This is a genomic window from Burkholderia territorii (assembly GCF_001718335.1).
In the GTDB taxonomy this organism is placed as follows: Bacteria; Pseudomonadota; Gammaproteobacteria; order Burkholderiales; family Burkholderiaceae; genus Burkholderia; species Burkholderia territorii.
The window spans coordinates 2,505,839-2,618,532 of sequence record NZ_CP013366.1 but is presented as its reverse complement, the minus strand read 5'-3'; the positions used below and the strand labels follow the sequence as shown (position 1 = coordinate 2,618,532).

The window sequence follows — 112,694 nt, the reverse complement described above, 5'->3', positions numbered from 1 at the left end:
GCGTAACCGGCGTTCTGCGCCGCCCATGCGGGCGGCGCGCGCCGGTCGCCGTCCACGAGCAGGACAAGCGAAGCGACAAACATGGGCAAGGTGTATCTGATCGGAGCGGGGCCGGGCGCCGCGGACCTCATCACGGTGCGTGGCGCGCGGCTGCTCGAGCAAGCCGACGTCGTGCTGCACGACGCGCTCGTCGAGCCGGCGATGCTCGACTATGCACCGAACGCGCGGAAGATCGCGGTCGGCAAGCGCTGCGGGCAGCGTTCGACCGCGCAGCACTTCATCAACAAGCAGATCGTCGATGCGGCGCGCGAGCACGCGTGCGTGGTGCGCCTGAAGGGCGGCGATCCGATGCTGTTCGGTCGTGCCGAAGAGGAAATGCGCGCGCTCGAGGCGGCCGGCATCGAATACGAAGTGGTGCCGGGCATCACCGCGGCGCTGGCCGGCGCGGCGACGCTGAAGCGCTCGCTGACGTTGCGCGGCGTGTCGCGCAGCGTCGCTTTCGCGACGCACAGCCGCGCGCCGGGCAGCGACGAGATTCGCGAGGCCGCGCGCGCCGATTCGATCGTGTACTACATGGGTCGCGACAGCGCGCCGGGCATCGCCCGCGAACTGATCGACGCGGGCCGCGCGCCGGCGACGCCCGTCGCGATCGTCGAAGCGTGCAGCACCGCGCGCGAACGCACGCTGACGCTCACGCTCGCGCAGATGGCGGCGGGCGACGCGCAGGCGTGGCTCGACCCGGCGGAGCCGAGCCTGCTGATGATCGGCGATGCATTCGCCGAACGCGTGCGTCACGTGAAAGAGGGCGATGCGTTGCAGGACGCCGCTTGAGTCGATCGCGCGGTTCGCAGACGAAAAAAAGCGCTGGCTTCCGAAGCCAGCGCTTTTTTGTTTGGGCTCGCCGCTTCAGCCGGCGATTCGCTTACGCGTCGCGGCCGATCTGGTCGATGCAGTAGCGCGCGATCGCATCGAGCACGCCGTCGTCTTCCCCGACGGCCGTCGCGCAACGGATCTCGATGCCCGGATGCGCGGCGCGGCACGCGTCGACGAGCTGCGGCAGGTCGCGGCGCACATGCCCGCCCTGACCGAAGAACACGGGCACCACGGTGATGCGCGTGCAGCCGGCTGCGACCTGCGCGGCAACGGCCGTATCGAGCGACGGCGTCATCAGTTCGAGAAACGCGAGCGACACGTGCGGGGAAGCGGAGCCGGCCCCGCGCAGCCGCGCGGCGAGCCGCTCGAACGGCTCGGCCCAGCGCGGATCGCGTGCGCCGTGGCCGAACAGGACGATGCCGTGCGAACTCATGTCGAAGCCTCCGTCGTGACGGCGCTCAGTGCCGGTCGACCCACTTGAGCGCGAACAGGCCGAGCGCGAGATAGATGAGGCCCGGTGTCGCAGCGGTCAGCGGCGCGGGCCACGTGTTCAGCGTGCCGATGTGCGAGAACAGCGTGTTGAGCAGCTGGAAGCTCATGCCGAGCATGATGCCGCCGAACACCTTCACGCCGACCACGCCGGCACGCGTATGCAGGTACGCGAACGGCAGCGACAGCACGAGCATCACGAACACCGCAAACGGGTAGAGCAGCTTGCGCCACAGTGCGATGTCGTAGCGCTGCGTGTCCTGCTGGTTTTCGCGCAAGTGCTGGATGTAGCGGAACAGGTTGATGATCGACATCCGTTCCGGCGACACGAGCAGCACCGACAGGATCTGCGGCGTCAGGTCCGAGCGCAGCCGGTATTCGGGCAGCGTCACCTGCTGCGACCGGTACACGGGGTTCAGCGCGTCCGCCGGTTCACCGCTGACCGGCTTGATCGGCGTCAGTTCGGTTTCCGTCACGCCCTTGAGCAGCCAGTGGCCGGGCGGCTCGTAGCGGCCCGTTTGCGCGATCCGCACGTTCTGCAACTGGAATTTCGAGTCGAATTCGTAGATGCGCACGTTGCTGATCGTCGAATCGGGCGACAGGCTGCCGACGTTGACGAAGCGCGTGACCTGCTCGCCGTTCTCGCGGGCCGCGAGCGTGTCCTTCACCCACACGCCGGACTGGAAGTTCGACGACACCGACGCGCCGAGCGCCTGCAGCCGCACGCGTTCGGACAGCTGATCGGCGTACGGGCCGACGAATTCGCCGATCAGGTAGGTGACGATCACGAGCGGCACGCCGATCTTCAGCAGCGAGCGCAGCGCCTGGTTGGTCGCGAGGCCCGACACGCGGAAGATCGTGAATTCCGAGTTCGCGGCCATCTGCGCGAACACGTAGATCGCGCTGATCAGCGCCGCGACCGGGATGATCTCGTAGAAGCGCGACGGCGTCTGCAGCGCGACGCGCAGCACCGCGTAGCCGAACTTGTAGTTGCCGTGCCCGACCGAATTCAGTTCGCTGATCAGGTCGAAGAAGAAGAACAGGCCCGAGAACGCGAACAGGATGAAGACGAACGTGACGTAGATCTGCCGCGCGAAGTATTTTTCATAGAGCCGCATCGATCATGCTCCCGAGCGGCCGAACAGCGCGCGTGTAAACAGCGGACGATTGCGCACGCGCAACCAGAAGATGAACGCGACGATCGCCGCGACGATCAGGTGCAGGCCGACGAGGCCGACGCCGAACGACATCTTGCCCTGCTCGATCTGCGCCTGCACGACGTTCAGCAGGTTCGAATACGTGAGGTAGATCAGCACGGCCATCACGAGGTTGATCGTGCGGCTGCGGCGCGGGTTCTGGTACGACAGCGGAATGCCGAGCACCATCAGGTTGATCGCGATCAGCGGCAGCCCCGCGCGCCACGCGAATTCCGCGAGATTGTCGCGCGTCGGGTTGCGCAGCAGGTCGGGCGTCGGCGTGCTGTTGGTGGTCGGCACGTTGGTGACCGGCGTGCTCGTGATCTTCACGCCGTAGCGCTGGAACTCCATGATCTTGAAGTTCGGCTGGCCGGGCGTGCCGTCGTAGCGGCGGCCGTCCTCCAGCACGACGAAGCGATCGCCGTCCTTCGTTTCCGTGTGGCCCGTGTGCGACACCACGACGTTGACCTTGCCGTTCTCGGTGGACGTGACGAACACGTTCTGCACCTTGCTCTGGTCCGGCGACATCTTCTCGATGAAGAACACGCGATGGTTCGCGGCCGATTCGCGGAACTGGCCGGGCGCGAGCAGCGAGATCTCGTCGCGCTGCTGGAAGCGCGCCTTGATCATCTTGCTCTGCTGGTTCGACCACGGCCAGCCGACGAAAGCGAAGAATGCGATCAGCAGGACGATCGGCGTGGCGAACACGCCGATCGGCTTGATCAGGCGCGTTAGGCTCACGCCCGAGGCGAGCCACACGACCATTTCGGAGTCCCGGTACCACCGGGTCAGCACGAACAGGATCGACACGAACAGCGTGACGACGAGCATCACGGCGAGATAGCCGATCACGGTCAGGCCGATCAGCACGAGCACGTCGCGCGGATCGATTTCGCCGGACGCGGCATAGCCGACGATGCGGATCATCATCGTCGTGAGCATGATCGTGAGCAGCACCATGAACACGGCGCCAGCCGTATACGCAAGCTCGCGCTGGAGGGAGCGTTCGAAGATCATTCTTGATGAGAAGAGGGCGGGAGGCTGCGCACGCGTGGTGGAGCGCTCGCGCCGCCACGGGAAAAATAGCGGATAATTGCGGCTTTCATCCTTAGCCCAGATTTTATCCGAGGACAAGCGCGATGGACTTTAGCATAAAAGGCTGTGATTGGAGCAAAGGCGAGGCCAAGGGGTTCCTGACCGGGAAGTCCGACTGCATCGTGCTCGGCATCTTCGAGGCGCAGACTCTCTCGGGCGCGGCGCTCGACATCGACACGGCCACCAAGGGGCTGATCTCGCGCGTGGTGAAGGCCGGCGACATGGACGGCAAGCGCGGCAAGACGCTGTTCCTGCACGAAGTATCGGGCATCGGCGCATCGCGCGTGCTGCTCGTCGGTCTCGGCAAGCAGGATGCTTTCAATCAGAAAGCCTACAACGACGCGGCGACGGCCGCTTGGCGCGCGCTGCTGGCGACCAAGGTCGTCCAGGTCACGTTCACGCTCGCGCAGCTGCCGGTCGACGAGCGCGGCTCCGACTGGGGCGTGCGCGCGGCGATTCTCGCGCTGCGCAATGAAACCTACCGCTTCACGCAGATGAAGAGCAAGCCGGAACCGGCGTCGCACACGCTCAAGCGTGTCGTGTTCAGCGTCGATCCGGCCGATGAAAAGGCGGCGAAGCTGGCGGTCAAGCAGGCCGTCGCGCTGGCGAACGGGATGGACCTTACGCGCGACCTCGGCAACCTGCCGGGCAACGTGTGCACGCCGACCTATCTCGGCAACACCGCGAAGAAGATCGCGAAGGATTGGGGTCTGAAGGTCGAGGTGCTCGGCCTGAAGCAGATTCAGGCGCTCAAGATGGGCTCGTTCCTGTCGGTCGCGCGCGCGTCGGTCGAGCCGCCGCAATTCATCGTGCTGCATTACCAGGGCGCCGCCGCGAAGGCCGCGCCGGTCGTGCTGGTCGGCAAGGGCATCACGTTCGACACGGGCGGCATCTCGCTGAAGCCGGGCGAGGCCATGGACGAGATGAAGTACGACATGTGCGGCGCGGGCTCGGTGCTCGGCACGATGCGTGCGGTTGCCGAAATGGGCCTGAAGATCAACGTCGTCGCGATCGTGCCGACCTGCGAGAACATGCCGGGCGGCAACGCGACGAAGCCGGGCGATATCGTCACCAGCATGAAGGGGTTGACGATCGAGGTGCTCAACACCGACGCCGAAGGCCGCCTGATCCTGTGCGACGCGCTCACTTATGCCGAACGCTTCAAGCCGGCCGCGGTGATCGACGTGGCGACGCTGACGGGTGCCTGCGTGATCGCGCTCGGCGCGCACAACAGCGGGCTGTTCTCGAAGGACGACGCGCTCGCGGGCGAACTGCTCGACGCGTCGCGCGAAGCGAACGATCCGGCGTGGCGCATGCCGCTCGACGACGAATACCAGGATCAGTTGAAGTCGAACTTCGCGGACATCGCGAACATCGGCGGGCGTCCGGCCGGCGCCGTGACGGCGGCGTGCTTCCTGTCGCGCTTCACGGAAAGCTATCCGTGGGCGCACCTGGACATCGCCGGCACCGCGTGGAAGGGCGGCGCGGCGAAGGGCGCGACCGGCCGTCCGGTGCCGCTGCTCGCGCAGTTCCTGATCGATCGCGCCGGCCAGTGATGGCGGGTCTCACGACGATGCGGGTGCGCGGGCAATGACGCGGATCGATTTTCATTCGAACGTCGGCGATTCGCTCGCGTACGCGTGCCGGCTGCTGCGCAAGGCCTACCAGGCGGGGCAGCCGGTCGTCGTGCTCGCGGAGCCCGCGCGCCTGCGCGCGCTCGACGAGCGGCTCTGGACGTTCTCGCCGCTCGATTTCATTCCGCACTGCGGCGTCGACAGCGCGCACGCGGCCGACACGCCGATCGTGCTGACCGCGGATCTCGACCAGGTGCCGCATCATCACGTGCTGCTGAACCTCGGCGCGGCCGTGCCCGCGCAGTTCGCCCGCTTCGAGCGCCTGCTCGAGGTGGTCGGCAATGCGCCGGACGAGCTGGCCGCGGGCCGCGAGCGCTACCGCTTCTACCGCGATCGCGGATACGCGCTGAACAACTACAAGCAAGGCAGCTAGCCGAAACCGTCGACGGAGCGTCCCCGTGACACAAGCCGAATCCTCTTCGATTCCGACGCTGACCGACGTGCTGGTGCCCGGCAAGCCGGTGCCGGCGCGTTCGTCCGCGACCGATGCGCCGCCGCGCGACGATGCCGCCGTGCCGGTGCTGACCGACGTGGTTGCGCCAGGCCATTCAGCCGGGGCATCCGCCGCGCCGGAATTCCAAGGAACCGACCCCGAATACGTGACGATCGAGCCGGTGCCGACGCCTGACGTCCCGGCGGTCGAACTGCCGGGCGACAGCGATGCGCCGGCACAACCCGGTGCGGCCGGGCACGTCGTTGCCGAGGAGTCGGCCGCGGCGCAGGCGCCGTTGCGCTCCGCGCTGATGGGTGACGAAGGTCGCCAGGCCGTTGCCCCGACGCCGCGCGATGCGGGTGAAGCGATGCCTTCTCACACGGTCGCAGTGAGTGACGACGCGCTGGCCACCGATCATCTTGCACACGCAGCGCACGCGGAGTCGCAGTCGATCGCCGCGCTGACGCCGCAGGACGCGCAACATGTCGCCGAGCGTCTGCGCAACCGGCTGACGAATTATCTGACCGGGGAAGGGCGCGAGGCCATCGAGGCCCGCTGCCGCGAGGCGCTGCACGACCATACGGCGTGGCTCGTCGGCCAGATCACGCGCGAGGTGGCGCTGGCGCTTGAAACCGAAGTGATGGAGTGGGTTCGCGACGCGATCGACGAAGAGATCGCTCGCCGCCGGACCACGCATTCAGGCTGAGTGCACGGCGGATTTCGCATGCTGGCGCCGCGGGCGCGGCTCCGTCTTCGTTGCGAACGATCCACGATCCGGTTGCAACGACCGGCATGGAATCGTGTCGGCGCGCGCATCGCACGGTGCGCGTGCGCGCCTCTTTATCGAGTTCAGCGCAACGACAGCACCCACTGCGCAAGCGTGTGCGCTTCGACGCTCGTCAACTGCGTGTTGGCGGGCATCGGCACGCCGCCCCACAACCCGACGCTGCCCTTCACGATCGATTGCGCGAGGTAATCGGCGGCATCGGCGCGTGCGCCATACTTGCCGGCGATGTCGTGGAACGACGGGCCCATCAGCGGCTTGCCGACCGCATGGCAGGCCATGCAGTTCTTGCGCTGCGCGAGCATGAGCCCGTCGGCGGCCGGGTCGGCGTGCGCCGTCGCCGCGCTGCCCGTCAGCAGCGCCACGAGCAGCGCGCGCGATATCGTCTGTTTCATGCGGTTCTCCGCCGGCAGGAACGGCCGGCTTCACGGTCCGCGCATTATAAAAGCAAAGGGAAAGCGCGTTTTGCGCGTTCCCCCGGCGGCCGTGCGCAATGGGGTCGCATGACACGCGCGCCGCATCAGCCGGTGACGGCCCCCTTGTTTGCCGGGCGGGCCAGCGCCGCATACTTCGCGAGCACGCCGCGCGTGTAGCGCGGGGCAGGTTGCTTCCACGCGGCGCGCCGGCGGGCGAGTTCGGCATCGTCGACATTCAATTGCAGCAGCAGCCGGTGCGCATCGATCGTGATCGAGTCGCCTTCCTGCACCAGCGCGATCGTGCCGCCGACGAAGGCCTCGGGCGCGACGTGCCCGACGACCATCCCCCACGTGCCGCCCGAGAAGCGTCCGTCGGTGATGAAGCCGACCGATTCACCGAGGCCCTTGCCGATGATCGCCGACGTCGGCGCGAGCATTTCCGGCATGCCGGGACCGCCCTGCGGGCCGAGATAGCGCAACACCAGCACGTCGCCCGCGCGGATCCGGTCGCCGAGGATCGCGTCCATCGCGCTTTGCTCGTCGTCGAACACGCGCGCCGGGCCCGTGATCACCGGATTCTTCAGGCCGGTGATCTTCGCGACCGCACCGTCTTCAGCAAGATTGCCCTTCAGGATCGCGAGATGCCCTTCCTTGTACAGCGCGCGATCGATCGGGAAGATCACCTTCTGGTCCGCGCGCGGCACGCCCGGCACGTCCTTCAGCTCCTCGGCGATCGTGCGGCCGGTGATCGTCATGCACTCGCCGTGCAGCAGCCCCGCATCGAGCAGGATCCGCAGCACCTGCGGGATGCCGCCGGCCTGGTGCAGGTCGGTCGCGACGTACTGGCCCGACGGTTTCAGGTCGCAGATCACCGGCACGCGCTTGCGGATGCGCTCGAAGTCGTCGATCGTCCAGTCGACCTCGGCGGCGTGCGCGATCGCGAGATAGTGCAGGACCGCGTTGGTCGAGCCGCCGGTCGCCATGATCAGCGACACCGCGTTCTCGATCGATTCGCGCGTAATGATGTCGCGCGGCTTCAGGTCGCGCTTCACGGCCTCGACCAGCACGCGCGCCGATTCGGCGGCCGAGTCGACCTTCTCCTGATCGGGGTTCGCCATCGTCGACGAATACATCAGCGACATGCCCAGCGCCTCGAACGACGAGCTCATCGTGTTCGCGGTGTACATCCCGCCGCACGATCCGGACGTCGGGCACGCATTCTTCTCGACCCCTTCGAAATCTTCCTGCGACATCCGGCCCGCGGTGAACTCGCCGACCGCCTCGAACGACGACACGATCGTCAGGTCCCGGCCCTTCCAGTGGCCCGGCCGGATCGTGCCGCCGTACACGTAGATGCCCGGCACGTTCAGGCGCGCGAGTGCGATCATCCCGCCCGGCATGTTCTTGTCGCAGCCGCCGACCACCATCACGCCGTCCATCCACTGGCCCTGCACGCAGGTCTCGATGCAGTCGGCGATCACCTCGCGCGACACGAGCGAGTACTTCATGCCTTCGGTGCCCATCGACATGCCGTCCGAGATCGTCGGCGTGCCGAAGATCTGCGGGTTCGCATCGGCGGCCTTCACCGCCGCGACCGCCGCGTCCGAGAGCCGCTGCAGGCCCGAGTTGCACGGCGTGATCGTCGAGTGGCCGTTCGCGATGCCGATCATCGGCTTGTCGAAATCCTCCTTCTGGTAGCCGAGGGCGTAATACATCGAGCGATTCGGCGAACGGGCCACACCTTGCGTGATGTGCTTCGAGCGACGGTTGTACGGCATGGGGGACTCCATCGTTGTATGGCGACGCCCGCGAACGGCGCGCCGGTTCGGATCAATCAAGAATGGCGTTTCCGGTTTGTGATGTCCAATATATTATTTGTGGCCTATTGAGTCGTTTTTCGAATGAGTGAAACATGGCCGACCCGACACCCGATCTGCGCCAGTGGCGCTATTTCGTGACCGTCGCCGACGAGCGCCATTTCGGCCGCGCGGCCGAGCGCCTGTCGATGACGCAGCCGCCGCTGTCGCAAGCGATTCGGGCGCTGGAGGACGCGCTCGGCGTCGCGCTGTTCGCGCGTACCAAGCGCTCGGTCGCGCTGACGGCGGTCGGTGCGGCGCTGTTGCCCGACGTGCGCCGGCTGCTCGCGGCGGCCGATGCGCTGCCGCCGCTCGCGCGGCGTCTCGCGCGCGGCGAAGCCGGCTCGCTGTCGCTCGCGTTCGTGTCGACCGCCGACTACGGGCTGCTGCCGTCGCTGCTGCGCGCGTTCGGCGCACGCTATCCGCAGGTGCGGCTGCAGCTCGCGGAGGCGACGAGCGACGTGCAGATCGACGAACTCGTCGCGGGCCGCATCGACGCGGGGCTCGTGATTCCGCCGGTGCCGCCGCGCCACGCGGCCGCGCTGTCGTACCTGCCGGTCGTGCGCGAGCCGCTGGTGGTCGCGATGCCGGCGGCCGCGGCGCCCGGCGTAGCCGAAGACGAACCGGTGCATCTGGCCGAGCTGGCCGCGCTGCCGCTCGTCATCTTCCCGCGCCGTTTGGCGCCCGGCTTTTATGACATCATTACGGGCTGCTACGGCGCGGCGGGGGAAACCCCGCGCATCGGCCAGGAGGCGATCCAGATGCAGACGATCGTCAGCCTCGTGTCGGCCGGCATGGGCGTCGCACTGGTGCCGCAGTCGTTGCGTAACCTGCGGCGCACCGGCGTGGTCTACCGGCCGCTCGCCGGCGACGCGCCGGTGGTCGAGACGGGCCTCGTGTGGCGCACGGGCGATGTCAGCCCGGTGCTCGCCGGTTTCATCGACGTCGTGCGCGCGCACGGTCTCGCCGCATGATGCGAACGATGGCGCGCGGGCGCCGTCCAACGCGCGGTGCGGCGCCGGTGCGAGCGCCGTACCGCATTCGAAAACTTCATCGCTAATCCATGATCATTCACCCGAATTTCGACCCCGTAGCGATCCATCTCGGGCCGCTGGCCGTGCGCTGGTATGGCCTCATGTATCTCGTCGGCTTCATCGCGGCGATCGTAGTCGGCCGGATCCGCCTGAAGTGGCCGCACGTCGCGGCGCAGGGCTGGACCGCGAAGGACATCGACGACATGATGTTCTACGGCGTGCTCGGCACCGTGCTCGGCGGCCGGCTCGGCTACGTGCTGTTCTACAAGGCCGACTTCTACTTCTCGCATCCGCTCGACGTGTTCAAGGTGTGGGAAGGCGGGATGTCGTTCCACGGCGGCTTCCTCGGCGTGACGCTCGCGATGGTGCTGTTCGCGTGGCAGCGCAAGCGCCACTGGCTGCAGGTCACTGATTTCGTCGCGCCGATGGTGCCGACCGGGCTCGCGGCCGGCCGGCTCGGCAACTTCATCAACGGCGAGCTGTGGGGCCGTGTGACCGATCCGAATGCGCCGTGGGCGATGTTGTTCCCGGGCGCGATGCGCGACGACGCGGCGTGGCTGCCGCAGCATCCGGCGCTCGTCGAGAAGTGGCACCTGGCCGACGTGTTCATGCAGTACCAGATGCTGCCGCGCCATCCTTCGCAGCTCTACGAAATCGCGCTCGAAGGCATTGCGCTGTTCTTCGTGCTGTTCTTCTTCTCGCGCAAGCCGCGCCCGATGGGCGCGATATCCGCGTTGTTCCTGATCGGCTACGGGCTCGCGCGCTTCACGGTCGAATTCGCGCGCGAACCGGACGACTTCCTCGGCCTGCTCGCCCTCGGCCTTTCGATGGGGCAGTGGCTGTCGCTGCCGATGATTCTCGCGGGCATCGCGCTGCTGGTGTGGGCGTATCGCCGCCGCGAGGCGAGCGCGGTTGCGTAATGTCGAGGCGTCATGCGGTTGCGTCGTGCGAGAGCCGTGCGATGCATGACGCGTGACGCATGACGCGATATCGATGCGCACGTTCGGCGTGCGCATCGCCCGCAGGATCCCGAACGAAAAACGCCGGCCCGAAGGCCGGCGTTCTTGCATCTGCCGCGTGTTGCGCGTCGTGCGTTACTTCATCTGCACCGAGCCGTTGACGGTGACCGACACCGTCGCCTTGCCGCCTTCGACCGAGATCGGCGCGCTCATCTTCGCGCTGTCCATCGGTGCCGCGGCCATCGCCATCATGCGCGGGTACGGCTGCACGTTGCGGCTGCCGCCGACGTTCACGTCGCGGATCGAGTAGCTGTTGTAGCCGAAGGCCTTCGCGGCTTCGTCGGCGCGCGCGCGGAACGACTTGATCGCTTCGGTCGTGAGCTTCTGCTCCGCTGCGCGCTGTGCTTCGGGCGACAGCGAGAACTCGACGTTCGCGACCTGCATCTGGTTCGACAGCTGGCCCGCGAGCTTCGACGCCGCCGAGAAGTCGCGCGATTCGAGCACGACCTCGGTACGGCCGCGCCACGCGGAGATCTTGCCGTCGCGATCGGTGCTCGGATACACGGAGAACGCGCCGGTGCGCGCGGTGACGCCCGATACACCCTTCGCCTGCGCGAGCGCTGCGTCTGCCCGCTGGTTCAGCGCGGACGTCAGGCTGCCCGGGTCCTTCGCCTGCTGTTCGTAGAACAGCGTGATGTGAATGATGTCCTGCGGCACGTCGGCGCTCGCCTGCGACGACAGCGACAGCACGCCCGCCGGTTCCGGAAAGTGCGGGTTGGCGGTCTGCGCGTGCGCGGCCGGCGACGCGAGCGTCAGCGCGACGGGCACGGCGGCGGCGAGTGCGAGCGATAGCGCGAGTGCGGATTTCTTGGTCATTGTTGGACTCCTTGTGCGAGGGCGCGCATGCGGATCTCGCGTGCGCGACGCGGGCGTACCGCGCGACGAAAAAACGGCCGTCGTCCCGATCGGGCGACAGCGGTTGCTTAGGCTGCGCGAATGCAGCGCGAGTTCCGTGGCTGCGGCGTGTATTGACCGGATTTGACCTTTTGCGCGTGTCCGGCACGCGTGCGCGTACTGCGCGCGCACATTGCGTACGCCTACTTCATCAGCTTTTCGGTGATGAAGCGCCATTCGGCGCGCGTGACGGGCGTGATCGACAGCCGGTTGCCGCGCGCAAGCACGCGCATGTCGGCGAGTTCGTCATGCTCGCGCAGCGCGGCGAGCGGCACGAGCGGCGATTTCTTCACGAAGCGCACGTCGACGAGCAGCCAGCGCGGTGTTTCCTGCGTCGACTTCGGATCGTAATACGGGCTTTTCGGATCGAACTGCGTCGGGTCGGGGTAGGGCGTCGACGAGACTTCGGCGAGGCCGGCAATGCCCGGCTCGGGGCAGCTCGAGTGATAGAACAGCACGCCGTCGCCGATCTTCATCGTGTCGCGCATGAAATTGCGCGCCTGATAGTTGCGCACGCCGGTCCAGGGCAGCGATTGCTGCGGCGCGTTCGCGAGATCGTCGATGCTTGCTTCGTCCGGTTCGGACTTCATCAGCCAGTATTGCATGGATCGTAATCGACGCAGACAGGGCATGAAGGCCTGCCTGCATGTTTCGCATGCAGACAGGCGCTGAAAAAGGAAACGGCATCGGGGTTCCCCGATGCCGTTGGATAGGCCCCCACCTTGGCCGCTAGGCCGGCATCCTGAACCTGAGGTTCAGAATTGGTCGCAGTTAGCAGCACTTCGGGTACATCAGACAGAGTGACGCGCGCGCCCGTGCTACAAATTTCCGCAACCGTGCACATGGCATTGGTTCAAGGAATATATGACCTTGGCGAACCAGGCAGGGAAGCTGACTGAACTGTGTTTCGTTGCGCCAATTTGACCACCGTTGATCGCCGAGATCAAGGGGAATCGACGCATCGATCAAACGTTATTGCGTCTCGTGCTGTGCGAGCACCGCGCCGAGCTGTTCGTTCATCTGGTGCATTGTACGACGGATTTCTTCCGCCGGAAATGCTTCACCGTGACGCACGCTCGTTTGCAGTCGCAGCAATTCGGACGCGAGCGACAGTGCGGCCATCACCGCGATACGGTCGGTGCCGCGCACCGAACTGTTCGCGCGGATCTTCGACATTTCGGCGTCGACGCGGGCGACGGCCTCGAGCAGCGCCGCTTCGGTCTCGGCCGAGCAGGCGAGCCGATAGGGCTGACCGAGAATCGAGACTTCGATCTGCTTGGTGCTCATGCATGTTCTCCGTGGCTGGCCGCGTCGTCGCCATCCGTGCGCGCCTGCGCATCCAGCAGGTCGAGCTGGTTATCGGCTTGCTCCGCGCTCTTCGTGCGCGGCAGCTTTTCGAGAATCGCGTTCAGTTTGACCTGGGCGTCGTCGATCTTCGCCGACAGCGTGTCGCGCTCGGCCGCGAGCGCATTGCGTTCGTCACGCAGTTGCGCGAGTTCCGCGCGGACCGTGTCCGCATCCGCGCGCAGTTGCGCGACTTGCTCCTCGAGCGCGAGCCGTTCCGAGTGATAGCGCTTGTTCAGCGAGATCAAACGGCCAATATTTTGAGATAAGGTTTCGAGTTCGTTGAGCATTTGCTGCGTCCTCTAAAGACCCAGCATTTTAGCGCGGAATAACGCGCATTCCGACATCTGTAACGTTTCCAGTCGTAACACCCCCGCTTCTTGCCGCGAATATGCGGCCCCCGGCATGTTCGCGGCGCGCTCCCGGCATGCGTTCGGCCGTTTTCTTGACGCTCGCGCGACCGGCTCCTAAACTGGCGCCGCCTCGGTGCTCGCGCGCGTGTCGCGCGGTTAAACGGGAAGCAGGGCGCGCGCTCCGCATGGAGATCGCCAACCTGCGCTGCCCCCGCAACGGTAAGCGGCCGCGTCGGACGACGCAGGCCGGCTCGGGCGCGTTTCGCGTGCAGGTCGCACGCGGGGCGCGGGCCACTGCGCGTGATACGCGCGGGAAGGCGAGCCGGTACGCCGCCAGCCCGGATACCGGCCGAGGTGAGGAGCCTGCACGGCTTCATGACGCGCGGCCTGCGGGGAAGCGGGGCGCGCCGTGCTCCACGGGATTCGTCTTCGATGCTGACCCCAATCGTCCGTACGGCCTTCGGCGCGCACCGCGGTGTGCCGCGCCGCGCCGTCGCGCATACTGCGACGGCGGCCGGTTCGCCCGGGCCGGCGGCGACGCGCGCGGTCGCGGCGCCCGAACCTGTCGCGCCGTGCGCCGCGTCGCCGTTGCCGTTGCCGCCGGAAGTCGCGGCCGCCGCGCGGACCGAGCCCCGCCGCGACGCGCTCGCGGTGCCGATCGACCCGATGCGGCGCCTTCCACTATATTGCGCAGAAGGTCGGCCGCATGCGGGGGCGGCTCGACGGAGCGTGGTCGTGTCACGCCGGCGCCGACGCTCGGCCGTGCGCCCGCTCGCGCGACGCGATCGGCGACACGCAGCAATCCGGCCGACGATCGTGGCGCGCGCTGTTGCGCGCCGCCGGCCGTGCATTGCGCGCGGTGCCGCACTCGGCCCTGGCATCCGCGCCGCGCGCGAGGTGGCATCAACCAGCCGCGGTTCGTCCGTGCACACATCCACAATCTGTTCGACGAGGAAGACAAGCTTGCGTATGCCTGAAACACGCCGGCGCGCGACGCCGGTGCCGCGCCCGGTCGGCAACGACGGTCAACGCAAGCATCGTGCGTGGTGCGCGATGCCGTGCGGCGCATGAACGCCGCGCGTGCCGCCGCGATCTGGGCCGCGCTCGCTGCCGCGGTCGCGTTGCTGTTGGTCGCATCGCTGTCGATCGGCAGCGTGCCGATGTCGCCGTGGCAGGCGCTCTCGTCGCTCGTGCCGCACGGCGGCGACGCGCTGCTCGCCGACATCGTGCGCACGCTGCGGCTGCCGCGTGCGCTCGCCGGGTTCGCGTGCGGCGCGCTGCTTGCGCTGGCCGGCGCGTTGCTGCAGGTGCTGCTGCGCAATCCGCTCGCGGAGCCATATGTGCTCGGCGTGTCCGGCGGCGCGGCGGGCTTCGCGCTCGTCACGATGATCGCGGGCGGCGCGTGGTGGCTCGTCGATGCGTCCGCGTTCGCCGGTTCGCTCGTGTCGGTCGCGCTCGTGCTCGGGCTGGCTCGCCGCGAGCTGTGGCGCGGCGACTCGCGCGACGCGTCGCCGCGCCTGCTGCTCACGGGCGTGGTGATCGCGGCCGGGTGGGGCGCGCTCGTCACGCTGCTGCTGTCGCTCGCGCCCGATGCGCGACTGCGCGGCATCATCTTCTGGCTGACGGGCGACCTGAACGGCGTGACGACGCCGTGGTTCGCATTGGGCGCGCTGCTGGTGGCCGCATGCGTGGCGCTGCCGGCCGCGCAGCAGCTCAACGTGCTGCTGCGCGGCGACGCGACCGCACTCGCACTCGGCGTGCCGGTCGCGCGAGTGCGCATGCGGATCTACCTCGTCGCGTCGCTGGCCGCTGCAGCCGCGGTGACGACGGCCGGCACGATCGGTTTCGTCGGCCTCGTCGTGCCGCACGCGTTGCGGCTCGCATTCGGCAACGATCAGCGCATGCTGCTGCCCGCCGCGATGCTCGCGGGCGGCGGCGGCGTGATGGCGGCCGACCTGCTCGCGCGCACCGTGATCGCGCCCGCGCAATTGCCGGTCGGCGTGATGACCGCGATGATCGGCGTGCCGGTGTTCCTGTGGATGTTGCTGAGGAGACCGATGCGATGACGCACGCCGTACCGGACTGCGCAGGCGACATGACCTATGCGGCGCTCGATCTCACGCTGAAGGCCGGTGACCGGACGCTGCTCGGCGGCTTCACGCAGGTGTTCCGTCCTGGCGAGATATGGTGCATCGCGGGGCCGAACGGCGCGGGCAAGACGACGCTGCTCGCGACGCTCGCGGGCCTGCGGCGGCCAGCCGGCGGCCACGTCGAGATCGACGGCAGGCCGCTTGCCGCATGGCCGCCCGAACAGCTCGCACGGCGCCGTGCGCTGATGCCGCAGCAGCTGCACGACGCGTTCAGCGCGACAGTATTCGACACGGTGCTGCTCAACCGCTTCCCGTATCTCGACGGCTGGGGCTGGGAGCGCGATGGCGACCGCGCGGCTGCGCGCGACGCGCTCGCGACGTTCGGCCTGACCGCACTTGCGTCGCGCGACGTGCTGTCGTTGTCGGGCGGCGAACGACAGCGCGTCGCGCTGGCCGCGACGCTGTGCCAGGACGCGCCGCTGATGCTGCTCGACGAACCGCTCGCCCATCTCGACCTGCATCACCAGATCGAAGGGCTGACCGCGCTGAGCGCATGGCTCGACGCGGGCCCGCGCACGGTGCTGTTCTCATGCCACGACCTGAATCTCGCGCGGCGTTTCGCGACGCACGCGCTGTTGCTCGACGGCCGCGGCCATGCGTGGGCGGGCCTTGTGCACGATGTCCTCACACCGGCGCGCGCGAGCGACGCGTTCGGCTATCCGCTCGTGCTGATCCGCGAGAACGGCCGCGACGCGCTGTTGCCCGCGTGGCCCGAGCGACGATGAACTTCCTTCTTTCGATGCGCGGCCTCGGCTGCGCCAACGAGGCTACTTTTCGATGACGAACCCGACCACCGACTTCCCGCCCGCGATCGCGCCGCTCGACGACACGCTGCGCAAGCGCCTGCAGCACGTGATCGATCACAAGACCAAGCCGCCCGGCAGTCTCGGCCAGCTCGAGGCGCTCGCGCTGCAGATCGGACTGATCCAGCGCACCGAGAAGCCGCACGTGCAGCGGCCGGTGACGATCGTGTTCGCGGGCGACCACGGGATCGCGGCCGAGGGCGTGAGTCCGTATCCGCAGGCCGTCACCGCGCAGATGGTCGCGAACTTCCTGGCCGGCGGCGCGGCGATCAACGCGTTCTCGGGCGTCGCGCAGAGCGTGCTCGAAATCGTCGACGCGGGCGTCGCGTCGACGCTGCCGGTGTCCGACCGGCTCGTGTCGCTGCCGGTCGCGCGCGGCACGCGCAACTTCGCGGCCGAGCCCGCGATGACGCTCGACGAGGCGAAGACGGCGCTCGCTGCCGGCGCGGCGCGCGCGCGCCTGCACGCGTCGCTCGGCACGAACGTGATCGGCTTCGGTGAAATGGGGATCGCGAACACGTCGTCGGCCGCATGCCTGATGAGCCGGCTGCTCGACGTGCCGATCGACGCATGCGTCGGGCGCGGCACGGGCCTCGACGACCAGGGGCTCGCGCACAAGCGCGCGGTGCTCGGCCGCGCGCTCGTCCGGCATTCGCATGCGATCGCGCCGCTCGATGTGCTCGCGACGTTCGGCGGCTTCGAGATCGCGATGATGACGGGTGCGTATCTCGCGGCCGCGAGCGAGCGGATGACGATCCTCGTCGACGGCTTCATCGCGACGGCGGCGCTGCTCGTCGCCGAGCGCATCGCCCCCGGCGTGCGCGACTATTGCGTGTTCTCGCACGCATCGCACGAGGCCGGGCATCGGCGCATGCTCGAGCATTTCGGCGCGAAGCCGCTGCTCGCGCTCGACCTGCGCCTCGGCGAAGGCACGGGCGCCGCGCTCGCGCTGCCGCTGGTGCGCGCGGCGGTCGCGTTCCTCAACGAGATGGCGAGCTTCGAATCCGCGGGCGTCGACAATCGTGACGCCTGAACGCGCGAGCGGCATGCGCGCCGAACTGCGCTATTTCTTCGTCGCGCTCGGTTATTTCACGCGCGTGCCGGTGCCGCGCGCGATTGGCTACGCGGCCGGCGATCTCGACCAGGCCGCGCGTTACTTTCCACTGGTCGGCGCGTGCGTCGGCGCGTGGGGCGCGCTCGTCTATCTCGCGGCGCTGCGCGTGTTGCCGGCGTCGATCGCGGTCGGCCTGTCGATGGCCGCGACGCTGCTCGCGACCGGCGCGTTCCACGAGGATGGCCTCGCCGACAGCTGCGATGCGTTCGGCGGCGGCTACGCGCGCGACGACGTGCTGCGCATCATGCACGATTCGCGAATCGGCACGTTCGGCGCGGCGGCACTCGTGATCGTGCTCGGCCTGAAGTGGCAGGCGCTCTCGGCCATGCCGCCGCTGCGCGCCGCGTGGACGATGATTGCCGCGCATGCGGCGAGCCGCGCGGGGGCCGTGAGCCTCCTGATGTCGCTCGACTACGTGCGACCGGAGGGCAAGGCGAAGCCGGTCGCGCAGCGCATGGGCGCACGCGCGGCGTCGGTCGCGGCCGCATTCGGGCTGCCGTGGCTGTTCTGGCCTGACTGGCGCGCGGGTCTCGCCGCGTTCGTCGCGCTCTTGCTCGTACGCGCATGGGCGGCCCGCTATTTCGTGAAGCGGATCGGCGGCTATACGGGCGACTGTCTCGGCTTCGCGCAGCAGTTGTGCGAGCTGGCGATCTATCTCGTGGTGCTTGGATGGATCTCGTCCTGATTCGCCATCCGGCCGTCGCTGTCGAACCGGGCATCTGCTACGGACGCAGCGACGTGCCGCTCGCCGCATCGGCGGAGGCCGCAGCGCGGGCCGTGCGTGCGCGTCTGGCGGCCCTCGGGGCGCCGTTGCCCGAGCAGGTCTGGACGAGTCCGCTCACGCGTTGCGCGTCGGTCGCCGAGCGGCTCGCGCAGGCGTTCGGCGTGCCGTTGCGGCGCGATGCCGGCTGGCAGGAGATGGACTTCGGCACGTGGGAGCTGCGGCGCTGGGACGATATCGACCGCGCGGCGCTCGATGCGTGGGCGGCCGACCTGATGCATGCGTGCGCGCATGGCGGCGAAAGCGTCGCACGGTTCGCCGCGCGCGTCGCACGCGTCGCGGATGCGCTCACGCGGACCGACGCGCCACAATGGGCGCTCACGCACGCAGGCGTGATTCGCGCATTCGCATCGCATGCGTTGCGCGTGCCGCTCGATACGCTGTTGTCGCGACCGGTGCCCACGGGCGGCGTCGTCTGGTTGCGAACGCAGGATGCCGCGCGCACGTGGGAAGTCGTCCAGTGGGACGACTAGGCGAGCGCTTGCTCGCCAGACATTCGCAGCGGCATCGAAGCGCGAAAATCAGCGCGCCGGACGCCGCGACCGCGCGGCGTCGAGATCCTCGCACAGCGCGGCCGCGCCTTGCGCGATCCGCGGCGACGGCCGGGTCAGCAGATCGCCGTCGATCGCGAACAGGTTGCTGCGCGCCACGGCCGTCAGCGCGGGCCATGCACGCCAGCGTGCGAGGCTCGGCAGCGGCGCGTCGGAACGCGTCGCGCCGGCGCTCGTCGTCACGATCGCTTCCGGATTTGCGGCCAGCACGGCTTCGTCGGTGACGGTCGGCGCAAGCGGTTTCAGCGCCGCGAACACGTTGCGGCCGCCGCACAGCGCGATCACTTCGTTGAACAGGTGTGTGCCGTTGAGCGTCGTCAGCGGGCGGTCCCATACCTGGAAGAACATCGTGACGGGCGGGCGTGCCGCGTAACGCGCGCGCAGCGCCGCGATATCGCGCGAGAACGATGCCGCGGCCGCGTCGGCGACCGGTTCGGTGCCGAGCAGCGTGCCGAGCCGACGCAGCGACGTGGCCACGTCGTCGAGATGTTTCGGTTCACTGAAGAACAGCGGAATGTGCAGCGCACGCAGCGCGTCGGTCTGCCGCTCGGCGTTGCCGTGTCGCCAGACGACGATGAGATCGGGCTTCAGCGCGGCGATGCGCTCGAGATCGAGCGCCTTGTTGTCGCCGATACGCGGCACGGCCTGCGCGGCGGGCGGGTAGTCGCTGTACGTGACCGTGCCGACCAGTTTCGCGCCGCCGCCGGCCGCGTAGACGAGCTCGGTCGCATGCGGCGCGAGGCTGATCACGCGTTGCGCCGGCACGGGCAGCGTGATCGTATTGCCGGCATCGTCACGGGCCGTCACGGCGGCGTGAGCGAACGGTACGTGCGCGAGCGCGACGAGCGACGCGAGCGATGCGAAGGCCGGCAGCCGGCCGAACGGGCGGGCGCTCATGCGCACGCCTGCGGCAGCGCCGGGACGCACTGCGCAAGTGCGTCGGCGATGCGCCGCCATTCGGCTTCGTTGCCCGGCAGGCCGATGCGCACGCTCGACGGTTGCGCGAAATGCCGCGTCCAGATTCCGCGAGCGGCGAGCGCCGCGTGCAGCGCGGCCGCGCGCGGATCGTCGGTCCAGCTGAACAGCGGCGTCGCGTGCACCGCGAAGCCGTGCGTGCGCAGCAGCGCGGCGAGGCGTTCGCCGTCGGCCGCGAGCCGCGCGCGCGCGGCGCTCTGCCACGCGTGGTCGGCGAACGCGGCGACGACCGCGTGACGCGCGGGGCCGCTGACGGTCCACGCGCCGAGCATGTCGCGCAACGCGGCGACCCGTTCGGGGCGGGCGAGCGCGAAACCGGCGCGAATGCCGGCCAGACCGAAGAACTTGCCGACCGAACGCAGCACGACGAGGCCCGGACGATCGGTGAGATGCGCGAGCGATGGCGCGACGCCCGTGTCCGCGAATGCCTCGTCGACGATCAGCGTGCCGCCGCGCGCCGACAGCTGCGCATGCCAGCCGAGCAGCCGCTCGGCCGGAACGATCTCGGCGGTCGGATTATTCGGATTCCCGATGATGACGTGGCGCAACGACGCCGGCAGCACGTCCGCGGCGATGTCGAGCGGGACGACGCGATGGCCGTGGCGCGCGAATGCAGGCGCATATTCGCCATATGCGAGCGCCGCGACCCCGGCGTCGCCCTTCGGCAGCAGCGCGGGCAATGCGCGGATCGCGGCCTGGCTGCCGGCAACGGGCAGCACGTGCGCGGCGTCGGGCGCGTGATAGTAGCCGGCCGCGCATGCGGCGAGCGCATCGCCGTCGTCGGGGAGCCGGCGCCAGGCGTCGGCCGGGACCGGCGGCACCGGATAGCCGACCGGATTGATGCCGGTCGACAGGTCGAGCCACGTGTCGTACGGAATGCCGTGGCGGCGCGCGGCTTCGTGCAGGTTGCCGCCGTGCGTGATGCGTGCGTCAGACATGATGGGTAGCGAGGATGAGTGCGCCGCTCGCGACGAGCAGCGCGAGCCACAGCGCGAGCGTGCGCGTGACGAGCGACAGCGCGGCGACGACATGCACGGCCGTCGCCTGCGCGCCGGTGCCGAGCGCGGGACGTTCTTCGATTTCGCCGTGATAGACGGCCGGGCCGCCGAGCTGCACGTTGAGGCTGCCGGCGCCGGCGGCCATCACCGGGCCCGCGTTCGGGCTGTCCCAGTGGCGCGCCTGCGTGCGCCAGCAGCGCCATGCGGCGGCCGTGTCGCCGAGCAGCGCGTAGCTCGCGGCGGTGAGGCGCGCGGGAATCCAGTTGAGCACGTCGTCGATACGCGCGGACGCCCAGCCGAACGTCAGGAAGCGCGGCGTGCGGTAGCCCCACATCGCGTCGAGCGTGTTCGCGAGCCGGAACAGCAGCGCGCCGGGGCCGCCGGCGACGACGAACCAGAAGAGCGCGCCGAAGATCGCGTCGTTGCCGTTTTCCAGCGCCGATTCGACGGCCGCGCGCGACAGCGCGCCTTCGTCGGCTTCGCTCGTGTCGCGCGACACGATCCGCGCGGTCAGCGCGCGCGCGGCATCGAGGTCGTGTCGTAGCAGCGCGGCGGCAATCGGCGCGACATGCTCGGCGAGGCTCTTCGCGCCGAGCGCGAACCACAGCAGCGCGACGTGCAGCGCGGCCGCGAGCGGCCACGGCAGCACGGCCGCGAGCCACGCCGCGACGGCCACCGGCGGCGCCACTGCCGCGAGCCACGCGGCGACGCCGATCACGCGGCCGCGCCGGCCCGTGTTCAGCGCACCTTCGATGCGGGCGGCGAGCCGGCCGAACGCGACGAGCGGATGCCAGCCGGCCGGCTCGCCGACGATGCGATCGACGATCGCGGCCGCGACCGCGAGCATCGCGACGACCGGCAGCGACAGCATCAGCATGACGGCGCTCCGCCCTTCAGTTCGAGCGGCAGGCCGGCGACCAGCAGCGTCACGCGCGTCGCGAGCGCGGCGACGCGCTGGTTCAGGCGCCCGAGCTCGTCGACGTAGCGGCGCGTGACCGACCCGAGCGGCACGACGCCGAGCCCGATTTCGTTGCTGACGACGATCACCTTCGCGCGCGCACCGCGCAACGCGTGCTCGAGCCGCTCGACCTGCGCCGCATACTGCGCATCGTCGAGCGGTTCGCCGTCGAGCGGGCACAGCAGGTTCGTGAGCCACAGCGTCAGGCAGTCGACGAGCAGGCATGCGCGCGGATCGTCGAGGCGCGCGAGCGTGCCGGCGAGGTCGACGGGTGCGTCGGCGAAGCCCCAGTCTGCCGGGCGGCGCGCGCGGTGATGCGCGATACGCCGTTCGAATTCGGCGTCGGCGGCGGACGCGGCCGCGGTCGCGATGTAGGTGACGGGGCGGCCGCTGTCGGCGGCGAGCCGCTCGGCGTACGCGCTCTTGCCCGAGCGTGCGCCGCCGAGGACGAAGGTGATGTCGTGCGGAATCATCGCGTGATTGTAACGGCGCACGCGTGGCGGCGCGGGCGATAATGCCGCCTTTGCTTCGCCATGACTTGCATACGATGAACGCACCCGAACCGCAGCCGCGCGGCACGTTGATGATCCAGGGCACGACGTCCGACGCGGGCAAGAGCACGCTCGTCGCGGGCCTGTGCCGCCTCGCGCGCCGCGCGGGCGCGCGCGTCGCGCCGTTCAAGCCGCAGAACATGGCGCTGAACAGCGCGGTGACGGCCGATGGCGGCGAGATCGGCCGCGCGCAGGCGTTGCAGGCGCTCGCCGCGGGTGTCGCGCCGCATACCGATTTCAATCCGGTGCTGCTGAAGCCGACGAGCGATCGCGGCGCGCAGGTGATCATCCACGGCAAGGCGCGCATGAACCTCGATGCGCGTGCGTACCACGACTACAAGCCGGTCGCGTTCGACGCGGTGCTCGAGTCGTACGCGCGGCTGCGTGCGCGCTACGACACGGTGCTGGTCGAAGGCGCGGGCAGCCCGGCCGAGATCAACCTGCGCGAAGGCGACATCGCGAACATGGGCTTCGCGGAACGCGTGGATTGCCCGGTCGTGCTGGTGGCGGACATCGATCGCGGCGGCGTGTTCGCGCATCTGGTCGGCACGCTCGCGTGCCTTTCGGACAGCGAGCGCGCGCGCGTGCGCGGCTTCGTCATCAACCGCTTTCGCGGCGACATCAAGCTGCTCGAACCGGGCCTCGACTGGCTGCGCGCGCAGACGGGCAAGCCGGTGTTCGGCGTACTGCCGTACCTGCACGGATTGACGCTCGATGCGGAGGACATGCTGCCGTCGCAGGCGCGCAGCGCCGCCGCGCGGGCCGATGCCGGTGTGCTGCGGGTAGTGGTGCCGGCGCTGCCGCGGATCAGCAACCATACCGATTTCGATCCGCTGCGCGCGCATCCGCAGGTCGAGTTCACGTACTGGAAGAGCGGCCCGGTGCCCGATGCCGACCTGCTGATCCTGCCGGGCTCGAAAAGCGTGCAGCGCGATCTCGCGTGGTTGCGCGACACGGGCTGGGACGCGCTGATTCGCCGGCACCTGCGCTATGGCGGGAAGGTGATCGGCATCTGCGGCGGCATGCAGATGCTCGGCCGCACGCTGGATGATCCGCTCGGCCTCGAGGGCCCGCCCGGCAGCGTGCCGGGCCTCGGGCTGCTCGATTTCGACACGACGCTGCAGCCCGACAAGACGCTGAAGAACGTGACCGGACATCTCGCGCTGCCGGGCGCGGCCGCCGTGCACGGCTACGAGATCCACATGGGCGACACGCGCGGCCCCGCGCTCGCGGCGCCCGCGCTCGAGCTGGCGGCGGCCGACGCCCCGGGCGGCGTGCGTTCGGACGGCGCACGGTCGGCCGACGGGCAGATCCTCGCGACCTACGTGCACGGGCTGTTCGACGCGCCCGACGCGTGTGCGGCACTCCTCGCGTGGGCGGGGCTCGACCGCGCGGAGCGCATCGACTATCCGGCGCTGCGCGAGGCGTCGCTGGAGCGGCTGGCCGATTCCTTTGCCGAGCATCTCGATCTGCGCGCACTGTACGCCGAGTTCCGCTGACGCAGGGCCTGCCCGGCCTGGCATTTTGCGACGAATCGCGTACAACTCAGATGGGCGGCGGTCCGCCCGAAGGAGCGCGACGATGAAGGCTCGATGGTGGTTCAGCGTGCTGCTCGCGGCGCTGCTGGGTGCGTCGGCGGTTGCGCACGCGTGTGACTCGTACACACCGGGCGGCGGCCCGGCCGGTTCGGGTGACGCTGCGTCAGGCAAAAGCGGCGGCTGAGGTTCGCGGCCAATGCGGGCAGCGGGGGCATGATCGGTCATGCCCCTTTTTTTCGACCTGATTCGTTCCTGTGGAGAATCAGTTAAAGCCGGCGTGCGTGTTTATTGGCCGAATCGATTCGAATAGAGTGCGATCCATTCTCATCCACTCATGAAGGAATTCGCCATGAATCCCAATCGCCTCAACGATCTCGGCGCGGCGCTGTTGCGCGTCGCACTCGGCGTGCTGTACCTCGCACACGTCGCGCAGAAGGTGTTCGTCTTCACGCTGCCCGGCACCGCGCAGTTCTTCGCGTCGATCGGCCTGCCGGGCTGGCTCGCGTATGTGACGACGTTCGTCGAGCTGATCGGCGGCCTTGCGCTGCTCGCGGGCTTTCGCGTGCGAGTCGCCGCGCTGGTGCTGCTGCCGTTCATGCTCGGTGCGGTGTCCGCGCATCTGCCCAACGGCTGGAGCTTCGCGTCGCCGAACGGTGGCTGGGAATACCCGGCTTTCTGGGCCGTCACGCTGGCCGTGCAGGCGCTGCTGGGCGGCGGCGCATTCGCGCTCGGCGCACCGCGCGCCGCGACGCGCCCCGCATAAAAGGGACGGCCATCGGCGTAACCCGTTCCGGTGACCCCCCGTTTGCCGATATCATCGCTCCCTGTATCCGCAATCGAGCGGCGCCAGCCAGACGGCCGGCGCCGCGTGGCTTTCTCGGGGGAATTCATGACGGTCATCGTGGTGGCGAATCCGAAGGGCGGCGTGGGGAAGAGCACGTTGTCCACCAATCTTGCCGGCTATTTCGCGGCGCAGGGCGCATGGGTGGCGCTCGCCGATCTGGACCGGCAGCAGTCCGCGCACGCGTGGCTCGACCTGCGGCCGGCCGGGCTGCCGGCGATCGAGGCGTGGGAGCTCGATCCGGACGCGCCGTCGAAGCCGCCGCGCGGCCTCGAATATGCGGTGATCGATACGCCGGCCGGGCTGCACGGCAACCGGCTCAACGTCGCGCTCCAGCTTGCCGACAAGGTGATCGTGCCGTTGCAGCCGTCGATGTTCGATATTCTCGCGACCCAGCAGTTTCTCGAGCGCCTGGCCAGCGAGAAGGCCGTGCGCAAGGGCAGCGTCGAGGTCGGGATCGTCGGGATGCGAGTCGACGCGCGCACGCGCTCGTCCGACCAGCTGCACCGTTTCGTCGAAGGGCTCGGCCTGCCGGTGCTCGGCTACGTGCGCGACACGCAGAATTACGTGCAGATCGCCGCGCACGGCCTGACGCTGTGGGACGTCGCGAAAAGCCGCGTCGAGAAGGATCTCGAACAGTGGCGGCCGATCGTCGAATGGGCCGAGCGTCGCGCGCCGAAGGCGGAGAAGGTCGCGAAGGCGTCTTGATCGCTGATGGCCGGACACCCGGCGATGCGGTTACGCCAGGGTGAATGAAGAAGGGCCTGATCCGGCATCGTGCCGGAGCAGGCCCTTCTTGCATATGCGGGCGCGGCGCCGGCCGTCACGGCGCACGAGCACGCCGACGCACCGGCCCGGCGCATCGCGACACGCCGGATGCCGCGTGGATCAGGTCCAGCTCTGCGTCGGCACGTGATCGCGGTGGCCCTTGATCTTGTTGCCTTCGTCGATGAACACGAGCTTCGGCTTCCAGCCGGCCTGCAGTTCGGCTTCGTCGACCATCGCGAACGCCGCGATGATCACCAGATCGCCCAGTTGAGCGCGGCGCGCGGCCGAGCCGTTCAGCGAAATCATCCCGCTGCCGCGCTCGCCCTTGATCGCATACGTCGAGAAGCGCTCGCCGTTGTTGATGTTCCAGATGTCGATCCGTTCGTTCTCGATGAGGCCCGCCGCTTCGAGCAGGTCTTCGTCGATCGCGCACGAGCCTTCGTAATGCAGCTCGCAGTGCGTGACGGCCGCGCGGTGGATCTTCGATTTGAGCATGTGGCGCTGCATGGTATCTCCGTGATGCGTGAGAGGCGAGGGCGGGCGGCCCGTCAGATTTCCAGGTTGTCGATCAGGCGCGTCGCGCCGAGCTTGGCGGCCGCGAGCACGACGAGCGGCTCGCCGGCTTCGAGCTCGGCGGCGCTCGGCGCGATCAGGTTCGCGCGGCGGCGGATCGCGATGTAGTCGGGCACCCAGCCGCGCTCGGCCAGGTGCGCGTGCGCGTGCTGCTCGAGCTTGCCGAGATCGCGTTCGCCGCCGAGCACGCTGTCGCGCACGCGCTGCAGCGTCCTCGCGAGTTCGGGGGCTTCCTTGCGCTCGTCCGCCGTCAGATAACGGTTGCGCGACGACAGCGCGAGGCCGTCCTCGTCGCGCACGGTTTCGGCCGCGATGATCTCCACCGGCAGCGCGAGCTGCTGGCACATCCGGCGCACGATCATCAGCTGCTGGTAATCCTTCTTGCCGAACACGGCGACGCGCGGCTGCACGCAGGACATCAGCTTCGTGACGACCGTGCACACGCCGGCGAAGAAGCCGGGGCGGAACTCGCCTTCGAGAATCCCGCCGAGGTCGTCCGGCGGCAGCACGCGGTACTCCTGCGGCTCGGGGTACATGTCGCGCTCGGTCGGCGCGAACAGCACGTAGACGTTTTCCTTCTGCAGCTTCTCGATGTCGTCCTGCAGCGTGCGCGGATATTTGTCGAAATCCTCGTTCGGGCCGAACTGCAGCCGGTTGACGAAGATGCTCGCCACGACCGGGTCGCCGTGCTGGCGCGCGAGGCGCATCAACGACAGGTGACCTTCGTGCAGGTTGCCCATCGTCGGCACGAACGCCGTGCGGTTCTGTCCGCGCAACTGGTCGCGCAGTTCCTGGATCGAGCTGATGACTTTCATGATCGGGTAGCGGGTTCCTCGCGCGAGGCGCGCGTTGGCGCCGCAACAGCGGCGTCGGGGTCGAAGCGGAGAACGCCGGCGCGCGGGCGGCGCATCGGGCGTCGGCGGATTGTAGAGGATTTGGCCGCCGGGCGCATTGAAAAAAGTACGATCGTTCACTTTTTATGCGGGCGCGCCGCGAGCGGGCCGCGCTGGCGCGGCCGGCGGCGGGATGCGATGTCTTTCGGTGTGCGGGGTGGCGGGCGCGGTGGCGCGGGTTACGCCGGCAGGTAGGCGAGGCGCACGTAGATCGGCGCGAACGGTTCGGCCTGCGTGATCTCGACGAGCGATTCGCGCGCGAGTTCGAGCATCGCGATGAAGTTCACGACGACGACCGGCACGCCGCGCGACGTGTCGAACAGGTCGGCGAACTCCATGAAGCGTGCGTTCTGCAGCCGGCGCAGGATCAGGCTCATGTGCTCGCGCACCGACAGCTCCTCGCGGGAGATCTTGTGATGCTGGACGAGCTTCGCGCGCTTGAGCACGTCGGCCCATGCGGCGCGCAGGTCGTCCGAATTGACGTCCGGGAAGCGCGGCGTGATGCTCTGCTCGATGTAGACCTCGGCGCGCAGGAAGTCGCGGCCGAGCTGCGGCAGCTGGTCGAGGCGTTGCGCGGCGAGCTTCATCTGCTCGTATTCGAGCAGGCGGCGCACGAGTTCCGCGCGCGGATCCTCGGCTTCCTCGCCGGTATCGGCCTTCTTGACCGGCAGCAGCATGCGCGACTTGATCTCGATCAGCATCGCGGCCATCAGCAGGTATTCGGCCGCCAGCTCGAGGTTCGACGTGCGGATCTGGTCGACATAGCCGAGATATTGCGCGGTGACCTGCGCCATCGGGATGTCGAGCACGTTGAAGTTCTGCTTGCGGATCAGGTACAGCAGCAGGTCGAGCGGGCCTTCGAACGTCTCGAGAAACACCTCGAGCGCATCGGGCGGGATGTAGAGATCCTGCGGCAGCTTGAAGAGCGGCTCGCCGTACAGGCGTGCGAACGCCGCGACACCGTCGACGGTGTCGGGCGTCGAATCGGCGCCCGCGGGCGCGGCGATCGCGTCGTCCTGCCGGGCGGCGCTGGCCTCGTCGGCGGCGCTCACGTCGTCAGAAGTTCTGGTAGTAGACGTACGGCGTTTGCTTCACGCGCGATTCCTGCTGCTCGGCGCGCTCGTCGAGGTCGATCGGCTGCTTGTCCCACAGCAGCGAACGGCCCTTGCGCTGCTCTTCTTCGAGCGTCGGCTTCTGTTGCTTGAGCTGGTTCAGGAATTGCGTGACGTCGGACTGGTACGGCATGGCTTTGCTTTCCGTTTCGGGCGGCGCACGATGCGCCGGGTTCGCGATGGCGGGATTTTACCGCATCGCGGGGAACAGCCGGCGGCAATCGCGCGTCGAATCCGCTGGCCGGCACCCGCGGCGCGACCGGCCGGGCCGCGCGCGCCTCGTTGCGTCCAGGCATCAAAGCGGCACCCGTGCGGGCAGGGCCGCCGCCCTGTGGTCAAATACGGGGTTTTCCACACAATCACGACAACCGAGGGCGAGGTCATAGTTGGCGGGTCAGGTGAACCAGCAGGCACATACGGCGCACGAAGCGAGCCCGCGCGGGCCGCGCCCCCCCGCTCGGCGCGCGCGGCGCGGCGCCGCCGCGGCGGCCCGGGCAGCCCTCGCGGGTTGCCTCGCCGCGTTCGTCGCGCTGCCGGCCTACGCGAAGTACGACGTCGAGATCGACGCGCCGCGCGCGATCCGCAAGCTTCTCAACGCCCATCTCGACATCGCGCGTTTCGCGAAGCGCGACGACATCAGCGACGACCAGTTCGACTTCCTCGTGACCGCCACCCTGCAGCAGGTGCGCGACTTGACCGCGACGGCCGGCTATTTCTCGCCGGTCGTGCGCACCGACGTGCGCACGCGCGACGGCAAACGCGACGTGCGCGTCGCCGTCGATCCGGGGCCGCAGACCGTCGTGTCGACGGTCGACCTGGCGTTCAAGGGCCCGGTCGGCACCGAGGATCCGAAGCAGGAGGCCGCGACCCGCTTCGCGTTCTCGCTGAAGCCGGGCGATCCTTTTACGCAGTCCGACTGGGACGGCGCGAAGAGCGCGGCGCTCAGGCAGCTGCAGTCGCGCCGCTACCTGGGCGCGAAGATCGCGTCGTCGGAGGCGCGCATCGATCCGCGCACGCAACGCGCGACGCTGGCCGTCACGTTCGACAGCGGCCCGACATTCACGATCGGCAAGGTCGACGTCGACGGCGTGCGCCGCTACCCGGAACGGATCGTCACGAACGTCAATCCGCTGTCCGAAGGCGAGATCTACGACGTGCAGCGGATCACCGAGCTGCAGCGGCAGCTGCAGAACACGCCGTACTACGCGAGCGTCGCGATCGACGTCGGCGACGATACGGCCAAGCCCGAGCGCACGCCCGTGCACGTGAAGGTCAGCGAGTTTCCGTACAACAGCATTCGCGGCGGCGTCGGCTATGCGACCGACACGGGCCCGCACGTGCAGGGCTCCTACACGTATCTCGACACGTTCGGCGCCGCGTGGCCGCTCACTGTCTCGGGCCGGCTCGACCAGATCCAGCAGTACGGCCAGGTCCAGCTGTCGATGCCGCCCGGCGAGAAAGGGTGGACCAACAGCGTGCTCGCGTCGTACACGAACACCAACGTGTCGGACACGCGCATCTACAGTGCGCGGGTCGGCGCGCAGCGCACGCGCACCGGTCAGTTCATCGACTACGCATACTCGCTGATGTTCTACCAGGACCGGCTCGACCAGAACGGCGCGGGCCCGACCACGAGCCGCGCGCTGGTGCCGCAGTGGGCATGGACGCGCCGCAACGTCGACGATCCGCTGTTCCCGCGCTCTGGCAACCTGATCCATGCCGAGGCCGGCTTCGCGATCAAGGGCGTGCTGACCGATCAGACCTTCATCCGCGGTTACGCGCGCGGCCAGCAGTACCTGCCGGTCGGCAAGCGCGACCTGTTCGTGTTCCGCGCGGAGCTCGGCGGCGTGTTCACGAGCGGAAGCTCGAACGGCGTGCCGGCGTCGCTGCTGTTCCGCGCGGGCGGCTCGAACTCGGTGCGCGGCTACGGCTACCAGAGCATCGGCAACAGCGTCGACGGCTCCGTGCTGCCGACCAAGTACCTGGTGACGGGCACCGCCGAATACCAGCACTGGTTCAACCGCGACTGGGGCGCCGCGACCTTCTTCGACATCGGCACCGCGACCGATGCGTGGGGCGAGCGCGTGTTTTATCCGGGTGTCGGCATCGGCGCGCGCTGGCGCAGCCCCGTCGGCCCGATCAACGTCGACGTCGCGTACGGACTGCGCAACCATAGCGTGCGCCCGTACCTGACGCTCGGCATCGCTTTCTGAACGTGTTGCACCCGCCACGACGAACCGCATGACGAAGGATCCGAACGACACGCCGCCGCCTCACGACCCGGACGCGCCCGAGCGCGCGCCCGACGCGCCGCCGCCCGCGCCGCGCCGCCCGCGTGCGGGCCGGATCGTCGCGTGGACGCTCGTGACGATCGTGCTGCTCGCCGTGCTTGCAGCCGGGCTCGTACTGGCCGCGGCGACGACCGAGCGCGGCACGCGGCTGGCGTGGCAGACCGCCGTGCGTGTGCTGGGCGGCCGGCTGGCCGGCACGCTGGACGGCGGCGCGCTGGCGACGGGCGTGCGGCTGCGCGGCTTCGCGTGGACGAGCCCCGGCGGCGCCGCCACCGAAGTGCGGATCGACCGGCTCGACGGCCGCTGGGCGCTGACCCGCGCGCCGTGGCGGCTGACCGTCGACTACCTTCGCGCGGGCACGGTCGACGTGCGGATCGCGCCGGGTCCGTCGACGCCGTCCACGACGCCGCAGGACCTGAGCCTGCCGCTGCAGTTGCGGATCGACGACCTGCGCGTCGATCACCTGGCGATTCACGAAGGCGGCTCGACGACGCAGCTCGACCATCTCGCGCTGAGCGGTCGCAGCGACGGCCGTCACCATGAGCTTGCCCTCGACGGCGTCGACACGCCGTACGGCGCGCTGACCGCGCGCGCGAAGCTCGATGGCGTGAAGCCGTTCGCGCTGACGGGCACCGCGACCTACGCGGGCAAGCTCGCCGACGAACCGGTGAATGCGAGCGCGAACGTATCGGGCTCGCTCGAAGCGCTCGTCGCCGACGTCACCGCGAGCGGGATGAAGCTGAACGGGCGCGCGCACGTCGAGGCCGCGCCGTTCGGTGCGGTGCCGCTCACCCGCGCGTCGCTTGCGTTCGATCACGTGAACCCGCAGGCGATCTCGCCCGGCGCGCCGGCCGCCGAGCTCGCGGTGCGCGCGGAGCTGGCGCCCGTGACCGCGCCGGCCAAAGGATTCGCGGTGACCGGCCCGGTGTCGATCGTCAATGCGAAGCCCGGCACGCTCGGCGAGCATCTGCTGCCCGTCGTCGACGCACATGCGACCGTCAATCTCGACGCACACGCGCAGCGGATCGACGGCCTCGCGCTGAAGCTGATCCGCGACGGCAACGTGACCGGCGGCGGCACGCTGACCGGCGGCAAGGGCCGCTTCGACCTGAAGGTCGCGAACCTCGATCTCAACGCGTTCGTCGCCGAGTTGCGGCCGATGCGCCTCGGCGGCCCGCTCGGCGTGACGCTCGCCGGCGATGCGACGACCGTCGACTTCGATCTGAACGATCCGAAGCTGGCGCTCGGCGCGCGCGCGAAGGTCGCGCTGACGCAGCAGCAGACGGTGCTGACCGATGCGCGCGTGACGGCTGGCAAGGGCCGGATCGACCTGACCGGCGTGTTCCGCCACGACGCGCATTCGAGCTACGACGCGAAGGCGACGCTGACCGCGTTCGATCCGCTGCTGCTGGCCGCGACGAGCGCGCCGGGCGCGGGCGGCGGCAAGCCGGCCGCCAAAACGGCGAAGGCAACGGCGAAGGCGCCGGCCCGGCGCGGCGAAACGCGCGTATCGGGTACGTTGACGGCCTCCGGTGCGTTCGCGCCGCAAATGTCGACGAAGGCGACCTTCAAGCTCGGCGACAGCCTCTACGACGGCGTGCCGCTGACCGGCGCCGGCGTCGTGCAGCTCGTCGGCGCGCGGATCCTGCCGAGCAACGCGAACCTGTCGATCGCGGGCAACCATGTCGACCTGCGCGGCAGTTTCGGCGCGCCGGGCGACCGGCTGCGCTTCGTCGTCGACGCGCCCGAGCTCGATCGACTCGGCTTCGGCGTGCAGGGGCTCGTGCAGGCGCAGGGCGAGCTGACCGGCAGCTTCGCGCATCCGAACGTGACGGGCACCTACAAGGCCCAGCACGTCGTGGTCGGCTCGAACCGGATCGGTGCCGCGCAGGGGCGCGCCGACATCCGCGACGGCGCGCACGGCGCGCTCGTATTCACGACCGACGCGACCGACATCGCGCTCGGCTCGCTGCAATTGAAATCGCTGCGCGCGAACCTCGACGGCACGCGCGCGAAGCACACGCTCGACGCGTCGGCGCTCGGAGCGGCCGACGGCCGCGTGATCGACCTGACGCTCGCGGCGAACGGTGGCGTGATCGAGAACCGCGACGGGATGCGCTGGGACGGTACCGTCACGCGCCTCGCGAACCGCGGCACGCCGGCGGTGGCGCTCCAGTCGCCGCTCGCCGTGTCGGCCGGCGCCGGCCGCGTGACGCTCGGCGCAACGCGGCTCACGCTCGAGGGCGCGGAGATCGACCTGAGGTCGTTCGTGTTCGATCACGGCCAGATGCGCTCGGCAGGCGCCGTGCGCGGCGCGTCGGTTGCGCGCTTCCTCGAGATCCGCCAGGAGCTGACGGGCCAGCGGCCGCCGGTGCGCACCGACGTCGTGCTCGATGCCGACTGGGATTTCTCGCTCGGCGCGAACGCGACGGGTTACGTGCAGGTGAAGCGGCGCGGCGGCGACGTGACGATCGAGACCGGCCGCGGCATCGCGTCGCTTGGCCTGACCGACCTGTCGGCACGCGCGAGCTTTGTGCCCGGCAACCGGCTCAACGTGGTGGCGCTCGCGAAGGCGAACCGGGTCGGCACGCTCGATGCGAACGTCACCGTGCCGTTCGCGCTGCGCGACGGCGTGTTCGGCGTCGTCGACGAAGGCCCGCTCGCCGGCCGCATCGACGCCGACATCCCGTCGCTGAAGGCGACCGGCAACCTGTTCGGGCCAAGCTACCTGCTCGGCGGGCGCGCGGCGCTGAAGCTCACGATCGCGGGCACGCCGGTGAAGCCGAACGTGTCGGGGATGCTGACGGGAGATGACCTGTCCGCGACGCTCGTCGACCAGGGCGTGCAGCTGAAGGACGGCATCGTGCGCGTGAAGCTCGCGGAGAACCTCGTCGAATTCCAGCAGGTCGAGTTCCACGGCGGCGACGGCACGTTGCGCGCGATCGGCCGCGTGCGTCTCGACGGCGAGGCGCCGGACCTGACCGCGAGCATCGTCGCGGACAAGCTCGAACTGTTCGCGGCGCCCGATCGCAAGCTGTCGCTGTCGGGCAAGGCGACCGTCGCGAACGACGGGCCGCGCGGCGCGCTGTCGATCGACGGCAAGTTCGTCGTGGATCGTGCGTTGTTCGACCTGCCGGAGGACGCGGCGCCGCACTTGTCCGACGACGTCGTCGTGGTGCGCCCGGACGGGACGGTGCGCGGCGAGACGCCCACCGGCACGGCGGTCGCGAAGCCGCAGAAGGTCGACAACAAGCCGGCACCGTCGCTCGCGCCGCGCGCGAACATCGACATCGGCCTCGGCAACAACTTCCGCTTCAAGGGGCACGGCGCGGATCTCGGGCTGCGCGGCACGATCACCGTGATGAGCGCGCCGGGCGTGCCGCTGCGCGCGGTCGGCAACGTGCGCGTGACCGAAGGGTCCACGTATACGTCGTTCGGCCGCAAGCTCGCGGTCGAGAACGGCTTCTTCACGTTCAACGGCCCCGTGTCGAATCCGGGCGTGAACATTCTCGCGATGCGGCGCAACCAGGAGGTCGAGGCCGGCGTGCAGGTCACCGGCACGATCCAGGCGCTGACGGTCAAGCTGGTGTCGGAGCCGAACGTCACCGACAACGAAAAACTGTCGTGGCTGCTGTTCGGGCACGGCACCGACCAGGGCAACAACGTCGGCCAGCAGGGCACGATGACGGCGGCGCTCGCGCTGCTGGGCAGCGTGACCGGCAAGCGTGTCGCGCAGACCTTCGGGCTCGACGAATTCTCGATCGGCCGCAGCGATGTCGGGCTGACCGATCCGCAGGTCATCCAGGTGTCGAAGGCGATCAACGAACGCTTTGTGCTCGGCTTCGAGCAGGGCCTGCAGTCGGCGAGCAACGCGTTCAAGGCGACGATCAACCTGACGCGCTTCTGGTCGGTGTCCGCATACGGCGGCACGTTCCAGGGCGTCGACCTGAACTACACGCGGCGCTTCGATCGCTGGTTCAGCCAGCGGTGACGATGCCGCACGCCGGCACGCGCCGGGTTCGTTGTCGTCGCTCCGATCGCTTTCCGTCGGCCCGGTTGCGGGCATAAAAAAAGCCCCGCACGCGATCGGTGCGGGGCTTTCTCGTGCAAGCGGCCGTGCGTGCGGCTTACTTCACGCGCATGCCTGGCTTCGCGCCGCTGTGCGGCTCGAGGATGTAGAGGCCCGGCTCGGCCTTCTCGTCGGCAGCCGACGCGGCGAGCACCATCCCTTCGGACAGCCCGAACTTCATCTTGCGCGGCGCGAGGTTCGCGACCATCACCGTCAGCTTGCCGACGAGCTGCTCGGGCTGGTACGCCGACTTGATGCCGGAGAACACGTTGCGGGTCTTTTCCTCGCCGATGTCGAGCGTGAGCTGCAGCAGCTTGTCCGAGCCTTCGACGGCCTGGCACGCGACGATCTTCGCGATGCGCAGGTCGACCTTCGCGAAATCGTCGATCGAGATCGGACCGTCGTCGGCTGCGTTCGCAGCGGCCGGCTTTGCGTTCGCCTTGGCGTTCTTGCCTGCCTTCGCGGCGTTGGCGGTGGCCGTGCCCGCGGCAGCAGCGCCGGCAGCGTCGGCCTGCAGCGAATCGCGGTTCGCGGCGAGCAGCGCGTCGATCTGCTTCGGATCGACCCGCGTCATCAGGTGCTGGTACGCCTTGATCGGCTGCGCGGACGACAGCGGCTTCGCGGCATCGGCCCACGTGAGCGGCGCGATCCCGAAGAAGGCCTCGACGGCTTCGGCCACGCGCGGCATCACCGGCTTCAGCGCGAGCGACAGCAGGCGGAACGCCTCGAGGCTCACGCTGCAGGTTTCGTGCAGCGCGACCGCGTTGGCCGGATCCTTCGCGAGTTCCCACGGCTTCGCGCCGTCGACGTACGCGTTCACTTCGTCGGCGAGTTCCATCGTCTGGCGCAGCGCGCGGCTGTATTCACGCGCCTCGTAGTGCGACGCGATCGCGGGAATCGCACCGCGCAGCTTCGCGACGAGCGGATGATTCATCGCGCTGTCCTGCACGCGGCCGTCGAAGCGCTTGAGCAGGAAGCCGGCTGCGCGGCTCGCGATGTTCACGTACTTGCCGACGAGATCGCTGTTCACGCGCGCCTGGAAGTCGTCGAGGTTCAGGTCGATGTCTTCCATCGTCGCGTTCAGCTTCGCGGCGAAGTAGTAGCGCAGCCACTCCGGGTTCAGGCCGGTGTCGATGTAGCTCTGCGCGGTGATGAACGTGCCGCGCGACTTCGACATCTTCGCGCCGTCGACCGTCAGGAAGCCGTGCGCGAACACGTTGGTCGGCGTGCGATGGCCCGAGAATTCGAGCATCGCCGGCCAGAACAGCGTATGGAAATACAGGATGTCCTTGCCGATGAAGTGGTACTGCTCGGCGCTCGAGCCCGACCGGATCCACGCGTCGAAGTCGATGCCCTTGCGGTCGCACAGGTTCTTGAAGCTCGCGTAATAGCCGACCGGCGCGTCCAGCCACACGTAGAAGTACTTGCCGGGGGCGCCCGGGATCTCGAAGCCGAAGTACGGCGCGTCGCGCGAGATGTCCCAGTCGGCGAGCTTCGCCTCGCCGGCGTCGCCGAGCCATTCGCGCATCTTGTTGGTGGCTTCGGGCTGGGCGAGGCCGCTGACCCATTCGCGCAGGAACGATTCGCAGCGCGGGTCCGACAGACGGAAGAAGTAGTGCGTCGACGTCTTGCGCACCGGCGTCGCACCAGACACGACCGAGTACGGGTTCAGCAGTTCGGTCGGCAGGTAGGTCGAACCGCACACTTCGCAGTTGTCGCCGTATTGGTCCTTCGCGTGGCACTTCGGGCATTCGCCCTTAATGAAGCGGTCCGGCAGGAACATTTCCTTGACCGGGTCGTACGCCTGCTCGATCTCGCGCTCGGCGATCAGATCGTTGTCCTTCAGCGCGAGGTAGATCTTCTCGCTCAGCACGCGGTTTTCGTCCGAGTCGGTCGAGTAGAAGTTGTCGAACGACACGCCGAAGCTGTCGAAATCGCGCTTGTGCTCGGTCCACACGCGCTCGATCAGCTGCTTCGGCGTGAGGCCTTCCTTTTCCGCGCGCAGCATGACCGGCGTGCCGTGCGTGTCGTCGGCGCCGATGTAGTAGACCTCATGGCCGTGCATTCGCAGCGTCCGCACCCAGATGTCTGTCTGGATGTACTCGACCAGATGGCCGATATGGATCTGGCCGTTGGCGTAGGGCAGTGCGGACGTAACGAGGATCTGGCGGCGGCCTTGCGGCGCCGCGGCCTGCACGGAAGTGAGGTCGGTTGCGGACATAGGGTCTGTAGAAGAACGGCTGAAACGACGGAAACTGCGATTCTAGCAGGGGCGCGGGCAGGTCAGCCGGCGCGGGCGCCGTGGAGCGGGCGCCGGAAGGAGCGGGCCGCCGTGGCGGCGTGCCCGGCGGCGCGATGCTGCAACGCAGCATACAAATTCCGGGCAAAAAAAACCGGGGCGGATACGGCCCCGGAGCAACAACGACAAGAGGAGAATGGTGACGCGCCGGCTGCGCCAGCCGCGTACCGTAAAGACAGACCGCGGGCCGCGACAGAAGTTCGAAATTTTTTTCGATTTGTTACGGGCCCCGCTGGAAGCCTTGTGCGACGGGGGCGTGCGCCCCCGTTTGCTCCTCTCGCGGCGGTGCTTACTGCTGCGCTGCGCGCAGGTAGATCTCGACGCGGCGGTTTTGCGCGCGGCCGGCTTCGGTCGCGTTGTCCGCGATCGGGTTCGACGGGCCCATGCCTTGTGCCGACAGGCGGCCGCCGGCGACGCCGCGCTGCACCAGCGCGTTCACGACGCTCTGCGCACGGTTCTGCGACAGCGTCTGGTTCAGCTGTGCCGAGCCCGTGCTGTCCGTGTAGCCGATGATCGATGCGGTCACTTGCGGGTTCTGGTTCAGCGTCGTCGCCAGGTCGTTCAGCAGCGGCGTGAACGCCGGCGTGATCGCGTACTGGTTCGTCGCGAACGTCACCGAGCTCGGCACGTTCAGTTTCAGCGAGCCGTCCGGCTGCTCGGTCACTTGCGTGCCCGTCTTGGCTGCCGACGGCGCGAGCTTGTTCTTGATCGCTTGCCAGTTGTAACCCGTCACGCCGCCGACCAGTGCGCCGACGCCCGCGCCGATCGCCGCGCCCTTGCCGCCACCGGCCAGCGCGCCGATGCCCGCGCCCAGCGCCGCACCCGTGCCGGTGCCCACGGCCGTATTGTTGCCTTGCTGCGTGGCGCAGCCTGCCAGCAGCGCGCCGGCGAGTGCGAAGACGGACAGGCGAGTCGCGATTTTCATGTTCATCTTGGATTCCTCTCTTGGTTGAACGAGTCGACAACGACGACAAACAACAGTTACGGCTCCCTGCACGGACACCCGAAAAAGGAAGGGCAAGCCCGTGCCCGCGGCAGCCGCCGAGGCGGCCGCATGCCCTGTTCGTCAGCGGGGCTGTTCCGGACAGGGCAACGCATCAGCCTCTACAATATAGGCGGTTGGCGGCCGATTTGGCCCCATAGCATGCCGCACGCGAAGATTGCTCCGACGCGCGCGTTCGCGCAATGGCGTGCAACAGATTCTTTCACTTTTCCCGATTTTCGCAGCGTTATTTGATATTTCTTGACGTTTGCGCGAGAGAAAAACGATTTCACGGAGTTTCGATGAGCATTGATCGGGCACACGTCGACGCCGCGCTGGCGGCAGTCGTCGATCCCAATACCGGCCGTCCGTACGCGGCGAACAAGGGCGTGCGCAACGTCGCGATCGACGGCGACGCCGTGGCGGTCGACGTGGTGCTCGGCTATCCCGCGCGCAGCCAGCACGACGACGTGCGCGCGCGCATCGCCGATGCGCTGAAGGCCGTGCCGGGCGTGCGCGACGCGCGCGTCGCCGTGTCGCAGGAGATCGTCGCGCACACGGTCCAGCGCGGCGTGAAGCTGCTGCCGAACGTGAAGAACATCGTCGCGGTCGCATCGGGCAAGGGCGGCGTCGGCAAGAGCACGACGGCCGTGAACCTCGCGCTCGCGCTCGCCGCCGAAGGCGCGTCGGTCGGCATTCTCGATGCCGACATCTACGGGCCGTCGCTGCCGACCATGCTCGGCATCCACGGCCAGCGCCCCGAGTCGCCGGACAACCAGTCGATGAATCCGCTGGTCGGTCATGGACTGCAGGCGAACTCGATCGGTTTCCTGATCGAGGAAGACAACCCGATGGTATGGCGCGGCCCGATGGCGACGTCGGCGCTCGAGCAGCTGCTGCGGCAGACCAACTGGCGCGAGCTCGACTATCTGATCGTCGACATGCCGCCGGGCACCGGCGACATCCAGCTCACGCTCGCGCAGCGCGTGCCGGTGACGGGCGCCGTGATCGTGACGACGCCGCAGGACATCGCGCTGCTCGATGCGAAGAAGGGCCTGAAGATGTTCGAGAAGGTCGGGATTCCGATCCTCGGGATCGTCGAGAACATGAGCATCCACATCTGCTCGAACTGCGGCCACGAAGAGCACATCTTCGGCGCGGGCGGCGCCGAGCGGATGGCGCAGGATTACGGCGTGACCGTGCTCGGCAGCCTGCCGCTCGACATCGCGATCCGCGAGCGCGCCGACAGCGGCACGCCGACGGTCGTGGCCGAACCGGATGGCGCGCTGGCGCGGCGCTACCGCGACATCGCGCGCGGGGTCGCGCTGGCGATCGCCGAGCGCGCGCGCGACATGACGTCGAAGTTCCCGTCGATCGTTGTTCAAAATACGTAAAACCCTTGCGGGGCGGGGCCTCACGCTGTTTACGGCGTCGCGAGGCGCGGTATCATGGCGACTTTTCCCGGGTCCCTTTACCCGCCCGGCACGGCAGCCGTCTCGAACGGCCGCCAGCCGGCATGAGGATCGAATGAACCAACGACATCACGGCGTGCATGCCGGCCGCGCGCGGCGCGCGCTGCTGGCCGCCGCCGCGCTGGGCCTGCTGGCCGGCTGTGCCTCTTTTTCCTCGTCGCACGAGAAGCGCGCCGACGCGCAATTGCAGCCGACCGTCGGCTCGCAGGCGCGCGGCGCGGTCACGTTCGTCGAGCGTCCCGACGGCGTGCAGGTCACCTACAACCTCGTCGGGCTGCCGCCGAACAGCGATCACGCACTGCAGGTGCACGAGCGCGGCGACTGCAACGCGGGCGACGGCTCGAGCGCCGGCCAGGTGTTCGCGCCGGCAGCCGACCGGTTGCGCGCGGGCGCGCGCGTCGCCGGCGATCTCGGCAACATCCATGCTGACGCGAATGGCGTCGCGGCCGGTTTCATCGTCGCGCCCGATCTGGCCCTCGACGGCGTGCGCTCCGCGCTGAATCGCGCGGCACTGGTGCACCGCGACCCGAGCGACCCGGCGTTTCCGCAGCATGGAGCGGGCCCCGCGCTGGCCTGCGGCGTGATCCGGTGACGGCCGCCGCGTGCGCGAGCCGATGATCGCGTAAAATGTGCGCCTTTCCCGGCCGCCGCCTCGCGGGCGCGGCCCTCACCGACTGTCACGCAGCGTTTCCAGGCGCCCTGATATGAGCATCAAGTCCGACAAATGGATTCGGCGCATGGCCGAAGAACACAAGATGATCGAGCCGTTCGTGCCCGATCAGGTTCGCGCGTCCGAGGACGGTCGCAGGATCGTCAGCTACGGCACGTCGAGCTACGGCTACGACATCCGCTGCGCGGACGAATTCAAGATCTTCACGAACATCAACTCGACGATCGTCGATCCGAAGAACTTCGACGAAGGTTCGTTTGTCGATTTCAAGGGTGACGTGTGCATCATCCCGCCGAACTCGTTCGCGCTGGCCCGCACCGTCGAATATTTCCGCATTCCGCGCACCGTGCTCACCGTCTGCCTCGGCAAGTCGACGTACGCGCGCTGCGGGATCATCGTCAACGTGACGCCGTTCGAACCCGAGTGGGAAGGCTACGTCACGCTGGAATTCTCGAATACCACGCCGCTGCCCGCGAAGATCTACGCGAACGAAGGTGTCGCGCAGGTGCTGTTCTTCGAAAGCGACGAAGTGTGCGACGTGTCGTACGCCGATCGCGGCGGCAAGTATCAGGGTCAGCGCGGTGTCACGCTGCCGAAAACCTGATCTGGTTGCATAACGTCTCACCAGTTTCCGGGTGACCGCTGCGCGTGACGCGCCGCGGTCGTTCTTTTTGGAGAATCGCCCATGAAGTTTCGTTTCCCCGTCGTCATCATCGACGAAGATTTCCGCTCCGAGAACATCTCGGGCTCCGGCATCCGGGCGTTGGCCGAAGCGATCGAGAAGGAGGGCGTCGAAGTCCTCGGCCTCACGAGCTACGGCGATCTGACGTCGTTCGCGCAGCAGTCGAGCCGCGCGTCGTGCTTCATCCTGTCGATCGACGACGACGAACTCATGCTCGGCGAAACGGGCCCGGACGGCGAGCTGCCCGAACTCGCGACCGCGATCATCGAGTTGCGCGCGTTCGTCGCCGAAGTGCGCCGCCGCAACGCGGACATCCCGATCTTCCTGTACGGCGAGACGCGCACTTCGCGCCACCTGCCGAACGACATCCTGCGCGAGCTGCACGGCTTCATCCACATGTTCGAGGACACGCCGGAGTTCGTCGCGCGCCACATCATCCGCGAGGCGAAGGTCTATCTCGACTCGCTCGCCCCGCCGTTCTTCAAGGAGCTGGTGAAGTACGCGGACGAAGGCTCGTACTCGTGGCACTGCCCGGGCCACTCGGGCGGCGTCGCGTTCCTGAAGAACCCGCTCGGCCAGATGTTCCACCAGTTCTTCGGCGAGAACATGCTGCGCGCGGACGTCTGCAACGCCGTCGACGAACTCGGCCAGCTGCTCGATCACACGGGCCCGGTCGCGGCGTCCGAGCGCAATGCGGCGCGCATCTTCAGCGCGGATCACCTGTTCTTCGTGACCAACGGCACGTCGACGTCGAACAAGATCGTCTGGCATGCGACGGTCGCACCCGGCGACATCGTGCTGGTCGACCGCAACTGCCACAAGTCGATCCTGCACGCGATCACGATGACGGGCGCGATTCCGGTGTTCCTCACGCCGACGCGCAACCACTTCGGCATCATCGGGCCGATCCCGCGCGACGAATTCAAGCCGGAGAACATCCGCAAGAAGATCGAGGCGAACCCGTTCGCACGCGAGGCGATGCGCGAGAACCCGGACCTGAAGCCGCGCATCCTGACGATCACGCAGAGCACGTACGACGGCGTGGTCTACAACGTCGAGATGATCAAGGACCTGCTCGGCGACCTGCTCGACACGCTGCACTTCGACGAAGCGTGGCTGCCGCACGCGACGTTCCACCCGTTCTACCGCGACATGCACGCGATCGGCGACGGCCGTCCGCGCACGGGCGCGCTCGTGTTCGCGACGCATTCGACGCACAAGCTGCTCGCGGGCATCTCGCAGGCGTCGCAGATCGTCGTGCAGGATTCGGAGAACCGCACGTTCGACAAGCATCGCTTCAACGAGGCGTACCTGATGCACACGTCGACGAGCCCGCAGTACGCGATCATCGCGTCGTGCGACGTCGCGGCCGCGATGATGGAGCCGCCGGGCGGCACCGCGCTCGTCGAGGAATCGATCGCCGAGGCGATCGACTTCCGTCGCGCGATGCGCAAGGTCGACGCCGAATACGGCGACGACTGGTTCTTCAGCGTGTGGGGGCCGGACGACCTGTCGGAAGAAGGCATCGGCTCGCGCGAGGACTGGATGCTCAAGCCGAATGACCACTGGCACGGCTTCGGCCCGCTGGCGGAAGGCTTCAACATGCTCGACCCGATCAAGGCGACGATCATCACGCCGGGGCTCGACGTCGACGGCGAGTTCGGCGAGACGGGCATTCCGGCCGCGATCGTCACGAAGTACCTGGCCGAGCACGGGATCATCGTCGAGAAGACCGGCCTGTATTCGTTCTTCATCATGTTCACGATCGGCATCACGAAGGGCCGCTGGAACTCGATGGTGACCGAGCTGCAGCAGTTCAAGGACGACTACGACAACAACCAGCCGCTGTGGCGCGTGCTGCCGGAATTCGTCGCGCAGCATCCGCGTTACGAGCGTGTCGGCCTGCGCGACCTCTGCACGCAGATCCACGACGTGTACCGTGCGAACGACATCGCGCGCCTGACGACGGAGATGTACCTGTCGGACATGGAGCCCGCGATGAAGCCGTCGGACGCGTTCGCGAAGCTCGCGCACCGCAAGATCGACCGCGTGCCGCTCGACGAACTCGAAGGCCGCGTGACGAGCATCCTGCTCACGCCGTACCCGCCGGGCATTCCGCTCTTGATCCCGGGCGAGCGCTTCAACAAGACGATCGTGAACTACCTGCGGTTCGCGCGCGACTTCAACGAGCGCTTCCCGGGCTTCCACACGGACATCCACGGTCTCGTCGCGGAAGAAGTGAACGGCCGCGTCGAGTACTTCGTCGACTGCGTGCGCGACTGATGGCGGCGCAGGGACGAATCCGGACGATGCGCGCGGCGCTGGCCGCGCTCGTCGTCTGGGCGAGCGGGTTCGCAGGGCTTGCGGGGCTGAACGTCGCGCATGCGGAGGTGGCGGCGGCCGACCCGATCGACGTTGCGATGCGGCAGTGTCTTGCGCGGCGCGACCGGTCGTCGACGGCCGGCCAGATCCAGTGCATGGGCGAAGCGCAGCAGCAGTGGCAGGCGGTGATGGACAGCGCGTACCAGCGCCTGTCGAACGACGCGCCGGCCGACGTGAAGCGCGGCTGGCAGGACAGCCAGCGCCACTGGGTCACGTGGCGCAAGGACGAGGTTCATCTGCTGAAGGCCGTATACGACACGACGCGCGGCACCGCGTATGCGATGTCGAGCGCCGACCTGCAGCTGCAGCCCGTGCGCGATCGCGCATTGGCGCTGCGCGCGGCGGCCGACCGCTATGCGCCGCCGCCCGCCGCCGTGCCGGTCGCGGCCACGAGCCGTGCGCAAGGCGACACCGCGGGCGGTGCGGGCAAGGCGCCGGGCACGGCCGCGGCAGCCACCGGCAAGCCGGCGAACGTGCCGCGCGATCCGGCGATACGCCGCGTGCGGCCGTGCGTGCAGGATGCCGCGTGCGAACACGCGCTGTTCGATTTGAATCGCTATTACCAGAAGCTGCGTCGCAAGATGCCCGCGCATTCGGCCGCGACGCTCGTGCGTGCGCAACGCGCGTGGGTGGCGTTCCGCGATGCGACGGCGCCGCTCGTCGGCGAGGACGGACGCGTCGACCTGATCGGCGCGCGCATCGCGACGATGAAGCGGCTGTCGGAGACGGCCGGCAACAACTGACGAGCGTCGCGACGCCGGTTACGCGGCGCGGTAACGGAAAACGGGCACCTGAGGGTGCCCGTTTCGCATGTGGCGTGCCGCGAGGTGCCTACGCCGGCTGCTGCGTGTCCATGCGTCCGAACCACGACGGCACGAGCGCGACCGCATCGTCGAGCGATGCGAGCACGTGCAGGCTCAGCGCGACGATCTCGGGCGTCGGCGCCTTCAGGTCGGGCACGGTGACGACCGATGCGCCCGCGCCGGCGGCCGATTGCGCGCCGAAGTCGCTGTCCTCGAACGCAACGCACGCGTGCGCCGGTACGCCGAGGCGTTCGGCCGCGAGCCGGTACACGGCCGGGTCGGGCTTGCCGCGCGCGACTTCGTCGCCGCCCGCGATCGCGCGGAAGAACGGCAGCACGCCGACCGCGTCGAGCCGCGCACGGATCACGTCGCGCGCGGACGACGATGCGACCGCGCACGGAATGCCGGCCTGCGCGAGCGTCTCGAGCAGCGCCAGCGCGCCGGATTTCAGCGGAAACTTCGGATGAGGTTCGGGCGCGGCCAGCTGCTCGCGCACGCGGGTGCGCACGGCGTCGAACGTGTCGGCGTCGCCGATGAGCCGCGCGAGAATCACCTGGCCCTCGGCGAACGAGCGGCCGACGATCTGCAGGTAGTCGATTTCGGTCAGCACGACGCCGTGCGCACTCGACACGTCGATCCACGTGTTCATGATGGTCCGCTCGGAATCGACGAGCAGGCCGTCCATGTCGAAGAGCGCGGCGGAGAAGGTCATCGGCGGTATCCGGGAAGCGGGAAAGGCGTCGGGCGGCACGACGGCCGCCCGAGGGAAGGACGGACGCGCCAGGCGCCCGTGCATGCCGGCAGGCTTACTTGCCGAGCGCGGCGCGAGCGGCCTTGACCGCCGCACGCACTTGGTCGGGCGCGGTGCCGCCCGGGTGGTTGCGGCTCGCGACCGAACCTTCGAGCGTCAGGTAGCCGAACACGTCGTCGCCGATCAGGTGCGCGACGTTCGGCAGTTCCTGCTTCATTTCGTCGAGCGTCAGGTCGGCGAGGTCGATGCCGCGGTCGTCGCAGATCTTCACCGCGTGCGCGACGGCTTCATGCGCATCGCGGAACGGCAGCCCGCGCTTCACGAGATAGTCGGCGAGGTCGGTCGCGGTCGAGAAGCCCTGCAGCGCGGCCGCGCGCATCGCGTCCGGCTTCACGGTGATGCCGGCGACCATCTCGGCGAAGATGCGCAGCGTGTCGGCGACGGTGTCGACCGTGTCGAACAGCGGCTCCTTGTCTTCCTGGTTGTCCTTGTTGTACGCGAGCGGCTGGCCCTTCATCAGCGTAAGAAGCGCCATCAGGTGGCCGTTGACGCGGCCCGTCTTGCCGCGCGCGAGCTCGGGCACGTCCGGGTTCTTCTTCTGCGGCATGATCGAGCTGCCGGTGCAGAAGCGGTCGGCGATGTCGATGAAGCCGACGCGCGGGCTCATCCACAGCACGAGTTCTTCGGAGAAACGCGATACGTGCGTCATCACGAGCGCCGATGCCGCCGTGAATTCGATCGCGAAGTCGCGATCCGACACTGCGTCGAGCGAGTTCGCGCAGATGCCGTCGAAGCCGAGCGTCTTCGCGACGGCGTGACGGTCGATCGGGTAGCTCGTGCCGGCGAGCGCGGCCGCGCCGAGCGGCAGGCGGTTCACGCGGGTGCGGCAGTCGCGCATGCGCTCGGCGTCGCGCGTGAACATCTCGACGTACGCGAGCAGGTGGTGGCCGAACGTGACCGGCTGCGCGACCTGCAGGTGCGTGAAGCCCGGCATGATCGTGTCCGCGTTCTTTTCCGCGAGGTCGATCAGCGCGCCGCGCAGGTCGTTCAGCAGGCCGCCGATGCGATCGATCTCGCCGCGCAGCCACAGACGGATGTCGGTCGCGACCTGGTCGTTGCGCGAGCGGCCCGTGTGCAGGCGCTTGCCGGCATCGCCGATCAGTGCGGTCAGGCGCGCCTCGATGTTCAGGTGGACGTCCTCGAGATCCAGCTGCCATTCGAATTCGCCGCGCTCGATCTCGCCCTTGATCTGCGTCATCCCGCGTTCGATCGCGGCGAGGTCGTCGGCGCTGATGATCTTCTGCGCCGCGAGCATGCTCGCGTGCGCGAGCGAGCCGGCGATGTCGACGAGCGCGAGGCGCTTGTCGAAAAACACCGACGAGGTGTAGCGCTTGACCAGCTCCGACATCGGTTCCGAGAAGCGGGCCGACCAGGCCTCGCCCTTTTTGTGCAGTTGGGACGTCATGGCGATTCTTCGAAGGGGAGTTGGGCGGCGTGCGCCGCCGAGGGAATCCCGGGATTCTAACATTCGCGGCGCCCGCGGCCGGCGAGCGCGCAGGCCGCCCGCAGGCGCGGATCAACGGGGGCCGCAGGTCAGCGGGCCGATGCGCGGCAGCGTGCCGTCGTCCGGGCGCCGGTACGCGAATTCGACCGCGCAGTCGCGGCCGCCGCCGGAGATTTCGAGGTGATTGTTCGCGACGAGGCCGTCGACGAAGGTCAGGCCGTCGTAGCCGACGATCGTGCGCTGGCCGCTTTCGACGTGGCGGACCTCGAGCCCGGGCGGCAGCGGCGTGCCGTCCGGCGCGCGCAGCGCGATCGACGCGGCGCTGTAGCGCGTCACCGCGAAGTGCGCGAGCACGCCGGAGCGCGCCTGCGGTACCACGTCGAGCGTCGTGTCGGCGATCCGCGCGTCGGCGGGCAGCGCCGTGCCGTCGATCGCGACGCGATTGCTCTGGTACGCATTCAGGTCGGGCACGAGCAGGTAGCCGGCCCGGTCCGTCTCGCCGATCAGCCGGTTCTGGTGCAGCACGGGCACGCGCCCGGTGTCGGTCGAGACGAGCGCGAAGCCGTCGTCGACGCGGCGCGCGGTCATCAGCCGGCCGTCCATCAGCACGAACGCGCCCGTGACGTCGACCGACGCGTTGCCGCGCCCGTCGAACGATTGCGCGAGCAGCGTGACCTGGCCGGCGCGGCCGAGATACTGCAGTTGCCCCTGCGCGTAGCGCAGGCCCGCGTTGGCGCCCGCCTGCACGTTCCAGCCGACGCCGCCGCCGTAATCGGGCGGACGCGTCGCGTTGAGCGTGTAGGTCGAGTCGCCGTTCTGCCGGCCGGCGTTCGCCGAGACGGAAGTGTTGCCGCCGAGCCCGACGCTCAGGCTCACGAAGAACCCGCGTGCGTCGTGCTGCCGGAAGTCCTGGAAGCCGCTGAACGTGATCGAAGTGAGCCCGCCGAGATTGACGAGGTACGCGATCGAGCCGATCCGCGACGGGACGATGCCCGGATACTTGAGGCCGAGATAGCTGAACGACAGCGTCTGCGCGCGCAGGAACGGGAACGAGACCGTGACGCGGTCGGTGGCGCGCGAGACCGGCACGCCTTCGCGGCTGCCGAGATCGCCGTAGTCGCCGAACGCGCGCAGCGTCTGCGCATCGATCGAGAAGCGCGGCGTCACGTACTGGTAGCCGACGCCGGCCTGCACGCCCGTGCGGCCCGGCGCGCTCACCGCCAGCGACGCGTTCGCGACGCCGCGTTCGCCGAGGCGGGCGAGCGCGCCGGCACCGGCGTTGTAGACGCCGGCCGTCGCTTCCGCGTGCGCTTCGACGGTCAGCCGCTCGCTGATGCCGTAGCGCAGCGAGCCGCTTGCGGCCGGCGTGCGCGCATAGTCGAACGAATCGTTGCCATATGCGCGGCGCAGGAACCCGGCTTCCGCCGAATAGCTGGCGAGGCCGGGCGCGAGCAGGCGCGTGTCGACGTACAGCGGAATGGTCGTCGCGATCGAGCGGCCGAGCGCGTCGCGCGTGACGACCGTCGCGTTGCCCGCGCCGGTGATGCCGGGCACGCTGTTGATCACGAACGGGCCGCTCGGCACGTCGCCGCTGAACTGGCGCACGTTGTTCACATACAAGTCGACCGAGGTCGGCACGACCGCGCTGCCGGACAGCGCAGGCACCGGAAACGTGACGAGGTCGGGGCGCAGGCCGAAGTTGCTGCGCCACTGCACGCCGCCGAGGCGCAGCGAGCGGGTCCACGACAATGACGACGAAATCGTGTCGCCGATCTGGGTCGTCGTGAGCGTGCCGGGGTTCGAGTGGCTCCACGACGTGTCGTAGCGCACGTAGCGCCGGCGGTCGTCGTACAGGTAGGCGATGCCCGTGCTGCTGAATACGCCGGCCGGATCGAAATAGCGCGCCTCGCTCCAGACCGCGAGCGGTGCGTGGGCGAGGGTCTGCGCGTACGCGTCGTAGTTCAGCACGAAGCCGCGGCCGGAGCTGGCCGGCGGCGCGGCCGCGAGTGCGCGCGTATCGAACGTGTGCGGGATGCGCAGCGCATCGGGCACGCGCAGGTCGAGCGTTTGCCGCGCCGCATCGTAGTCGTAGCGCAGCCCCGCGAGCGTATCGAGCGCGACGAGCGTGTTCGACGACTCGTGCGCACGGTCGCCCGTGGCGACGCCCAGGTCGTTCAGGTCGGCTGACGCCGCGTACAGCCGGCCGTCGATTCTCTGAAAACGGGCGATGCGGTGCGTCGGCTCACCGTTGAGCGACACGTCGAGAAACAGTGTGTCGGCTGCGGGCGTTGGCGTTGGCGAGGGCACCGGGGCACGCACGGGGGTGGGCACAGGGACGGGCGCGCCTGCCGCGGCCGCCTGCACCGGCACCGCCTGCGCACGGGCGGCGCAAGCATGTAGCGCCAGCGCCGCCGCGAGTGCAAGCACGGCAGCGGCGGGCGCGGCGTGTCGTGCGGCGCAGGCAGCCCGGAGGGCCGTGCTCGTCGTCGGAACGGGCAACGTCGTGCGATCCTCCGGCACGGATCAGGGCGGTGCCAGCCGCGCTTCGACCGGCTGCGCGTTCACGGTCGCCTGGATCCTGACGAACCCGGCCGCGCCCGCATCCAGCTTGAGCGGCCAGCGCCGCGTGCTGCCCGCGAGCGCGTAGCCGAGCAGGCCGCGCGTGATGTCGTGCGCGGTGCCGCGCGCGTCGACCAGACTCACCGCGGAAATCTGCGCGCGCCGCCCGCCGCGGTTCTCGACCGCGAGTCGCGTGCCGGATCCGTCGCGCTCGACACGCCATTCAAGGCGCGGCGTCTGCGGTGTGCCGGCGGGCTCGACGAAAACGGGCACGGAATAGCGCAGCCGGATCGTGATGCCGTTCTCGACCGGCGTCCCGGGCGCGGGCAGTTCGTCGATCAGCACGCGATAGCTTTCCTCGGCGACGGGCGCGCCTCGCGTCGTGCGCACGAGCCGGATCAACTGCTCGGCACTCGCGCCGATCTGCAGCAACGGCGGCGAGGCGGCGAGCGCATCGGTCGGCGTCATCACGTCGTCGCCGTTTTCCTGCGTCCAGCGATAGGCGCGAACCTGGCCATAGATCGGCTGCCCGCCCGGATTGCTGAGCGTCATGGTCGCGGCCGCCGCCGACGGCGGCAGCTCGATCGTCACGGGTGTGATCTGCAGCGTGGCCGCGCATGCGGCCGCGGACGCCGACGCGACGCACAGCGCGGCCAGCGCGCGCGGAATCGAGGCCACGGCGCGTCAGAAGTACACGGTTGCGGTGACGGTGGCCTGGTAGGTGTCGGGCTTCGGCGTGGCTTGCGCAGGTACCTGGCCGTACACGTTCAGCACTTGCGCGGAACCGGTGCCGGTGCCGCCGACCGTGTCGGTGCCTTGCGTGTTGCCCCAGATCGTCGTGTGGCCCGAGTCCTGGTAGAGCTGGTAGCCGACCGTCGTGGCGGTATTGCCGGTCGTCGTGCCGCCCATCAACCGGCTGGCGACCGTCGAGCCGCTCACCGAGCCGGCGTCGAGCCCGACGTTGTACGGCGTGGAGTTCGAGCAGGTGACGGAGACCGTGGTCTGCTGGTTGAGCGAGGACGCAAGCACGCCGGACGTGCCGAAGGCCAGCGGGTTCGCGGCGATCGCGCAGTTCGCCTGGATCGTGAGCGTGACGTTGAACTGGGCAGTGGCGTTGCCGTTCGAATAAACTGCGGCAACGGTGACGGGCTGCAGCGCGGGCGCGAATGCCAGCGTGGCTGCGAGGGTTGCTGAAAGTAGACGACGCCGGGAAGTGTTCATTATGGTTATCTCCTGCCGTTTATTGGAGACGCCCGGCCGCGGAGTGCCTGCCGCGTGGTCTGTCGCCGGTCGCCGTAACCGCTCTGTCGTTGTTGGAAGACTACTCCACGGATTTGGTCGCGCGCAATGGAGAAAACGCGCACCCGGCGAGCATTGTCCGGGGTTCCGTCTGGATTGCCATCCGTCGATTTGACATGGATCAAATAACGGTGCGAACGATTGGTGCGCGGATGGATACGATGAGGGCGCTGCCCGCGCTGGAAACCGGGCCGGGCGGACAAGCCTTTTCGGGGGAATGCATGACGGATGACGGATTCGACGTGGCACGCTGGTGGATGCGGGTGCTGTCATGCCTGTTGCTGGCGGCGCTGCTCGGCATGCCGTGGATGCCGGCCCGCGCCGACACGTGTTCGGTGACGCCGCCGGTGCCGAGCTTCGGTCAGGTCAGTCCGATTACGCAGCAGGCCTATACGACGAACAGCACGATGGTCGTGAGTTGCACGTGGGACACGCTGAGCCTGAACACGGGTGTGCTCGTTTGCGTGAATCTCGGCGGCACGAGCCCGCGCTACCTGACGAGCGGGGCGAACCAGATGCAGTACGACCTGTACCAGGACTCGGGCTACTCGCAACCGTGGGGCGCCGTCAGCACCGGCACGACGCCGATATCGGTCTCGTTGACGAAGCCGCTGCTCGGTACCTCCGCGAGTACGAACGTGACCATCTACGGCCGCATCGCGGCGAACCAGCCCACCGTGCCGACCGTGAACAATGCCAGCACGGTCTATACGCAAAGCTTCAGTGGCACCCAGGCCGCCTATAGCTACAGCTTTTCGCTGCTGGGCGTGCTGCCGACGCCGTGCGTGTCGCAGTCGACGGCAGGCACGATGAGTTTTACCGCTACGGCCACGGTCATCAACAACTGCATCATCAGCGCGACCGGCGTGGCGTTTCCGCCGTCGGGCGTGCTGGCGTCGGCGCTGACCGCGAGCGGCTCGATCAGTGCGCGATGCACGAACGGCGATGCATTCCAGATTGCGTTGAACGGCGGCGTCAGCGGCAGTGTCACTGCGCGCACGATGCAGCGCGCCGGTGGCGGCTCGGTCAGCTATCAGCTCTATCGCGACAGCGCGTTCACGCAGCCGTGGGGCGATGGCACCGGCGGCACGACGATGGCGACCGGAACCGGCAGCGGATTCGCGCAGGCGATCACGATATACGGCCGCGTCCCCGCGCAGGCGACACCGGCGCCCGGCAACTACAGCGACACCATCACCGCGACGATCAGTTTCTGAGCCGCGTCAATCGCGCACGAGCACGACGAGCTTCAGGTCCTCGCGGTGCGCGGGCTTCAGCGTGATCTGCTGGTACACGAGGCGGCCGTCGGCCGGATGGTCGAATTCGCGCAGGCCGCCTTCGCGCTCGAACACGTCCTGCGACGCCCAATACTGCGCGAATGCATCGCTGCCCGCCATCAACGCGTCGATCAGCGCGCGGGTCGGCGCATCGGCGAGGTGGCGAATCGAGTCGGCGCGGAATTCGGCCGCGAGCCGGCGCGCGCGGGTTTCCCAGTCGACGATCAACGTGCGCGCGGCCGGCGCCATGAACGTAAAGCGCAGCAGGTTGCGGTCGTGCTCGCCGTCGAGCCAGCCCGTAAACAGCGCGGCGGCCGGCGCGTTCCAGGCGAGCGCGTTCCATTGCCGGTCGAGCACGTACGCGGGCGTGGCGATCGCGGCGACGGTCGCCGCGAGCGTCGGCGGCAGGTCGCCGGCCGCGACGTCGGGCTCGGCCGGATCGCGCTGCGCGGCCAGTTCGAACAGGTACGCGCGTTCGGCCTTCGACAACTGCAGCGCGACGGCGATCCGCGCGAGTGCATCGGCCGACGCCGACACCGGGCGGCCCTGCTCGATCCATGTGTACCAGGTCGGACTGACGCCGCACAGCTGCGCGACTTCCTCGCGCCGCAGCCCCGGCGTGCGGCGGCGCGGGCCGGGCGGCAGGCCGACGGCCTGCGGCGACAGCCGTTCGCGGTGCGCGCGGATGAATTCGCCGAGTGCGCGGGCGGGCGTCGCGTCGAGGGGCGGGGTGGGGGCGGGGGACGGCAGGCTCATGCGGAAACGGCTGAAAAGGGCGCCCGAGGCGCGACAAGGGATCAGGCAGGTGTAACAAATACCAGAATAACTGCTTAACTTGTACTGGTACAAGCGCGGCTCTATTGTAGCGATTCGCGCGCTGACAGGCAGCAAGCGCCCACCCAAGGAAGGAGTGAACGATGAAACACCACGACCAGGTCGCCGACGCATTCGGCACGACGGCCGCCGCCTACCTGACGAGCACGGTGCACGCGACGGGCGCCGATCTGCAGGCGCTGGCCGACGCCGTGCGCGCGACGCCCGGCGCCGCGGTGCTCGATCTCGGCTGCGGCGCGGGCCATGCGAGTTTCGCGATCGCGCCGCACGTGCGCGACGTGGTCGCATACGATCTCGCGGCGCCGATGCTCGCGACCGTCGAAGCCGCCGCGCGCGAGCGCGGGCTCGCGAACATCCGCACGCAGCAGGGGCCGGCCGAACGGCTGCCGTTTGACGCCGGCACGTTCGACTGGGTGGTCAGCCGAATGAGCGCGCACCACTGGCACGACGTGCGCGCGGCGCTCGCCGAGATGCGCCGCGTGCTGAAGCCGGGCGGCCGCGTGCTGATGATCGATATCGCCGGCAACGACCATCCGCTGCTCGACACCTACCTGCAGGCCGCCGAAGTGCTGCGCGACGCGTCGCACGTGCGTGACTACCGTGCCGACGAGTGGCTCGCGATGTTCCGTGGCGCCGGGTTCGACGCGCACGTGCAGAGCCGCTGGCGCCTGCCGATCGATTTCGATACATGGGTCGCGCGGATCCGCACGCCGGCCGACAGCGTCGCGGGCATCCGTGCGCTGTGGGCGCATGCGCCCGACGAGGTGCGCGGCTATTACGCGGTGCAGCCGGACGGATCGTTCGAGCACGATGCGTTGCTGATCGATGCGCGATGAGCGTCTGACGCGACACGGCGGCCGGTGCCGTCGTGCCGTTGCATGAAAAAAGCCGCGATACGCGTGATTGCGTATCGCGGCTTTCGTTTTGCAGCGCTCGTTTCGCGATGCCGGCGCGGCGGCGGGCAGGCCCGCGCCGCGCACCGATCAGCCCGTATTGCGCAGGCCGGCCGCGATCCCGTTGATGGTCAGGTGGATCCCGCGGCGCAGCCGCGCGTTCGTGTCGCCCGCGCGGTGACGCTTGATCAGCTCGACCTGCAGGTGGTTCAGCGGATCGAGATACGGGAAGCGGTTCTTGATCGAGCGCGCGAGCAGCGGATTGGTCGCGAGGCGGCCGGTATGGCCGGTAATCTCCGCAAGCGCCTGCGACGTGCGCTCCCATTCCGCGACGATCCGCTCGAACACGTGCTTGCGCAGCTTGCGATCGGCGACCAGCTGTGCGTAACGCGACGCAACCGCGAGGTCGGTCTTTGCGAGCACCATGTCCATGTTCGACAGCAGGTTCGCGAAGAACGGCCAGGTCTTGTTCATCTTCTTGAGCAGCGCGACGCGCCTGGTGCGCTCGGCCGCGTCCTTCGCGCCGTCGAGATATGCGCTCACCGCGCTGCCGAAGCCGTACCAGCCCGTCAGCAGCAGCCGGCACTGGCCCCACGAGAAACCCCACGGGATCGCGCGCAGGTCTTCGATCCTGCGGTTCTTCGGATCCTGCAGCTTGCGCGAGGCCGGGCGGCTGCCGATGTTCAGCTCGGCGATTTCGGTGATCGGCGTCGACGAGAAGAAGTAGTCGGTGAAGCCGGGCGTTTCATAGACGAGCGCGCGATACGACGCCATCGCGGCGTCGGACAGCGTCTGCATCGCGGCTTCGAACGCGGGCAGCTGCGCGGGCGCGTTCGATTGCGGCAGCAGCGACGCCTCGAGCGTCGCGGCGACGACCGTCTCGAGATTGCGCCGGCCGATCTCGGGGTTCGCGAACTTGCTCGCGATCACCTCGCCCTGTTCGGTCAACCGGATCTGGCCGTTCACGGTGCCCGGCGGTTGCGACAGGATCGCCTGGTAGGTCGGGCCGCCCCCGCGGCCGACCGTGCCGCCGCGGCCGTGGAACAGCCGCAGCGTGATCTTGCGCTCGCGGAACAGCTCGACGAGCGCGAGCTCCGCGCGATACAGCTCCCAGTTCGACGTCAGGAAGCCGCCGTCCTTGTTGCTGTCCGAGTAGCCGAGCATCACTTCCTGCTCGGCACCCTGGTGCGCGATCAGCGCGTCGATGCCCGGCAGTGCGAAGTATTCGCGCATGATGCGCGCGGCATCGCGCAGGTCGGGGATCGTCTCGAACAGCGGAATCACCATCAGGCCGTTGCGTGCGCTGTCGTGCGCGGCGCCGAATGTGCCTTCGAGCAGCCCGGTTTCCTTCTGCAGCAGCAGGACTTCGACGAGGTCGCTGACCGTCTCGGTGTGCGAAATGATGTAGTTGCGTACCGCGCGCGGGCCGAACTGCGCGCGCACCTCGCGTGCCTTCTCGAACACGCCCAGCTCGCTTTGCGCGAGCGCCGAGTATTCGATGTACGGCGAGCGCAGCGGGCGCGGATCGGCCAGCGCGGCAAGCAGCGCGATCAGCTTGTCGTCCTCGGACAGCGACGCGTAGTCCGCATGTACGCCGGCGCGCGCGAACAGTTCCGCGACCACGGCTTCGTGGATGTCGGAGCTCTGGCGCAGGTCGATGCTCGCCAGATGGAAGCCGAATACCTCGGCCGCGCGCACGAGCGGTGCGAGGCGCGGCGCGGCGAGCGACGTGCCGTGATGCTCGTCGAGCGACGCGGTCAGCACCTTCAGGTCGGCGACGAAGGCTTCGGAATCGGCGTACGGCACCGCGCGCACCGGCGGCGCGCCGCGGCCGGCGCTGCGCACCGGCACCGTGCCTTCGCCGAGACGCACGCGCGCGCTCGCGGCGAGCCGTGTGTAGATGCCGATCAACGCACGGCGATACGGTTCGTCGACGCGATGCGGCGACTGGTCGGGCGACGCGGCCGCCAGCGCTTTCACCGCGTCGTTCGCGCCGACCAGCAGGTTCGACACCGACAGCTCGGCGCCGAGCTTGTGCACCTGTTCCAGGTAGTGTTCGAGGATCACCGCGGACTGGCGGTTGATCGCTTCCTCGAGCGTCGCGGCGGTGACGTTCGGGTTGCCGTCGCGGTCGCCGCCGATCCAGCTGCCCATCTGGAAGAACGCGGGCACGCGCGCGGACAGGCCGTGCTCGGCCAGCGCGGCCTCGATGTCGCCGTACAGCGCGGGCAGCTCGTCGAGGAACGTCGCGCGGTAGTAAGACAGCGCGTTCTCGATCTCGTCGCCGACCGTCAGGCGCGCGTCGCGCAGCATGCGGGTCTGCCACAGCGCGGTCACGCGCGCGCGCAGCATCGATTCGTTGTACGCGCGTTCGCGCGCCGTCAGCGGCTGGTCGCGCTCGGCGAGCAGGCGAGCGATGTCGTGCTGCGCGTCGAGGATGCTCTTGCGCTGCACTTCGGTCGGGTGCGCGGTCAGCACCGGCACGATCAGCGCATCGTCGAAGAAGCGCTGCAGCAGGCGCTTCGACGCGTTGCCGGTCGTCTTCAGCTGCTCGAGCGCGTAGGCGACGGTGCCCGGCTGCGGCGCGGAGCCCGCCAGCGCGTGGATGCGGCGGCGGCGGTTGTGATGGCGGTCTTCCGCGATGTTCGCCAGATGCGAAAAATAGCTGAACGCGCGCACGACGCTCACCGTCTGCTCCGGCGTCAGCTTGCGCAGCTTCTTCTCCAGCGTTTGCGCGGCCTCGCTGTCGTCCTCGCGGCGAAACTTCACCGCCGTCTGGCGAATGGTCTCGACGACGTCGAACACGGTGTCGCCTTCCTGCTCGCGCACCACGTCGCCGAGCAGGCGGCCGAGGTAGCGGATGTCCTCGAACAGCGGGCCGTCCTTGTCCTCGCGCGTGCGGGCGCCGGGCTTCGCCGCACCGGCCGTGCGGGCGGCCGGGCCGGCGTCGTTGATCGCGCGTTTCGTCTGACGTATCGAGTCTTTCGGTTTCGTTGCCGTTTTCGCACGGCCGTTCGCGGCGGTGGCGATGGAGCCCGTCTGGGCGTCGGAGGAGGGCAAGGCAGCATTGCGGCGCATCGTGCGCGCCGATCCGGAAGACTTCACGATGGGTTTCCTTGGGAAAGCTCGAGTCAAAAGGGACTGCGGGAACTGCGGAAACTACGGGAACTGCGGTTAAGCAACCAGCTACGCGCGGCACATCCGCACATTGGTGTCGCCGCCCCCGCCGAAGCGGGGCGGACGCAGGCTCCGGGCCCGGGCGGGCTGGGGCGTGCGTGCTACCATTGTTCGATCTTCAATCCCGTCCTTCGATTGTCCTGCAATGAATTCCGAGACCCCTTCGGCACAAGCGCCCGTGACGCTGACGATTGCTTCGCGCGAGAGCCGCCTGGCGATGTGGCAAGCCGAACATGTGCGTGATGCGCTGCGCAAATTATATCCAGCTTGTGACGTGAAAATCCTCGGGATGACGACCCGTGGCGATCAGATTCTCGATCGTACGCTGTCGAAGGTCGGCGGCAAGGGCCTGTTCGTCAAGGAGCTGGAGAACGCGCTCGCCGACGGCCGCGCCGACCTGGCCGTGCATTCGCTGAAGGACGTGCCGATGGCGCTTCCCGACGGTTTCGCGCTCGCCGCGATCATGGAGCGCGAGGATCCGCGCGACGCGTTCGTGTCGAACGACTACGCGTCGCTCGACGCGCTGCCGGCCGGCGCGGTCGTCGGCACGTCGAGCCTGCGCCGCGAGGCGATGCTGCGGGCGCGTTATCCGCACCTGAACGTGCTGCCGCTGCGCGGCAATCTCGACACGCGCCTCGCGAAGCTCGATCGCGGCGATTACGCGGCGATCATTCTCGCGGCCGCGGGCCTGAAGCGTCTTGGCCTCGAAGCGCGGATCCGCGCGTTGATCGACGTGGAGGACAGCCCGCCGGCCGCCGGCCAGGGCGCGCTCGGCATCGAAATCGCCGCGCATCGCACGGACGTCGCCGGATGGCTCGCGCCGCTGCACGACCTGCAGACCGCGCTCGCGGTCGAGGCCGAGCGCACCGTGTCGCGCGCGCTCGGCGGCAGTTGCGAGGTGCCGCTCGCCGCGCACGCGGTGTGGCGCTCGGGCGAGCTGTACCTGACGGGCCGCGTGTCGACGACCGACGGGCAGCGCGTACTGACCGCGCAGGAGTGCGGCGCCGTCGTCACGGTGGCCGATGCGCTCGCGCTCGGCCGCGCGGTGTCCGACGAACTCGACGCGCAGGGCGCGCGCGACATCGTCAACGCACTGCTCGCCGGCTCGCAGGCCGGCAAGGGCGACGCCTGATGGCGGGCGGCGCGCGCGCGTTCACCGCCGTCCTGACGCGCCCGGACGGCCAGTCGGCCGCGCTTGCGGCCCAGCTGGCCGACGCCGGTTGCGACGTGCTCGAATTCCCGCTGATCGACATCGCGCCGGTCGACGATCCGGCGCCGCTCGATGCCGCGTTCGCGGCGCTCGAGCGTTACGCGCTCGTGATCTTCGTGTCGCCGAACGCGATCGACCGCGCGCTGTCGCACTACGGCGCGATCTGGCCGAATGCGCTGCCGGTCGGTGTCGTCGGCCCCGGCAGCATCGCGGCGCTCGAACGCCACGGCATCGCGGCGCCCGCGCATCGCGTGATCGCGCCGCAGGCGCCGGCCGATGGCGGCGTCCCGCATTACGATTCCGAAGGCCTGTTCGCGAGCATCGAGACCGCGTTCGGCGGCGCGCATGCGCTCGCCGGCCAGCACGTGCTGATCGTGCGCGGCGACGGCGGCCGCGAATGGCTCGCCGAGCGCCTGCGCGAAGCCGGCGCGGAGGTCACGCTCGTCGCCGCATACCGGCGCGTCGTGCCCGAGCCGCGCATCGGCGCGTGGGAGCGCGTGCATGCGCTGCTCGCCGGCGCACCGCACGCTTGGCTCGTCACGAGCTCGGAGGGCGTGCGCAATCTGCACGAACTCGCGCGCACGCATCTGAACGACGCCGAGATCGACGCGCTGAAGCACGCGCGGCTCGTGACGCCGCATCCGCGCATCGAGCAGACCGCGCGCGCACTGGGTTTTGATAGGATTACGCTGACCGGCGCGGGCGATGAGCGCATCGTCCGCGCGTTTCGAACGATGGCCGAAGAGGCCGTCCAACCGGCGACAGCCGCACCGGTGACTAAACGCATGACAGATACCAACGATTCCAAAGGCGTCGCTTCCCAGCCGGCCGCTGCATCCGCACCGCCGTCCAGTCCTTCTTATCTCGCGCCGGAACCGCAAGCGCGCCGCGGCGGCAGCGCGGCGCTGTGGTTCGTCGTCGTCGTGCTCGGCTGCGCGGCGGGCGTCGGCGGGTATGCGCTGAACCGCAAGATCGACCGGCTCGACGATTCGTTCGTCGCACGCCAGAAGGCGCTCGATGCGCAGACGGCCGAGACCCGCACGAAGACCGAGCAGGCGCTCGCGAGCGCGCATCAGGTCGACACGCAGCTCGCGCAGCTCGACGGCAAGCTCGCCGACGCGCAGAGCGCGCAGCAGGCGCTGCAGCAGCAATACCAGGACCTGTCGCGCAATCGCGACGCGTGGATGCTCGAGGAAGTCGACCAGATGTTGTCGAGCGCGAGCCAGCAACTGCAGCTGACCGGCAACACGCAACTCGCGCTGATTGCACTGCAGAACGCCGACGCGCGTCTCGCGACGTCGCAGAGCGCGCAGGCCGTGACGGTGCGCAAGGCGCTCGCGCAGGACATCGAGAAGCTGAAGGCCGCACCGTCGGCCGACCTCACGGGCCTCGCGATCAAGCTCGACGACGCGATCGCGAAGATCGACGCGCTGCCGCTGTCGGGCGAGGCGATGGTCCCGCACGCGGCGCCGAAGGCCGCGCCGGCCGACGCGGCGTCGTCGGCCGCGGCCACGGCCGGCGAGCCGCGCTGGAAGGTCTGGTGGCATGACTTCTCGGCCGGGCTCGGCCAGCAACTGAAGGGCCTCGTGCAGGTGCGCCGGATCGACAACGCCGACGCCATGCTCGCATCGCCCGATCAAGGCTACTTCGTGCGCGAGAACGTGAAGCTGCGCCTGCTCACCGCGCGGCTGTCGCTGCTCGCGCGCAACGACGGCGCGATGAAGGCCGACCTGCATGCGGCGCAGGCGTCGCTCGGCAAGTATTTCGATCAGGCATCGAAGGACACGCAAACCGTCGAGGATCTGCTCAGGCAGGTCGACGGCGCATCGTTGACGGTTGCCGTGCCGAACCTGAATACGAGCCTGAACGCCGTTCAGCAGTTCAAGAGCCGGGGGTAACGATGACGCTTCGAGGAATCGTCTGGCTCGCGATCCTGTTCGCGATCGCCGCGGCACTCGCCACCGTCGGCCGTTTCGACGCGGGGCAGGTGCTGCTCGTCTATCCGCCGTACCGGGTCGACGTGTCGCTGAACCTGTTCGTGATCTCCATCGTCGTGCTGTTCATCGTCGTGTACGCGCTGCTGCGCATCGTGCGCAACATCTGGCGCATGCCGCAGCGGGTCGCCGCGTATCGCGCGCGTTCGCGCAACGAGAAGGCGCAGGCGTCGCTGCGCGATGCGATCGCGAACCTGTACGCGGGCCGCTTCTCGCGCGCCGAGAAGGCCGCGCGCGACGCACTCGCGGTCGATGCGAACCAGGGCGCCGCGAGTCTCGTCGCGGCGACCGCCGCGCATCGGATGCACGAGTACGCACGCCGCGACGACTGGCTGTCGAAGGTCGACGCACCGGAGTGGCAGGACGCACGGCTGCTCGCCGCGGCCGACATGCGCGCGGATGCGCGCGATGCCGAAGGTGCGCTCGCCGCGCTGGCCGACCTGCAGGCGGGCGGCAAGCGCATCCACGCGCAGCAGGTCGCGCTGCGCGCGCAGCAGCAGTTGAAGAACTGGGCCGAGGTGCTGAAGCTCGCGAAGGCGCTCGAGAAGCGCGAGGCGCTGCATCCGGCCGCGGCCGTGCGCTTGCGCCAGCAGGCGGCGGAAAATCTGCTGCGTGAACGCCGGCACGATCCGGACGCGCTGCTCGAGGTGTGGCAGTCGCTGTCGCCGCTCGAGCGCCAGTCGCCGCGTCTGGCCGATCTGGCGGCCGACCTGCTGGTGACGCTCGAGCGTCGCACCGAAGCGCGCCGCATCGTCGAGGAAGCGCTCGCGCACAACTGGGATGCGCGCCTGCTGCGCCGCTATCCGGACACGGCCGGCGGCGATGCGTTGCCGCTGATCCAGAAGGCCGAAGGGTGGAAGAAGGATCACCCCGAGGATGCCGACCTGCTGTTCGCGCTCGGGCGTCTCTGTCAGCAGCAGCAGCTGTGGGGCAAGGCGCAGTCGTTCCTCGAGGCAGCGCTGAAGCAGGCCGACAACGAAGCGCTGAAGGTGCGTGCGCACCGTGCGCTCGCACGCCTGTTCGAGCATCTCGGCGAAACCGACAAGGCGGCCAGGCACTACCGCGAAAGCGCGCTCGCGATCACCGTGGTCTGACGCGGCGGCGCGTGCCCGCCGCGCGCAAAAAAGCCCCGAACGCCAACCGGCGGTTCGGGGCTTTTTCATGCATTGCGTTGCGGCGTCACCTGTCGACGAGCCGCTTCGGCACCGACAGCGCAAGCAGCCCGCCGAGCACGAGGAACGCGGCGAGCATGTACATGCCCGCGTCGTTGGCGCCCGTCGCCTGCTTGAGCCAGCCCATCATGTACGGGCTCAGGAAGCCCGCGAGGTTGCCGATCGAGTTGATCATCGCGATGCCCGCGGCAGCGGCCGCGCCGCCGAGGAACGCCGTCGGCAGGCTCCAGAACAGCGGCAGCGTCGTCAGGATGCCCATGGTCGCGAGCGTCAGGCCGAGCATCGCGAGCGCCGTCTCGTGTGCCCAGATCACCGACAGCACGAGCCCGAGCGCGCCGAACGCGGCCGGAATCGCGAGGTGCCAGCGTCGTTCGCGCCGCTTGTCCGCGCTGCGCGCGATCAGGATCATCGCGACCACCGCCGCCGCATACGGAACCGCCGACAGCAGGCCGATCATGAACGAGTCCGTCACGCCGGTCGCCTTGATGATCGTCGGCAGCCAGAAGCCGACGCCGTACAGTCCCATCACGAACGAGAAGTAGATGAGCGCCATCAGCCACACGCGCGGGCTGGCCATCACGGTGCCGAGCGGCAGGTCTTCCTTGGTCGCTTCCTCCGCATCGACGTTGCGCGCGAGCAGCGCCTTTTCGTCGTCGGTGAGCCATTTGGCTTTCGCGATCCGGTCGTCGAGCGCGAAGAATACGAGTACGCCGGCCAGCACCGACGGGATCCCTTCGAGCAGGAACAGCCATTGCCAGCCGTGCCAGCCGCTCACGCCGTTGAACGCCTTCAGGATGAAGCCGGAGATCGGCCCGCCGATCACGCCGGACAACGCGACCGCCGTCATGAAGAACGTCGTCATCCGGCCGCGCCGGTGCGCGGGATACCAGTACGTGAGGTACAGGATCACGCCGGGGAAGAAGCCGGCCTCGGCGACGCCGAGCAGGAAGCGCATCACGTAGAACATCGCGGGCGTCGTGACGAACATCGTCAGGATCGAGATCACGCCCCACGTCGCCATGATGCGCGCGATCCAGACGCGCGCGCCGACCTTGTGCAGGATGATGTTGCTCGGCACTTCGAACAGGAAGTAGCCGAAGAAGAATATCCCGGCGCCGAGCCCGTAGACCGTGTCGCTGAGATTCAGGTCGCTCGCCATCTGCAGCTTCGCGAAGCCGACGTTCACGCGGTCGAGATACGCGACCACGTAGCACAGCAGCAGGAGCGGCGTGAGCCGCCACGACACCTTGCGGTAGGTTGCTTCCTCGAATGCGCCGGACGAGCCCGGCAGCGAGTGCGTCGATGTTGCCATGTTGTCTCCTGTTCATTCTTGTCGTGGCCGACCAGGCGCGGGGGCGCCCGATTTCCGGCCATGCGGGGCAGTGCTGATGCGCGGATGCGGCGCCGGCCGGCGATACCGGCGCGGCGCAATCGAAGCGGTGCGACTAGATGCACCGCCCGCCGTCGACTTCGAGGCAGACGCCGGTGATGAACTCGGCTTCGTCGGACGCGAGGTACAGGGCCGCGTTCGCGATGTCCTGCGGCGTCGAGAAGCGGCCGAGCGGAATCGTCGCGAGGAACCGGCGGCGATTCTCCGGCGTGTCCTCGCAGCCCATGAACTCGGTCATCAGCCCCGTTTCGCCGAGCACCGGGTTGATGCAGTTCACGCGGATCCGGTCGGCGCCGAGCTCGGCCGCGAGCGACTTGCTCGCGGTGATCATCGCGCCCTTCGTGCTGTTGTACCAGACGAGGCCCGGGCGCGGCCGCACGCCGGCCGTCGACGCGACGTTCACGAACACGCCGCCGCCCTGCGCGCGGAAATACGGCACGAAGGTCTGCACGCTCCAGAACAGGCTCTTCATGTTCACGGCGTACACGCGGTCGAACTCGGCTTCCGTCACGTCGAGCACCGGCTTGTTGCGGTGCGTGGTGCCGGCGTTGTTCACGACGATCTGCACCGAATGGAAATCGTCGAGCGCGGCTTGCAGCAGCGCGCGCCAGTCGGCGTCCTTCGACACGTCGCCCGCGACCGCGATCGCCTTGCCGCCCGCCAGCGCGATCTCGCTCGCGACGCGCTCGGCCGCCGCGCCGTTCAGATCGTTGACGACGACGTTCGCGCCTTCTCGTGCATAGGTCTTCGCGATGCCCTCGCCGAAGCCCGAACCGCCGCCCGTGACGATGGCCGTCTTGCCGCTCAGCCGCATGGTGTGTCTCCTGTGTTGGAAGAATGCGTGGTGTGTCGGTGCGCGGCCGGTCGTGGCCGGCCGGGTCGTCCGGTTCAACCGTGCCGGATCGCGATCGTCTTCAGTGCGGTGAAGCCGTACAGCGCCTCGAAGCCCTTCTCGCGACCATGCCCCGAGTGGCCGACGCCGCCGAACGGCAGCTCGACGCCGCCGCCGGCTCCATAGTTGTTGATGAATACCTGGCCCGCGCGCAGCCGGCGCGCGACACGCAGCTGGCGTGCGCCGTCGCGGGTCCAGATGCCCGCGACGAGGCCGTACGGCGTGCCGTTCGCGAGCGCGACCGCTTCGTCTTCGTCGACGAAACGCATCGCGGCAAGGACCGGGCCGAACACTTCCTCCTGCGCGAGCCGGTGCGACGGCGGCACGTCGCGCAGCAGCGCGGGCGCCTGGTAGAAGCCGCTTTCCGGCGCATCGGCGACGACCTGGCCGTGCGCGGCCATCGGAATGCCGTCGTGCTGCGCGTCGGAGAGGAAATCCCACACCCGCTGCTGCTGCTTCGCATTGATCAGCGGGCCGCAGTCGAGATCCGCGCGGCTCGGGCCGACCCGCAGCCCGTTGAACGCGGTGGCGAGGCGTTCGACGAGCGGCTCGTAGACCGCGCGCTCGATCAGCACGCGGCTGCCGGCCGAGCAGGTTTGCCCGCCGTTCTGCACGATCGCCGATACGAGCACGGGCAGCGCCGCGTCGAGGTCGGCATCGGCGAACACGATCTGCGGCGACTTGCCGCCGAGCTCGAGCGTGACGGGTACGTGGTTCTCGGCGGCCATCTGCGTGACCAGCTTGCCGGTCGCCGGCGAGCCGGTAAACGAGATGTGGTCGATGCCGGGATGGCGCGCGAGCGCGGCGCCCGCTTCATGGCCGTAGCCGGTGACGATGTTCAGTGCGCCGGCCGGCAGCCCGGCTTCGGCGGCCAGCTCGGCCACGCGCAGCAACGACAGGCAAGCATCCTCGGCCGGCTTCACGACGCACGCGTTGCCGGCCGCGAGCGCCGCGCCGACGCTGCGCCCGAAGATCTGCATCGGGTAGTTCCACGGCACGATGTGGCCGGTGACGCCGTGCGGCTCGCGCACCGTCAGCACCGTGTAGCCGGCCTGATAGGGCAGGGTTTCGCCATGCAGCTTGTCGGCGGCGCCCGCGTAGAACTCGAAGTAGCGCGCGAGCGCGGCCGCGTCGGCACGCGCCTGCTTCAGCGGCTTGCCGGTGTCGCGCGCCTCGATCGCGGCGAGTTCCTCGAGGTGGTCGGCGACGCGCGCGGACAGCCGCATCAGCACGCGGCCGCGCTCGGCCGCGCTCGCTGCGCCCCACGGGCCCGCGAACGCGTCGCGGGCCGCGGCGACCGCGCGCTCGATGTCGGGCGCGGTGCCGCGCGCGATCGTCGCGAACGGCTGGCCGTCGGACGGGTCGATGACCGGAATCGTCTCCAGTTGCGCGGGTAACGTCCATTCGCCCGCGATGAAGTGCTTCGCTTCTTCCATGCCTGCTCCCATGCTTCGCGCATCGGCCGGATGCCGGCCGCGCTGACGCCGCGCGCGGTTCGGTGCGTCGAGATCCGGAACGATTATCGCGCCGATCGTCATCCGGACGCCACCGGTCGATTGGCTATAATGGCGCATTCCCTGCGGGGACGCCCGCGGCGGTGCAACGGTCGCGGCGCCCTGTCCCGAATTCCATCGACCAACAGAGAGCGCTATGAGCTTCAATCATGTTCCGGCCGGCAAGGACCTGCCGCACGATTTCAACGTGATCATCGAGATCCCCGCGCAAAGCGATCCGGTGAAGTACGAGGCGGACAAGGAGCTGGGTCTCCTCGTCGTCGACCGCTTCATCGGCACGGGCATGCGCTACCCGGTCAACTACGGCTACATTCCGCAGACGCTGTCGGGCGACGGCGATCCGGTCGACGTGCTGGTGATCACGCCGTTCCCGCTGCTGGCCGGCTCGATCGTGCGTTCGCGCGTGCTCGGCATGCTGCAGATGACCGACGAGTCGGGCGTCGACGCGAAGCTCGTCGCCGTGCCGCACGACAAGGTCTGCCCGATGACGGCGAACCTGAAGTCGATCGACGACGTGCCCGAATACCTGAAGGACCAGATCAAGCACTTCTTCGAGCAATACAAGGCGCTCGAGAAGGGCAAGTGGGTGAAGGTCGAAGGCTGGGCCGGCATCGACGCCGCGCACAAGGAAATCGCCGACGGCGCCGCGAACTACAAGAAGTAAGCCGGCAGGCCGGCCCCGCGGCCGGTTCGTTCGGAACGCAAACCGCGCGTGTCTCCTCAGGAGGCCGCGCGGTTTTGTTTTGTGCGCGGGGCGGCGCGTGCGACGGTCTTCTTGCGGGCCGGAGCGGGCTGGCTGCCCGTGGTTGCGGCGGTCTTCGCACGTTTTGTCGCCGTCGCGCGGCGCGCGGAGCTGACGGGCGCCGCGACGGCTTCGATCACTTCGGCGACGACCTTCCTCGCCGACGAACGGTCTCGCGCCGGCGCGGAAGTAGTGCCGGCGAGCGCGTTAGCGGCGGGCTTTCCGCCGGTTGCTCGCGCGTTGCGTTTCGGCGATGTGTTCGTGGCCGCCTTGTCCCGTTTTGCCGGCGTGCCGCGCGAGGCGGTCTTTTTTCCTTCGGTATCCTCGGCCGTCCTCGCACGCTTCCGGGCGACGGGCGCGGCCTTTGCCGACGCCGGCGCGCCTCGTCGGGGCTTCGCGGTCCCGGGCTTTTTTCCGGCGGATTCGCTCTTCGCGGCTTTATCGCGAGCCGCTTCGGTTTCGGTCGGCCGCGTGGCAAGGTCGGCGCGTTGCGCCTGCGCCTTTTTCCTTCGGCGGGTGCCGTCCTGCGGCCCGGCGGCGTCGACGTTTCCGTCGGTCGACATCCCGGCCGGCAGCACTGATTCGAGCGTCCGGATCCCGGCCGCGAGTTCGCGCTTCTGCGCCGCCGTGAGCCGCTTCACCCAGTATTCGGCGCGCGACGCGATCGACCGGTCGGGCAGCGGAAACGATGCGAGCACGGCGCGCGGCTTGCGCGAGCGCGTATAGCGCGCGCCCTTGCCGGACGCGTGCTCGTCGAAGCGCGCTGCGACGTCGGTCGTGATGCCCGTGTAGACGCTGTCGTCGGCGCACTCGATCAGATACAGAAACCAGGACATGGGAAGGCGGCGGGATGCGAAGCCGTCAGTGTCTCAGAAATGGCACGCGCCGACGCCGCCGATCGCCGTGGCCGGTGCCGAAGCGGCTCGCCGGCCGGCCGATGCTACCCGGTGCTGCGCCGGAACGGATCGTGCTCGCGCAACTCGTCGACGTACGCGTGGATATGCTCGGTCTCGCGTTCGAGAAAGCGTGCGACCGCATCGGAGAACGCCGGGTGCGCGAGCCAGTGCGCGGAATGCGTGACGGTCGGCAGGAAGCCGCGCGCGAGCTTGTGCTCGCCCTGCGCGCCGCCCTCGAACGTGTCGAGTCCGGCCTCGATGCAGAACTCGAGCAACTGATAGTAGGCCGTTTCGAAATGCAGGCAGGGCACGTGTTCGAGCGCGCCCCAGTAGCGGCCGTACAGCGTGCCGCCGTTGCCGTTCGCGCCGCACCGGTAGACGGCGAGCGAGCTGGCGATCGGCTTGCCGTCGGCTTGCGCGATCACGAGCAGCAGGTTCTCCGGCATCGTCGCGCCGATCGTGCGGAAGAAGTCGAGGTTCAGGTACGGGCTCGAATAGTGCTCGCGGTACGTCTGCCGATAGCAGCGCGTGAAGAAGCGCCAGTCGGCGTCGGTGATCTGCTCGCCGGTGAGCCGCCGGAACGTGACCCCGGCATCGCGCACCTTGCGCCGTTCGGCGCGGATGTTCTTGCGCTTCTTTTGCTCGAGCGTGCCGAGGAAGTCGTCGAAGTCGCGATAGCCGTCGTTGAGCCAGTGAAACTGCACGCCTTCGCGCAGCATCATGCCCATCGACTCGAGCAGCCGCGCTTCGTCGCCGGTGGGAAACAGCACGTGCAGCGACGACACGTCGCTCTGCTCGGCGAACGCCAGCAGCGTGGCCGCGAGCCGGCGGCGCGCGTCGTCGTCGGCGGCGAGCAGGCGCGTGCCCTGCACGGGCGTGAACGGCACCGCGCACAGCAGCTTCGGGTAATAGGGCAGGTCGTTGCGCTGATACGCATCGGCCCACGCCCAGTCGAACACGTATTCGCCGTATGAATGCTGTTTCGCGTAGACGGGGGCGGCGGCCGCGAGCCGGCCCGTGCCGGCGTCGGTCAGCGTGACGAAGTGCGGCGACCAGCCGGTCTCGTCGACCGCGCAGCGCGCGACGTGCAGCGCGTCGAGAAATTCGTGGCGCAGGAACGGCGTCGGCTGCGCGTCGCGCTCGAGCAGCGCGTTCCATTCGTCGGCCGGCACCTCGGCGGGGGACGACAGGATGCCCGTGCGATAATCGATGCGTTCGTGTTTCAAGCGTGAATCCGTACTGTTGGATGCCGCCGGACGCGTGCCACCGTGGCCCGCGTCCGGGACGATTTCGTCAGCCGTTCAGGGCGCGCCGCCAGGCCGCGCCGATCCCGTCATGAAGACCCGACTCGCTCTCGCCCAGATCAACGTCACCGTCGGCGATTTCGCCGGCAACGTCGCGCGGATCGTCGCCGCCGCGCGCGCCGCGCACAACGACGGTGCGCGCCTGATGATCGCGCCCGAACTCGCGCTGTCCGGCTACCCGCCGGAAGACCTGCTCCTGCGCCCCGCGTTCTACACGGCGGCGGCCGCCGCACTCGACACGCTCGCCGATGCGCTGCGCGCGTTCGACGGGCTCGCGGTGCTGGTCGGCCATCCGTTGCGGAGCGCGAGCGGCGCTCCGCCGGGCGGCGCTCCGCATGCGCCAGCCGTCGATGGTAATGCAAACCGTCCGATCGAGCGCGGCGTGCCGCCGACCGATACCTACAACGCGGTGTCGCTGATCGTCGGCGGCGAGATCGTCGGCACATACCGCAAGCAGGACCTGCCGAACGCCGACGTGTTCGACGAGAAGCGCTACTTCGCGACGGACACCGAGCCGCTCGTGTTCGAGCTCGACGGCGTCAGGTACGGCGTGATCATCTGCGAGGACGCATGGCATGCGTCGGCCGCGCAGATCGCGAAGGCCGCCGGCGCGCAGGTGCTGCTGATCCCGAACGGTTCGCCTTATCACATGAACAAGGAAGCGCTGCGCATCGACATCCTGCGCGCGCGGATCCGCGAAACCGGGCTGCCGATGGTGTACGTGAACCTCGTCGGCGGCCAGGACGAGCTCGTGTTCGATGGCGGCTCGTTCGTGCTCGACGCGCAGGGCGCGCTCGTCGCGAGGATGCCGCAGTTCGAGGAAGGGCACGCGATCGTCGAATTCGACGGGCCGCGCCCGCTGCCCGGCGCGATCGCGCCGGAGCTGCCGGTCGACGCGCAGGTCTATCGCGCGCTCGTGGCCGGCGTGCGCGACTACATCGGCAAGAACGGTTTTCCCGGCGTGCTGATCGGGCTGTCGGGCGGCGTCGATTCGGCGCTGGTGCTCGCGGTCGCCTGCGACGCGCTCGGGCCCGAGCGCGTGCGCGCGGTGATGATGCCGTCGCGCTACACGGCCGACATCTCGACGACCGACGCGGCGGAGATGGCGCGGCGCGTGGGCGTGCGCTACGACGAGATCGCGATCGCGCCGATGTTCGACGCGTTCCGCGCGGCGCTCGCGGGCGAGTTCGCGGGCCGCGCGGAGGACGCGACGGAGGAGAACATCCAGGCGCGCATTCGCGGCACGCTCCTGATGGCGCTGTCGAACAAGTTCGGCTCGATCGTGCTGACCACCGGCAACAAGAGCGAGATGGCGGTCGGCTACTGCACGCTGTACGGCGACATGGCCGGCGGCTTCGCGGTGATCAAGGACATCGCGAAAACGCAGGTCTACCGGCTGTGCCGCTATCGCAACGCCACGACGGACTACGGCCCGCGCGACGTGATTCCGGAGCGGATCCTGACGCGCGCGCCGTCGGCCGAGCTGCGCGAGAACCAGACGGACCAGGACAGCCTGCCGCCGTACGACGTGCTCGACGCGATCATGCGGATGTACATGGAGGAGGACCGGCCGCTCGCGGAGATCGTCGCGGCCGGCTATGCGGAGGCCGACGTCGCGCGCGTGACGCGGCTCATCAAGATCAACGAATACAAGCGCCGCCAGGCGCCGATCGGCATTCGCGTCACGCATCGCGCATTCGGGCGCGACTGGCGCTATCCGATCACGTCGCGCTTTACCGAACGTCTCGACTGAGCCGGGCTGGGCCGTACGCGGCCGGCCGGCTTACAATCGGGATCGCGATTTTTCATCCAAACGAGCATTGAGGGACAACCATCATGAAACGCATCACCGCCATCATCAAGCCGTTCAAGCTGGACGAAGTCCGCGAAGCGCTCGCCGAAGTGGGCCTCACGGGCCTGACCGTGACGGAAGTGAAGGGCTTCGGTCGCCAGAAAGGGCACACCGAGCTGTATCGCGGCGCCGAATACGTGGTCGACTTCCTGCCGAAGATGAAGATCGAGGTGGTCGTCGCGGAAGCGCAGGTCGACCAGGTGATCGACGCGGTGATCGGCGCGGCACGCACGGGCAAGATCGGTGACGGCAAGATCTTCGTGTCGGACGTCGAGCGCGTGATCCGTATCCGCACCGGCGAAGAGAACGAAGCGGCAGTCTGAGCGCCAGCTCCGCGCCGATTGGCCGCACGGCCTGCCCGGGCGATCGGCGGCGAATCGCCCGATTCCGGGCCGCCAATAAAAAACGGTGCGGATACCCGGGTGGGTACCGCACCGATACGCGCCTCTCGCAGCAGCGTGGAAAGTGTTGTCGAATCGTTCTCTGGACGGCGCCTGATCAGAACAGGTGCTGGATGCCGGCGTAGACGCCGGTCTGGCTGCCGCCCGGATGCGGGTTGCCCGTCGAGACGGCCGTGCCGGCGCCGTTTGCGTTCAGGCCGAAGTTGGCCGTCGAGCTGTTGCGCACCGTCGCGACTTGCAGGTCGAACAGCGTGCGCTTCGAAATGTTGTACGAGCCGCCGACCGTGTAGATGTTGGCATTGCCGCCACCGTGGTTGGCGTTCACGTGGTACACGGCCGCGATCAGCGCTGCCGCCGGCGTGGCCTGCCACGTCACGCCGCCCCAGACCTGCTGGGTGCCCGTCACGCCGGCGTTGACTGCCGGGCCGCCGCTGCCGTCCGCGTGCGATGCCTGGTAAGCCGCCTGAACCTTGAACTGGCCGAGGAACACGTTCACGCCGGCGAAATATTCACGCGAGTAGTTGAACACGTCCGAGAAGCGGCCGTTGCTGTCGCGCGTTTCGTCGTAGATGCCGCGCAACTGGAACAGCGAGTTCGTATAGGTGATCTGACCGCCCATTGCACGACCCGGCTGGCCGGCCGTCGTGTTGCCGTTGAAGCTGGTCGAGTTCGAGAACGAGAACTGGCCGTAGAAGTCGAGGCCGTAGAGCGACGGCGACTGGTACGACACGTTGTTGCTGGTCTTGTTCCAGTTGCGGCCGCGCACGAGCGATGCCGTCGACCAGGCGGACTGGCCGAACGGGTCGAAGTCCCACACGCCGTTGGCGATCGCGAGTTCGCGACCCAGCAGCAGCGTACCGTAGCGGTCGTTCGAAATGCCGACGGTCGCGAAACGATCCCAGATCGAGCCGCTGAAGCCGCCCGTCATCGTGTTGAACGCGCCTTCGAGGTGGAACAGGATCTTGTTGCCGCCGCCGATGTCCTCGCTGCCCTTCAAGCCCCACAGGCTCGTGCCCCAGTCGCCGCTTTCGGCGCGCACTTGGTGGCCGTTCTGCAGGCCGTTCAGGTACTCGAGGCCGGCATCCAGGCGACCATACAGCGTGACGCTGCTCTGCGCGTGCGCCGTAACCACCCCAGCAGCCATCAGCGCGGCCGCGACCAAAGCTTTCTTCATCATCTCCTCCATACCCTGTCAAAAAGTCAACCCAGACTGCACGAGATGCCCGGAGCAGCGAGCGCCGGGCAAAAGCGAAAAGCGGGATAACCAGGGAGACCTCGTGCAAGGCCGGTAAGCGCGGCACGCGGGCAAGCGGACGGAAAACCGTTGAGCGGTCCCGCGCGGCCGGGTGGGCTTGCGGGGTCTCCTTGTTGTGTCGTGAAGCTAAACTACATTTCACGAACTTCGTTTTGCTACTTTGGTTACTAATTTAGCAAAAATACAATTTTGTGGCGACGGAAATCGTTGTTTGACTAACAGCTGTCGCCAATTTGCCATGCAACACAGTGCGCGACGGGTGCCCAACAGGGTGTCGATTGCCGTAAAACCCTTGTCGGAGAAGGGAGACACGGATTCGGTGCATGTGGGTCAAGGATTGCCACTATTGACGTCATCGGGCCGCGAGCGTAAGCACACGCAAGGCGAAATTGGTAAGTATTTCGTAATGAATTCGGCGGCGTTGCGCCGTTGCCGGCCGCGGCCGGAAACGCTCGTCCGGCAAGGCTGGCGCCGCTTGCGGTGCAAGCGCGCGGCTCAGGCGGATGCCGCTCGCGCATCGAGCAACTGCGCGCGAAGCCATCGATGCGCGTCGGTGCGCGCATGCTTCGCATGCGAGTAGACCTTCACCGTGTAGCGCGGGATGTCGAACGGTGCGGGGAAGATGCGGATCGGCGCCGCGTGACGCAACGCCTGCGCGGCACGGTTCGGCACCGTCATCAGGAGTGCAGACTCCGCGATCACGAACGGTGCGGCCAGCACGCTCGGCAATTGCGCGGCGACTTGCCGCGCGAGGCCCAGCCGGTCGAGCACGTAGTCGATGACGCCGCGCGACTCGTTCCACGGCGTGACGACCACGTGGCGTGCCGCGAGGTACTGGTCGAGCGTCAACCGCCGGCGGATCGACGGATGCCTGGCGCTCGCGATCACCACGTAGTCGTCCGAAAACCAGTCGAAATCCTCGATGCCCGGCGCGTCGGCGGCCGATTCCTCGTGATAGCCGAGCGCGAAGTCGATATGGCCGGCCGCGAGTTCGTCGATCGAAATCTTGCGGTCGGAGTGGACGACGCGGATCCGCAACCGCGGCGCGACCTGCTCGATGCGCGCGAGCAATGCCGGCAGCACGGCGAACGCCGTGTAGTCGCTCGCGGCGAACACGAACGTGCGGTCGCTTTGCGCCGGATCGAAGCGGCGTGCGCGGGCCAATCCCTTCGACATCGTGTCGAGCGCGTCGCCGGCCCAGGTGGCGATGTCGTCGGCGCGCACGGTCGGCTGCATCTCGTTGCCGAGCCGCACGAACAGCGCGTCGCCGATCGCGTCGCGCAGCCTCGCGAGCGCGTGGCTCAGCGCGGACGGGCTCATCGCCAGCTCGTGCGCGGCCGCGGCGACCGACCGGTGGCGGTACAGCGCGTCGAATGCGAGCAGCAGGTTCAGGTCGAGACGGCGCAGATCGGGATGCATCATGTTCATGTCCGGATGAAGAAACTGCACTTCCTGCAGTTGATCCGCGAACGTACCATGTCGATCTGTCCGACGCCAGGCGCGCTCGCGCGGGCGCCGCAATCCGTTGTCAGTCCGGGCCGAAGGAGGGCTCCCCACCGTGCAAATCGACATTCGTTCCGCCACCGTCGCCGACGTGCCGCAAATCCTGCGTTTCATCACCGAACTGGCCATCTACGAGAAGGCGGAGCACGAAGTGGTCGCGACGCCCGCGTCGCTCGAGCGCAGCCTGTTCGGCGAAGGCACGCCGGCGCGCGCGTTGATCTGCGAGGTCGACGGCGAGCCGGCCGGCTTCGCCGTGTATTTCTTCTCGTATTCGACGTGGCTCGGCCGCCAGGGGCTGTATCTCGAGGATCTGTACGTGTCGCCGCGCTTTCGCGGCGCGGGTGCCGGGCTGCGGCTGCTGAAGGCGCTCGCACGCATCGCCGTGGACAGCGGCTGCGGCCGTTTCGAATGGAGCGTGCTCGACTGGAACGAGCCGGCGATCCGCTTCTATGAAAGCGTCGGCGCGGCGCCGCAGAGCGAATGGGTGCGCTACCGGCTCGCGGGCGATGCGTTGCGCGCGTTCGCCGACGGCGCGCCGGTCGACGCCGCGTAAACGCAAGACGGGCGCCGCATGGCGCCCGTTCGCGTGTCGTCGCGCGTCGCGCGCGTTACTTGAGGCTGCCCGACAGGAACCCGCGCAGGCGTTCGCTCTTCGGGTTGGCGAACACCTCGGACGGCACGCCTTCTTCCTCGACGCGCCCCTGGTGTAGGAACATCACGTGATTCGACACGTTGCGCGCAAAGCCCATCTCGTGCGTGACGACGATCATCGTGCGGCCTTCCTCGGCCAGCTTCTGCATCACCTTCAGCACTTCACCGACGAGCTCCGGATCCAGCGCGGAAGTCGGCTCGTCGAACAGCATCACGTCCGGATGCATCGCCAGCGCGCGCGCGATCGCGACGCGCTGCTGCTGCCCGCCCGACAGGTGCGACGGATACTGCTTCTCGACGCGCGGCGCGAGGCCGACCTTCTCGAGATATTCGCGCGCGCGGTCTTCCGCTTCCTTCTTCGGGATGCCGAGCACGTTGACGGGCGCTTCCATCACGTTCTCGATCACGTTCATGTGCGACCAGAGATTGAAATGCTGGAACACCATCGACAGCTTGGTGCGCACGCGCTGCAGCTGCTTCGAATCGGCCGCGCGCAGCGCGCCCGTCTTGTCGGGCGTGGTGCGCACTTCCTCGCCGTCGACGACGATGCGGCCCGAGTTCGGCTGCTCGAGGAAGTTGATACAGCGCAGCATCGTGCTCTTGCCGGAACCGGACGAGCCGATCACGCTGATCACGTCGCCCGAGTTTGCCTTCAGCGACACGCCCTTGAGCACCTCGTTGTCGCCGTACCGCTTGTGCAGATCGTCGACGAAAAGCTTCTGAGTCTGGGAATTCATCAATAGTCCTGCGAAAACTTACTTGCCTTGCGGGCGCAGATACGCGAGCCAGCGACGCTCGGCCTGGCGGAACAGCCACACGAGCGTGAACGAGATCACGAGATAGAGCAGGGCGGCGATCCCGAATGCGTGGAACGACATGTAGGTCGCCGAGTTCACGTCGCGCGCGATCTTCAGGATGTCCGGCACGGTCGCGGTGAACGCGACGGTGGTCGCATGCAGCATCAGGATCACTTCGTTGCTGTAGAGCGGCAGCGCGCGGCGCAGTGCCGACGGCAGGATCACGCGGCGATACATCGTGAAGGTCGACATCCCGTATGCGCGCGCGGCTTCGATCTCGCCGTACGACGTCGCCTTGATCGCGCCCGCGAAGATCTCGGTGGTGTACGCGCAGGTATTCAGCGTGAACGCGAGCAGCGTGCAGTGCATCCCGTCGCGGAAGAACGCATCGAGCAGCGGCGTGCCGCGCACGACCTGCAGGCTGTAGAGGCCGGTGTAGCAGAGCAGCAGCTGCACGTAGAGCGGCGTGCCGCGGAACACGTACGTGTAGAGCCACACGGCGCCCGACAGCCACTTTCTTTTCGACACGCGGGCCACCGCGAGCGGCACCGACAGGCAGAAGCCGAGGCCGATCGACACGACCAGCAGCCAAAGCGTGATCGCGACGCCGGTGATGCGGAAGCCGTCGGTGTAGAGGTAGTTGCGCCAGTATTCGTTGATGAGTTCGATCATAGGTCAGCCTTGCGGACACCGGTCGAGTAGCGCTTTTCGAGCCACATCAGCACGAAGTTCGAGATCGTCGTGATGGCGAGATAGACCGCACCCGCGATCAGCGTGAAGAAGAAGAACCGCAGCGTGCCCTTGCCGGCATCCTGCGACGCCTTCACGACGTCCGCGAGGCCGATGATCGACACCAGTGCGGTCGATTTCACGAGCACCTGCCAGTTGTTGCCGATGCCCGGCAGCGCGAAGCGCATCATTTGCGGGAACATGATCCGCGTGAACACCTGCCAGTTGGTCATCCCGTACGCGCTGCCTGCTTCGAGCTGGCCGCGCGGCACGGACAGGAATGCGCCGCGGAAGGTTTCGGTGAAGTACGCGCCGTAGATGAAGCCGAGCACGAGCACGCCGGCGAGGAACGGGTCGATGTCGATCTGATCCCAGTTGAGCGCGTCGGTCGCCATGTTCAGCCAGATCTGCAGGCTGTAGAACAGCAGCAGCATCAGCACGAGATCGGGTACGCCGCGGATCAGCGTCGTATAGACGGTGCCGATGCCGTTCGTGACGCGGTTGCGCGACAGCTTCGCGCCCGCGCCGAGCAGCCCCAGCAGGAACGACAGCGCGAGCGAAAGCACCGCCAGTTTGACGGTTTGCCAGGTGCCTGCGAGGATCAGCGGGCCGTAGCCTTGTAGAAACATATGTGGTCCCTGGTGTGGTCCCGGACGGCGCACGCGGTGCGCCGCGAAAGACGCGCCCGCCAAGCTGCGCGGAACGCCCCGTGCGTATCATGACCGTCCGCCCCGGCAACGGTGCCGGGCCAGCCCGCCGCGAGGAGCGGCGGGCGAGGGGCGGGCGGCGCGTGGTTCACTGCCTGTACTGCCGGACGCGGGGCGCGCCCGCATCCGGTTCCCGTCATTGTCGGCGCTCAGCGAGCCGAGTAGACGCTGAACGAGAAATACTTGTGCGACAGCCGGTCGTACGTGCCGTCCTTGTGCATGTCGGCCAGCGCCTTGTTGATCTTGAGCTTCAGGTCCGTGTCTTCCTTGCGCAGGCCGATCGCGGTACCGTCGCCGATCGTCTTCGGATCCTTCACTTCCGGCCCGGCGAACGCGAAGCCCTTGCCGCGCGGCGTACGCAGGAAGCCGTAGTCGGCCTGCAGTTCATCCTGCAGCGTCGCGTCGAGGCGGCCCGAGCCGAGATCGGCATAGACCTGGTCCTGGTTCTGGTAAGGAATGATCGTCACGCCTTGCGGTTCCCAGTACGCCTTCGCGTAGGATTCCTGCGTCGAACCCTGCTCGACGCCGACGCGCTTGCCCTTGAGCGACGCGACCGTCGGCAGCAGCGGCGAGCCGGCCTTCGCGATCATTCGCGCGGGCGCGTCGTACACCTTGTCGGAGAAGTCGATCTGCTCGCGACGCTTGTCGGTGACGGTCAGCGACGACACGATCACGTCGTACTTCTTCGCCTTCAGCGCGGGAATGATCCCGTCGAGATCCTGCGCGACCCACACGCACTTCACGTTGATCCGCTTGCAGATTTCCTTGGTGAGATCGACGTCGAAACCGACGATCTCGCCGCTCGGCGCGGTCGACTCGAACGGCGGGTAGCTGGCATCGACGCCGATCCGCACGGTCTTCCACTCTTTCGCGAAGGCGCTGCCCGCCACGAGGGCGAGGGCGGCGCACAGGGCGGCCTTCTTCATTTCCATTCGTTTGTCGCTCACTTCCGGGGAGGCGCTCGCGGCCGGTCGGGCCGGGCGCCGCGGCGTATTCTAGACGGCCAAAATTCGTGTTTCGGCGCGCGGGCAACGGCGCTCGCCGGACGGGCGAACGCCAAAAGGGCGGTATTTTACCCGAACGCGATACCCGGAAAACGGCAATCCGGCGTGACCGACGGATTCTTCGATCCGGGCGTTGCGGCAATCGTGGTATTCGCAACGAGTATTACGTCGATTGGATTCGTGGGTGCAACGATGCGGTGCGCGTGCGGCGGATTGTGGCGCGCGCGGCGTGCCCCTAGAGTGCAGGTAAACCCGAAGAAAGAATATTGCCTGCCGGAGTGCCCCCATGTTCCAGATCCGCCGCGCCGCCGACCGCTGCCATACGCGCCAGGGCTGGCTCGAGTCGAGCCACAGCTTTGCGCTTGCCGGCGACGCCGACGCCGCGCATCCGCCGTTCGGCGCGCTGTGCGCGCTGAGCGAGGACCTGATCGCGCCGACACGCGGTTTCGGGATGCAGCCGCGCCGCGACGTCGAAATCGTCACCTGCGTGCTGGACGGCGCGCTCGCGCATCGCGACAGCCTCGGCAACGGCGCGATCGTGCGGGCCGGCGGCATCCAGCGGATGAGCGCCGGCACAGGGCTCATGCACAGTGAGACCAACGCGTCGCGCGACCGCGTGCTGCATCTGCTGCAGATCTGGCTACAGCCGGCCGAGTGCGGCGGGCGGCCCGGTTACGCGGAGCGGCGATTCGCCGACGACGAGAAGCGCGGCCGCCTGCGGCTCGTCGCGTCGCCGGACGGCGACGACGGGGCGCTGTCGATCCGCGCGGATGCGCGCATCTTCACGGGGCTGATCGACGGCGACGAGGAGGTGGTATTCGGGGTGCCGGCCGGGCGCGGTACGTATGTGCACGTGGCGCGCGGCGACGTGGAAGTCAACGGGCACGCGCTCGCCGCGGGCGACGGTGCGCGCATCGCCGGGGCGGACGCGATTGCGTTCGCGCGCGGGCGGGCGGCCGAGGTGCTGCTGTTCGACGTCGCCTGAAACGAAACGGGGGCGCGGGCCTACTGCCCGCGCCCCCGCGATGCCGCCGGGGAGGCGGCGCGCCGGCTTACTGCACCGGCGCCGACGCGGCCTTGGCCGCGCGGTGCTGCTCCCAGCGCTCCTTCATCTTCTCGTGGCGCTGCTCCATCCGCGCGAACTGCTGTTTCAGCGCGGTGCTGACCGTCGTCTTCTGCTGGTCGTTCAGTCCGTTGTAGAACGCGAGCCACGCGGCCGAGCTCTGCTCGCGCAGCTGCGCATTCTGTTGCTCGGCCTGCTGGCGGGCCGCATGCATCGCGTTCAGGTCGAGGATCGGCTGATTCTGCTGCGCCTTGAACTGCTCGCGCATCTGCTCGTGGCTCTTGCGCATCGCTTCATGGTTCTGCTTCATCGTGTTGACGGCCGTCTGCCATTGCTGCTCCTGCGCTGCGTTGAGCTTCAGCTGATCGTGCAGCTTCATGATCGCGCCGAACGGGCCGCCTTCATGGCCGCCGTGCATCTGGTGCATGCCGGGGCCGCCCGGCGGCGGCATGTCGACGGGCGGCGCGGCATGCGCGGTGCCGAATGCGAGAGCGAGCACGGCGGCGGCCGCAATGGCCACGCGGGAAGTCTTCTTATACATTTCAGAAACTCCTGTATCCATAGGGTCCGGCGATGCGGTGCGCGCATGACGCGTGTGCCGCATCCGGTAAGACGCAGGTTAGCGGCGCGGGTCCCGGCGGGTGTTACGCGGGGTGGCTGCCGGGTTACGGTGCATTACAGTTCCCTTGCGCCGTAACCCGCAGTAACCCTTTCGTGTCTTTGTTTCGTTCTTCGACGCCGCCCTCGCGCGGTAAACTTCGAGCCATGACTACCCAGATCCTCATCGTCGACGACGACCAAGAACTCCGTGACCTGCTGCGCGACTATCTCGTGCGTCAGGGGATGGAAGTGTCCGTGCTGCACGACGCGGCGACGCTCGAGAAGCGCCTCGAGCGCGAGCGGCCCGACCTGATCGTGCTGGACCTGATGATGCCGGGCGTGGACGGCCTGACCGCGCTGCGCCAGCTGCGCGCGGCCGGCGACGACATCCCCGTGATCATGCTGACGGCACGCGCGGACGACGTCGACCGCATCGTCGGGCTCGAGCTCGGCGCGGACGACTACCTCGGCAAGCCGTTCAACCCGCGCGAGCTGCTCGCGCGCGTGCAGGCCGTGCTGCGCCGCCGCCGCGCGACGCCGTCGGCGGCGGCGCCCGAGCAACGCGAGCCGTTCGCGTTCGGCCGCTTCGTGCTCGACTTCCAGGCGCGCACGCTGTCGGTCGACGGCAAGCCCGCGACACTGTCGAGCAGCGAATTCGCGCTGCTGAAGATCTTCGTGAACCACGCGCTGCGCACGCTCACGCGCGAGCGGCTGCTCGAGCTGCTGCACGGGCCCGAATACGACGGCACCGACCGCGGCATCGACGTCCAGGTGTGGCGCCTGCGCCGCATTCTGGAAACGGATCCGTCGACACCGCGCTTCATCCAGACGGTCCGCGGGCGCGGCTACGTGTTCGTGCCCGACGGCGAGGCCCATGCGCAAACCCATTGATTCACTGTTCGGGCGGCTGGCGCTGCTGGTCGTCGGCGTGCTGCTCCTGTCGCACTTCGCGTGGTTTTTCGCGATGCGCCTCGAGCGCAGCCAGATGCAGACGCGTTACGCGGTCGAGGAGGCCGCCTTTCTCGTCGACGCCGTGCGCCAGCACGTCGAGCGCACGCCCGACCAGCCGCTGCCGTCACGCGTGCGGCTGGTATCGCCGGACAGCCCGGACGTGCCGACGAGCGCTGGATCGAACCTGCCGGCGCCGCTCAAGCGTTTCCGTGACGACGTGAGCGAGCGCATGCCGCCCGGCACGCTGGTCGAGATCGGCGCGCCGGGCCATCCGCCGGTGCTGTGGGTCAAGGAGCCGACCGACCGCAACTGGATCGTGGTGCCGGTACAGCCGCTGCGCCCGCCGCGCTCGCTCGACCGGATGCTGCTGTGGCTCGGCACGATCTTCTCGGCAGGCGTGATCGCCGCGCTGTTCGCGGCCTGGCAGCTGCAGCAGCCGTTGCGCTCGCTGGCGCGCGCGGTCGCGCGCTTCGGCCGCGGCCAGCCGGTGCCGCCGCTGCGCGAGCGCGGCCCGCGCGAGCTGCGGCAGCTTACGCACGGCTTCAATCAGATGGTGGAACAGGTGTCGCAAGCCGAGAGCGATCGCGCGGTGATGCTGGCCGGCGTCGCGCACGACCTGCGCACGCCGCTTGCGCGGATGCGCCTGCGCGCCGAAATGATGGACGACGCGCGGCTGCGCGACGGTGTGGTGCGCGATGTCGACTCGATGTCGCACATCGTCGACCAGTTCCTCGTATTCGCGCACGGCGGCGCGGACCGCAGCGAGCCGGTGCCGGTCGACCAGACCTGCGAGCGGATCGCGCGCAGCTATCGCGCGGTCGCGCCCAACGCGCCGGCGGTGCAGACGCACCTGTCCGCCGACGAAGGCTTCCGCCTGCCGACCGCGACGCTCGACCGGATCCTGTCGAACCTGCTGGACAATGCGCATGCGTACGGCGCGCCGCCCGTGCTCGTCGAGACGGCGCGTACGCCGACGGGTTACGTGCTGTCGGTAAGCGACAGCGGCGGCGGAATCGCGCCGCGCGACCTGGCGGCCGCGACGCGGCCGTTCGTGCGGCTCGACCCGGCGCGCGGCGGCAATGGCCACAGCGGGCTCGGGCTTGCGATCGTCGAGCGGCTGGTGCTGAGGCTGGGCGGGACGTGCGAAATCGGCAATCGTCCCGAGGGCGGCCTGCGCGTGGCGATGACGTTCCCGTTCGACGCGATACCGAAGGACGATCTGCACGCGCAGGCCGCGTAAGCGGCGGATGCGGCGCCTGCGCGGCAGGCGCCGCGCGGCGTCATTCGCCGAACAGCGTGCCGAGCGTCTCGGCGGCGTTGCTGTCGATGGTGTTGTAGGTCACGCTCGTGGCCTCGAAGATATAGACGGTCGTATAGCGGCCGAGGCGCTCCAGAATCTCCTCCTGCAGCGATTCCGGCACGACGTTCATGTTCAGGTACCATGCCGTCGACGACAGCCGGGTCTGGAACGACCCATACTCCTGCATCAGCTCGTAGAACGCATCGGCATCCTGATCGCGGCAGACGATCACCAAGTTTCCTGCCATTCCCTTTCTCCCGCTGGTCGGTCGATCCCTGGCGGCTGTGTCGACACCGACACCAGGGGCTAGCCCCGATCATACCTGCTTCGCCGTGATCGTCCGCTGACGTCCGGCATGGTTTGCGTGCGCGTGCGGCTGGCGGGTTCCCGGCCGGCCCGGTTCACGGCATAATTCGGGGCCTGCACATGCCGGCCTGAGGACTGCGGCCGGGCTGCTCCGCATCGCACGCCTGTCGGTCACCTGCGTGCCGGGTACGATCCGTGCGCCGTCCGCGCGCCGCGCGGCGTCGCGCCGGCCCCGGACGGTTGAACCTGAAATACAGGTTGGTGTAGTGTCGTGCCGTCGCGGCCGACTCGTCGCGCCGGGCCGCAGCCTGCACGCACGGCGGCCTCGCGCCGGCGTCAGATCGTGAATCAATCGAATTACCGCGTCGAATTACCGCGCCCGTGCGCTTTGCCATGAATCAACATCGTCTGCCGGCTTCGTTCGGCCTTACCGGGGAGGGCGCCTGATGGACGTCGGATTCTTCAATCCGAACCGGACCGCCAACGCATCCGCGTGGCGCGTTCTGCCGAACCGGTGGGACTTCATCGCGTTTCCGCTGATCATCTGCCTGATCGCGATGGCGGTCGTCGGCTTCCACGAGACGATGGCGCCGATCGCCACGCTGCAGACGCAGAAGATCTCGCTCGATCCGTCGAACCTGCCCGAGTACGCATTGCGCACCACGCTGCGGATGCTCGCCGCGATGGTCGCGTCGCTCGCGTTCACGCTCGTCTACGGCACGCTCGCCGCGAAAAGCCGCCGCGCGGGCATGGTGCTGATCCCGATCCTCGACATCCTGCAGTCGGTGCCGGTGCTCGGCTTCATCTCGTTTACGGTGACGTTCTTCCTCGCGCTGTTCCCGAGCCGCGTGCTCGGCGCCGAGCTCGCTGCGATCTTCGCGATCTTCACGAGCCAGGCGTGGAACATGACGTTCAGCTTCTACCAGTCGCTGCGCACGGTGCCGCGCGATCTGGACGAAGTGTCGCGCGGCTTTCACCTGACGTCGTGGCAGCGCTTCTGGAAGCTCGAGGTGCCGTTCTCGATGCCGGGGCTGATCTGGAACATGATGATGTCGATGTCGGGCGGCTGGTTCTTCGTCGTTGCGTCGGAGGCCATCACGGTCGGCAACCAGACCATCACGCTGCCCGGGATCGGCGCGTATCTCGCGCAGGCGATCTCGGACAAGAACCTCGGCGCGATCGGCTGGGTGATCCTGACGATGACGGTCGTGATCCTGGCCTATGACCAGTTCCTGTTCCGCCCGCTGATCGCGTGGGCCGACAAGTTCCGGATGGAGAACACCGCGTCGGGCGACGCGCCGCAATCCTGGCTGCTCGACCTCGTGCGCCGTACGCGCCTGATCCATCAGCTGCTCGTGCCGGCCGGCTGGTTCTTCGCGAAGGCCGCGCGGATTCCGCTGCGTCTGCCGTTGTCGGGCGCGATGCGCTTCACGCTGCCGAAGGTCGAGAAGAAGGCGTCGCGCACGGTCGACATCGCATGGGCGGTGCTCGTGCTGCTCGGCACGGCCTATATCGTGTGGCGTGTCGTCAGCTTCGTGTCGACCGGCGTGACGATGGCCGAAGTCGGACACGTGATCGTGCTCGGGCTCATCACGCTGTTGCGCGTGGTCGTGCTGATCGCGATCGCATCGGTGATCTGGGTGCCGGTCGGCGTGTGGGTCGGGCTGCGCCCGAAGCTCGCCGAGAAACTGCAGCCGCTCGCGCAGTTCCTCGCCGCGTTCCCGGCGAACCTGCTGTTCCCGGTGTTCGTGATCGTGATCGCGCGCTTTCACCTGAACGCCGACATCTGGCTGTCGCCGCTGATCGTGCTCGGCACGCAGTGGTATATCCTGTTCAACGTGATCGCGGGCGCGACGTCCTATCCGAACGACTATCGCGAAGCCGCGACGAATTTCCGGATCCGCGGCTGGCAGTGGTGGCGCCAGGCGATCCTGCCGGGCATCTTCCCGTACTACGTGACCGGCGCGATCACCGCGTCGGGCGGCGCGTGGAACGCGAGCATCGTGTCCGAGGCGGTGCAGTGGGGCACGACCAGGATCGAGGCGCACGGCCTCGGCGCATACATCGCGCAGACCACCGCCGCCGGCGACTTTCCGAAGATCATCCTGGGCATCGCCGTGATGTCCCTGTTCGTTACCCTGTTCAACCGCCTGCTGTGGCGCCCGCTGTATGCCTTCGCCGAAGCGAAGCTGCGGCTCGACTGAGACCGATTGAGAGCGAAACGCGATGCACAATCCGAATGCTGTAAACGCCCCCGTCCAGACGTCCCAGCCGCCGCGCCTCGGCGAGGAAATCCTGCGCGTCGAGCACGTCTGCCGCGGCTTCAACAAGACGCAGGGCGAACTGCTCGTGCTCGACGACGCGAACCTGTCGCTGCGCGAGGGCGAGATCGTCGGGCTGCTCGGCCGCTCGGGCTCGGGCAAGTCCACGCTGCTGCGAATCATTGCCGGGCTGATCGAGCCGACCGGCGGTGAAGTGACCTACCTCGGCAAGCCGCTGACCGGCCCGGCCGAAGGCGTCGCGATGGTGTTCCAGACCTTCGCGCTGTTCCCGTGGCTGACCGTGCTGCAGAACGTGGAAGCCGGTCTGGAAGCGCTCGGCGTCGGCGCACGCGAGCGGCGCGAGCGCGCGCTCGCCGCGATCGACCTGATCGGTCTGGACGGCTTCGAGAACGCGTATCCGCGCGAGCTGTCGGGCGGCATGCGCCAGCGCGTGGGCTTTGCGCGCGCGCTCGTGGTCGACCCGACGATCCTGCTGATGGACGAGCCGTTCTCGGCCCTCGACGTGCTGACGGCCGAAACGCTGCGTACCGACCTGCTCGACCTGTGGACGCAAGGCCGCATGCCGATCAAGTCGGTGCTGATCGTCACGCACAACATCGAGGAAGCGGTGTTCATGTGCGACCGGATTCTGGTGTTGTCGTCGAACCCGGGCCGTGTGATCGCCGAGATCAAGGTGCCGTTCAAGCATCCGCGCAACCGGCTGGATCCGGCCTTCCGCAAGCTCGTCGACGACATCTACGCGAAGATGACGGCACGCCAGACCGGCGAGGCGACGAAGAAGGGCCTCGAGCTCGGCAGCTGGCTGCCGCAGGTGTCGACCAACCTGATGGCCGGCCTGATCGAGACGCTCGCGATGGCGCCGTATCACGGCCGCGCCGACATGCCGGAAATCGCGCGCACGCTGCATCTGGAGGTCGACGACCTGTTCCCGATCGCGGAAGTGCTGCAGTACCTCGGCTTTGCCGACGTGCGCGAAGGCGACGTGTTCCTGACGCCGCCGGGGCGCGTGTTCGCGGAGTTCGGCACGCAGGAGCGCAAGCTGATGTTCGCCGATCACCTGCTGAAGCACGTGCCGCTCGCCGCGCGGATCAAGAAAGTGTTGAACGAGCGCCCCGGCCATCGCGCGCCGCGCGTGCGCTTCGAGCAGGAGCTCGAGGATTTCCTGTCGGACGGCGCGGCCGAGGAGACGCTCGACGCGGTGATCGACTGGGGTCGTTACGGCGAGATTTTCTCGTACAACGACCAGACCGAAATCTTCAGCCTCGAGGACGTCGAGTCCTGAGCCAGCGAGCCGGGCCGCGCGGCCCGGCGTTCGCATGCGCGGCGCTTGTCGCGCGCCGCATCTTTACTGCAGGTTGCCCCAGCGGTCGACCGCCGGTTCGGCCGACGCCCACTTCCAGTGCGTGCCTTGCTGGCACGCATTCGCGAAATACCAGTCGGCCTTGTCGCCGTCCTTCACCGAGAACGCGAATTCCTTGCAGAGCGCAAGCGCCGTCGAGTACGCACGCGTGACGCGCACCTCGCCTTCGCCGTTTTCGAGCGGCAGCGTGTTCTTCACCTTCCATGGCTTCACTTCGCCGACGGCCAGGCTGCCCGCCGCTTTCGCGATCGCGTCCTGCTGGTTCTGATGGAGCTGCTTCATCGTGCGGTTGACGGCTTCGTCGGTCGCCGCCTGCACGGCAATCCCCACGCCGACGCCGACGGCCGGGTTCGCGGTGACGAGGCCCGTCGCCGCGCCGGCGAGTGCGCCGCTCGCCGCGCCGACCGAGCCGCAGCCCGACAGCACGGCGCTGGCCGCGCACAGCGCGCCGATCGCCGCGATACGGATCGCGACGCTCATTGCAGCGCGCCCCAGCGTTCGGTCGCGGGTTCCGCCGACGCCCATTTCCACACGGGACCGTCGCGGCAGATCGTGGCGACGTAGAACGCCGATTCCGCGGCTTTGTCGGCTTTCGCGGGCGTATCGACCGCGAACACGATTTCCTTGCAGTCGAGCGGGCCGATGCTGATCATCCGGCTGACCGTCACGCGCCCCTGTTCGTCGTCCTCGATCGGGAACGAATGGTGCGTCTTCCACGGTGCGACACCGCCGACGTCGAGCGGGCCGGCCGCTTTCGCGATCTGCTCCTGCGTGTAGCGGTGCGCGACACGTTGCGTGTACTGGACGCCCGCCCGCGCGCCGGCGACGGCGCCGAGGCCGATACCCGTCGCGACGGCGGCGTTGTTGGTGACCTTGGAGGCAATCGCGGCGCCCGCGATACCGGCGCCGGCAGTCGCGCCCTCGCTGTACAGCGAGTTGCAGCCGGACAGCAGTGCGGCCGTGGCGATCGCGGCCAGCACGATGCGCGCCGGCATGGCCCGACGCGGCGGTTCGAAACGAATGTTCATCCCTGAGTGCAAGTCCTGTCTGGGTGAGCGGCGACGCATGCGCGCCCCCATGCCGCATCATTGTTTCGCAATTGTCATAGGAAAACTGCAAAGCTTTGACAAATCGCCGGGCAGTGGCTCGCGCGCGTACGCGCGGCGCTATTGTCGGACAGTCGGCCGAGCAGGGGTCGAAACGTTACAAATTGAAGGCAATTGTTACCTTGGCATGCGAGGAAGCAACCTAGACTCTTTTGTTATGGAATGTTTCTACGGCGGCTCCGAGCCGCGTTGCATATGAGACACCCAGCCATGCGCCGTTCGAAACGGTTTTCTCCCCGGTCCTCCGACCCGGGGACCGAGCGCCCGCGTCCGCAGACCGATGCGCCGGCCGGCGCGCCCGACGAGACGCCGTCCGACGGCGATCACAACCAGGGCGGTGCACGCCCGGAAGGGCTCGACTATCAACGCGACCTCGGCCAGGAGCAGGACGCCTGATTCCGTCGCCGTTGCATTCCGCCGCCGCATTTCATTGCGCTCGTTGTTGCATCGCTCACATCTGAATCGCCGCGCGACCGCCTTTTGGCCGTCGCGCCCGTCGTGGCGCGCGTCGCGCGCCATTCAATCGAATCGAGGAGGGAAAGCCGCATGAGCAGATTGATCGTGGTATCGAACCGTGTCGCCGCCGGCGAGGACACACGCCCGAGCGCGGGCGGCCTCGCGGTCGGCGTGATGGACGCGCTGAAGGAAACCGGCGGCGTCTGGTTCGGCTGGAACGGCGAGATCGTCGGTACGCCCGACGCCGCGCCCGCCATCCAGCGTGACGGCAACGTCACGTATGCGACGCTCGGGCTGACGCGGCGCGACTATGATCAGTACTACCGCGGCTTCTCGAACGCGACGCTGTGGCCGGTGTTTCACTACCGCGGCGATCTCGCACGCTTCGACCGACAGGAATACGCGGGCTATCTGCGCGTGAACGCGATGCTCGCGAAGCAACTCGCCGCGCTGCTGCGGCCCGACGACCTGATCTGGGTGCACGACTATCACCTGCTGCCGTTCGCGCATTGCCTGCGCGAACTCGGCGTGAAGAATCCGATCGGCTTCTTCCTGCATATCCCGTTTCCGTCGCCCGACGTGCTGCGCATCGTGCCGCCGCACGAGGAACTCGTGAAGTTCATGTGCGCGTACGACATCGCGGGCTTTCAGACCGAAGCGGACAAGCAGGCGTTCGCCGACTACATCGAGCGGCGCGGCATCGGCGCGGCCAGCGACGACGGGATGCTGCATGCGCACGGCCGCGTCGTGAAGGTCGCCGCCTATCCGATCGGCGTGCACCCGGATGCGATCGCGGACGCAGCCGTCCAGTACGCATCGCGCAAGCCGGTGAAGATGCTGCGCGACGCACTCGGCGGCCGCAAGCTCGTGATGAGCGTCGACCGGCTCGACTATTCGAAAGGGCTGGTCGAACGCTTCCAGTCGTTCGAGCGGATGCTCGCCAACGCGCCCGGCTGGCAGGGGCGCGTGTCGCTCGTGCAGATCGCGCCGCCGACGCGCTCCGACGTGCAGACCTACCAGCGCATTCGCGAAACGCTCGAAGGCGAGGCCGGCCGCATCAATGGCCGCTTCTCGCAGCTCGACTGGACGCCGATCCAGTACCTGAACCGCAAGTACGAGCGCAATCTGCTGATGGCGTTCTTCCGGATGTCGCAGGTCGGCTACGTGACGCCGTTGCGCGACGGGATGAATCTCGTCGCGAAGGAATACGTCGCGTCGCAGGATCCGGCCGATCCGGGCGTGCTCGTGCTGTCGGAGTTCGCGGGCGCGGCGGCCGAGCTGACCGGTGCGCTGCTCGTCAATCCTTACGACCTGTCGCAGATGGCCGACGCGCTCGAGCGCGCGCTGTCGATGCCGCTCGCGGAGCGGCAGGCGCGTCACGAAGAGAACCTCGCGCGGCTGCGCGGAAACAATCTGTCGGTCTGGCGCGACACGTTCGTCGCCGACCTGCGCAGCGTCGCGGCGGCCGCGTCGGTCACGCAGCGCGCGGGCCGGCGAGCCGCGCATGTCTGAGCGCGTGGAGGACGACGGCGCGGCGCAGGAGGTGTCCGCCCGCTTTTTCGTCGTCACGGGCGGCCCCGGCTCCGGCAAGAGCACGTTGCTCGATGCGCTCGAACGCAGCGGCTTCGCGCGTTCGCACGAGGCCGGGCGCGGCGTGATCCGCGATCAGATGGCGATCGACGGACCGGCGCTCCCCTGGCGCGACCGGGCCGCGTTCGCCGAGCTGATGCTGAACTGGGAGATGCGTTCGTATCATCTCGCACGAGGCGCGCGCGGGCCCGTGTTCTTCGACCGCGGCGTGCCGGACGTGATCGGCTATCTGCGGCTCACGGGCCTCGCGGTGCCCGCGCATGCGGAGGCCGCGGCGCGGCGCTTCCGGTATCACCGCCGCGTGTTCATCGCGCCGCCGTGGCCCGACATCTACACGCAGGATACCGAGCGCCGGCAGGATTTCTCGGAGGCCGTGCGCACCTACGACGCAATGGTCGACTGCTATACGGCGTACGGGTATCGGTTGATCGAGCTGCCGTGCGCGAGCGTGAAGGCGCGCGTGCGCTTCGTGATGGACGCGATCGACGCCGCCTGAACGACGGCGTCAGGCCGCCGTGTCGGGGCGCGGCGACGCGATGCGCAGCATGCTGACTCCCGCGGCGAGCGCCGCGAATACGGCCGCGACATAGAGCGCGATCGTCGGCCCATGGTCGGGCGCCAGCCCGAATATCAGTGCGACGAGCGCGGCTCCGAGCGTCTGGCCCGTCAGGCGCGCCGTGCTCAGCATCCCGCCCGCGCCGCCGCTGCGCTCGCGCGGTGCCGACGACAGCATCGCGCGATTGTTCGGCGACTGGAACAGCCCGAAACCCGCGCCGCACAGCGCCATCCGCCACACGATATCGACGGTGCCCGGATGCGCGCCGATCATCGCGAGCGACAACAGCCCGGCCGCGAACAGCGCGAGGCCGATGCCGCCGAGGATGCCGGCCGAGTAACGATCCGACAGCACGCCGGCAAGCGGCGCGGCGAATACGATCACGAGCGGCCATGGCGTCATGTAGAGGCCGGTTTCGACCTGCGAGAAGCCGAGCGAGTGCTGCAGCCAGAACGGCAGCGCGACGAACGCGAGCATCTGCGACGTGAACGAGGCCACCGACGTGCAGATCGACAGCGCGAACATCGGGATGCGCATCAGGTCGACCGGCAGCAGCGGTGCCGGCTGCGACAGCTGCCGCTTCACGAAGAAGTAGCCGACCGCGAACGCGATCGCCAGTTCGCCGGCAACGTACGCGTGGCTTTCGCCGTGCCCGAGCCCGTCGACGGCCATGATCAGCAGCCCGAAGACGCACGCGTTCATCAGCGCGCTCGGGAAGTCGTACGGCGCATCGTGCAGCGGGTTGGCCGGCAATGCACGGAGGCTGCCGAATACCGCCGCGATGCCGATCGGCACGTTGACCGCGAACAGCCAGGGCCACGACGCGACCGACAGGATCGCCGATGCGACGGTCGGCCCGATCGCCGACGACAGCGCGACCACCATCGCGTTGATCGACAACCCGCGCCCGAGCATCGACGACGGGTAGATCATCCGCACGAGCGCTGCGTTCACGCTCATGATGCCGGCCGCGCCGAACCCCTGAATCACGCGCATCACGGCGAGGACCGGCAGCGAGCCGGCGAGTGCGCAGCCGAGCGACGCCGCGGTGAAGAGCGCGAGCCCGGCGATGTAGATGCGGCGATAGCCGACGCGCTCGCCGAGCGACGCGAGCGGCAGCAGCGTGATCGTGACCGCGAGCTGGTACGCGTTGACGATCCAGATCGATGCGGCGTCGGACGCGCGCAGGTCGCGCGCGATCGTCGGCAGCGCGACGTTCGCGATGGCGCCGTCGAGCACGGCGAGCGTGATGCCCAGTGCGACGCAGACGATTGCCCAGTAGCGTTGCGGAAGCGGCAGGCCGGTATCGGCGTTCATGGCGGGAGCGAAGGCGTGATGATCCGCGCGCCCGGATGCCGGTTGCGTGCGCAACCATGCTCGCGGGTGGAGGCGGCGGTGAACGACCCGGTCAGCCTGGCGGCGCCGGAGCGGGACCGGTCGAGTGTATCACCGGACCGTATCGCGCGACGCCGGCAGCAGCCGGCCGGCGGCCGGTGCGTGCGTTCAACCTTCGAAGTCGAGGCCGCCGAGCCGCACGAGCGGGTCGGCCTGCGTGCGCGATGCGAGATCGATGTCGCGCGCGCTCTGCCATGCGCTCAGCTTCCTCGGCAGCGCGCTCAGGTAGTGCTCGAACCGCGCGGGACCGTCGGGTGCCATCAACCGCTCGATCTCGTCCGTGTCCCAGGTCAGCTCGAGGTTCAGCGGATGCACGAAGCCGCTCACATGCTCGTGCGGCGCGCTGCGGACCTGCACGCGCGTCGGTTGCCCGTGCCCGCCGTATGGGACGACGTCGGTCAGCACGTGATCGGCGAAGAACGCGGCGATCGCCTGCGCAATGCGCGGCGCGAATTCGGTATCGAAACGGCGGGCGGTTTCGGGCTGCATGAAGGCGTCTCCTGTGTGCCGAAAATCGTAGCACGGCGGGGGCGCGTTTCGGTGTGCGTGATACCGGTAATGGCGCGTTACCACTTGCTGCATCTATTACGGCCGCGCGCGACCACAATGCATCGCATCCAGTACCACTTCGCGTGGGAGTCCATCATGAAAAGAATTGCCGCAGTATGTGTCCTTGCCGGTTCGCTCGCCGTGGCCGGCCCGGCTTCCGCGCATGGCCGCGACGGGGGCGACATCATCGGCGCGCTGATCGGCGGCGCGGTGCTCGGTGCGATCGTGACGTCGGCGATGAATCCGCCCGTCGCGTATCGGGCGCCCGTGTATCAGGCACCCGCCTATCAGCCGCCGACGTACTACCAGGCACCGGCTTACCAGCAGCCCGCGTATCCGACGTATCAGCAGGCGCAGTACCAGGACGACGGCCCGGACTATTGCTACGACCGCTATCAGCGCCCGTATGTGTGCGGCGCGCCGGTATCGGGCGGCTATGCGCGACCGGCTGGCTGGTGAGCGGGCGCATGACCGGGCACGGCGTCATGTGCTCGGTGCCGATTGAACGAATTCCCGGCAACGGGAAGACAAAAGTTAAGGCCCTCGCGTGATGCGAGGGCCTTTGTCATTTCTCGGACGTTGGTTATCGAACGCCGGACGGAAGCTGCGCGACGCCGCGTGCGGATACAAACGGTTGCAATTGGTTCTGCTGGCTCAGTGGCGGTGGCCGCCGTCGCCGCGTCCGCCGCCGCCTTCGTTCCAGTCGCCACGGCGCCCGCCGCCGCGCCCCCAGCCGCCGTGGTCCCAGCGATCGCCGCGATCGCGATCCCAGCGGCGGTAGTCGCGGTGGCCGTGGTCCCAGTCGCGTCCGCCGCCGCCTCCCCAGATATTGACCGTGCCATAGATGGGCGAGGCCCCGTAGGCCGGCCCGTACGCGTACCCGGGATCGGAATAGTAGGGCTGTCCGTAGCCGTATCCGGCGTCCGGACCGACGACGCACCCGGCCAGCAGCGTGGCGACGCCGGCGGCGGCAATGAGCTTCAGCATGATGTTCTCCATTGGTTCCCCTATAAGTACCGCGCGCGGGGATTGCCGGCTGTTTGCATTTGTGTCGTCAAATTACAGCCTCGTAAGGTCGCGCGACGAAAGTGTTAGCATCGGGGCCTATTTTGTTTATCAGGAGCACATCGATGAAATTCGCGATCCGGGCCGCCCTGGCCGCCCTTTGCGTGACGACCGCCGCCGCCTGGGCGGCGGGCCCCGCATCGGCACCCGCCGTGCCGGCCGAATCGATCAAGATGTTCCCGCAGCCGACGGCCGGCCAGCAGCGCGCGGTGATCGCGCTGCCCGCGCTCGAGAACGAGGGCGACGCACGCGTCGAGCTGATGATCGGCAAGACGCTGCAGACCGACTGCAACCAGCAATGGTTCGGCGGCGAGTTGACCGCCGAGGACGTGAAGGGCTGGGGCTATACGTACTATCGACTGACCGACGTGAAGGGGCCTGCATCGACGCTGATGGCCTGCCCGGGCCAGGCGCCGCAGCAGCGCTTCGTGCAGGTGCGCGGTGACGGCCAGTTGCTGCGCTATAACAGCCGCCTGCCGCTCGTCGTCTACGTGCCGGACGGTTTCGACGTGCGCTACCGCGTGTGGCATGCATCGAAGGACGTGCAGCAGGCCGTCACGCAGTAAGGCGTCGACCGGTGCGGTCGTGCGGGCGCGCTTGCCGCTCCCCGGGCCGCGCCGATTCAGCCGGCTTCCTTTCGGATTCCGACGTTATCCGTCGTTCGCGCCCGCGAGCGGCGGCCATGCGGCCCGCGCGGGCTGCGCGACCGCCTTCCGATCTCCGACGGCTCGTGCCGTCGCGTGCCTGAATCGTCACTCTCTGTTGCACCGTCACGCAGCGCGCGATCGCATCGCGGTTTGCATGCGCGAAGAGCTCGCCGGTTGCAACGTCTTCGTCGAGTCGCGTGCGTATCGCGGCGACCCTCTGCTCGCGTATCGCGATCAATGTTTGCCGGGCCGTATCCGATCACTCCAGCGGATGCAGCGCTGACCGCACGACGAGGCAGCGGACCGGCTTGCGACTGGCGCGTGCATATGCGTCCCGTTTGCATCGGGTAGTGCCCCAGCGCTTCGCCTTTAAGGCGAAGGTTCGGGATTCTACGCAATTTTCCGCATATGTTCGCCGCGATCCGACAATGCGCGGTCGGGGGCCACATGTCGCCGTGATGACGTGGCGATGAATGAAAGAGGATAACGAAATATTTCACAGGTGCAAGGCGGAATTCATTTACAAAGTTATCAAGCGTACTTACGATGACGCCAATTTGGGATAGCGGAATTTCGCATGCGTACAGTCGATCGGGCGATGTTTGCCGCGCTCTGCCTTTGTCTTGCCGCATGTGGCGGCGGTGACGACAACGCTGCCGCGGGCACGCAGACCGTTGCGGGCGCATCGACGTCGTCCGGCGCAGTTGCCGGTGCTGCATCCGGTGCATCAGCTTCATCGTCGAATTCCGGCAGCCCGGCGTCGATCGCCGGACCGACTGCTGGGTCGACTGCTGGGTCGACTGCTGGGTCGACCGGAGCGGCGGCCGGAGCGACGCTTCCGCCTTCCAGTGGCACCAAGCCGATTCCGGTCGCCGATGTGACGGTTTATCCGGCCGCCGACGGCAGCGATCAGGCCGATGCGCTACAGAAGGCATTCGACAGCCTGCGTGCCGGGCAGCGTCTGGTCATCGCTCCGGGACGCTACGTCGTCGGGCATTCGCTTGCCGTGACGGTGCCCCAGGCGGTGATTTCCGGATACGGCGCGACGCTGGCCGCCACCAACCCGGCCGACCAGACGATCGAGATGAGGAGTGCCGGTTCGACGCTCGTCGGCGTGACGTTGGCCGGCACCGGAACGACACGGCTCACGACGCCCGAATCGACCAAGGTCGAGGTGACGGGCTCGGACGTCCAGATACTCGGCGTGACGATCCAGGGCGGCGCGAGCGCGGGGATCTTCGTGTTCGGCGGCAACGGTATCGCGATCGTGGGCAATACCGTGCGCGCGACGCTCGCCGACGGCATCCATACGACTTACGGGTCGACCAACGTGCTGGTGCAGAACAATACGGTGGCCGGCACCGGAGACGATCTGATCGCCGTGGTCAGCTATCTCGGCGACGGCCGCCTCAGCGGCAACGTCCTGATCGACCATAACGCCGTGTCCGGCAACGCGTGGGGGCGCGGCATCACCGTCGTCGGCGGGCAGGCGGTAACGATCTCGAACAACACGGTCGACGCCGTCGAGAAGGCGGCGGGGATTCTGGTCGCGCAGGAGGACAGCTGGAAGACCTACGGGTCGTCGAACGTCGTCATCACCGGCAATATCGTGACCAACATCCAGACCACGAACGCGAACAACGGGCTGCAGCCGACGCAGCAGGGGGCGATCGAACTGGATACGTGGTCGGGAACCGTGTCCGATGTCACGGTGGCGGATAACCGCGTGTCAGGCTCCGGCTATGCGGGTTTCCGGGCGTCCGGGAACGTGTGTTCGTTCAGCGTGACGGGCAACACGTTCTCGTCGATTGCCGGTTTGCCGGTCGGCTTGTTGACGAATGGTTGCACGGCGAACCAGATCGTCGTCGATGCGAATCGGCTCGGGGACGGCAGCCTGCTGGCGCTGCCGGCCGGGGCGTCGTTTGCCGGCACGTTTGCAGTGACGGGCGCGAATGCGAGTTTGATGCCGCAGGTCAGGACGGGGTTGATGCTGTGACGAGGTGGCGGGGGTGCGGGGTGGTGGCCGATGTTTGGTGAAACACGGCGTGCGTGGGTGCGGTAGGCAGACGACTAGAGAGAGCGTGCGTGATACGGCGGACGTGGCGCGTGTGGACGGCGCGATATCAAGGCACGTGGAAATTCGGGAAACTGCTGGTCCCCCCGACAGGAATCGAACCTGTATCTAGCGCTTAGGAGGCGCTTGTTCTATCCATTGAACTACGGGGAGAGCCCTGTCCGCGGTTTCGCGTACCAAAGACGCGAACGGGACGGCGATGTGGACAGCGCGCAGAGTATAGCAAACGCGCGGCGCATCGGCGGACGGAATGCGTGCCGATACGCGCCGCGCGCGCTTACTCGTGTCGGGAACCCGGAATCAGAAATCGACGACGACGAAATCTTCCTTGCCCACGTCGCACAGCGGGCAGCGCCAGTCGGCGGGAATGTCGGCGAAACGGGTGCCGGCGGGGATGCCCTCGTCGGGCAGGCCTTCTGCTTCGTTGTACACCCACCCGCAAATCAGGCAGACCCAGCTCTGGTATTCGGTTACTTCGCTCATGTGGTGCTCGGAATGATGAAAATCCGTGATGCCGTGCGCAGTGTGGCCGGCGGACGAAAGGCGCAATGGTACCGGAATTTCGTCGAACACCGCCGCAACGTCGTTTTAAACGTGCGCATCGCGAACAACGGCCGTCATCGCGCGGGCCGGGCGCGCAGTGTATGCTTCGTGAGCCTTTCAATCTGAAGGAGAAAACAATGCTCAACAAGAAGTGGATCGCGGGTGCGGTATGTGTCGCGGCACTGGCCGTGTCGACGCTCGCGCAGGCCGAGGCGCGCGTGTTCTTCGTCGAGCCGAAGGACGGCGCGACGGTGTCGAGCCCCGTGCACGTGAAGTTCGGCCTCGAAGGGATGGATCTCAAGCCGGCCGGCGACATGACGCCGGACACCGGCCACCATCACCTGCTGATCGACGGCAAGCCGGTGCCGAAGGGCGACGTGATCCCCGCGACAGACCATTCGCTGCACTTCGGCAAGGGCCAGACCGAAACCGACGTGAAGCTGCCGCCCGGCCAGCACACGCTGACGCTGCAGCTCGGCGACGGCGCGCACCGCTCGTACGGTCCCGAGCTGAGCTCGACGATCTCGGTCAACGTGAAGTAATCGCCCCCTCGCATGCAGGCAGCCGGCCGGGAGGCTGCGGCCGGATGCCCGTCGCGGCGGCCGCGCAACCCCGCCGCGTCGCCTGGCGGCCCCGTCGATCCGACACGCGCCGCCATGCCGCCGCGGCACGAAATGAACCGCGCACCGGCCTAGTCCGTCCGGCCATCCCGGCGCGGGCGTCCGCCACCGGTACAATGGGCGCTTCCGATTTCTCTCTTCGCCGTCTCCCCATGTCGCTTTATTCCATTACCGGCGCGCAACTCGCGTTCGGTCACGTCGCGTTGCTCGATCACGCGGATTTCTCGCTGGAGGCCGGCGAGCGCGTCGGCCTGATCGGTCGCAACGGCGCGGGCAAGTCGTCGCTGCTGAAGATCGTCGCCGGACTGGCGAAGCCCGACGACGGGCTGATCACGCGCCAGCAGGAGCTCGTGACCGTCTACGTGCCGCAGGAGCCCGAGTTCGAACCGGGCGCGACCGTATTCGACGCCGTCGCGTCGGGCCTCACGCACACGCGCGAAGTGCTCGAAGAATACGATTCGATCGCGCACCGCCTCGCGGAGACGCCCGAAGGCGCCGAGCACGACGCGCTGCTCGCGCGGATGAACGCGCTGCAGTCGACGCTCGACGCGCACGATGCATGGAACTGGCGTACGCGCGTGTCGATGACGCTCGCGCAGATCGGCCTGACCGACGGCGACGCGCAGGTCGACGCGCTGTCGGGCGGCATGCAGAAGCGTGTCGCACTGGCGCGCGCGCTCGTGCTGCAGCCGGACGTGCTGCTGCTCGACGAACCGACCAACCACCTCGACTTCGACGGCATCCGCTGGCTGGAAGAACTGCTCGTCGCGCAGCGCGCGGGCCTGTTGTTCATCACCCACGATCGCGCGTTCCTCGATCGCGTCGCAACGCGCATCGTCGAGCTCGATCGCGGCCGGCTGCTGTCATATCCGGGCAACTTCTCCGCGTACCAGACGCGCAAGGCGCAGCAGCTGGAAGTCGAGCGCGTGGAAAACGAGAAGTTCGACAAGCTGCTCGCGCAGGAAGAAGTGTGGATCCGCAAGGGCGTCGAGGCGCGCCGCACGCGCAGCGTCGGCCGCATCGCGCGGCTCGTGCAGATGCGCAACGAGCGCGCGGAGCGCCGCAATGCGCAAGGCAACGTGAAGCTCGACGTCGCGCAGGGCGAAAAGTCGGGCAAGATCGTCGCGGAGCTGACGGACGTGACGAAACGCTACGGCGATCGCACGGTCGTCGACACCTTCTCGACGACGGTCATGCGCGGCGACAAGATCGGTTTCGTCGGCCCGAACGGCGCCGGCAAGACCACGCTGCTCAAGCTGATCCTCGGCGAGCTGAAGCCCGACGCGGGCACGGTGCGCACCGGCACGAACCTGCAGGTCGCGTATTTCGACCAGATGCGCGCGCAGCTCGACCAGGAAAAGAGCCTGGCCGACACGATCAGCCCCGGCAGCGAGTGGGTCGAGATCGGCGGCGTGCGCAAGCACGTGATGAGCTATCTCGGCGACTTCCTGTTCGCGCCGGAACGCGCACGGTCGCCGGTGAAGTCGCTGTCGGGCGGCGAACGCAACCGGCTGCTGCTCGCGCGCCTGTTCGCGCGTCCGGCCAACGTGTTGGTGCTCGACGAACCGACCAACGATCTCGACATCCCGACGCTCGAACTGCTCGAAGAGCTGCTGGCCGACTACGACGGCACGGTGCTGCTGGTCAGCCACGATCGCGCGTTCCTCGACAACGTCGTCACGTCGGTGATCGCGGCCGAGGGCGACGGCAAGTGGCGCGAATACGTCGGCGGTTTCACCGACTGGCAGATCCAGAGCGAGCGCTCGCAGCAGCTCGCGCAGCAGGAGGCGGCGAAGCGCGCGGTGAAGGAAGCGGCGCCGGTCAAGGAAGACGCGGCGAAAAGCGCGGCCGGCCGTAATGCACAGCGCACGGTGAAGCTGTCGTTCAACGAGCAGCGCGAACTCGATGCGCTGCCGGAGAAGATCGCGGCGCTCGAGGAAGAACAGAAGACGATCAACGCGCAGCTCGAGGACGGTTCGATCTTCGCGAAGGATCCGCAGGAAGGCACGCGCCTGACCGAGCGGTTCGCGGCGATCGACGACGAGCTGCTCGCGGCGCTCGAGCGGTGGGAGACGCTCGAGGCAAAGCGCAAGCCAGTCTGACGCTGCGTGCGCCGTGCGAGCGATCTTGCGACGGCGCGCCACGCGGAACCAGTAAAATACCGCGCGTCCCGGGCAGCGCAGCGAACGCCGCGCGCCCGCTTTCGGAGCAGTCCAAGCACACCGTTGTTTCGATTCGCTTTTTTACGGAACTCAACGTTTTGTCCACGACGTTATCCACACGAGGTGTGGACAACGTCCCGATGAATGACGAAATTCAGCGCCTATGTCAACGAAGAAGCCCAGCGCGGCCTATAGCGAAGCATCGATCAAGGTGCTCAAGGGTCTCGAGCCGGTCAAGCAGCGGCCCGGCATGTACACCCGTACCGAAAATCCGCTGCACATCATTCAGGAAGTCATCGACAACGCGTCCGACGAGGCGCTCGGCGGCTACGGCAAGCAGATCACGGTCACGCTGCATGCCGACCAGTCGGTGTCGGTAGAGGACGACGGTCGCGGCATTCCGTTCGGGATGCACCCCGAAGAGGGCGTGCCGGTCGTCGAGATCGTGTTCACGCGCCTGCACGCGGGCGGCAAGTTCGACAAGGCCGCCGGCGGTGCGTACACGTTCTCGGGCGGTCTGCACGGCGTCGGCGTGTCGGTGACGAACGCGCTCGCGACGCGCCTGGACGTGACGGTCTGGCGCGACGGCAAGATCGCCGAACTCGGTTTCGCCGACGGCGACGTCGTGAAGCCGCTCGCAACACAAGCCGCGGGCCGCGGCGAGAAGAAGTCGGGCACGCGCGTGCAGGTCTGGCCGAATCCGAAGTACTTCGATTCGCCGAACCTGCCGCTCGGCGAGCTGCAGCGCCTGCTGCGCTCGAAGGCCGTGCTGCTGCCGGGTGTCGAGGTCGTGCTCGTCAACGAGAAGACGGGCGAGCGCCAGGCGTGGAAGTACGAGGATGGCCTGCGCGGCTATCTGCTCGACGAGATGAACGGCAGCGAGCTGCTGATCCCGCTGTTCGAAGGCGAGCGCTTCGCCGATGCGCGCTCCACCGACGAAACCTTCGCCGAAGGGGAAGGCGCGTCGTGGGTCGTCGCATGGAGCGAGGAAGGCTCGCTCGTGCGCGAGTCGTACGTGAACCTGATCCCGACGCCGGCCGGCGGCACGCACGAGTCGGGCCTGCGCGACGGTCTCTATCAGGCGGTCAAGAGTTTCGTCGAACTGCACAACCTGCAACCGAAGGGCGTGAAGCTGCTCGCGGAAGACGTGTTCGCGCGCGTGTCGTTCGTGCTGTCCGCGAAGGTGCTCGACCCGCAGTTCCAAGGGCAGATCAAGGAGCGCCTGAACAGCCGCGACGCGGTGAAGCTCGTGTCGTCGTTCTCGCGTCCGGCGCTCGAACTGTGGCTGAACCAGCACGTCGAGCACGGCAAGAAGCTCGCCGAACTGGTGATCAAGCAGGCGCAGGCGCGCACGCGCGCGGGCCAGAAGGTCGAGAAGCGCAAGAGCTCGGGCGTCGCGGTGCTGCCGGGCAAGCTGACCGACTGCGAGACGGAGGATATCGCGCGCAACGAACTGTTCCTCGTCGAGGGCGACTCGGCGGGCGGTTCCGCGAAGATGGGCCGCGACAAGGAATACCAGGCGATCCTGCCGCTGCGCGGCAAGGTGCTGAACACGTGGGAAACCGAGCGTGATCGCCTGTTCGCGAACAACGAGGTGCACGACATCTCGGTGGCGATCGGCGTCGATCCGCACAGCCCGGACGACACCGTCGACCTGTCGAACCTGCGCTACGGCAAGATCTGCATCCTGTCGGATGCGGACGTCGACGGCTCGCACATCCAGGTGCTGCTGCTCACGCTGTTCTTCAAGCATTTCCCGCAGCTGATCGAGCGCGGCCACGTGTACGTCGCGCGCCCGCCGCTGTTCCGCGTCGACGCGCCCGCACGCGGCAAGAAGCCCGCGCAGAAGCTCTATGCGCTCGACGAAGGCGAACTCGAGGCGACCCTCGACAAGCTGCGCAAGGACGGCGTGCGCGAAACGCAATGGAGCATCAGCCGCTTCAAGGGTCTCGGCGAAATGAGCGCGGAGCAGTTGTGGGACACGACGATGAACCCCGACACGCGCCGCCTGATGCCGGTGAAGCTCGGCGAACTCGACTACGAGGCGACCGTCGCGCGGATGACCATGCTGATGGGCAAGGGCGAGGCAGCCGCGCGACGCGGCTGGCTCGAGGAAAAGGGCAACGACGTCGAAGCGGACATCTAAACCCGCGCGGCCGGGCATGACGCCCGGCCCGGCCTCACGCCACTTACGAATACGGAATACAGATGGACGACAATACTTCCGATCTCTTCGCCGCCTCCGACGCACCGGACGCGGATGCGCTGACGCTCGGCAACTACGCGGAGCAGGCGTACCTCAGCTACGCGGTCAGCGTCGTGAAGAGCCGCGCGCTGCCCGACGTGTGCGACGGCCAGAAGCCGGTGCAGCGCCGGATCCTGTTCGCGATGAACGAAATGGGCCTCGGCCCGGACGCGAAGCCGGTGAAGTCGGCGCGCGTGGTCGGCGACGTGCTCGGCAAATATCACCCGCACGGCGACCAGTCGGCATACGACGCGCTCGTGCGGCTCGCGCAGGACTTCTCGCTGCGCTATCCGCTGATCGACGGCCAGGGCAACTTCGGCTCGCGCGACGGCGACGGCGCGGCGGCGATGCGATACACCGAAGCGCGGCTCACGCCGATCTCGAAGCTGCTGCTCGACGAGATCGACCAGGGCACGGTCGACTTCATGCCGAACTACGACGGCTCGTTCGAGGAACCGAAGACGCTGCCGAGCCGCATGCCGTTCGTGCTGCTGAACGGCGCGTCGGGCATCGCGGTCGGTCTCGCCACCGAGATTCCGTCGCACAACCTGCGCGAGGTCGCGGCGGCGGCGGTCGCGTTGATCCGCAATCCGAAGCTCTCGCATGCGGAGCTGATGAGCCTGATCCCCGGCCCGGACTTTCCGGGCGGCGGCCAGATCATCTCGAGCGACACCGAGATCGCGGCGGCCTACGAGGCCGGCCGCGGCAGCCTCAAGGTGCGCGCGCGCTGGAAGATCGAGGATCTCGCGCGCGGCCAGTGGCAGCTCGTCGTCACCGAGCTGCCGCCGAACACGTCGGGCCAGAAGGTGCTCGAGGAAATCGAGGAGCTCACCAATCCGAAGCTCAAGCTCGGCAAGAAGACGCTCACGCCCGAGCAGCTCAACACCAAGAAGGCGATGCTCGACCTGCTCGACGCGGTGCGCGACGAGTCGGGCAAGGAAGCGGCGGTGCGGCTCGTGTTCGAGCCGAAGTCGCGCACGATCGACCAGACGGAATTTGTGAACACGCTGCTCGCGTACACGAGCCTCGAGTCGAACGCGACACTGAACCTCGTGATGATCGGCGCCGACGGCCGGCCGGGCCAGAAAGGGCTGCTGACGATCCTCGACGAATGGGTGAAGTTCCGCCAGCTGACGATGACGCGCCGCTGCCGCCATCGTCTCGCGAAGGTCGACGATCGCATCCACATCCTCGAAGGTCGGATGATCGTCTTCCTGAACATCGACGAGGTGATCCGCATCATCCGCGAGTCGGACGAGCCGAAGGCGGCGCTGATGAGCGCGTTCGGCCTCAGCGAACGCCAGGCCGAAGACATCCTCGAAATCCGCCTGCGTCAGCTCGCGCGGCTCGAGAAGATCAAGATCGAGAAGGAACTGGAGGCGCTGCGCGACGAGAAAGCGAAGCTCGAGGAGCTGCTCGCGAACGAAAGCGCGATGAAGCGGCTGATGATCAAGGAGATCGAGGCCGACGCCAAGCAGTACGGCGACGATCGCCGCACGCTGATCCAGCAGGAAAAGCGCGCGACGTTCGAGGCGAAGGTCGTCGACGAGCCGGTGACGGTCGTCGTGTCGCAGAAGGGCTGGGTGCGTGCGCTGAAGGGCCACGGGCTCGACCCGGCCGGCTTCTCGTTCAAGGCGGGCGATCACCTGTATGCGGCGTTCCAGTGCCGCACGCCGGATCGACTGATCGCATGGGGCAGCAGCGGGCGCGTGTATTCGGTCGACGTGTCGGTGCTGCCGGGCGGGCGCGGCGACGGCGTGCCGGTGACGTCGCTGATCGAGCTCGAGTCGGGCTCGCATCTGATGCATTACTACGCGGCGTCGGCCGACCAGCAACTGCTGCTCGCGTCGAGCAACGGCTTCGGCTTCCTCGCCAAGGTCGGCGACATGGTGAGCCGCGTGAAGGCCGGCAAGTCGTTCATGACCATCGATGCGGGCGCGGTGCCGCTCGCACCGATGCCCGTGCTGCCGAACGCGACGCAGGTCGCGTGTCTGTCGAGCGGCGGCCGGCTGCTGGTGTTCGGGATGGACGAGATGAAGACGCTGTCGGGCGGCGGTCGCGGCGTGATCCTGATGGCGCTCGACGACAAGGAAACGCTCGTGCAGGCGCTTGCGATCGACCCGGCCGGCGTCGTGCTGATCGGCACCGGTCGCGGCGGCAAGGTGCAGGACGAGACGCTGTCGTACACGGGGCTCGCGCCGCACGTCGGCAAGCGTGCGCGCAAGGGCCGCGCGCCGGACACGAAGCTCAAGGTCGTCAACGAGCTGCGTCCGCTGCTCGGCTAACGCATCCGTTGGCCGGTTCGACCGGCATCGACGGTCGCACCTCCGCTTCGGCGGACGTGCGGCCGTTGCTTTTTGCGCGACGCATTCAGGTAAGCGCGAGTGGCGCCGTCACGCGGAACTTGCAAAATATTGTGAAATTCCGCCAAGGGTCCGAACCGCGCGGCGGCGCGCCGGTCGAACGTCGCTCGAGACCGCGCGTGACGCGGCTGTTCGTTGCACTCAACTCATACCAGGATTGCCGCCATGTCCCACGCCGTTGCCGTCGCGTTGTTTCTTCATCTGCTGGCCGTCGCCGTGTGGGTGGGCGGGATGGTTTTCGCGAACTTCTGCCTGCGCCCGGCGCTGTCCGACCTGACGCCGCAACTGCGGCTGCCCCTGATCGAGGGCGTGTTCGGCCGGTTCTTCAACTGGGTGTCGGGGTCGGTGATCGTGATCCTGCTGTCCGGCGGTTTCCTGCTCACGGCTTTTGGTGGCGCGCACGCGACGTGGACGCTGCATGCAATGGCCGGGCTCGGTGTCGTGATGATGCTGATCTTCGGCCACATCCGTTTCGCGCTGTTTCCGCGCATTCGCCGCGCGGTGCAGGCGCAGAACTGGCCCGACGGCGCGCGCGCGGTCAACACCGTGCGCTTGCTCGTGGTCGTCAACCTCGTGCTCGGCGTCGTGACGATCGGCGCGGCCGTGCTGTCGCGCGGCTTCTGAACGCGAACGCGTGACGGTGCGGCGCCGTTCGGCGCCCGCCGCTTGCGCGACGCCCATGCCGCTATGCCGCCAGCATCGCGTCGAGCAGCCACGCGCCGGCCGGGCCGAGCGGCCGGTTGCGCGACCACACCGCATCGACTCGCACGCGGCGCGGCCAGCCGCGCGAGCGCAACTCGCAGAGACGATCGCGCGCGAAGTGCTCGACCATCCAGCGCGGCAGCTCGGCCCAGCCGAATCCCAGCACCGCCATCTCCAGCAGCATCAGATAGCTCGGCGCGAGCCAGCGCTGCGTGCCGATGACGATGCGGTCGTCGGCGCCGCGATTCTCCGGCTTCACATACGTGTTCAGGCGCAGTTCGCGCGCGTCGCGTAGTGCCCCGTGCGGCACGTCGGCGTCGCCGAAGGCCGCCAGCGCGTGCGTGCGCCCGACGAACAGGCCGATCTCCGACTCCTCCGCCACCGTCGCCGCGCCGATATCGGGCGGGTAGACGGCGCGCGCGGCCATCAGCCCGAGCTGTGCGCGGCCCTGCTGGATCAGGTCGAGCACGTCCTCGTGTTCGGCGATCAGGCATTCGAGTTCCAGCGCCGGAAAGCGCCGCTCGAGCGCCATCAGGGTTTCCTCGTAACGCTTCGACTGATACGTATCCGACACGACGAGCGTCAGCCGTGCTTCCTCGCCTTGCGCGAGCCGCGCGGCGGTGCGGTCGATCGCCGCACCGGCCTCCAGTGCGCGCTGCACCTGCGGCAGCAGCGCGCGTCCGGCATCGGTCAGCGTCGGCGTGCGCGTCGAGCGGTCGAACAGCTGCAAGCCGAGATCGATCTCGAGGTTCGCGATCGCTTCGGACACCGTCGACTGGCGCTTGCCGAGCTTGCGCGCGGCAGCCGTAAACGAGCCGAGCATCGCGGCTTCGGCGAAGGCGAGCAGGGCTTCGGGAGCGTGGTGCATGCGCGGATCTCACGACGTTATATCGGAAAAACCGATTATATCAAACTGGATTTGCGTCGTTTCGCCGATCAAAATGCGCCGCATATGCTGCACAACCGAATCGGAGGAACCATGAAACAGATGAACAAAACGGTGACGGAACGCCTCGTTCACGCGCTGGCGTTCGAGCTGGTGGCGATCGCGCTGTGCGCGCCGATCGGCGCGTGGCTGCTCGACATGCCGGTGTCGCACGTCGGCGTGCTGACGGTGATGGTGTCGCTGATCGCGATGGCGTGGAACATGACGTTCAACACGCTGTTCGACCGTTTCGAGCGCCGCGCGGGCCTGACGCGCACGCTCGGGATGCGCATCGCGCACGCGGTCGCGTTCGAGCTCGGCCTTGTCGCGATGGTGGTGCCGGTTGCCGCGTGGTGGCTGAACGTGAGCCTCGTCGAGGCGCTGCTGCTGGACCTCGGCATCGTGCTGTTCTTCCTGCCGTACACGTTCTGCTTCAACCTCGCGTACGACGCGTTGCGGGCCCGCTGGGTCGCGCGCCGCGTCGCGGTGCACGCGGGCTGAGCGGCACGCGGCCGGCGCTCGCGGGCTGGCCTGCCGTCAGTGCGCGACGGCCGCCCACAACAGCCACCCGCCGCACGCGATCGCGACCGCACCGTAGACGGCGTACACGGGCACCTTGAAGCGTGCGAAGCACAGCGTCGCAAAGGCGCCCGTGAGCCAGTAGACGGGATCGGCCGGCTCGCGATGCAGGATCTTCACGACGGCGACGACGAGAAAACCCGTCGTTGCCGCGCGCAGCAGGCGCATGCCGTGCTCGAAGCGCGAATGGCGCTTGAGCCGGAACAGGTGGTTCTGCGCGAACACGACGAGACACCCCGACGGAATGAACAGCGCGGCGGTGGCGAGCAGCGCGCCGGTCCAGCCGGCGGTCAGGTAGCCGAGAAACGGCACGACGTTCAGCAGCGGGCCGGGCGACACCGGCGACAGCGCGAATGCGAGCGTGAAGTCGTGATCGGAGATGCCGGTAGCCGGCGACACGAACAGCGTCTTGAGCACGGGCAGCGCGGAGAAGCCGCCGCCGAACAGCGTCATGCCGGCACCGGCGAGCCGCGGCCACAGCAGCGTTTCCTGGTAGTCGCCGGGCAACGGAAGCGCGAACAGCGCGACGAGCACGGCGAGCAGCACCAGCAGGCTGCGATCGCGTTTCGACAGCGTGAAATCGACGGCGGCGTGTTGCGGCGGCCCGGTCAGCCAGCCGGCTGCAAACGCGGCGAAGAGAATCCCGACGAAAGCGGCCGGACTATGCGCGAAAGCGAGCAGAATCGTCGATAGCGCGGCGATCGCCTGCTCGAGCCGCGTGCTCGCGAGCGTGCGCAATTGCCTGACCCACGTGACGCCGATCAGCGCGGCGAGCACCATCCCGAAGTGATTGATCAGCATCGGCGCGGCGAGCGAGCGCACGATCGGCGTGCGGTAGAAGATCGCGAACAGCGTCATCAGCACGGAAAACGGCAGCACGCTCGCGATCCCGGCGATCCATGCGCCGGTGCGGCCGTGCAGCGTCTGGCCGACCTGCACGGCGACATTGCAGCCGACGGGCCCTGGCACGAGCCATGCAAGCGCGACGAGATCGGCGAATACGTGCGGCTCGATGCGCTGCAAGCGCTCGACGTAGTGGCGTTCGAGCTGCGCCATCATCGAAAGCCCGCCCCACGACACGGCGGAAATGCCGGCGACGACCTTGAACAACGCCCACAGGGATGCCTGTGCCTGTTCGACACGTTCGGCCGCTTCGACTTCGATGGTTGTCATGACTATGCTGTTGGCGCGGGGGCTGGTGTGGCGCATGGAAACGTGCCGGCGGCCTGCCGACACGATGGCCCTCCCGATTGTCCGCCTGGCATCGTGACAGTGCCATGCGCGAAAACGCCAGTTAATGGACTAAACAACCGGATCGGAAACCGAAATAATCGGTGTGCCGCGCAACATCGCCGTGCGGGCAGGGGGCAGCAGGCAGCGGGCTCAGACGCCCGTGCTCCCGGTCGCGCGGTGCGCGAGAGCGGTCGGGCTATCGCCGCGCACGCCGAAGCGCTCGATCAGCGCGGGGATCGCGTCGGCCGGCACGGGGCGGGAGAAGAGGAAGCCCTGCGCCTCGATTTCGCCGAGCGCGGACAGCCATGCGATCTGCTCCTCGGTTTCGGTGCCTTCGACGACCACCGTCAGGCCGAGCGAGCGCGCGAGGTGCACGATCGACGACACCATCACGCACACGCTGCGATCGGTCGGGATCGCCTGCACGAACGAGCGGTCGACCTTCAGCGTATCGACGGAGAAGCGGTGCAGGTACGACAGCGACGAATAGCCGGTGCCGAAATCGTCGAGCGCAATGCGGATGCCGAGCTTCTTCAACGCGACGATCTTCTCGGAGACGAGCTCCGGATATTCCATCATCGCGGTCTCGGTGATCTCGATTTCGAGCCGGTTCGCCTCGATACCGGTGTCCTGCAGCGCCTGCGAAATCGTCTCGATCAGGTCGCCGCGCCAGAATTGCACCGGCGAGATGTTGACCGCGAGCGTCAGCGTGTCGTGGCCGTCGTCGCGCCAGCGCGCGATCTGTTCGCACGCGGTGCGGATCACGAAGTCGCCGATCGGCACGATCAGCCCGGTCGATTCGGCAATCGAAATGAATTCGTTCGCGGAGATGATCCCGTGCTCGGGGTGGTCCCAGCGCGCGAGGGCCTCGAAGCCGGTGATCGTGCGGTGCGTCAGGTCGATCTTCGGCTGGTAGGCGAGGAACAGCTGTCCCTCGGCGAGCGCGACGCGCAATTGCTGTTCCCAGCGCATCAGGTGGTCGGCACGATGCGACAGGTGCGGCGCGTAGAACTGGTAGCAGTTCTTGCCCGCGTCCTTCGCGCTGTACATTGCGAGATCGGCCTTCTTCAGCAGGTCGATCTCGCTTTCGTTCGCGACGGTGTGCAGCGCGATGCCGATGCTCGCGTGCAGCACGAACGAACTGCCGCGCACGTCGAACGGCTCGGCGAACATCCGGATGATCGCTTCCGCGAGCCGCACCGCGCGCCGCTCGACGTCGTCGCCCTTCATCACGACGACGAACTCGTCGCCGCCGATCCGGGCGAGCGACCCTTCGTCGCCGACGGCATCCGACAGGCGCGACGCGGTCATCTGCAGCACGATGTCGCCGGCGTTGTGGCCGAGGGTGTCGTTGACGGTCTTGAAGTTGTCGAGGTCGATGAACAGCAGGCCGAGCCGCGACAGGCTGGCCGGCATCGACACGTCGTTGCGCAGCCCGCGCAGCGTCGCGTAGCGGTTCGCGAGGCCGGTGAGGAGGTCGTATTCGGCAAGCTGCGTCATCTCGCGCTCGCGGCCGAGCAGCTTGCCGATCAGCCCGGTCGCGACGCCGAAGAACGCAAGCATCGCGAGCGTGATGAAGCTCGTCATCAGCAGGTAGACGTTGCGCGTGTGGTAGTAGTCCGCGAATTCCTCGGACTGCGACAGCCCGACCATCACCGCGAGCGGGTAGCCGTCGAGGTGGCGGTACGACACGATGCGCGTCACGCCGTCGATCGGGTCGATGATCGTGCCCGTCACGCGTTCGGCGATCGGGTAGACACCCGATGCGGAGAATGCACCGGGCGCGTTGTTGAGCGAGCCGGTGCGCCGCGCGAGCACGGCGCCCGTGTCGGACACCACGGCGATCACGCCTTCCTTGCCGATCGCCGCGTTGTTGTAGAAGTCGTTCGTGAAGTAGCTCGGGTCTTCCGACACCACGACGATGCCGGCGAAGCTGCCGTCCGGGTTGTTCAGGCGCCGCGTCATCTGCAGCGTCCAGTGGCTCGACACGCGGCCGAGCACCGGCTTGCTGATGTACAGGCGATCGTCGTTGTGCGCGAGGTGGACCTTGAAGTGCTCGCGGTCGGCCAGGTTGATCGGCTTCGGATGGAGCTCGGCCGTGTTCGCGAACAGGATGCCCTTCGCGTTGACGAGCGAAACCTGGATCAGCGTGTCGCTCGGCACGACGCCTTTTTCGACCGCGCTCGCGAGGTTGAAGCGCGCGGGCGACTTCTCGAACTCGAACTTGACGAAGCGGGTGATCTGGTCGACCTGGTGGATCGCCTTGACCGTGTGCTGTTCGAGCGCCGACGACAGGATCGCCGCCGAGGCCGCCGCTTCCTTGTACGCGCTGTCCTTTTCGACCGACAGCCGCGCGACGATCACCGCCCACAGCAGCGCAAGCGCCAGCATCCCGAGCAGCGGGATCGCGAACAGCGCGCGGCGGCGCGACTTGCGCGGCGCGCGCAGCGGCCGGGTCGGCGGCGTGTGGTTTGACCGGGCGGAGCTCATCAGAGAGGGCGGCGTCCTGCTCGCGTGCGTCCATCCGTCTGGATGGCCGGCTATGGTTCGGGTTGTCCCGACGTCTGTTCGTTCGCGGGACACGCAACCATGGACAGACCTCCGAAACAACGGATTAGGCCCGATATTACTGGGTGGCGCATTTTTGCGATAGTTGGGCGAATCGTAGGGGCGCCGGACCGGCGGGCGCCATCGCACATCGCGAAATGTTACACGGGCGAACGGAAGGTGCCGTCGACGACCGTGACGACGTGGCCGCCGATCCACGTGGTGCCGTCTTGGTCATAGCTGACGGCGATGCGGCCGTCGCGGCCGATCGCCGTTCCCTGGCGGGCCGTGTACGACGGGCCGGGGCGGCGTTGCTGCCGTGTCAGCAGCCCGGCCAGCGCGGCGTTCGCGCTGCCGGTGACCGGATCCTCGCCGACGCCGAAATTGCCGCCCGCCATCAGGCAGCGGATTTCGAACGTCGCGGGGCCGCCTTCGACGTGCGGCGCGTAGACCGCGAGGCCGTCCATGCCGTAGCGGCGCGTGAGTGCCTCCAGCGCGGCCGGATCGGGCGACAGGCCGATGCACGCGTCGGCCGACTTCAGCCGCACGACCAGCCACGGCGCACCGTTGTCCACCGCGCACGGCTCGGCGTCGAAGTCGATCGCGTCGCTGCGCAACGCGGCGGCGAGCACCGCGTAGTCCGAACGGTCGAGCGGCGTGACGCGGGCCGGCGGCGCGGCGAACGCCCAGCTGCCGGCCTGCTCGCGCAGCGCGACCCGGCCGACCCCGCACTGCTGGATCAGCCGGCCCGGCGTGCGTGGCCGCCCGCCGCTTTCGAGGAACGCATGCGCGGTGCCGAGCGTCGGATGGCCGGCGAACGGCAGTTCACCGGCCGTCGTGAAGATCCGCACGCGGTAGTCGGCGTCCGGATCGGTCGGCGTGCAGACGAACGTCGTTTCCGACAGGTTCGTCCAGCGGGCGATCTCGAGCATCGCGTCGTCGCCGAGCGAATCGGCGTCGAACACGACGGCGAGCGGGTTGCCCTTGAACGGCACCGACGTGAAGACGTCGACCTGCTTGAAGCGGACGAGACGACCGGTCATCTCGATGTGCGCGTTACGCGACTTCGGCGATCAGTTCGATCTCGACGCATGCGCCGAGCGGAATCTGCGCGACGCCGAACGCCGAGCGCGCGTGCTTGCCCGCATCGCCGAACACTTCGGCGATCAGTTCCGACGCGCCGTTCGTCACGATGTGCTGTTCGGTGAAGTCGAGCGTCGAGTTGACGAGGCTCATCAGCTTCACGATGCGCGTGACCTTGTTCAGGTCGCCCGTGTGCGCGTGCAGCGTCGCGAGCAGGTCGATCGCGATCGAGCGCGCGGCCGCCTTGCCGTCTTCCGTCTGCAGGTCGGCGCCGAGCTTGCCGGCCCAGACCTTGCCGTCCTTCTTCGCGATGTGGCCCGACAGATAGACCGTGTTGCCGCTTTGCGCGCTCATCACGTAGGCGGCGGCCGGTGCGCCGGCGGTCGGCAGTTCGATGCCGAGCGACTTCAGTTTGTCGTAGACGTTAGCCATGTGTTCGATTCCTCGTTGAGAGTCGTGACAGGAAAAAACGGATCAGAGACGCTCGCGCAGCAGCTTGCCGAGGCGCGCGACGCCTTCCTCGATCTTCTCCGGCGGCACCGTCACGAACGACAGGCGCAGCGTGTTCTGCTGCGGGTCGTTCGCGAAGAACGGCGCGCCCGGCACGAAGGCGACGTGGTTGGCGACCGCCGCCTCGAGCAGCTTCATGCTGTCGATCTGCGCGGGCAGGTTCACCCAGATGAACATGCCGCCGTCCGGGCGGTTCCACGTGACGCCTTCCGGCATGTGGCGCGCGAGCGATGCGAGCATCGCTTCGCACTGCGCGCCGTACAGCTGGCGGATCGTCGGGATGTGCTCGTCGAGGAAGCCGTCCTTGATCACTTCGTGCGCGATGCGCTGCGTGAGCGTCGGCGTGTGCAGGTCGGTGGCCTGCTTGGCCTGCACGAGCTTGAAGTGAAGCTCCTCGGGAGCAATGATGTAGCCGATCCGCAGGCCCGGCGCGAGCACCTTCGAGAACGTGCCGAGGTGCACGATGTGGTCGGGCGCCATCGACAGCATCGTCGGCAGCGGCTCGCCCTGGTAGTTCAGCGCGCCGTACGGGTCGTCTTCCAGCACCGGGAACGGGCTCGACTGCGCGAACGCGGCGAGCGCGCGGCGGCGCTCGACGGGCAGGCGGCGGCCGGTCGGGTTCTGGAAGTTCGGCTGCGCGTACAGCAGGCGCGCGCCCTGCGTCAGCGCGGGCGTGAGGCCTTCGGGCAGCAGGCCCTGCTCGTCGGTCGGCACCTGCACGTAGCGCGGCTCGTACAGCGAGAACGACTGCAGCGCGCCGAGGTAGGTCGGGGTTTCCACGAGGATCGGGCTGTCCGGATCGATCAGCGCCTTGCCGAGCAGGTCGAGCGCCTGCTGCGAGCCGGTCGTGATCAGCACCTGCGACACGCGCACGCGGTAGCGCTCGGCGATCCATTCGCGCAGCGGCAGATAGCCTTCGGTCGCGCTGTACTGGAGCGCGGCGGCGGGCGCATCGCGCAGCACGCGATCGGCCGCGGCCCGCATGCGTTCGGCAGGGAACGTCGCGGGAGCGGGCAGGCCGCCTGCGAACGAGATGACCTCGGGGCGTTCCGTGACCTTCAGGATCTCGCGGATCGCAGAGCTTGTCAGCTTGCGGGCGCGTTCGGAAAGCTGCCAGTGCGGCGGATGCAGGTCGCTCGGATTCATAGTCTCCTCGTTCGGATATCGTGGTCAGTCAAGAAAGGTCGATCGGGCTGGTCGCGTCGACGCGGCCGGGTGGGCGCGCGGGAGCGCGATCGGGCCGTCGCGGCCGGGTGGGCAAAACCGTTCAGGCAAAACGGACATTATGGCGCACCTCATCAGCCGGCGCGAGCGGGGCGCGGGGCCGTGGCCACCGACGAACGCCGGCCGAGCATCACGGTCGCGATCACGGCGGCCGCGAACAGCCACGTCGACGGCGTCACCGTCTCGCCGAACAGCAACGCGGAAAAGGCGATCGTGAAGAAGATCTGCAGCAGCTGCACCTGGCCGACGCGCGCGGTGCCGCCCATCGCGAGCCCGGCGTACCACGCGAAAAAACCGATGAATTGCGAAAAAAGGGTCACGTAGCCGAATGCGAGCCACGTGCGCAGCGCGAGCGGGGCGGGGTGCGCGACGTGCTGCGTCCATGCGAGCCACCCGACCGGCAGCACGAGGAACGGGGCGGACACGACGAGCGCCCAGCAGATCACTTGCCAGCCGCCGATCTGGCGCGCGAGGCGCGCGCCTTCCGCATAGCCGAGCGCGCCGATGCCGACCGCGACGAGCATCAGCGCGTCGCCCGCCTGCACCGTGCCGCCGCCGTCGCGCAGCGCGAACGCGATCACGAGCGCGCTGCCCGCCACCGCGCTGGCCCAGAACGCCTTCGACGGCCGTTCGTGCGACAGCCACGCCGCGTACAGCGCGACGAACAGCGGCTGCAGCCCGTTGACGACCGCGCCGTGCGAGGCCGGCACGGTTTTCATCGCCCAGGCCGAGAACACCGGATACGCGATGATCACGCCGGCCGAAACGATCGCGAGGCTTTTCAACTGGGCGCGGGTCGGCAGCCGTTCGCGCCGCCACCACAGCAGCAGGCCAGCCGGCACCGACGCGGCGAGCGCGCGGCCGAGCCCGTTCAGCAGCGGGTTGAGTTCGGAGACGACGATACGCGTCATCGGCAGCGTGAGGCTGAAGATCATCACGCCGATGAGGCCGAGCAGCATGCCCCGGGTTTCGCGCGAATTCATGAAGGGGGTGTCTCCGTATTGCGGGTTTCAGTTGATCGAGGGGCCGCGGGGCGCTCAGCGCAGCGTGCGTGCGCCCTGCGGTGTGTCGAATTCGGCGACGAGGGCCGGCGGGCCGTCGCCGCTGTCGAGGTCGAGCAGATGGCCGGCACCGAGCCAGTCGAGCTGCTCGCGGATGACCTCCGCACGCGGATGGACGCCCTTGAGCGCCTTGAGCGCGACGCCGTCGTTCGGCAGCGATTCGGCCGGATGGCGCGGGCTGTCCCACTGGATCAGCGACGGCAGGAGGCCGTCACCGGCGCCTTGCCAGGCCGGGAACGCGCCGTCGTCGGGCACCGTGAGGCCCCAGCTCAGGTCGCCGCGCCGCATCGCGACGACCGGCGCGATGCGCGCCGGGTACTGGCTTTGCCACATCGCGAGCTGGCGCGGACGCTCGACGCGCGCGACCCAGTGCGCGAGAAACGGGCCCTGCGCGAGCCGCGCCTGCATCGCCGGATCGTCGAGGCCGAACAGCCGCGCGCGCGGCGGCGCGGCGCCGCCGCCCGTGGCGCTCGCATCGGGATCGATCGCGATCACCTCGAGGTACAGCCCGCCCCACGCGCCGAACAGCGCGTTATGGGTGCGCATCAGCGGATGGCGGCCGCCGCCGGCCGGTTCGATGCCGAGCGAAGCGGCGACATGGCGCACGCCTTCGTCGAGCGTGCGTGCGGCGATCACGAGATGGTCGAGGGTCAGGGAGCGGGCTGGCATGAACGTCGGTCGGAAAGCGAAAGTGTCATGGTGGGCGCGCGATGCGCCGGACGGTTACGGAGCCGGCCGGTGCCCGGGCCGCGATCTCGGCCGGGCGGCGCGGCACCGCGTGCGACAAGGCCGCGACGGCAGCCGCACGATCGCCATTCCAGAGAACTGTAATCGTCGCCACCGGCACAGTAACGGTACAATCGGCGCGATAGCCTTCGGTACAGTTGGAGCCGCCGCCCATGTCCACCGTCCCACTCGCCCAGATTCCCGCGCCGCACGATACGGCCACGCTCACGCTCGTCGACCAGCTCGTCCAGTGGGCGCGGCGCCGCATCGACGAACGCGTGTTCCGGCCCGGCATGCGCATGCCGTCGATCCGCAAGCTCGCGCTCGACAAGAGCGTGTCGCGCTTTACCGTGGTGGAAGCGTACGAACGGCTCGTCGCGCAGGGCTATCTCGATTCGCGGCGCGGCTCGGGCTTCTACGTGCGCGAGCGCACGGCCACCGGCCCGCAGCCGGCCGACAACGTGGTGCGCGTGGCCGAGGCCGCGCCGGTGCACAACACGATCGACGTCGTCTGGCTGCTGCGCAACATGCTGCACACCGTCAGCCCGGAAAAAGGGCCGGGCCTCGGCTATCTGCCGGGCCGCTGGCTGGACGGCGAGCTGATCACCGGCGCGCTGCGCGCGCTCGGGCGCCAGTCCGGCGCGCAGATGCTCGGTTTCGGCACCGCGCAGGGCTTCCTGCCGCTGCGCCAGCAATTGCAGACGCGCCTCGCGGAAGTCGAGATCGGCGCGAAGCCCGAGCAGCTCGTGCTGGTGTCGGGCATCACGCAGGCGATCGATCTGATCGCCCGGATCTATGTGCGGCCCGGCGATGCGGTGATCGTCGGCGATCCCGCGTGGTTCCAGATGTTCGGGCGCTTCGCGTCGCAGGGTGCGCAACTGGTCGGCA

Annotated in this window: 103 protein-coding genes, 1 tRNA gene, 1 other RNA gene and 1 riboswitch (2 of these 106 running past the window's edge); of the genes, 50 read left to right on the top strand and 55 right to left on the bottom strand. The window is 68.2% G+C overall.

Annotated features, from left to right (window positions below):
- Together WS51_RS22640 and cobA are read left to right on the top strand one after the other, a co-directional pair.
- A protein-coding gene (locus WS51_RS22640; protein ID WP_059450974.1) for a sulfate adenylyltransferase subunit 1 crosses the window boundary here: on the top strand, positions 1-6 show its end. Its footprint begins 1,311 nt before the window's first position; only the last 6 of its 1,317 coding nucleotides appear in the window; the start codon falls outside the window, past its left edge; it ends in the stop codon at positions 4-6.
- A gap of 75 nt (positions 7-81) precedes the next feature.
- Positions 82-831: a uroporphyrinogen-III C-methyltransferase gene (gene cobA / locus WS51_RS22635; protein ID WP_059450975.1), complete on the top strand. Its 750-nt coding sequence runs from the start codon at positions 82-84 to the stop codon at positions 829-831.
- 91 nt (positions 832-922) lie between these two features.
- On the opposite strand, the gene WS51_RS22630 is transcribed toward cobA, so the two are convergent.
- The 3 genes from WS51_RS22630 to lptF are packed head-to-tail and all read right to left on the bottom strand — an operon-like array spanning position 923 to position 3,575.
- The gene (locus WS51_RS22630; protein ID WP_069229802.1) at positions 923-1,306 is read right to left on the bottom strand and encodes a sirohydrochlorin chelatase; all 384 of its coding nucleotides are present in this window, start codon (positions 1,304-1,306) and stop codon (positions 923-925) included.
- A 25-nt stretch (positions 1,307-1,331) separates the two neighbouring features.
- Positions 1,332-2,480 carry an LPS export ABC transporter permease LptG gene (gene lptG / locus WS51_RS22625; protein ID WP_059450977.1) on the bottom strand — a complete coding sequence of 383 codons (1,149 nt, stop codon included), beginning with the start codon at positions 2,478-2,480 and terminating at the stop codon, positions 1,332-1,334.
- 3 nt (positions 2,481-2,483) lie between these two features.
- Positions 2,484-3,575 (bottom strand): LPS export ABC transporter permease LptF, encoded by a 1,092-nt coding sequence (lptF, locus tag WS51_RS22620; protein ID WP_059450978.1) that lies wholly within the window; start codon positions 3,573-3,575, stop codon positions 2,484-2,486.
- A gap of 122 nt (positions 3,576-3,697) precedes the next feature.
- Between lptF and WS51_RS22615 the strand changes: the two genes are divergently transcribed.
- From WS51_RS22615 to WS51_RS22605, 3 genes are read left to right on the top strand one after another with little or no spacing between them, the layout of a single operon-like run.
- A complete protein-coding gene (locus WS51_RS22615) occupies positions 3,698-5,209 on the top strand; it encodes a leucyl aminopeptidase (RefSeq protein WP_059450979.1) in 1,512 nt (503 codons plus the stop codon).
- A 34-nt stretch (positions 5,210-5,243) separates the two neighbouring features.
- A complete protein-coding gene (locus tag WS51_RS22610; protein WP_059508182.1) occupies positions 5,244-5,660 on the top strand; it encodes a DNA polymerase III subunit chi in 417 nt (138 codons plus the stop codon).
- Positions 5,661-5,685: 25 nt separating this feature from the next.
- Positions 5,686-6,426, top strand: a complete 741-nt coding sequence (locus WS51_RS22605; protein ID WP_060296108.1) for a DUF2486 family protein — start codon at positions 5,686-5,688, stop codon at positions 6,424-6,426.
- A gap of 143 nt (positions 6,427-6,569) precedes the next feature.
- On the opposite strand, the gene WS51_RS22600 is transcribed toward WS51_RS22605, so the two are convergent.
- Together WS51_RS22600 and ilvD are read right to left on the bottom strand one after the other, a co-directional pair.
- The gene (locus WS51_RS22600; protein WP_059450982.1) at positions 6,570-6,899 is read right to left on the bottom strand and encodes a c-type cytochrome; all 330 of its coding nucleotides are present in this window, start codon (positions 6,897-6,899) and stop codon (positions 6,570-6,572) included.
- Between the two features lie 125 nt (positions 6,900-7,024).
- The gene (gene ilvD / locus WS51_RS22595) at positions 7,025-8,698 is read right to left on the bottom strand and encodes a dihydroxy-acid dehydratase (RefSeq protein ID WP_069229801.1); all 1,674 of its coding nucleotides are present in this window, start codon (positions 8,696-8,698) and stop codon (positions 7,025-7,027) included.
- A gap of 134 nt (positions 8,699-8,832) precedes the next feature.
- On the opposite strand from ilvD, the gene WS51_RS22590 reads away from it, so the two are divergent.
- Positions 8,833-9,750, top strand: a complete 918-nt coding sequence (locus tag WS51_RS22590) for a LysR family transcriptional regulator (protein WP_059508184.1) — start codon at positions 8,833-8,835, stop codon at positions 9,748-9,750.
- An 89-nt stretch (positions 9,751-9,839) separates the two neighbouring features.
- Positions 9,840-10,730, top strand: coding sequence for a prolipoprotein diacylglyceryl transferase (gene lgt / locus WS51_RS22585; protein WP_069229800.1), 891 nt, complete (start codon positions 9,840-9,842; stop codon positions 10,728-10,730).
- Positions 10,731-10,904: 174 nt separating this feature from the next.
- Here lgt and WS51_RS22580 read toward each other — a convergent pair whose 3' ends face one another.
- The 5 genes from WS51_RS22580 to WS51_RS22560 all read right to left on the bottom strand — a co-directional run bounded on the left by WS51_RS22580 (position 10,905) and on the right by WS51_RS22560 (position 13,357).
- Entirely contained in the window at positions 10,905-11,645 is a 741-nt protein-coding gene (locus WS51_RS22580) for an SIMPL domain-containing protein (protein WP_059450986.1), read from the bottom strand.
- Between the two features lie 221 nt (positions 11,646-11,866).
- Entirely contained in the window at positions 11,867-12,328 is a 462-nt protein-coding gene (locus WS51_RS22575; protein ID WP_060329201.1) for an EVE domain-containing protein, read from the bottom strand.
- A gap of 105 nt (positions 12,329-12,433) precedes the next feature.
- Positions 12,434-12,615, bottom strand: a non-coding RNA gene (ssrS, locus tag WS51_RS22570) — 6S RNA.
- An 80-nt stretch (positions 12,616-12,695) separates the two neighbouring features.
- Positions 12,696-13,010 carry a cell division protein ZapA gene (locus WS51_RS22565; RefSeq protein ID WP_011885730.1) on the bottom strand — a complete coding sequence of 105 codons (315 nt, stop codon included), beginning with the start codon at positions 13,008-13,010 and terminating at the stop codon, positions 12,696-12,698.
- Positions 13,007-13,357, bottom strand: a complete 351-nt coding sequence (locus tag WS51_RS22560; protein ID WP_059450988.1) for a hypothetical protein — start codon at positions 13,355-13,357, stop codon at positions 13,007-13,009. Before WS51_RS22560 ends, WS51_RS22565 begins: the two co-directional genes overlap by 4 nt.
- A 177-nt stretch (positions 13,358-13,534) precedes the next feature.
- Positions 13,535-13,788: riboswitch (cobalamin riboswitch) on the top strand.
- Positions 13,789-14,487: 699 nt separating this feature from the next.
- Between WS51_RS22560 and WS51_RS22550 the strand changes: the two genes are divergently transcribed.
- From WS51_RS22550 to cobC, 5 genes are read left to right on the top strand one after another with little or no spacing between them, the layout of a single operon-like run.
- Entirely contained in the window at positions 14,488-15,486 is a 999-nt protein-coding gene (locus WS51_RS22550; RefSeq protein ID WP_069230030.1) for a FecCD family ABC transporter permease, read from the top strand.
- Positions 15,483-16,295, top strand: coding sequence for an ABC transporter ATP-binding protein (locus tag WS51_RS22545; RefSeq protein WP_069229798.1), 813 nt, complete (start codon positions 15,483-15,485; stop codon positions 16,293-16,295). The genes WS51_RS22550 and WS51_RS22545 overlap by 4 nt, the downstream gene beginning before the upstream one ends.
- 52 nt (positions 16,296-16,347) lie before the next feature.
- Complete coding sequence (gene cobT / locus WS51_RS22540) at positions 16,348-17,406, top strand: nicotinate-nucleotide--dimethylbenzimidazole phosphoribosyltransferase (RefSeq protein WP_069229797.1); 1,059 nt, start codon at positions 16,348-16,350, stop codon at positions 17,404-17,406.
- Entirely contained in the window at positions 17,396-18,172 is a 777-nt protein-coding gene (locus tag WS51_RS22535) for an adenosylcobinamide-GDP ribazoletransferase (protein WP_230944504.1), read from the top strand. The genes cobT and WS51_RS22535 overlap by 11 nt, the downstream gene beginning before the upstream one ends.
- On the top strand, positions 18,157-18,741 hold the full coding sequence (gene cobC / locus WS51_RS22530; protein ID WP_059450992.1) for an alpha-ribazole phosphatase: 585 nt from the start codon (positions 18,157-18,159) through the stop codon (positions 18,739-18,741). The genes WS51_RS22535 and cobC overlap by 16 nt, the downstream gene beginning before the upstream one ends.
- Positions 18,742-18,789: 48 nt before the next feature.
- Here the strand turns inward: cobC and WS51_RS22525 are convergent, their stop codons facing one another.
- From WS51_RS22525 to cobU, 4 genes are read right to left on the bottom strand one after another with little or no spacing between them, the layout of a single operon-like run.
- Entirely contained in the window at positions 18,790-19,716 is a 927-nt protein-coding gene (locus tag WS51_RS22525) for a cobalamin-binding protein (RefSeq protein ID WP_069230029.1), read from the bottom strand.
- Positions 19,713-20,732, bottom strand: coding sequence for a threonine-phosphate decarboxylase CobD (gene cobD, locus WS51_RS22520; RefSeq protein ID WP_059800654.1), 1,020 nt, complete (start codon positions 20,730-20,732; stop codon positions 19,713-19,715). Before cobD ends, WS51_RS22525 begins: the two co-directional genes overlap by 4 nt.
- On the bottom strand, positions 20,725-21,669 hold the full coding sequence (gene cbiB, locus WS51_RS22515; RefSeq protein WP_069229796.1) for an adenosylcobinamide-phosphate synthase CbiB: 945 nt from the start codon (positions 21,667-21,669) through the stop codon (positions 20,725-20,727). The genes cobD and cbiB overlap by 8 nt, the downstream gene beginning before the upstream one ends.
- Positions 21,663-22,223 carry a bifunctional adenosylcobinamide kinase/adenosylcobinamide-phosphate guanylyltransferase gene (cobU, locus tag WS51_RS22510; RefSeq protein ID WP_059540738.1) on the bottom strand — a complete coding sequence of 187 codons (561 nt, stop codon included), beginning with the start codon at positions 22,221-22,223 and terminating at the stop codon, positions 21,663-21,665. The genes cbiB and cobU overlap by 7 nt, the downstream gene beginning before the upstream one ends.
- A gap of 74 nt (positions 22,224-22,297) precedes the next feature.
- Between cobU and WS51_RS22505 the strand changes: the two genes are divergently transcribed.
- From WS51_RS22505 to WS51_RS22495, 4 genes are all read left to right on the top strand, one after another.
- Positions 22,298-23,800 (top strand): cobyric acid synthase, encoded by a 1,503-nt coding sequence (locus WS51_RS22505; RefSeq protein WP_059868825.1) that lies wholly within the window; start codon positions 22,298-22,300, stop codon positions 23,798-23,800.
- Between the two features lie 82 nt (positions 23,801-23,882).
- Positions 23,883-24,023, top strand: a complete 141-nt coding sequence (locus tag WS51_RS32620) for a hypothetical protein (protein ID WP_167357999.1) — start codon at positions 23,883-23,885, stop codon at positions 24,021-24,023.
- Positions 24,024-24,188: 165 nt separating this feature from the next.
- On the top strand, positions 24,189-24,602 hold the full coding sequence (locus WS51_RS22500) for a DoxX family protein (protein WP_059508224.1): 414 nt from the start codon (positions 24,189-24,191) through the stop codon (positions 24,600-24,602).
- A gap of 126 nt (positions 24,603-24,728) precedes the next feature.
- Complete coding sequence (locus tag WS51_RS22495; protein ID WP_059508192.1) at positions 24,729-25,388, top strand: ParA family protein; 660 nt, start codon at positions 24,729-24,731, stop codon at positions 25,386-25,388.
- A gap of 180 nt (positions 25,389-25,568) precedes the next feature.
- Here the strand turns inward: WS51_RS22495 and panD are convergent, their stop codons facing one another.
- The 4 genes from panD to WS51_RS22475 all read right to left on the bottom strand — a co-directional run bounded on the left by panD (position 25,569) and on the right by WS51_RS22475 (position 28,159).
- On the bottom strand, positions 25,569-25,955 hold the full coding sequence (gene panD, locus WS51_RS22490) for an aspartate 1-decarboxylase (protein ID WP_011885716.1): 387 nt from the start codon (positions 25,953-25,955) through the stop codon (positions 25,569-25,571).
- Positions 25,956-25,996: 41 nt separating this feature from the next.
- Entirely contained in the window at positions 25,997-26,836 is an 840-nt protein-coding gene (panC, locus tag WS51_RS22485; protein ID WP_060024291.1) for a pantoate--beta-alanine ligase, read from the bottom strand.
- Positions 26,837-27,093: 257 nt separating this feature from the next.
- On the bottom strand, positions 27,094-27,966 hold the full coding sequence (locus tag WS51_RS22480; RefSeq protein WP_059450996.1) for a segregation and condensation protein A: 873 nt from the start codon (positions 27,964-27,966) through the stop codon (positions 27,094-27,096).
- 4 nt (positions 27,967-27,970) lie between these two features.
- Positions 27,971-28,159 (bottom strand): DUF3460 family protein, encoded by a 189-nt coding sequence (locus WS51_RS22475; RefSeq protein WP_009692996.1) that lies wholly within the window; start codon positions 28,157-28,159, stop codon positions 27,971-27,973.
- A gap of 253 nt (positions 28,160-28,412) precedes the next feature.
- Here WS51_RS22475 and WS51_RS22470 point away from each other — a divergent pair, with 253 nt between their 5' ends.
- Entirely contained in the window at positions 28,413-30,239 is a 1,827-nt protein-coding gene (locus WS51_RS22470; RefSeq protein ID WP_069229795.1) for an autotransporter assembly complex protein TamA, read from the top strand.
- A 28-nt stretch (positions 30,240-30,267) separates the two neighbouring features.
- Positions 30,268-34,308 carry a translocation/assembly module TamB domain-containing protein gene (locus WS51_RS22465; RefSeq protein ID WP_069229794.1) on the top strand — a complete coding sequence of 1,347 codons (4,041 nt, stop codon included), beginning with the start codon at positions 30,268-30,270 and terminating at the stop codon, positions 34,306-34,308.
- Between the two features lie 136 nt (positions 34,309-34,444).
- Here the strand turns inward: WS51_RS22465 and metG are convergent, their stop codons facing one another.
- Together metG and WS51_RS22455 are read right to left on the bottom strand one after the other, a co-directional pair.
- Complete coding sequence (metG, locus tag WS51_RS22460) at positions 34,445-36,607, bottom strand: methionine--tRNA ligase (protein WP_059508195.1); 2,163 nt, start codon at positions 36,605-36,607, stop codon at positions 34,445-34,447.
- Between the two features lie 367 nt (positions 36,608-36,974).
- Positions 36,975-37,616: a YiaD family glycine zipper/OmpA-like lipoprotein gene (locus tag WS51_RS22455; RefSeq protein WP_059508196.1), complete on the bottom strand. Its 642-nt coding sequence runs from the start codon at positions 37,614-37,616 to the stop codon at positions 36,975-36,977.
- Between the two features lie 353 nt (positions 37,617-37,969).
- On the opposite strand from WS51_RS22455, the gene apbC reads away from it, so the two are divergent.
- The 5 genes from apbC to WS51_RS22430 all read left to right on the top strand — a co-directional run bounded on the left by apbC (position 37,970) and on the right by WS51_RS22430 (position 43,616).
- Positions 37,970-39,061, top strand: a complete 1,092-nt coding sequence (apbC, locus tag WS51_RS22450) for an iron-sulfur cluster carrier protein ApbC (RefSeq protein ID WP_059540703.1) — start codon at positions 37,970-37,972, stop codon at positions 39,059-39,061.
- 133 nt (positions 39,062-39,194) lie between these two features.
- Positions 39,195-39,731 carry a superoxide dismutase [Cu-Zn] gene (sodC, locus tag WS51_RS22445; RefSeq protein ID WP_059451002.1) on the top strand — a complete coding sequence of 179 codons (537 nt, stop codon included), beginning with the start codon at positions 39,195-39,197 and terminating at the stop codon, positions 39,729-39,731.
- Positions 39,732-39,843: 112 nt separating this feature from the next.
- Entirely contained in the window at positions 39,844-40,413 is a 570-nt protein-coding gene (gene dcd, locus WS51_RS22440) for a dCTP deaminase (protein WP_006398615.1), read from the top strand.
- An 81-nt stretch (positions 40,414-40,494) separates the two neighbouring features.
- Positions 40,495-42,774, top strand: a complete 2,280-nt coding sequence (locus tag WS51_RS22435; protein ID WP_059451003.1) for an arginine/lysine/ornithine decarboxylase — start codon at positions 40,495-40,497, stop codon at positions 42,772-42,774.
- Entirely contained in the window at positions 42,774-43,616 is an 843-nt protein-coding gene (locus tag WS51_RS22430) for a lysozyme inhibitor LprI family protein (RefSeq protein WP_059508198.1), read from the top strand. Before WS51_RS22435 ends, WS51_RS22430 begins: the two co-directional genes overlap by 1 nt.
- A gap of 88 nt (positions 43,617-43,704) precedes the next feature.
- On the opposite strand, the gene WS51_RS22425 is transcribed toward WS51_RS22430, so the two are convergent.
- From WS51_RS22425 to WS51_RS22405, 5 genes are all read right to left on the bottom strand, one after another.
- A complete protein-coding gene (locus WS51_RS22425) occupies positions 43,705-44,388 on the bottom strand; it encodes an HAD family hydrolase (RefSeq protein WP_059508199.1) in 684 nt (227 codons plus the stop codon).
- Between the two features lie 94 nt (positions 44,389-44,482).
- Entirely contained in the window at positions 44,483-45,892 is a 1,410-nt protein-coding gene (gene argH / locus WS51_RS22420; protein ID WP_059451006.1) for an argininosuccinate lyase, read from the bottom strand.
- A 111-nt stretch (positions 45,893-46,003) separates the two neighbouring features.
- Entirely contained in the window at positions 46,004-48,430 is a 2,427-nt protein-coding gene (locus tag WS51_RS22415) for a fimbria/pilus outer membrane usher protein (RefSeq protein ID WP_081333611.1), read from the bottom strand.
- Between the two features lie 24 nt (positions 48,431-48,454).
- On the bottom strand, positions 48,455-49,168 hold the full coding sequence (locus tag WS51_RS22410) for a fimbrial biogenesis chaperone (protein ID WP_059508200.1): 714 nt from the start codon (positions 49,166-49,168) through the stop codon (positions 48,455-48,457).
- 6 nt (positions 49,169-49,174) lie between these two features.
- On the bottom strand, positions 49,175-49,711 hold the full coding sequence (locus tag WS51_RS22405; protein ID WP_059508201.1) for a Csu type fimbrial protein: 537 nt from the start codon (positions 49,709-49,711) through the stop codon (positions 49,175-49,177).
- 299 nt (positions 49,712-50,010) lie between these two features.
- Here WS51_RS22405 and WS51_RS22400 point away from each other — a divergent pair, with 299 nt between their 5' ends.
- Complete coding sequence (locus tag WS51_RS22400) at positions 50,011-51,006, top strand: Csu type fimbrial protein (protein WP_069229793.1); 996 nt, start codon at positions 50,011-50,013, stop codon at positions 51,004-51,006.
- A gap of 6 nt (positions 51,007-51,012) precedes the next feature.
- Here the strand turns inward: WS51_RS22400 and WS51_RS22395 are convergent, their stop codons facing one another.
- The gene (locus tag WS51_RS22395; RefSeq protein ID WP_059451009.1) at positions 51,013-51,822 is read right to left on the bottom strand and encodes a helix-turn-helix transcriptional regulator; all 810 of its coding nucleotides are present in this window, start codon (positions 51,820-51,822) and stop codon (positions 51,013-51,015) included.
- Between the two features lie 161 nt (positions 51,823-51,983).
- Here WS51_RS22395 and WS51_RS22390 point away from each other — a divergent pair, with 161 nt between their 5' ends.
- The gene (locus tag WS51_RS22390; RefSeq protein WP_069229792.1) at positions 51,984-52,736 is read left to right on the top strand and encodes a class I SAM-dependent methyltransferase; all 753 of its coding nucleotides are present in this window, start codon (positions 51,984-51,986) and stop codon (positions 52,734-52,736) included.
- Positions 52,737-52,883: 147 nt separating this feature from the next.
- On the opposite strand, the gene ppc is transcribed toward WS51_RS22390, so the two are convergent.
- Positions 52,884-55,898, bottom strand: coding sequence for a phosphoenolpyruvate carboxylase (gene ppc, locus WS51_RS22385; RefSeq protein WP_060296068.1), 3,015 nt, complete (start codon positions 55,896-55,898; stop codon positions 52,884-52,886).
- A gap of 217 nt (positions 55,899-56,115) precedes the next feature.
- On the opposite strand from ppc, the gene hemC reads away from it, so the two are divergent.
- From hemC to WS51_RS22370, 3 genes are read left to right on the top strand one after another with little or no spacing between them, the layout of a single operon-like run.
- Entirely contained in the window at positions 56,116-57,102 is a 987-nt protein-coding gene (gene hemC, locus WS51_RS22380; protein WP_059451012.1) for a hydroxymethylbilane synthase, read from the top strand.
- Positions 57,102-59,078: a fused uroporphyrinogen-III synthase HemD/membrane protein HemX gene (gene hemDX, locus WS51_RS22375; protein ID WP_069229791.1), complete on the top strand. Its 1,977-nt coding sequence runs from the start codon at positions 57,102-57,104 to the stop codon at positions 59,076-59,078. The genes hemC and hemDX overlap by 1 nt, the downstream gene beginning before the upstream one ends.
- A 2-nt stretch (positions 59,079-59,080) precedes the next feature.
- Positions 59,081-60,268 (top strand): heme biosynthesis protein HemY, encoded by a 1,188-nt coding sequence (locus WS51_RS22370; protein WP_059451014.1) that lies wholly within the window; start codon positions 59,081-59,083, stop codon positions 60,266-60,268.
- A gap of 85 nt (positions 60,269-60,353) precedes the next feature.
- On the opposite strand, the gene WS51_RS22365 is transcribed toward WS51_RS22370, so the two are convergent.
- From WS51_RS22365 to WS51_RS22355, 3 genes are all read right to left on the bottom strand, one after another.
- Entirely contained in the window at positions 60,354-61,658 is a 1,305-nt protein-coding gene (locus WS51_RS22365) for an MFS transporter (protein ID WP_059451015.1), read from the bottom strand.
- Between the two features lie 133 nt (positions 61,659-61,791).
- Complete coding sequence (locus WS51_RS22360; protein ID WP_059979161.1) at positions 61,792-62,550, bottom strand: SDR family oxidoreductase; 759 nt, start codon at positions 62,548-62,550, stop codon at positions 61,792-61,794.
- 74 nt (positions 62,551-62,624) lie between these two features.
- Complete coding sequence (locus WS51_RS22355; protein ID WP_059451042.1) at positions 62,625-64,064, bottom strand: aldehyde dehydrogenase family protein; 1,440 nt, start codon at positions 64,062-64,064, stop codon at positions 62,625-62,627.
- Between the two features lie 214 nt (positions 64,065-64,278).
- On the opposite strand from WS51_RS22355, the gene ppa reads away from it, so the two are divergent.
- A complete protein-coding gene (gene ppa / locus WS51_RS22350; RefSeq protein ID WP_011885693.1) occupies positions 64,279-64,806 on the top strand; it encodes an inorganic diphosphatase in 528 nt (175 codons plus the stop codon).
- A 56-nt stretch (positions 64,807-64,862) separates the two neighbouring features.
- Here ppa and WS51_RS22345 read toward each other — a convergent pair whose 3' ends face one another.
- Positions 64,863-65,720, bottom strand: a complete 858-nt coding sequence (locus WS51_RS22345; RefSeq protein ID WP_069229790.1) for a GIY-YIG nuclease family protein — start codon at positions 65,718-65,720, stop codon at positions 64,863-64,865.
- A gap of 104 nt (positions 65,721-65,824) precedes the next feature.
- Positions 65,825-67,006 carry a GNAT family N-acetyltransferase gene (locus tag WS51_RS22340; RefSeq protein WP_069229789.1) on the bottom strand — a complete coding sequence of 394 codons (1,182 nt, stop codon included), beginning with the start codon at positions 67,004-67,006 and terminating at the stop codon, positions 65,825-65,827.
- 109 nt (positions 67,007-67,115) lie between these two features.
- Here WS51_RS22340 and WS51_RS22335 point away from each other — a divergent pair, with 109 nt between their 5' ends.
- Both WS51_RS22335 and WS51_RS22330 read left to right on the top strand, forming a co-directional pair.
- On the top strand, positions 67,116-68,837 hold the full coding sequence (locus tag WS51_RS22335) for an NAD+ synthase (protein WP_069229788.1): 1,722 nt from the start codon (positions 67,116-67,118) through the stop codon (positions 68,835-68,837).
- Positions 68,838-68,920: 83 nt separating this feature from the next.
- Positions 68,921-69,259, top strand: a complete 339-nt coding sequence (locus WS51_RS22330) for a P-II family nitrogen regulator (RefSeq protein WP_006398637.1) — start codon at positions 68,921-68,923, stop codon at positions 69,257-69,259.
- 175 nt (positions 69,260-69,434) lie between these two features.
- On the opposite strand, the gene WS51_RS22325 is transcribed toward WS51_RS22330, so the two are convergent.
- Both WS51_RS22325 and WS51_RS22320 read right to left on the bottom strand, forming a co-directional pair.
- A complete protein-coding gene (locus WS51_RS22325) occupies positions 69,435-70,514 on the bottom strand; it encodes a porin (RefSeq protein WP_059451020.1) in 1,080 nt (359 codons plus the stop codon).
- A gap of 573 nt (positions 70,515-71,087) precedes the next feature.
- Positions 71,088-72,014, bottom strand: a complete 927-nt coding sequence (locus WS51_RS22320; RefSeq protein ID WP_059451043.1) for a LysR family transcriptional regulator — start codon at positions 72,012-72,014, stop codon at positions 71,088-71,090.
- 136 nt (positions 72,015-72,150) lie between these two features.
- On the opposite strand from WS51_RS22320, the gene WS51_RS22315 reads away from it, so the two are divergent.
- Complete coding sequence (locus tag WS51_RS22315) at positions 72,151-72,648, top strand: GNAT family N-acetyltransferase (protein WP_059508212.1); 498 nt, start codon at positions 72,151-72,153, stop codon at positions 72,646-72,648.
- A 55-nt stretch (positions 72,649-72,703) separates the two neighbouring features.
- On the opposite strand, the gene WS51_RS22310 is transcribed toward WS51_RS22315, so the two are convergent.
- The 4 genes from WS51_RS22310 to WS51_RS22295 all read right to left on the bottom strand — a co-directional run bounded on the left by WS51_RS22310 (position 72,704) and on the right by WS51_RS22295 (position 75,905).
- Entirely contained in the window at positions 72,704-73,483 is a 780-nt protein-coding gene (locus WS51_RS22310) for an ABC transporter ATP-binding protein (RefSeq protein WP_059451022.1), read from the bottom strand.
- A gap of 18 nt (positions 73,484-73,501) precedes the next feature.
- Positions 73,502-74,215: an ABC transporter permease gene (locus WS51_RS22305; protein ID WP_059451023.1), complete on the bottom strand. Its 714-nt coding sequence runs from the start codon at positions 74,213-74,215 to the stop codon at positions 73,502-73,504.
- Complete coding sequence (locus tag WS51_RS22300) at positions 74,212-74,901, bottom strand: ABC transporter permease (protein ID WP_059451024.1); 690 nt, start codon at positions 74,899-74,901, stop codon at positions 74,212-74,214. Before WS51_RS22300 ends, WS51_RS22305 begins: the two co-directional genes overlap by 4 nt.
- Before the next feature lie 227 nt (positions 74,902-75,128).
- Positions 75,129-75,905, bottom strand: coding sequence for an ABC transporter substrate-binding protein (locus WS51_RS22295; protein ID WP_059451025.1), 777 nt, complete (start codon positions 75,903-75,905; stop codon positions 75,129-75,131).
- Positions 75,906-76,269: 364 nt separating this feature from the next.
- On the opposite strand from WS51_RS22295, the gene WS51_RS22290 reads away from it, so the two are divergent.
- Positions 76,270-76,968, top strand: coding sequence for a pirin family protein (locus WS51_RS22290; protein ID WP_069229787.1), 699 nt, complete (start codon positions 76,270-76,272; stop codon positions 76,966-76,968).
- 67 nt (positions 76,969-77,035) lie between these two features.
- Here WS51_RS22290 and WS51_RS22285 read toward each other — a convergent pair whose 3' ends face one another.
- Entirely contained in the window at positions 77,036-77,587 is a 552-nt protein-coding gene (locus WS51_RS22285) for a Spy/CpxP family protein refolding chaperone (protein WP_069229786.1), read from the bottom strand.
- A 224-nt stretch (positions 77,588-77,811) separates the two neighbouring features.
- On the opposite strand from WS51_RS22285, the gene WS51_RS22280 reads away from it, so the two are divergent.
- Both WS51_RS22280 and WS51_RS22275 read left to right on the top strand, forming a co-directional pair.
- Positions 77,812-78,537 (top strand): response regulator, encoded by a 726-nt coding sequence (locus WS51_RS22280; protein ID WP_009693256.1) that lies wholly within the window; start codon positions 77,812-77,814, stop codon positions 78,535-78,537.
- Positions 78,521-79,837, top strand: a complete 1,317-nt coding sequence (locus WS51_RS22275; RefSeq protein ID WP_059508216.1) for an ATP-binding protein — start codon at positions 78,521-78,523, stop codon at positions 79,835-79,837. The genes WS51_RS22280 and WS51_RS22275 overlap by 17 nt, the downstream gene beginning before the upstream one ends.
- A 40-nt stretch (positions 79,838-79,877) precedes the next feature.
- Here WS51_RS22275 and WS51_RS22270 read toward each other — a convergent pair whose 3' ends face one another.
- Complete coding sequence (locus WS51_RS22270) at positions 79,878-80,144, bottom strand: double-stranded DNA-specific endonuclease (protein WP_027786765.1); 267 nt, start codon at positions 80,142-80,144, stop codon at positions 79,878-79,880.
- A gap of 505 nt (positions 80,145-80,649) precedes the next feature.
- On the opposite strand from WS51_RS22270, the gene WS51_RS22265 reads away from it, so the two are divergent.
- Together WS51_RS22265 and WS51_RS22260 are read left to right on the top strand one after the other, a co-directional pair.
- Entirely contained in the window at positions 80,650-82,407 is a 1,758-nt protein-coding gene (locus tag WS51_RS22265; RefSeq protein ID WP_059508217.1) for an ABC transporter permease, read from the top strand.
- Positions 82,408-82,429: 22 nt separating this feature from the next.
- Complete coding sequence (locus WS51_RS22260) at positions 82,430-83,767, top strand: ABC transporter ATP-binding protein (RefSeq protein WP_059791601.1); 1,338 nt, start codon at positions 82,430-82,432, stop codon at positions 83,765-83,767.
- Positions 83,768-83,830: 63 nt separating this feature from the next.
- Here the strand turns inward: WS51_RS22260 and WS51_RS22255 are convergent, their stop codons facing one another.
- Complete coding sequence (locus WS51_RS22255) at positions 83,831-84,325, bottom strand: hypothetical protein (protein ID WP_059770773.1); 495 nt, start codon at positions 84,323-84,325, stop codon at positions 83,831-83,833.
- Positions 84,322-84,873, bottom strand: a complete 552-nt coding sequence (locus WS51_RS22250) for a hypothetical protein (protein WP_059448630.1) — start codon at positions 84,871-84,873, stop codon at positions 84,322-84,324. The genes WS51_RS22255 and WS51_RS22250 overlap by 4 nt, the downstream gene beginning before the upstream one ends.
- 288 nt (positions 84,874-85,161) lie before the next feature.
- On the opposite strand from WS51_RS22250, the gene WS51_RS22245 reads away from it, so the two are divergent.
- From WS51_RS22245 to WS51_RS22235, 3 genes are all read left to right on the top strand, one after another.
- Positions 85,162-85,347, top strand: coding sequence for a hypothetical protein (locus WS51_RS22245; protein ID WP_059502759.1), 186 nt, complete (start codon positions 85,162-85,164; stop codon positions 85,345-85,347).
- A 150-nt stretch (positions 85,348-85,497) separates the two neighbouring features.
- A complete protein-coding gene (otsA, locus tag WS51_RS22240; RefSeq protein ID WP_069229785.1) occupies positions 85,498-86,919 on the top strand; it encodes an alpha,alpha-trehalose-phosphate synthase (UDP-forming) in 1,422 nt (473 codons plus the stop codon).
- Positions 86,912-87,493, top strand: coding sequence for an AAA family ATPase (locus WS51_RS22235; RefSeq protein WP_060024312.1), 582 nt, complete (start codon positions 86,912-86,914; stop codon positions 87,491-87,493). The genes otsA and WS51_RS22235 overlap by 8 nt, the downstream gene beginning before the upstream one ends.
- 9 nt (positions 87,494-87,502) lie before the next feature.
- Here the strand turns inward: WS51_RS22235 and WS51_RS22230 are convergent, their stop codons facing one another.
- Together WS51_RS22230 and WS51_RS22225 are read right to left on the bottom strand one after the other, a co-directional pair.
- Entirely contained in the window at positions 87,503-88,870 is a 1,368-nt protein-coding gene (locus WS51_RS22230; RefSeq protein WP_059502753.1) for an MFS transporter, read from the bottom strand.
- Between the two features lie 186 nt (positions 88,871-89,056).
- The gene (locus WS51_RS22225; protein WP_059448635.1) at positions 89,057-89,437 is read right to left on the bottom strand and encodes a DUF5594 family protein; all 381 of its coding nucleotides are present in this window, start codon (positions 89,435-89,437) and stop codon (positions 89,057-89,059) included.
- Positions 89,438-89,554: 117 nt separating this feature from the next.
- On the opposite strand from WS51_RS22225, the gene WS51_RS22220 reads away from it, so the two are divergent.
- Complete coding sequence (locus WS51_RS22220; RefSeq protein WP_081067424.1) at positions 89,555-89,956, top strand: hypothetical protein; 402 nt, start codon at positions 89,555-89,557, stop codon at positions 89,954-89,956.
- Between the two features lie 195 nt (positions 89,957-90,151).
- On the opposite strand, the gene WS51_RS22215 is transcribed toward WS51_RS22220, so the two are convergent.
- The gene (locus WS51_RS22215) at positions 90,152-90,484 is read right to left on the bottom strand and encodes a hypothetical protein (RefSeq protein ID WP_059448733.1); all 333 of its coding nucleotides are present in this window, start codon (positions 90,482-90,484) and stop codon (positions 90,152-90,154) included.
- A gap of 143 nt (positions 90,485-90,627) precedes the next feature.
- On the opposite strand from WS51_RS22215, the gene eco reads away from it, so the two are divergent.
- Positions 90,628-91,128 (top strand): serine protease inhibitor ecotin, encoded by a 501-nt coding sequence (gene eco, locus WS51_RS22210; RefSeq protein WP_059448636.1) that lies wholly within the window; start codon positions 90,628-90,630, stop codon positions 91,126-91,128.
- A 958-nt stretch (positions 91,129-92,086) separates the two neighbouring features.
- A complete protein-coding gene (locus tag WS51_RS22205) occupies positions 92,087-93,205 on the top strand; it encodes a right-handed parallel beta-helix repeat-containing protein (RefSeq protein WP_069229784.1) in 1,119 nt (372 codons plus the stop codon).
- A 156-nt stretch (positions 93,206-93,361) separates the two neighbouring features.
- Here WS51_RS22205 and WS51_RS22200 read toward each other — a convergent pair.
- Positions 93,362-93,436: transfer RNA gene (locus tag WS51_RS22200), tRNA-Arg, on the bottom strand.
- 147 nt (positions 93,437-93,583) lie between these two features.
- The gene (locus WS51_RS22195) at positions 93,584-93,766 is read right to left on the bottom strand and encodes a rubredoxin (protein WP_006478164.1); all 183 of its coding nucleotides are present in this window, start codon (positions 93,764-93,766) and stop codon (positions 93,584-93,586) included.
- 197 nt (positions 93,767-93,963) lie between these two features.
- On the opposite strand from WS51_RS22195, the gene WS51_RS22190 reads away from it, so the two are divergent.
- From WS51_RS22190 to WS51_RS22170, 5 genes are all read left to right on the top strand, one after another.
- Positions 93,964-94,368, top strand: coding sequence for a DUF4399 domain-containing protein (locus tag WS51_RS22190; RefSeq protein WP_060024315.1), 405 nt, complete (start codon positions 93,964-93,966; stop codon positions 94,366-94,368).
- Positions 94,369-94,598: 230 nt separating this feature from the next.
- Complete coding sequence (locus tag WS51_RS22185; RefSeq protein WP_059502723.1) at positions 94,599-96,548, top strand: ATP-binding cassette domain-containing protein; 1,950 nt, start codon at positions 94,599-94,601, stop codon at positions 96,546-96,548.
- A 223-nt stretch (positions 96,549-96,771) separates the two neighbouring features.
- Positions 96,772-98,754 (top strand): DNA topoisomerase IV subunit B, encoded by a 1,983-nt coding sequence (parE, locus tag WS51_RS22180; RefSeq protein ID WP_059448640.1) that lies wholly within the window; start codon positions 96,772-96,774, stop codon positions 98,752-98,754.
- A gap of 62 nt (positions 98,755-98,816) precedes the next feature.
- Positions 98,817-101,138 (top strand): DNA topoisomerase IV subunit A, encoded by a 2,322-nt coding sequence (gene parC / locus WS51_RS22175; RefSeq protein WP_069229783.1) that lies wholly within the window; start codon positions 98,817-98,819, stop codon positions 101,136-101,138.
- 243 nt (positions 101,139-101,381) lie between these two features.
- A complete protein-coding gene (locus WS51_RS22170; protein ID WP_059448642.1) occupies positions 101,382-101,840 on the top strand; it encodes a CopD family protein in 459 nt (152 codons plus the stop codon).
- A 61-nt stretch (positions 101,841-101,901) separates the two neighbouring features.
- Here the strand turns inward: WS51_RS22170 and WS51_RS22165 are convergent, their stop codons facing one another.
- Complete coding sequence (locus WS51_RS22165) at positions 101,902-102,786, bottom strand: LysR family transcriptional regulator (RefSeq protein WP_069229782.1); 885 nt, start codon at positions 102,784-102,786, stop codon at positions 101,902-101,904.
- A gap of 111 nt (positions 102,787-102,897) precedes the next feature.
- Between WS51_RS22165 and WS51_RS22160 the strand changes: the two genes are divergently transcribed.
- On the top strand, positions 102,898-103,344 hold the full coding sequence (locus tag WS51_RS22160; protein WP_059547095.1) for a multidrug/biocide efflux PACE transporter: 447 nt from the start codon (positions 102,898-102,900) through the stop codon (positions 103,342-103,344).
- Between the two features lie 36 nt (positions 103,345-103,380).
- Here WS51_RS22160 and WS51_RS22155 read toward each other — a convergent pair whose 3' ends face one another.
- The 7 genes from WS51_RS22155 to WS51_RS22125 form a co-directional block, all read right to left on the bottom strand.
- Positions 103,381-104,595, bottom strand: coding sequence for a chromate transporter (locus WS51_RS22155; protein ID WP_059502715.1), 1,215 nt, complete (start codon positions 104,593-104,595; stop codon positions 103,381-103,383).
- A gap of 210 nt (positions 104,596-104,805) precedes the next feature.
- Positions 104,806-107,145: a bifunctional diguanylate cyclase/phosphodiesterase gene (locus tag WS51_RS22150; RefSeq protein WP_059448646.1), complete on the bottom strand. Its 2,340-nt coding sequence runs from the start codon at positions 107,143-107,145 to the stop codon at positions 104,806-104,808.
- Positions 107,146-107,363: 218 nt separating this feature from the next.
- On the bottom strand, positions 107,364-108,245 hold the full coding sequence (locus tag WS51_RS22145; protein WP_069229781.1) for a PhzF family phenazine biosynthesis protein: 882 nt from the start codon (positions 108,243-108,245) through the stop codon (positions 107,364-107,366).
- Between the two features lie 13 nt (positions 108,246-108,258).
- Entirely contained in the window at positions 108,259-108,717 is a 459-nt protein-coding gene (locus WS51_RS22140) for a RidA family protein (RefSeq protein ID WP_034208050.1), read from the bottom strand.
- A gap of 42 nt (positions 108,718-108,759) precedes the next feature.
- Positions 108,760-109,941, bottom strand: coding sequence for an aminotransferase-like domain-containing protein (locus tag WS51_RS22135; RefSeq protein WP_059448648.1), 1,182 nt, complete (start codon positions 109,939-109,941; stop codon positions 108,760-108,762).
- Between the two features lie 152 nt (positions 109,942-110,093).
- Positions 110,094-111,002, bottom strand: coding sequence for a DMT family transporter (locus WS51_RS22130; RefSeq protein WP_059950079.1), 909 nt, complete (start codon positions 111,000-111,002; stop codon positions 110,094-110,096).
- Positions 111,003-111,056: 54 nt separating this feature from the next.
- Positions 111,057-111,749, bottom strand: coding sequence for a VOC family protein (locus WS51_RS22125; RefSeq protein WP_069229780.1), 693 nt, complete (start codon positions 111,747-111,749; stop codon positions 111,057-111,059).
- A 230-nt stretch (positions 111,750-111,979) separates the two neighbouring features.
- Here WS51_RS22125 and WS51_RS22120 point away from each other — a divergent pair, with 230 nt between their 5' ends.
- On the top strand, positions 111,980-112,694 hold the 5' end (the start) of the coding sequence (locus tag WS51_RS22120) for an aminotransferase-like domain-containing protein (RefSeq protein ID WP_059502707.1). Its footprint extends 764 nt past the window's final position; the window shows 715 of its 1,479 coding nt (coding positions 1-715); its start codon is at positions 111,980-111,982; the stop codon falls past the right edge of the window.

Coding starts and splice junctions, on each gene's coding strand:
- cobA (WP_059450975.1), top strand. CDS start 82: ATGGGCAAGGTGTATCTGATCGGAGCGGGGCCGGGCGCCGCGGACCTC.
- WS51_RS22630 (WP_069229802.1), bottom strand. CDS start 1,306: ATGAGTTCGCACGGCATCGTCCTGTTCGGCCACGGCGCACGCGATCCG.
- lptG (WP_059450977.1), bottom strand. CDS start 2,480: ATGCGGCTCTATGAAAAATACTTCGCGCGGCAGATCTACGTCACGTTC.
- lptF (WP_059450978.1), bottom strand. CDS start 3,575: ATGATCTTCGAACGCTCCCTCCAGCGCGAGCTTGCGTATACGGCTGGC.
- WS51_RS22615 (WP_059450979.1), top strand. CDS start 3,698: ATGGACTTTAGCATAAAAGGCTGTGATTGGAGCAAAGGCGAGGCCAAG.
- WS51_RS22610 (WP_059508182.1), top strand. CDS start 5,244: ATGACGCGGATCGATTTTCATTCGAACGTCGGCGATTCGCTCGCGTAC.
- WS51_RS22600 (WP_059450982.1), bottom strand. CDS start 6,899: ATGAAACAGACGATATCGCGCGCGCTGCTCGTGGCGCTGCTGACGGGC.
- ilvD (WP_069229801.1), bottom strand. CDS start 8,698: ATGCCGTACAACCGTCGCTCGAAGCACATCACGCAAGGTGTGGCCCGT.
- WS51_RS22590 (WP_059508184.1), top strand. CDS start 8,833: ATGGCCGACCCGACACCCGATCTGCGCCAGTGGCGCTATTTCGTGACC.
- lgt (WP_069229800.1), top strand. CDS start 9,840: ATGATCATTCACCCGAATTTCGACCCCGTAGCGATCCATCTCGGGCCG.
- WS51_RS22580 (WP_059450986.1), bottom strand. CDS start 11,645: ATGACCAAGAAATCCGCACTCGCGCTATCGCTCGCACTCGCCGCCGCC.
- WS51_RS22575 (WP_060329201.1), bottom strand. CDS start 12,328: ATGCAATACTGGCTGATGAAGTCCGAACCGGACGAAGCAAGCATCGAC.
- WS51_RS22565 (WP_011885730.1), bottom strand. CDS start 13,010: ATGAGCACCAAGCAGATCGAAGTCTCGATTCTCGGTCAGCCCTATCGG.
- WS51_RS22560 (WP_059450988.1), bottom strand. CDS start 13,357: ATGCTCAACGAACTCGAAACCTTATCTCAAAATATTGGCCGTTTGATC.
- WS51_RS22550 (WP_069230030.1), top strand. CDS start 14,488: ATGAACGCCGCGCGTGCCGCCGCGATCTGGGCCGCGCTCGCTGCCGCG.
- WS51_RS22545 (WP_069229798.1), top strand. CDS start 15,483: ATGACGCACGCCGTACCGGACTGCGCAGGCGACATGACCTATGCGGCG.
- cobT (WP_069229797.1), top strand. CDS start 16,348: ATGACGAACCCGACCACCGACTTCCCGCCCGCGATCGCGCCGCTCGAC.
- cobC (WP_059450992.1), top strand. CDS start 18,157: ATGGATCTCGTCCTGATTCGCCATCCGGCCGTCGCTGTCGAACCGGGC.
- WS51_RS22525 (WP_069230029.1), bottom strand. CDS start 19,716: ATGAGCGCCCGCCCGTTCGGCCGGCTGCCGGCCTTCGCATCGCTCGCG.
- cobD (WP_059800654.1), bottom strand. CDS start 20,732: ATGTCTGACGCACGCATCACGCACGGCGGCAACCTGCACGAAGCCGCG.
- cbiB (WP_069229796.1), bottom strand. CDS start 21,669: ATGCTGATGCTGTCGCTGCCGGTCGTCGCGATGCTCGCGGTCGCGGCC.
- cobU (WP_059540738.1), bottom strand. CDS start 22,223: ATGATTCCGCACGACATCACCTTCGTCCTCGGCGGCGCACGCTCGGGC.
- WS51_RS22505 (WP_059868825.1), top strand. CDS start 22,298: ATGAACGCACCCGAACCGCAGCCGCGCGGCACGTTGATGATCCAGGGC.
- WS51_RS32620 (WP_167357999.1), top strand. CDS start 23,883: ATGAAGGCTCGATGGTGGTTCAGCGTGCTGCTCGCGGCGCTGCTGGGT.
- WS51_RS22500 (WP_059508224.1), top strand. CDS start 24,189: ATGAATCCCAATCGCCTCAACGATCTCGGCGCGGCGCTGTTGCGCGTC.
- WS51_RS22495 (WP_059508192.1), top strand. CDS start 24,729: ATGACGGTCATCGTGGTGGCGAATCCGAAGGGCGGCGTGGGGAAGAGC.
- panD (WP_011885716.1), bottom strand. CDS start 25,955: ATGCAGCGCCACATGCTCAAATCGAAGATCCACCGCGCGGCCGTCACG.
- panC (WP_060024291.1), bottom strand. CDS start 26,836: ATGAAAGTCATCAGCTCGATCCAGGAACTGCGCGACCAGTTGCGCGGA.
- WS51_RS22475 (WP_009692996.1), bottom strand. CDS start 28,159: ATGCCGTACCAGTCCGACGTCACGCAATTCCTGAACCAGCTCAAGCAA.
- WS51_RS22465 (WP_069229794.1), top strand. CDS start 30,268: ATGACGAAGGATCCGAACGACACGCCGCCGCCTCACGACCCGGACGCG.
- metG (WP_059508195.1), bottom strand. CDS start 36,607: ATGTCCGCAACCGACCTCACTTCCGTGCAGGCCGCGGCGCCGCAAGGC.
- WS51_RS22455 (WP_059508196.1), bottom strand. CDS start 37,616: ATGAACATGAAAATCGCGACTCGCCTGTCCGTCTTCGCACTCGCCGGC.
- apbC (WP_059540703.1), top strand. CDS start 37,970: ATGAGCATTGATCGGGCACACGTCGACGCCGCGCTGGCGGCAGTCGTC.
- sodC (WP_059451002.1), top strand. CDS start 39,195: ATGAACCAACGACATCACGGCGTGCATGCCGGCCGCGCGCGGCGCGCG.
- dcd (WP_006398615.1), top strand. CDS start 39,844: ATGAGCATCAAGTCCGACAAATGGATTCGGCGCATGGCCGAAGAACAC.
- WS51_RS22435 (WP_059451003.1), top strand. CDS start 40,495: ATGAAGTTTCGTTTCCCCGTCGTCATCATCGACGAAGATTTCCGCTCC.
- WS51_RS22430 (WP_059508198.1), top strand. CDS start 42,774: ATGGCGGCGCAGGGACGAATCCGGACGATGCGCGCGGCGCTGGCCGCG.
- WS51_RS22425 (WP_059508199.1), bottom strand. CDS start 44,388: ATGACCTTCTCCGCCGCGCTCTTCGACATGGACGGCCTGCTCGTCGAT.
- argH (WP_059451006.1), bottom strand. CDS start 45,892: ATGACGTCCCAACTGCACAAAAAGGGCGAGGCCTGGTCGGCCCGCTTC.
- WS51_RS22405 (WP_059508201.1), bottom strand. CDS start 49,711: ATGAACACTTCCCGGCGTCGTCTACTTTCAGCAACCCTCGCAGCCACG.
- WS51_RS22400 (WP_069229793.1), top strand. CDS start 50,011: ATGACGGATGACGGATTCGACGTGGCACGCTGGTGGATGCGGGTGCTG.
- WS51_RS22395 (WP_059451009.1), bottom strand. CDS start 51,822: ATGAGCCTGCCGTCCCCCGCCCCCACCCCGCCCCTCGACGCGACGCCC.
- WS51_RS22390 (WP_069229792.1), top strand. CDS start 51,984: ATGAAACACCACGACCAGGTCGCCGACGCATTCGGCACGACGGCCGCC.
- hemC (WP_059451012.1), top strand. CDS start 56,116: ATGAATTCCGAGACCCCTTCGGCACAAGCGCCCGTGACGCTGACGATT.
- hemDX (WP_069229791.1), top strand. CDS start 57,102: ATGGCGGGCGGCGCGCGCGCGTTCACCGCCGTCCTGACGCGCCCGGAC.
- WS51_RS22370 (WP_059451014.1), top strand. CDS start 59,081: ATGACGCTTCGAGGAATCGTCTGGCTCGCGATCCTGTTCGCGATCGCC.
- WS51_RS22365 (WP_059451015.1), bottom strand. CDS start 61,658: ATGGCAACATCGACGCACTCGCTGCCGGGCTCGTCCGGCGCATTCGAG.
- WS51_RS22360 (WP_059979161.1), bottom strand. CDS start 62,550: ATGCGGCTGAGCGGCAAGACGGCCATCGTCACGGGCGGCGGTTCGGGC.
- WS51_RS22355 (WP_059451042.1), bottom strand. CDS start 64,064: ATGGAAGAAGCGAAGCACTTCATCGCGGGCGAATGGACGTTACCCGCG.
- ppa (WP_011885693.1), top strand. CDS start 64,279: ATGAGCTTCAATCATGTTCCGGCCGGCAAGGACCTGCCGCACGATTTC.
- WS51_RS22345 (WP_069229790.1), bottom strand. CDS start 65,720: ATGTCCTGGTTTCTGTATCTGATCGAGTGCGCCGACGACAGCGTCTAC.
- WS51_RS22335 (WP_069229788.1), top strand. CDS start 67,116: ATGAAGACCCGACTCGCTCTCGCCCAGATCAACGTCACCGTCGGCGAT.
- WS51_RS22330 (WP_006398637.1), top strand. CDS start 68,921: ATGAAACGCATCACCGCCATCATCAAGCCGTTCAAGCTGGACGAAGTC.
- WS51_RS22325 (WP_059451020.1), bottom strand. CDS start 70,514: ATGATGAAGAAAGCTTTGGTCGCGGCCGCGCTGATGGCTGCTGGGGTG.
- WS51_RS22320 (WP_059451043.1), bottom strand. CDS start 72,014: ATGATGCATCCCGATCTGCGCCGTCTCGACCTGAACCTGCTGCTCGCA.
- WS51_RS22310 (WP_059451022.1), bottom strand. CDS start 73,483: ATGAATTCCCAGACTCAGAAGCTTTTCGTCGACGATCTGCACAAGCGG.
- WS51_RS22305 (WP_059451023.1), bottom strand. CDS start 74,215: ATGATCGAACTCATCAACGAATACTGGCGCAACTACCTCTACACCGAC.
- WS51_RS22300 (WP_059451024.1), bottom strand. CDS start 74,901: ATGTTTCTACAAGGCTACGGCCCGCTGATCCTCGCAGGCACCTGGCAA.
- WS51_RS22295 (WP_059451025.1), bottom strand. CDS start 75,905: ATGAAGAAGGCCGCCCTGTGCGCCGCCCTCGCCCTCGTGGCGGGCAGC.
- WS51_RS22290 (WP_069229787.1), top strand. CDS start 76,270: ATGTTCCAGATCCGCCGCGCCGCCGACCGCTGCCATACGCGCCAGGGC.
- WS51_RS22285 (WP_069229786.1), bottom strand. CDS start 77,587: ATGTATAAGAAGACTTCCCGCGTGGCCATTGCGGCCGCCGCCGTGCTC.
- WS51_RS22280 (WP_009693256.1), top strand. CDS start 77,812: ATGACTACCCAGATCCTCATCGTCGACGACGACCAAGAACTCCGTGAC.
- WS51_RS22275 (WP_059508216.1), top strand. CDS start 78,521: ATGCGCAAACCCATTGATTCACTGTTCGGGCGGCTGGCGCTGCTGGTC.
- WS51_RS22270 (WP_027786765.1), bottom strand. CDS start 80,144: ATGGCAGGAAACTTGGTGATCGTCTGCCGCGATCAGGATGCCGATGCG.
- WS51_RS22265 (WP_059508217.1), top strand. CDS start 80,650: ATGGACGTCGGATTCTTCAATCCGAACCGGACCGCCAACGCATCCGCG.
- WS51_RS22260 (WP_059791601.1), top strand. CDS start 82,430: ATGCACAATCCGAATGCTGTAAACGCCCCCGTCCAGACGTCCCAGCCG.
- WS51_RS22255 (WP_059770773.1), bottom strand. CDS start 84,325: ATGAGCGTCGCGATCCGTATCGCGGCGATCGGCGCGCTGTGCGCGGCC.
- WS51_RS22250 (WP_059448630.1), bottom strand. CDS start 84,873: ATGAACATTCGTTTCGAACCGCCGCGTCGGGCCATGCCGGCGCGCATC.
- WS51_RS22245 (WP_059502759.1), top strand. CDS start 85,162: ATGCGCCGTTCGAAACGGTTTTCTCCCCGGTCCTCCGACCCGGGGACC.
- otsA (WP_069229785.1), top strand. CDS start 85,498: ATGAGCAGATTGATCGTGGTATCGAACCGTGTCGCCGCCGGCGAGGAC.
- WS51_RS22235 (WP_060024312.1), top strand. CDS start 86,912: ATGTCTGAGCGCGTGGAGGACGACGGCGCGGCGCAGGAGGTGTCCGCC.
- WS51_RS22230 (WP_059502753.1), bottom strand. CDS start 88,870: ATGAACGCCGATACCGGCCTGCCGCTTCCGCAACGCTACTGGGCAATC.
- WS51_RS22225 (WP_059448635.1), bottom strand. CDS start 89,437: ATGCAGCCCGAAACCGCCCGCCGTTTCGATACCGAATTCGCGCCGCGC.
- WS51_RS22220 (WP_081067424.1), top strand. CDS start 89,555: ATGCATCGCATCCAGTACCACTTCGCGTGGGAGTCCATCATGAAAAGA.
- WS51_RS22215 (WP_059448733.1), bottom strand. CDS start 90,484: ATGCTGAAGCTCATTGCCGCCGCCGGCGTCGCCACGCTGCTGGCCGGG.
- eco (WP_059448636.1), top strand. CDS start 90,628: ATGAAATTCGCGATCCGGGCCGCCCTGGCCGCCCTTTGCGTGACGACC.
- WS51_RS22195 (WP_006478164.1), bottom strand. CDS start 93,766: ATGAGCGAAGTAACCGAATACCAGAGCTGGGTCTGCCTGATTTGCGGG.
- WS51_RS22190 (WP_060024315.1), top strand. CDS start 93,964: ATGCTCAACAAGAAGTGGATCGCGGGTGCGGTATGTGTCGCGGCACTG.
- WS51_RS22185 (WP_059502723.1), top strand. CDS start 94,599: ATGTCGCTTTATTCCATTACCGGCGCGCAACTCGCGTTCGGTCACGTC.
- parE (WP_059448640.1), top strand. CDS start 96,772: ATGTCAACGAAGAAGCCCAGCGCGGCCTATAGCGAAGCATCGATCAAG.
- parC (WP_069229783.1), top strand. CDS start 98,817: ATGGACGACAATACTTCCGATCTCTTCGCCGCCTCCGACGCACCGGAC.
- WS51_RS22170 (WP_059448642.1), top strand. CDS start 101,382: ATGTCCCACGCCGTTGCCGTCGCGTTGTTTCTTCATCTGCTGGCCGTC.
- WS51_RS22165 (WP_069229782.1), bottom strand. CDS start 102,786: ATGCACCACGCTCCCGAAGCCCTGCTCGCCTTCGCCGAAGCCGCGATG.
- WS51_RS22160 (WP_059547095.1), top strand. CDS start 102,898: ATGAAACAGATGAACAAAACGGTGACGGAACGCCTCGTTCACGCGCTG.
- WS51_RS22155 (WP_059502715.1), bottom strand. CDS start 104,595: ATGACAACCATCGAAGTCGAAGCGGCCGAACGTGTCGAACAGGCACAG.
- WS51_RS22150 (WP_059448646.1), bottom strand. CDS start 107,145: ATGAGCTCCGCCCGGTCAAACCACACGCCGCCGACCCGGCCGCTGCGC.
- WS51_RS22145 (WP_069229781.1), bottom strand. CDS start 108,245: ATGACCGGTCGTCTCGTCCGCTTCAAGCAGGTCGACGTCTTCACGTCG.
- WS51_RS22140 (WP_034208050.1), bottom strand. CDS start 108,717: ATGGCTAACGTCTACGACAAACTGAAGTCGCTCGGCATCGAACTGCCG.
- WS51_RS22135 (WP_059448648.1), bottom strand. CDS start 109,941: ATGAATCCGAGCGACCTGCATCCGCCGCACTGGCAGCTTTCCGAACGC.
- WS51_RS22130 (WP_059950079.1), bottom strand. CDS start 111,002: ATGAATTCGCGCGAAACCCGGGGCATGCTGCTCGGCCTCATCGGCGTG.
- WS51_RS22125 (WP_069229780.1), bottom strand. CDS start 111,749: ATGCCAGCCCGCTCCCTGACCCTCGACCATCTCGTGATCGCCGCACGC.